Genomic DNA, 115,343 nt, shown 5'->3' with positions numbered 1-115,343 from the left:
GTCGGGCAGTGCCGGCAGCATCCTGCGTGTGAGCTCGGCCGCCTGGCGCAGGAAGCCATCCGCCATGGCGCCGTCGCCTTCTCCGGGGCGCTCGCGCCGCGCCAGCCCGGGTTCGGGCTTGAAGCCCATCCCGTACAGGATGTACTGGTAGCTGGCGGCCGGGAATACTTCCTGGATGCGGTTGAAGTCGTAGCGCGACGGTGGACGGTGCGTCCACAGCGCCAGCATGTCCTGCAAGCGCTGCGGAATCGTCTCCGTACGGCGGTTGTCGCGCCAGTAGCCGGCGGGGTCCGCCTCGCCGTCGCGGCGGCTCAGGACATAGTGCAGCTTGAGGAAGTCGATCACCCGCTCCCAGCGATAGGTGAACGTGTCGTTGAAGCGGCGTGCGCAGATGTCCATTTGGGCGCGCGTGACCGGCATCTCGTCGGCCAGCATCGCGGCCGACAGTTCCACCAGGGCCAGCGCGGAGGCTTCGAGCGGCTCGATGAAGCCGGCCGACAAACCGATGGCGACGCAGTTGCGGTGCCAGAAGCGCGCACGGTAGCCCGGCTCGAAGCTGAGCTTGCGCGGCGGCGGGATGTCGTCCGGACCGCCGCTGGCGCGGATGTAGGCGCGCAGTGCGGCCTCGGCCTGCTCGTCGTCCGTGTGGGCACTGGAATACACGTGGCCGATGCCGCGCCGCGTCGGCAGGCCGATGTCCCAGATCCAGCCGGCGCGTTGCGCGGTGGAGGTGGTCTGCGAGGCGACCGGATCGTCTTCGCGCGCGTACGGGACCTGCACGGCCAGGGCGCTGTCGTTGAACAGGACGCCGCGCTGCGGGATGAACGGGACGCCGTAGTGCTTCCCGAGCAGTAGCGACTGCATGCCGGTGCAGTCGACGAACAGGTCGCCCGCCAGTTCGCCGTGCGCCCTGGTGTGGAGAGCGGCGATGTCGCCACTCCTTTCGCCGCTGTCGTGCGGGCGGATGCCGAGCACGTGGTCCGGCACGTAGTGCACGCCGAGGCGTTCCAGGCAGTGCTTCTTGAGGAAGAGACCGAACTTGCCGGCATCCAGGTGGTAGCCGTAGTTGGCCACGGCTGCGAACTCGGGGGTCCCGGCCTGCTTCGGGGCGCGTCCGTGCACGCACAGGTGCGGCTGGTAGCTCGCCAGGTCGGCGAAAGGTACTGCGCTGTGGCGCGCGAGCCAGCGCCCGGCGATGTCGGCCTCGCCCCAGCCTTGCGGCAGCACGAAGGGGTGAAAGTAGTAATCGTGGCCGCCGCCGGTGACCCAGCGGTTGAAGCGCGAGCCCTGCTTGAAGGCGGCGTCGCACTCGCGAAAAAAAGCGGTCTCGGACACGCCGGCCGCGCGCAGGGTGTCGCGCATGGTCGGCCAGGTGCCTTCGCCGACGCCGATCGTGGGCACGTCGGGCGATTCGACCAACGTGACGCGCAGGCCGCCGCGCTTCTCCGGCTGGAGGCTGGAAGCGAGGACGGCGGCCGTCAGCCAGCCGGCCGAGCCCCCGCCGACGATCACGACATGCCTGATGGTGGTGCTCACCATATTTGTTTCCAAAAAGAACAGATGCGAGGCAAGTCTACCCCGAAAAAGCCGCGGCGGGGCCGCGGACTTTTTGCTTTGTCAGGGTTTCGCTATCCGCTCGCGCGGATCTCCGGATCAGTACTTGTAGCGCGCGGCCAGCATGTAACGCGGCCCCGACTGCTCCACGAACAGCAGGTTGCGCTCGGTGCGGCCGTGGATGCGCTTGATCTCGTCCGTCAGGTTGATGGCTTCGAACTGGATGCTGAGGTTGCGGTTGATGTTGTAGCCGATGCTCAGGTCCAGCTGGCCGTACGGCTCGACATAGTTCGGGTTCGGGCCCGAGCCGTCGAAGGTCGACGACAGGAACTTGTCGCGCCAGTTGTAGGCCGCGCGCACGTTCCACTTGTCGTTCTCGAAGATGCCGACCAGGTTGGCCGAGTCGCTCAGGCCCACCAGCGCGAACTGCTCGCCGATGCTGCTGTTGTCGTACTTCAGGCCCGAGTTCACGTAGGTGTAGTTGGCCGAGACGCCGAAGCCGCTGTTGCCGAACATGTGCTGGACGTTGAATTCCAGGCCGCGCAGGCGTGCCGCCTTCTGGTTCGAGTACGTGGTGATCCTGAAGTTCGCGATCGGGTCGTTGCCCTGGCCCGTGATGGTACCGGTGGCGTTGCCGCTCGGGTCATCCGGGCCGCGCACCACGCCCGGCTGGCCGTTGAAGTTGCGGAAGATGTAGTTGCGGATGCAGGTGGTGTCCGCGCTGGCGCAGCCATTGGCCAGCGCCGCGTTCCAGTAGGCGCCGCCGATCGGGGTGCGCAGGCCGAACGGCTGGGCGACCGTCTGCGACTGGCCGGCATAGTTGTCGAGGCTCTTGCGGAAGTGGCCGAGCGAGATGAAGCTCGACTTGCCGTAGTACCACTCGTAGGCCAGGTCGATGTTCTTCGACTTGACCGGCAGCAGGCCCGGGTTGCCCTGGCGTCCGGTGCCGCCTTCGACACGCGCCAGCGTATCGAGCACCTGGCCGCCGGTGAGCTGGTCATAACGCGCGCGGCCGATGGTTTCGCCGTAGCTGAAACGGGCCTTCATGTCGGAACGCAGGTCGATGTCGGCGTCGAAGCTCGGCAGGACGTGCTTGTACTTGCCGCTCAAGGTGGTGAAGGCCGGCGCGCCGAAGGCCACCGGGAGCTCGTTCTGCGACACCCACGAGATCGACGTCGCGGTCGGCACCAGCGCGGTCGAGGTGACGTCGGTCTTCTCGTAGCGCACACCCACCGATGTGTGGATCGGAAGCGCCGTATCCCAGTCGGTGTTGAACTGCAGGTACAGGCTCTTCGATTTCTCGCGGGTGCGCTGGTCGGTGTCGTAGGTGGTCTTCGGCAGGTACAGGTCCGGAAGACCCGATGCCTCGGCGGCCCGCTGGCGTAGCTGGTTGAAATCGAAGGTATAGAAGGTGTTGAACAGGTTCGGGTTGCTGCTGCCGTCGATGTTGTCGAAGTACTGGCGCAGGCTTTCGGCTCGGAACAGGCTGGCCGGATAATCGGCCGGCGAGGTCGCACCGCCCCAGGTGTCGCGCTGCTGCACCGAGAACGCCGAACGGTTGCTGACGTCGGTATGGGCCAGGCCGAACTTCAGTTCCGACGCTTCCAGCATCTTCCAGCTGCCATGCGTCTGCACCTGCTTGACTTCGCTCTTGACGTAGCCGTTCTCGAACACCGAGCCGGTGACCTGCTGCGGCGCACGGGCGAAGTCGGCGCCCTGGATGCTCAGTACCGGGAAGTCCTTCGAGAAGTCGACGCTGGTGGTGCCGCGGCTGAAGCTGGCGGTGCCCAGGGTATTGGCCGAGCCGTAGGGGCTGTCCGGCAGCGATTCGGCGGTGGACTTGTGGACGTCGAGTTCGAGGCGGACGTCGCTGTTGACGCGCCATGCGGCGTTGAAGCCGAGCGACTTGTTCTCGGTCTTGGTGGCGTAGTCGGCGCCGCCCATCGCGATGTCGCTGGTGGCCGGGTTGATGATCTCGGTGTAGACCAGCGGGCCGGCGATCGGGCCGTCGGTCCAGCTGCTCGACGACGGGCCGAAGTTGAACCAGGCCGAGACGTCGTTGCGGCGCGTCTGGATCTTGTTTTCCGAGTAGGTGTAATCCAGGGTGGTGGTGATGGCCTTGGTCGGCGCGAACTGGAACACGAGCTGGCCATTGGTGCGCTGGCGCTGGATGCCGCTCATGTTGTAGTTCAGGTTCTGCGGCACCTGGTACAGGTCGCTCGGGTCCGGACGGTTGGTGATGTTCTCGGAACCCGGCGTGCCCGGTTGCGGGATGGTGCCCCAGTTGTTTTCGTCGCCGCGGAACGGACCCTTCCAGCCGTTCGACACGGCGGCCTGGTTGTAGCCCAGGTTGCGTTCCTGGTAGCTGGCCGACAGGCCGATACCGAAACGGCCATCGGCCGAGGTATTGCTGTAGATGCCCGAGAATTCCGGCGTGACCCGGTCGCCGCGCTGGACGTCGGCCGGCAGGTTCTCGGCCGACTTGTCGTACACGCCCTTGATGCCGAAGCTGGCCTGCTGGCCCGGACGCGACAGCGGACGCGCGGTCAGCACGTTGACGGTGGCGCCGATGCCGCCGGTCGGGGTTTCGGCGCGCGCCGACTTGTATACCTGCAGCTGGGAGATCGCTTCCGAAGCGATGTTGGCGAAATCATAGGCGCGGCCCGGGCGGTCGCCCAGGCTCGAGGTCGGCATCTGGCGGCCGTTGAGCAGCACCAGGTTGAAGTCGGGGCCGACGCCGCGCACCGTGATCTTCGAGCCTTCGCCGATGGTGCGGTCGATCGAGACGCCGCTGATGCGCTGGAGCGATTCGGCCAGGTTGGTATCCGGGAATTTACCGATGTCTTCGGCGACGATGCCGTCGACAAAACCCTGCGCGTTGCGCTTGAGGTTCATCGACGATTCGAGGCTGGCGCGCAGGCCGGTGACGACGACGGTCTGGACTGCCGGCGAGGAAGGGGTCGTTGCTTCTTGGGCGGTCGTTGCCTGGTCGGTGGTGGCGGCCGCGCCCGGGGTCGAAGCAACTTCCTGGGCGTAGCTTGGTGCGAATGCGGCGCATGCACTGGCAACTGCCAGGCTCATCAATGTCTGTTTAGCCTTGGGGTAATACATGGTGCTCTCCTGTTTTTTTAAATATGACCGTCACCCATCCAACGGTGTCTCCACTGCCAGTCGCCGGCCCTGATTCGGCCGCCTGCTGCCGGCCATCATGCTGTTCGAGCTCTCGTGCGCTGTCACTCCCTAATCCTGGGCACCTCCCCGCCGCGCCGGCTGGTCCCGGGCAGGCGCATCTGGCTGGCTATCCGGCCGATCAAGCCAGCCGTGTACGCCCGCCATGCGCCGCCACCAAGCGGCACAGCGAGGACATGCGGCCGGGGCCGATGTCCTCGCTGTCGGGGTGCGGGCAAAGCTTGTGCGCTGCGCTCTTTCATCTGTCATCGCTCAGGCATGCATCCAGGATGCAGTCGTTGTTCAGGCAATCTGTCCGGAGCGTGGAAACGTTTCCACGTCAGTTGTCTGAATATTAGAGTTAGCAAAAAAAATTGTCAACGGAATATTCCATGCAGATATGGGACGGGATGCGGCTGATTTGCAACATCGGCATTGCACACGAGTGGACATGCCGGCTTGTACCTGCATGTCCCGCGAAACTGTCGTCATTGACATCCAAAAATTGCCGGTGCTATAGTCGCCTTGACATGTTGGTAACGTTTCCATGTGGGCAGTCCGGCCCGCAGGACGATGACAACCCGAGGAGGTCCATGAAACCGATCCGCCGCTTGGCCACATTGCTGGTGCTGGCCGCCAGCGCCGGGTGCGCCGCCCCGCCGGCCACCGTCGCCCCTTCCGCTGCCAAGATGTCCGGTGCTCCCGGCAGCTGGGTCCTGGCATGGAGCGACGAATTCGACGGCAAGGAGCTCGACCGCAGCAAGTGGGTCGCCGAAACCGGCGGCCATGGCTGGGGTAACAAGGAATTGCAGCACTATACGGACCGACCGGACAATGTGCGGGTGGCCGACGGGCACCTGGTCATCGAGGCGCGCAAGGAACGCTTCGGCGACAACGCGTACACGTCGGCGCGGATCAAGACGGCCGGGCTGATGGAGCAGATGCATGGCCGCTTCGAAGCGCGCATCAAGGTGCCGAAGGGACAGGGCATCTGGCCGGCATTCTGGATGCTCGGCGCGAACATCCAGCAGGTGGGCTGGCCGCGCAGCGGCGAGATCGACATCATGGAAAACATCGGCAAGGAGCCGTCCATCGTGCACGGCACGCTGCATGGGCCGGGTTACTCCGGTGCCCATGCGTTCGGACGTCCGTCACCGCTGGAACACGGCATCTATGCGGACGACTTCCACGTGTTCGCGGTCGAGTGGGAGCGCGGCGAAATCCGCTGGTACCGCGACGGCATCCTGTACCACACGGCGCGGCCCGACCTGGTCAAGGGCGACTGGGTATTCGAGCATCCTTTCTTCATGCTGCTGAACCTGGCCGTCGGCGGCGAATGGCCCGGCTATCCGGACAGCACGACCGTCTTGCCGCAACGGATGCTGGTCGATTACGTGCGGGTCTACCGCAGGGCGGAAGCGACGCCGTAAGCACGCTTGCGACCGTGTCCATGTGGACTGCCTTGGCGGAGCCTGCATTGCTGCCCGGTGCCTGCACTGCCGGCGCTGCCTGCACACGGCACACCCGCGCGTTGCATTGCGCTGCGCCATGTCGCCGTTTCTACGCCCCAGCCCGCGAAATACGCAGTCCATCGCAATCAACGCAGCAACCGCCTGCGCGCAGCCTATAGTGCTTTCATCGCTACCTTACCGGAGAACAAAGCATGAAAAAACTGTTGCGTGCAGCCGCCGTTAGCGCCACGCTCGCCCTGGTTGCCAGCCCAGCGCTCGCCGACGACGTGGTCCGCGAAAAACGCAGCGTCGATGCCAAGGTGACGAAGGTGAAACTGGGCGGCGTCGTCGACCTGGTTCTGCGCCAGGGGAACACGCCCTCCCTCGTCGTGTCGGGCGACCGGCGCCATGTCCAGCGCATCACCACTTCCCAGCGTGGCGACACGCTGGAAATCGGTACCGAATCCTTCACTACCCGCCAAGGCGACGTGCACGAAAAGCTGCGTGCCGAACTGACCGTGCCGAACCTTGCCAAGTTCGCGTCGCAAGGCGTCGGCGCCTCGACCGTCAGCGGCTTCTCGGGCGATACGGTGCGCCTGGCACTCGATGGCGCCGGCTCGGTGACGGTGAACAGCAACTTCCGTCACATCGATGCCCGCCTGGGCGGCGTGGGGGGACTGTCCCTCAATGGCGTGCGCGCCGAGCGTGTCGACCTCAGCCTGCGCGGTGCCGGCCGCATCAGCGTCAGCGGCGAGAGCAAGTTGCTGCGCGCCAAGCTCGCGGGCGTCGGCAGCCTCGAAGCGCGCGACCTGCGCGCCGACACGGTCGACCTCGACATGAGCGGCCTCGGTGGCGCAACCGTGCACGCCACCCGCGCCGCCGACGTCGACCTCAACGGCATGGGTTCGGCCACGGTCTACGGTAATCCGTCGAGCCGCAATGTCAGCGCCAACGGCATGGGACGGGTTGCCTGGAAATAAGGCAAGCGCTGGTACGTGCCCCCACAGGGGCGTCACGCCCTACCCTACTGGCGGAGTTTTTCCTTGGCCACCATGGCGTTCCGTACTTCCCTGACACCCGGGATGCCGCGCGCGATCTGTGCGGCCCGCGCGGCGCTCTCGGGTGATTCGACAAAGCCGCTGAGCTGTACCGTCCCCTTGTAGGTCTCGACCTGTACATCATGCGCCTTGACTTCGGGATCGGTGGCGAAAGCTGCCTTGATCCGGGTGGTAATCGCGGCGTCGTCGATGTATTCGCCGGTTCCCCGTTGCGTGCCGCTCGGCGCGCAGGCACTGAGCACTGCCAGCACCACGCCGAGGAGGATGAGGTGGATGCGGTAGGAAAGATTCATGACAGGCTCCCAAGAGAAGGCAGACCACCTCATTCTCTCGGGCGTCATCTAGCGGCGTTTGATGCTGAACAAACGCGCAAACGGACCTTTTTTCAGAGTGGTTTGTTCAGCGCCAGAACCGGCACGGCCGTATCCGCCGCGGGGGCCGGCGGTGTCAGCGCAAAACCGCGGCGTGCGATGTCGCGCCCGAGCACCACGCGCAGGTCCGCAGGCGCACAGTCGGCCACTTCCTGCAACTGGGCACCACCGAACCGCTCGGCCAGCCGTTCGGCCGCCATGCGGTGGGCTGGCTCGTACTCGATACGGGTGCGCCGCACGCCAAATCCTGGTTGATTCGACAGACGGGCCAGTTTCAGTTCCGTCGTGCCGAGCTGGCGTGCGAGCGTGCGCGCCATGCCCGGGACGCCATTGCCGTTGCGGATTTCGAGCAAGGCCATGACCGGCACCGCCTGGCCCGCAGGGGGCGCGACTGGCGCTGGCGCTGGTGCTGGCGCCGGCGCCGGAGCCGGCGCACGCCGCAGCTCCAGCATGCCATCGGGGCCGGAGTGCAGTTGCACCTGGCTCCAGCCCGGTTCGTCGCGGACGGGTGTGTTGACGGCCCGGTCGATCGCGGCGACCTTGGTCTGGCTACCCGCGGTGGCATAATCCGCACGGAAGTCATGGGCCCGCAGGGCACTGGCCTGGGACAGCATCTGCTGCGCGCGCTCCTCGTGCCCGAGTTTGCGCAGCGTCTCGCCCAGCAGTTGCCAGGAACGGTGGTTCAGTGGATCGAGCAGGCAGGCCTTCTCGAGCGAGACGAGCGCATTGTCGTAGTCCTCGCTGAGGAAATAGGCGTGCCCGAGGTTGCTGAACAGGTAAGCATTGGCCGGGCCCGACGACAGGGTCAGCGATTCCGTCAGCGCGCGCCACAAGGCGATCGCGGTCGCGAATTCGCGCTGTTCGGCATGCAAGGTGGCCAGCCCGTTGCGGGCGTTCACGTGCTGCGGCGCTACCTTCAGCGCGGTTTCATAGGCGGCACGCGCGTCGTCGTAGCGGCGCGCGAGATGGTGGTTACGGCCGGCCAGGTAGGCATCGTCCGCAGTTGTCATTGCGGCACTCGAGAGCGTGCGTCCGCCGATCGGCGCGCAGGCGAGCAGGCCGGCGCCGGCGCACAGTAGCGACAGTCGAGTGAGCAGGGTAAAGGTTCGCATGACGGACTCCATGGTGTTCAATTTGCGAGGGTCAGTGTGCCCAAGGTTCGCGAGAGCTGTATCCCGGCCGGCCCGAGCAGCACCATCAGCAGCGTCGGGAAAATGCAGAAGATCAGTGGGAACAGCAGTTTCAGGCCGATCTTGGCCGCGCACTCCTCGGCGATCACACGGCGCTTGTGGCGCAGGTTCTCGGAGTACACGCGCAGCGAGTCGCCCACGCTGGTGCCGAAGCGTTCCGACTGGATCAGCATCGCGACCAGCGTGTCCACATCCTCGACACCTGAACGCAGCGCAAAATTGCGCAGCGCTTTCTCCTTGCTGAAACCGGCCCGCATTTCCATCAGCACGATTTGCAGCTCCTGTGCCAGCACCGCGCTCTTGATATGGATTTCGGCAGCAACCTTCACCAGGGCCCGCTCCAGGCTCAAGCCGGCTTCGACGCAAACCGTCATCAGGTCGAGCGCGTCGGGGATGGTCTCGAAGATCTCGCGGCGGCGGCGCGCCACGATCCGCTCCAGCACGATGTTCGGCAGGTAGTAACCGAGCGCTGCCGCTACCAGCAGCAGCGCCAGCAGGCGATCGCCCTTCAGCGCGCTGCCGTAGATGAGGATGAACGGCGCCGCCAGCGCCGGCAGCAGCAGGGCCAGGCCGGTCTTCGACGCGAAGTACAGCGTCGGCGCTGCCGGATTGCGCCAGCCGGCGTTCATGAAGCGCGTGCGCAGGGTCGACTTTTCCCACCCCTCTTCGGGGATGGAGAGCTTGGTCAGCGGTTTGGCGGCGCTGGCGACTCGCTCCACCCAGCCACCGCCGGCATCCAACTGGGTCGACGTCGTGCTGCCGAGGAAGTGGCGCAGGCGCTCGCGCAGGGCCAGCGGCGCGAACAGCACCAGGCCGAGCCAGGCGATGCCGCACACGACACAGAGGACGACAAGCAGGAAAATCAGCTGGGAGGACGTCATGGTCACCTCGGTACGGATTCAAACACGGATACGAACAATTTTGCGAATCCAGATGGCCCCGAACAGGATCATGCCCAGTCCGTACCAGAGCATGCGCACGCCCAGCGGATCGGTCCAGAGCATGCTGACGTACTCCGGGTTCACCACCAGCATCATGGCCGTGACGCCTAACGGTAGCAGGCCGAGGATCCAGGCCGACATGCGTCCTTCCGCCGACAGGACGCGCACATGCGCCACCAGCTTCAAGCGGGCGCGGATGATCTGGCTGATGTTCCCGAGGATTTCAGCCAGGTTGCCGCCCGACTCGCGCTGGATCAGCACGGCGATGATCAGGTAGCGCAGATCGGTCAGCGGGATCCGCGCGGCCATGCCGTGCAAGGCTTCGTTCATCGGAACGCCGTAGTTGATCTCTTCGCGAACTATCCGGAACTCGCCGCTGAGCGGTTCCGGCAACTCGTTCCCGACGATTTGCAGCACGTTGCTGAACGAGTGGCCGGCGCGCAGGGCACGCGCGATGAAGTCGGCGGCATCGGGCAACTGCTGCTCGATACGGATAAGGCGCCGCGCGCGCGCGCGGCGCAACAGGATGCAGGGCACGCCGAGTCCGAGCATGGCGAGGAACACGCGCACCGGTGCAGGCAGCGGCCACGCGAGCGTCAACAGAGCCATCATGGCCATGCAGCCGAGCGACCAGGCCAGGAACTGGTCGACCGGAATACGGGCCCCGGCCTGTACCAGCAGGGAATCGATCCGGTGCGCCAGCGACAGCTTGTGCAGCATCCGGTCCACTACCTCGTTGCGGCTGTAGCGGCGTTGTTTCAGGATCGAGATCCGTTCGCCGCTGCGTCCTGGCATGCCGGACATGGTCTGCAGCCGCCTGGCGACGCGGCGTGCCGCCGCGCCGTGCGTTCCCATCCACCACAGATAAACGCCCTCGATCGCGAGGATCACGGCTGCAAACAGGAACACTACGAAAGCATAGAACACCGCATCCATGCGTACTCCTTAGTCGAAGGTCCGGTCGGGATCGAAGGTGTCTTCCGGCACAGGCACGCCGAACATTTTCAGGCGGTCGGCAAAGCGTGGCCGCACCCCCGTGGCGCTGAAGCGGCCCTTCACCTTGCCGTCGGCGTCGACGCCGATCTGCTCGAAACGGAAGATCTCCTGCATCGAGATGATGTCGCCCTCCATGCCGGTAATCTCTTGCAGGCTGACCACCTTGCGTGTGCCGTCAGTCAGGCGTGAAGCCTGTACCACCACCGTCACCGCCGACACGATCTGCTGGCGGATCGCGCGCGCGGTCAGGTTGACGCCGGCCATGCTGACCATGTTCTCCAGGCGCGACAGCGCATCGCGCGGGGTGTTCGAGTGGATCGTCGCGAGCGACCCTTCATGGCCGGTGTTCATCGCCTGCAGCATGTCGAGCGCCTCGGCGCCGCGCACCTCACCCAGGATGATCCGGTCGGGGCGCATCCGCAGTGCGTTGCGCACCAGGGCGCGCTGGGTCACCTCGCCCTTGCCTTCGATGTTCGGCGGGCGGGTCTCGAGACGCACCACGTGCGGCTGGCGCAGTTGCAGCTCGGCCGCGTCTTCGATCGTCACGATGCGCTCGCTCGCAGGGATGAAGCCGGATATGAGGTTGAGCAGCGTGGTCTTGCCGCTGCCGGTGCCGCCCGAAATCAGGATGTTCACCTTGGCCGCGCCCAGGCCTTCCAGCACCCGGATCATTGGCGGCGTCAGGCTCTTGTAGTCGAGCAGGTTCTGCACCGTCAGCGGGGTGGCACCGAAGCGCCGGATCGACAGCAGCGGCCCGTCGACCGCCAGCGGCGGGATGATCGCGTTGACGCGCGAGCCGTCCGGCAGGCGCGCGTCGACCATCGGGCTGGACTCGTCCACGCGCCGGCCCACGCGCGAGACGATCTTCTCGATGATCTTCATCAGGTGGGCATTGTCGTGGAACGTGATGTCGGTCAGTTCCAGTCGCCCGCGCCGTTCGACGTACACCTTGCTGGCGGTGTTGACCAGGATGTCGGAGACGGTCGGATCGTTCAGCAGCGGCTCGAGCGGACCGAAGCCGAGCATCTCGTGCTGGATGTCGAGCACCAGATTATGGCGTTCGTGCTGGTTCAGGACGATGCGCTCTTCTTCGATGATGCGCTGGATCAGCAGCGCCAGCTCGTGCTTGAACTGCTCGGCGGTGAGGCGCTTCAGGCGCTCGAGGTCGATGCGGTCCAGGATCATCTGGTGCATCAGCTTCTTGAGCTCCTGGTAGGCCTGGTTGCCGTTGTCCGGCAGGACCGCCCCCGCCAGGGCCGCGCCGGACTGGCGCTCCTGGCTGGAGCTCGCGAGGCGTTCGCGTAGGGACATGGGATACTCCTTTTCGTCCTTGGTTGCGTTCAGTCGTCGGGATCGCCACGTCCGAACAGGCGATCGAACAGGCCCTTGCTTTCCTGGACGCGGCGGGTGGTCACCAGGTCGACCATGTCGGCCAGGCTGCGCGCGGCCGCGCTCGAGCGCGACAGCTGCAGCACCGGCACGCCCTGGTTGACCGAATCGGTGACCGCGACGTAATCGTTGGGGAAGGTATGCACCACTTCGCAGCCGAGCGCACCGTGCACGTCTTGCAGACGAAGCTTGCCGCCCTTTTCGTAGCGGTTGACGATCAGGCGGATGTTATCCAGCACGTAGCCGAGCGAACGGAAGATGTCGAGCAGCCGGCGCGCGTCGCGGATGTCGGGCAGCGCCAGCTGCAGCACCGGGTAGATGGTGTCGGTCACGTCGAGCGCACGCAGCGACACGGCGTCGATCTGGCGCCCGACGTCGAGCAACACGTAGTCGTAATGCTGGCGTGCCACGCGCAGGATGGTGTCGATGTGTTCCGGCCTGGCTTCCTTGGCATGAGCGGGGTCGTCCGCTGCGGCCAGCACCCCGAAGCCTGGCGTGACGTGCACCACGCAGCTTTCCAGGAACGGGCCGTCGACGCGCGTGATCTGCGCGCAGACGTCGGACAGGGTCATGCTCGGCTTCTGGTCGGATACGTACAGCGCAGCGTCGCCGAACTGGCCGTGCAGGTCGATCAGCAGTACCTTCTTGGCGGCCAGGGTGGCCAGCGCGTAACCGAAATTGGTCGATATGAAGGTGGCCCCGCTGCCGCCCTTGCAGGAGATAAAGGCAAGGATCTTCCCGTCGCGCAGCGCCGAGACGCCGGCGGCGGCCGAAATCCGGTCCATCGATTCATGGAAGGCGCGGTGTACCAGCGGCAGCTGCAGCACCTCGCGCACGCCGGCACGCATGGCGCGAATCAGCAGATCGGGCTGGTGCTGGTCGGTCAGCAGCATCAGGTGCGCCTCGGGATACTGGCGGCCGAGGCGTTCGAGCAGCGCGGCTTCGGAAGGTTCGGTATCGGTGGCGTCGACAATGACCAGCTGGGGCGGATCGGCCTCGGGCCGGTCGAGCGCCTCCCGCAGGCCCGCGCGGACGGCCCCGAGGTTCAGCGGCGGCATGCGCGCAGCGCCCTGGGAGGCAATTTCTGCGTAGAGCTGGCTGTCGCGACTGATGAGTAGCGCTTTCATGGTGGGCCTCGTTGCTGGCGCATCTGGTCAGGTTGGATGGCAGGCGGTCATCGCGCGCTGCCGGTGTTGATGATGAGCGCAGGCGGTGCGCTTTCCTTCTGCGTGAAGCTCTTCTGATAGCGGTCGTGGGCGCCCTTGGCCGCACCGCCGTCGATGCCGGTGGCAGGGTGCCTGTTGGCCGCTGCCGCCGGGTCCAGCACCTGGGCCGCCAGGTTGGCGCGGGTGGCGCTGCCGAACTGCCGGTCCCACCGCGGCGTGGTTTGCGCGCAGCCCTGCAGGCAGGCGCCGGCAAGCACCAGCACGGTCAATCGGATCGTCATGGTCACGATAGCCTCCTATTTGAGTTCGAAGCCGCCGGCGGTCTGCGCCGCGGGAGGCGCCACCTGCGGGGTGGACGCGGCGGCGGTGGTCGTAGCCGGCGCGGGGCCCTCGAGCCGTCCACCGAGCAGCACTCCCCCACGCGTCGGGATGCCCACCTTGTCGGTCGGCAGTTCGTATCCGGCGCCAGGGATCGGCTTGACCAGGCGCGCGGTGATCACGAACACCAGTTCGGTGCGATCCTGCTGGTAGTCGGTGCTGCGGAACAGTGCGCCCAGCACCGGCACTTCTCCCAGCATCGGCAAGCCATCCAGGTTGGCCACCAGGTTGTTCCGCACCAGCCCGCCGATGGCGAAGCTCTGGCCGTCGTACAGCTGGACGGTAGTGCTGGCGCGGCGGGTGGTCACCAGCGGCAGGATCGCGTTGCCGGTGAGGCCGGTGGCGGAGATGCCGATCCCTTCGCGCGACAGCTCCGACACCTCGGGTGCGACCTTCAGGTTGATGCGGCCACCCGCCAGCACGGTCGGTGTGAAGCGCAGGCCGACGCCGAACTCCTTTTCCTCGAGCGTGATCTTGTTATTGTCCTGGGCTACCGGGATGTAGAACTTGCCGCCGGCCAAGAAAGTGCCTTCCTGGCCGCTGATGGCCAGCACGTTCGGCTCCGCCAGCACGCGCACCAGGCTGTCCTGCTTGTTGGCGTCGGCCACCAGCCGGCCGCCCCTGGTCTGGAGCGTCTCTTCGCCTCCCAGCACCCGGCCGCTCAGGAAATTCGATACCAAGGTAGTTGTCCAGCTACCGGAACCAAAACTGAAGCGCGTCTTGGCTTCGAGCCGCTCGAGCAGCGTTTTCGACACCTCGGCAATCTTCACTTCGAGCTGTACCTGCTGCGGCGCGCTGACGCTGAGAAGGTTGACCACGCGTGTCGCGGCAGAAGACGAGCCGGCGCCACCGTTGCCGTTGCCCACCGCGATCACGCCGTCGGTGTCGTTGTCCTTGGCCACGGCCCCCATCTGGCGCAGCGGGCGCCGCACGTAGGCGCTGGCCAGCTCCACCGCGCGGGCAATCGCCGAGGCGTCGCTGACGGTGCCCGTCAACACCAGCGAATCGGCGGCGGCAAGCACGCGGATGTCCTTCTCTTCGGGCATGGCAGCGGCGAGGGTCGCCTGCAGCGCGGCCGGATCCATCGCGACGACGATGTCGATCACGCTGCACAAGCCGCTTTTCCCCTGCACGATCATGTTGGTGCTGCCCACGTCGAGGCCGGCGATGTACAGCGTGTCCGGCGCCACCAGCATGGCTTGCACGACTTCGGGATTGCCGACGCTGCGGTGCGCGACCCGCTCGGGCAAGCGCAGCATGGTCGACTTGCCCATGTTGAGCGTCAGTGTGGCGGGGCGCGCGGCTTCGCCGCTGCAGCCGCCGGTCGGCTGGGCACGTCCCTCCGGCGTTTTCACAGGTGCAGGGGCGGCTGCCGATGTCCTGGCGGGGGCCGGCGCCATGGCCGCCGTTTTGGCAGGTGGGGGGGCCGCATTGGCGGGCGCTGCGGCGGCCAGCGCCAGGCCGGTTGCGAGCCGTGCGAAGTTGAGGCGTCTGTTCATGGCATCCATCCCGGATCGGTAAAGGTCAGAAGCATTCCTGGGAAGCGTGCAGGCCGTTGATGACCTTGACGCAGTCGCGTCGCTGCACCGGTGCGGAGGCTGGCTTCGGCGCCGGCGCCCGCGGTGCGCGCACTGTCATCGCTACCGGCTTGACCGGCGGGGTCGCTGCCGGCAGCAGGTTCTGCTTGGTGGCGCCGAGGGTTTGCGCCGCTGCCGGGTCGACCTGGTTGCGCAGCGCCAGCGACAGCGTGCCGACGCTGCGCGCCAGGTCGAGCAACTCGGCCTGCTCGGGCGTCACTTCGAGCGTGACGGCGTTCACGACCTTCGGCTTGGTCTCGTCGCGGTTGACTTCCTGCGCTACTGCCAGCACCAGAATCCGTTCGAGTACGATCTTCGAGATGCTTCGTTGGCGGGGCACCTCGGCCTGCGGCTGCGGATCGGTCTCGGTGCTGACGATAATGTCCACGTAGTTGCCGGGCAGTGCAAAGCCGGCCACCCCGATCACGTCGTTCACGCGCACTGTAATGGCACGCTTGCCTTCGGTGATCAGGGCCGACAGCCCGCCCAGGGTGCCGACCGGCGCGAGCTTCGCTTCGCTCAAGGGCTCGCCAAGCAGAATGCTGGTCTTGAGCACCCTGCCGCCGAGCTTCTTCGGATCGTCGAACGCGCCTTTCGGCACGCTGTGAGCCGGCCATTCGACCAGCTTGAACATCTCGGGCGTCAGGCGCTGGCCCATGTTGATGTCGGCCGCAGCCACCACGATGCGGCTGGCGCTCGCCGCCGGTTGCGTCAGGAGCCAGCGCGAGGCCAGCACCACGGCGGCAAGGCCGAACAGGATCGCGAGCGCCATCACGATCACGGCACGCTTGTTTTTCATTGGGCATCTCCCAGGTTGCTCCGTTCCTTCTCCGCGCAGGAAACGAACAGGCTGCTCCAGGCCTGGGTCACGCTGTCCACATCGAAACGTGGAGCGCGACCGGCAAAGCCTGCAAAATCGGCAATCCGCCCCAGCAACTCATGCGGCAAGGCAGCAAGCAACGGACGCCGGGTGCGGCGGTGCAGTTCATTGATCAGGTAATCGATCGCGCGCTCGTCAGCGTCGATGCCGCGCAGCAGGCACTGGTGGCGCAGCAGAGCGCGGTAGCCCGGCTCGGACAGGGGACCGACCGGAATCTGGTAACCGATGCGGCGCAGGCAGGAGTCATCCAGGACCGACTCGGGGACCAGGCTGGTGGCCAGCACCAGCGACACGTCGAACGGCAACGCATGGGTCGCGCCACCGGGCATCGCGACGTGATCGGTGCCGCGCTCGAGCGCACCGAGCAGCCGGTACAACACGTCGCCGGCCGGCATGCGCTGGCGGCCGATATCGTCGAGCACCAGCAGGCCGTTGTTGGCCAGCAGGTGCGGCGGCGCGCGCAGCACGCCGCTGGCGCAGTCGCTATGCAGTTCAAGCATCTCGCGCCCCAGCTCGGCGCCGGTATGCACCAGCGGGCGCTGGCACAGCGCCCAGCGCGTGTCGCAACTGCGCCGGTCTTCCAGCGCGCGCGATTGCAACGGCGCCGGGTGCAGGACCGGATCATAGATTTGCACGATCTCGTGCTTGACCAGCACCGCGTGCGGCACGGCCACCGGTTCCTGGTGCAGCCGCGCCAACTTGCGCGCGAGCGTCGTCTTGCCACTGCCGGACGGGCCGTACAACATCAGGGGGCGATTCGAATGCAGCGCGGCGCCGAGCAGTTCGCGCACTGCGGGATCGATGCTGTCATCGGCCAGCGCAGCATGCAGCTCGGCGGGCGTAATGCGGACGCCATCGTGCCGGCGTAGCGACTGCTGTTCCACCAGGGCGCGGTACGCGTCGAGCGTCACCGGGGCTGCGCCCACGTAGCGCGATTCGGCCAGGTATTCGGCAGCGGCGCGCTGGCCGAAGGCGGTCAGTTGGTAATGCACGTCGATGTCGGACTCGCCGCACCATGCCACTTCGGCGTGCTGCTCGGCGACCAGCCCCTGCAGCACCTCGCGCACCACGCCGATCGACAGGTGCAGCCGCCCGGTGAGGAACGACAGTGCAGTTTTTCCGCTCGCATGCATGGCCTTGACCACCAGGGCGGTGACGAACCTCGGTTCGAGGCCGGTGTCGCGCAGGGTGCGCGGCTGCCGCGGCAGAATCGGCACGCGTTCGGCCTCGAGCGCGTCACTGGAGCTGGCTGCCAGGTGCCCGCTGAAGGCAGCTGGCTTGGACGCTATAAACGCTTCCATGGGGAAACCTCCTGCTGGGTACGGATATTTCTTACATTTGTTAAATTGATTCTAGCCATCGTCCTTTTCTGTCGCTTGATGTCCGCCAAGGAAGATGACTCAATGTAAAAGTCAAGCGTAACGGCCTATCAAAAGATAAATAGTGCCGGCGGCAATCGCCAGGCCGTAGGGGATCGAGCCGACGCTTTCCCGTGCCGTCGAAGGCGCTGCGGGAAGCCGCAGCAGCATTGGCCGTACGAGTCCCCACAGGTTCGCCAGCGCGAGTCGAAGCCGGCCGCGGTAGATGACGACGGCAAGGGCCATGATTCCGCCTGCGCACCAGGCCAGGACGGCGATCTCCAGGACGTCCGTCGGACTGGTGAAGGCGCCCACTGTCGCCATCATCTTGACGTCCCCGGCAGCCATGCCGCGGAGCAGGTAGAAAGGCATGAAGATCAGCAGGCCGGTCACAACGCCGCCGAGACCGGCCAGCAAGGCCTGGCGAGGGTCGGCCGACAATGCGTGCAGCACCAGCGCGCCGGCAAGTCCGCCCAGCAGCAGGCGGTTGGGAATGCGGCGGCTGGACAAGTCGTTGATCGCGGCAGCCGCCACCAGCAGCAGCAGCAGCGTGTCGAGGTAGGGTGCGACAACCATGATGCGCTCCTCTGCACAAGAAAAAAGCCCCCCGGGGGCTTTTGGCTCCTGGGGGGCAACCAGCGATTACTCCGCGATGGTGTCAGGGAGCTTGTTGGCGATGTAGTTGAATGCCGTCTTGATGTCGGTGCCGATCGTGCCAGCAGTTGCTGCGACCGCGACGCCGATCAGGGCTGCAATCAGGCCGTACTCGATGGCCGTCACACCGTTTTCATCAGCAACGAAAGCTTTGATGGCGGAGGTAATGGTGCTCATGACAACTCCTTATGGTGGTTGATAACGTATTACAGGTCTTACTGACAGACGGGGCCCCGTCTTTTGCTGCTTTCGACTGCGTCTGTCAGTGGGTTCACTTTATCGAATAGTGCCGTATGGCAAGTTGATGTTGTGCAAGTTTTCCATGTGGAAATGATTTGGGCCCTTGCTGCTTGAGAGCGCACAAACATCCCGTGCTTTGCATCTTTCACGTGCCCGTCAAAACGATAAATATTGTTAAGAATAGTTGCCTGCAATACAAAAACAATTTATCCTGTTCCGCTTGTGCGCTTAAAAAAGCGGCACCCCGTGGTTTCTACGCCGTGCTTTTGCTTGACCCCGTTTCTGTGAACGACATGGATTCCCTGCTGAGACACATGGTGGACATGACTGGCCACCGCGATCACACGATGCTGGACATTTCCGTGGTTTCAGCGGTGCAGGAACTGTCGGGCGCGGTGCAAACCCGGGTGTTGACGATTGCCACGGTGTGCGGGCAGAAATTCGTCCGCCCGCGTGCCTGCATCCGTGCCGGCGGGGTCGCCTGTCCGGAAGAAGCGCAGGACGGCAACCCTGGCGAGCCGATCAGCGCCTTCCCAACGCTGGCGCACTGCCTGGAGCACCACGATTCGCGTGCCGAAGGCAGCGGCCCCGACGGCTTGTGGCGCCTGTGGCTGCCCATCTGGTTCGGCGACAAGGCCGATACCTGCCTCGAGATCACGCATGAGCGCGGCTTTACCGGCGAAGCGATCCATACGATCAGCGGAATCGTCAGTGTCTACCGCAACTTCCAGAACCTGCTCGACTACAGCGAACGTGATTCGCTCACCGGCCTGCTCAACCGCAAGACCTTCGACGACCAGCTGGCGCGCATGCTGCACGCTTCCGACGTCGCCCCGCTGGTGCCGGGCCAGCCCGAGCGGCGCCATCATGGTGCGGAAGAAAAACAATGGCTGGCCGTGATCGATGTCGACCACTTCAAGGGGGTGAACGACCGCTTCGGCCACCTGTACGGTGACGAAGTGCTGATCCTGGTGGCCAACCTGCTGCAGTCCTCGTTCCGCGCGCAGGACCGGGTGTTCCGCTTCGGCGGCGAGGAGTTCGTCGTGCTGCTGCGTTCGACCACGCTGGAAAACGCGCGCAAGATCATCGATCGCTTCCGCACCAATGTCGAAGCGCACGACTTCCCCCAGGTCGGGCGGGTCACGGTCAGCGTCGGTTTCACCAGTATCCGCGCCACCGATTCGCCGGTGGTCACGCTCGGCCACGCCGACCAGGCCCTGTACTTCGCCAAGGCCAACGGACGCAACCGCGCCTGCCATTACGACGAGCTGGTGGCCAAAGGCCTGCTGCAGACCATCGCCGCCAACGACATCGCCGAATTCTTCTGACCGCTCTCAGCCCTGCGGAAGGGCGCGCGCGAACTCAAGCGCATCTTCCAGGCGGTCGTCGCCCCAGAACATCTCGCCGTTCACCATGAATGTCGGGGCGCCAAAGATGCCGAGCGCACGCGCCTGCGCCGTCTGCGCGCGCAGCGCTTCACGGGCAGGATCCTGTCCGGCCGCCGCCACGAGTGCCGCCGGGTCCGCAACCAGTCCTGCGAGCGCCGCCAGGACGGTGCCGGCGTTGTCGATATCGCGGTCGTGGGCCCAGTTCTGCAGCATGATGCGGCGACAGAACTCCCCCATCCAGGGCTGGTCTGCGCCAAGCAATGCAACGCGCATCGGCAGCACGGCCCTGCGCGGGAACACTGCCGGCCGCGTGAACGGCAGCCGGTACTTCGCGGCGCGGCGCGCCATGTCGCGCCAGACGTACTCGCCCTTCTCCTTCTGTCCGGCGAACGGCGAGCTCTGCCAGCCGAGTTCACGGAAAATGGGACCGAGCAGGAAGGGCTTCCAGCGCAGCGGTACGCCGGCGCCGCCTGCCAGCGCTTCGATGCGCATCACGGAGAGATAGCTGTAGTTGCTGCCGAACTCGAACCAGAATTCGATGGGTGGGGGCATGCCGGTACCTCGTCGCTTGGTGGAAGACCTGTTGTCGCGTATTGTGCATGACAAGCATGCAGCCGGATGCATGCGCCACGAAGGAGCGAGCAAGACATGGACAAGGTACTGATCGTGACGGGGGCCGGGCGCGGGATCGGCGCAGCCATCGCGCGGCGCGCGGCGGCCGAGGGCTACGCGGTAGCAGTCAACTACCAGCACGACACACTGGCAGCCGAAGCAGTGGTGGCGGCGATCCGGACGGCGGGCGGAACCGCGATTGCAATCCAGGCCGATGTCGCCCAAGAAGAACAGGTCGCACACCTGTTCGCCCGCACCGAAGCCGAGCTGGGCCGGCCTGCCGCGCTGGTCAACAATGCCGGCATCACCGGGCGCATCGCCCGCTTCACGGAAACCGGTCCGGCCACCATCGAGGCGACCTTCCGCACCAACGTGTTCGGCACGATGCACTGCTGCCGCGCCGCCATTGCCGCGTTCCGGCGCAGCGGTATTCGCGGCGTGATCGTCAACGTCTCATCGGTTGCCGCGGCGACGGGCAGCCCGTGCGAGTACGTGCATTACGCGGCCAGCAAGGCGGCGGTCGAGACCTTCACGCTGGGGTTGGCGCGCGAGATGGCGCCCGAAGGCATCCGGGTGTGTGGCGTGGCGCCGGGATCGACGCTGACCGGCATCCATGCGGCAGCCGGCGAACCGGGTCGCCCGCAACGGGTAGCGCCGGCGATCCCGATGGGGCGGCTCGCGACCGCCGACGAGATCGCGGAACCGGTCGTCTGGCTGCTGTCGCCCGCCGCATCCTACGTGACGGGCACGACGCTGCGCTGTGCCGGCGGGCTATGAGGCAAGGCCTGGGCGACGAAAGCTCAGGCGATGTTCATGAATCGCAGCGGATTGACCTGCCACTTCTCGGCCGACTCGTGGCGCACGATCTTGTCGCCGCCGCCGAAGCCGAGCGGCTTGGACAGGTCGAGGGTCTGTGGCTTGATGTAACCCTGGCTCTTGGTGCTGAAGAACACGTTGACCTTCGGCGTCAGCAGGCTGGTCTCGTGCGGTTCGATGACCACGCCCAGGCGCCCCGATTCGAGCAGCACCAGCGTGCCCACCGGGTAGATGCCGACGCAGCGCATGAATTCCTGCGCCAGCGTGGGGTTGAAGTGGAACTTGCTCCATTCGTAGATCTTGCGCAGCGCTTCGGCCGCCGGCATGCCCTTGTGGTAGCAGCGGTCCGAGGTGATCGCGTCATAGACGTCGACGATCGCCGCCATCTGGGCCAGCTCGCTGATGCCGCCCTCGGCCTGTTTATCCGGGTAGCCGCTGCCGTCGCGCCGTTCATGGTGGTGCAGCGTGATGTCGAGCGGGATCGGGCCGATCTCCGGGGTCTTGACCAGGATGTCGTAGCCGTCGCGCGGGTGGCGCTTGATGATGTCGAATTCTTCGTCGGTCAGGCGGTCCTGCTTGTTCAGGATAGCGTCCGGCACCAGCGCCTTGCCGGTGTCGTGCAGCAGGCCGCCTACGCCGGCCTGGTGGATCGTGTCCTCGTCCATGTTGCGGGAACGGCAGAACGCGACCAGCAACGCGCAGACGCTGACCGAATGCAGGAAGGTGTAGTCGTCCTTGTTCTTGATGCGAAGCAGGCCCAGCAGCGCACCGGCATTGCGCAGGATCGATTCGGTGACGCTCTCGACCACCGGGCCGACCTTGTCCAGCTCGACCGCCTTGCCGAGGCGCGCGTCGGCCATCACGGTGCGCACCAGGCCGGCGGCCTGCTTGCGGATATGCGCCGCACGTTGCAACTCCTCACCGAGCGAGACGCGGGTGACGACCACCGGCTTGGCCGCAATCGCCGTCACTTCGGCGTCAAGGGCAGCTTCTGCCTGGGCCAGCGTCGGGGCGTCGTCGATGTCCAGGCCCTTGCTGCAGTCGATGACGACACCGCGGATCCGGGCGTGGCGGATCTTGTAGATCTCGTCTTCGGACGTCAGCACAAAACGGTTGCGCACGAACGGGTGGTCCATCCAGCCGCAATCGAGGTCGTGGATGAACATTCCGACCTTCAGCTGTGATGCATCCACCTTTTTCAACATGTCGCTACTCTGCTCTGTAATAATGTCGGCGCCCTTCGCCAAGATGCAGTATAGCAATGGTGTTACCGATAATCACTAATTGTTGCATCTCAAACACATAAATCAAATGGAACTTCGCCAACTGCGCTATTTCGTCGCGATCGTCGATCATGGCTCGCTGTCGCGCGCCGCGCTCGTACTGCACGTGGCGCAGCCGGCCTTGACCCAGCAGTTGCGCCAGCTCGAAGAGGAGCTGGGCGCGCAGCTACTGCACCGTTCGGCCCACGGCGTGGTCAGCACCGATGCGGGCAAGATCTTCTACGAGCACGCACAGGCCATCCTGAAACAGGTGGCGGACGCGCGCTCGGCGGTGGTGCAGTCGACCACGCGCCCGTCCGGCAGCGTCTCGCTCGGTCTGCCCCACAGCATCTCCGGTGCGCTGGCGCTGCCGATCCTGAGCGCGGCGCGCGCGCAGTATCCGGAAATCACGCTGCAGCTGACCGAGGAAATCTCCGGTAGCCTGACCGAGCAGCTCAAATCGGGGCGCCTGAACCTGGCGGTGCTGTTCGACGAGGTCCCGACCGACCACTTCACCTCCACTGCGCTGGTGGAGGAAGACCTGATGTTCATCTGCCGTGCCGGCTCGGCATTCGCACCGGGCGGGACGTCGCTCACGCTGGCGCAGGTGCTGGCCAGTACCCTGATCCTGCCGGCACGCCAGCACGGTGTGCGTCCACTCGTCGAACAGGTGGCGCTGGAAGCCGGCCTGACGCTTGGCCCCATCCTCGAGATCAACTCGCTGGCCATCCTGCGCTCGGCGCTGCTGGCCGACCTTGGCGCCACCCTGCTGCCGGTGGCGCCGCTGCTGGCCGACATCGAGCGCGGCGCCGTGGCGGCCTGGCCAGTGCACGACCCCGCCATTACCCGCCATGTGATGCTGTGCGCATCCCGTAACATCCCGCTCACGAATGCCGCCGCGGCCATCGGGAAGCTGGTACGCGACGTCACCGAAGACCTGTGCGCGCGCAAGGCCTGGCCGGGTGCGCGCTTGCTCATTTCGTGACGCAATAACGGCCATCAGTTTTTCTTATACCCCCATCCGCAAACCCTATTGGCCCCGGCGCGGGTAAGTCCCTACACTCCACGCGCAAAACGAGCAGCACCTGAAGCGCTCCTGTCGCCACCGCGACCCGTTCCCCCCGCCCCGCCTACCCGGCTGCCAGCGGCGAACACCAGCCCGAATCACGATTTTGGAGACACCCATGCCAGACACCGTCACGCCTCAGGCCGTGGCGCCGGACGATTCGTCCCGCCTCGATTCTTCAGCCTTAAAAGCGGTCACCCTCGACGACAAGTACACCGCCAAGTCCGGCAACATCTTCCTGTCCGGCATCCAGGCCCTCGTGCGCCTGCCGATGATGCAGCGCGAGCGCGACGCCGCCGCCGGCCTGGACACGGCCGGCTTCGTGTCCGGCTACCGCGGCTCGCCGCTCGGCGGCCTCGACGAAACGCTGTGGAAGGCGAAGAATCACCTGGAGGCGAACCACGTGCAGTTCGTGCCGGGCGTGAATGAAGACCTGGCCGCCACCGCCGTCTGGGGCACCCAGACCGTGGACCTGATCGGCCCCGCCAAGTACGATGGCGTGTTCGCCATGTGGTACGGCAAGGGCCCGGGCGTGGACCGCTGCGGCGACGTGTTCAAGCACATGAACCATGCCGGCACGGCAAAGCATGGCGGCGTGCTGCTGGTGGCCGGTGATGACCACGGCGCCTATTCCTCGACCCTGCCGCACCAGTCCGACCACATTTTCTCGGCCTGCATGATCCCGGTGCTCTACCCGTGCAATGTGCAGGAATACCTGGACCTGGGCGTGCATGGCTGGGCCATGTCGCGCTATTCGGGTTGCTCGGTGGCCTTCAAGGCGCTGGCCGACACGGTCGAATCGAGCGCCTCGGTGGACGCCGATCCGTTCCGCGTCGAGGTCAAGTATCCGAAGGACTTCGTCATGCCCGAAGGCGGCCTGAACACGCAGTTGTCCTCCGTCCCGCTGGGCCAGCAGGCGCGCGCGCAGGAAGCGCTGATGCAGGACTATAAAATCTATGCGGCGCTGGCCTATGCCCGCGAAAACAAGCTCAATCGCACCACGATCGACAGTCCGAACGCCAAGCTGGGCATCATCGCGTCCGGTAAATCCTACCTGGACGTGCTGGAAGCGCTGGAAGAACTGGGCATCGACGAGGTCATGGCCGCCAAGGTCGGCCTGCGCCTGTACAAGGTGGCGATGATCTGGCCGCTGGAGCCGGAAGGCGTGCGCGAATTCGCGCAAGGGCTCGAAGAAATCCTGGTGGTCGAAGAAAAGCGCCAGGTCGTCGAATACCAGCTCAAAGAACAGCTGTACAACTGGCGCGACGACGTGCGCCCGCACATCGTCGGCAAGTTCGACGACAAGGGCGAATGGGTCGCCCCGCGCGGCGACTGGCTGCTGCCGCCGAAAGCCGACTTCTCGGTGGCGCAGGTGGCGCGCGTGATCGCCGGCCGCATCGCGCGCCTGGTGACCGACGACACCACCCGTGATTTGATCCGCGCGCGCCTGGCCTTCCTGGAAGCGAAGGACGCCGTACTGCAAAAGGCGATCACCACGCCGTTCCGCCCCGCGTTTTATTGCTCCGGCTGCCCGCACAACACCTCGACCAAGGTGCCGGACGGCTCCTTCGCGCTGGCGGGCATCGGCTGCCACGTGATGGCGACCTCGATCTACCCGGAGATGAACAAGCTGACCACCCACATGGGCGGCGAAGGCGCGCCCTGGATCGGCCAGGCCGCGTTCTCGAAGGTGCCGCACGTGTTCCAGAACCTGGGCGACGGCACCTATTTCCACTCCGGATACCTGGCAATCCGCGCCGCGGTGTCGGCCAAGGTCAACATCACCTATAAAATCCTGTACAACGATGCGGTGGCCATGACCGGAGGCCAGCCGGTCGACGGCACGACGTCGGTGCCGCACATCGCGCAGCAGATGGCGGCCGAGGGGGTGAAACGCATCGCGCTCGTCACCGAAGACCTGTCGCGCTACGCGGACCGCTCGAACCTGCCGGCGATCGTCACCCTGCACGACCGCAAGCACATGGACGACATCCAGCGCGAACTGCGCGAACTGCCGGGCGTGACCGTCATCATCTACGACCAGACCTGCGCCGCCGAGAAGCGCCGCCGCAGGAAAAAAGGCGAGTTCCCCGACCCGAACCAGCGCATGGTGATCAACGAAGCCGTCTGCGAAGGCTGCGGCGACTGCGGCATCCAGTCGAACTGCGTCTCGATCCTGCCGAAGGAAACGGAGTTCGGCCGCAAGCGCCAGATCGACCAGTCCTCGTGCAACAAGGATTATTCGTGCGCCAAGGGTTTTTGTCCGAGTTTTGTCACCGTCGAAGGCGGCACGCTCAAGAAGAGCAAGGCCGGCGTGTCGAAACAGGGCGCCGACGACGGCTGGGGTGCACTCCCTGAGCCGATGCTGCCGAGCGTCGAGCATCCGTACAACATCCTGATCAACGGCATCGGCGGCACCGGCGTGATTACCGTCGGCGCGCTGATGGGCATGGCCGCGCACCTCGAAGGCAAGGGCGCCTCGGTGCTGGACATGACCGGCATGAGCCAGAAGAACGGCTCGGTGACCTCGCACGTGAAGATTGCCGCCAGCCCGGATCGCCTGCGCGCCCAACGCATTGCCACCGGCGAAGCGGACCTGATCCTCGGCTGCGACATCCTCACCACCGGGGCCGCCGATGCGGTCTCCAAAATGCGTCCGGGCCGCACCCTGGCCATCGTCAACCTGCACGAACAGCCGACCGGGACGTTTGCCCAGCAACGCGACTGGGAATTCCCGTCGGGCGACGTACGCGCGCTGATCCTGGAAGCCGTGGGCGGAGAATCGGGTGTCGATTTCGTCGATGCCACCAAGCTGGCCACGGCGCTGATGGGCGACTCGATCGCGACCAACCTCTTCCTGATGGGTTACGCCTGGCAGAAGGGCCGCATCCCGCTGTCGGAAGCCGCGCTGCTGCGTGCGATCGAACTCAATGGCGTGGCGGTTGCCTCGAACAAGATGAGCTTCCTGTGGGGCCGCCGCGCCGCCGTCGACTTCAAGCGCGTCGAGAAACAGGCGACGCCTACCCAGTCGATCGTGGTGCAGATGCCGCAGAGCCTGGAGTCGGTCATCAAGAAGCGCGTCGAATTCCTGACCGGTTACCAGGACGCCGCCTACGCGGCCGTCTACCAGGACCTGGTGAACCGCGTGCGCGTGGCCGAAAGCGCGAAAGGCCTGGGCAACAAGCTGTCGACGGCAGTGGCCAAGTACTACTTCAAGCTGATGGCCTACAAGGACGAATACGAAGTCGCGCGCCTGTACACCGACGGCCGCTTCGTCGAGCAACTCAAAACCCAGTTCGAAGGCGACTTCAGCCTGAAGTTCAACCTGGCGCCGCCGCTGTTCGCGAAAAAGGACGCCAAAGGCCACATGGTCAAGGCGCAGTACGGCTCGTGGATGTTCGGCGCCTTCAAGCTACTGGCGAAAATGAAAGGCCTGCGCGGCGGCGCCTTCGACATCTTCGGCCATACCGCGGAGCGCAAGATGGAACGTGCGCTGATCAAGGAGTATCGCGAGATGATTGAGAGTCTGGTCGCCAGGCTCGATGCGGCGAACCACCTGGAGGCGGTCGAACTGGCGTCGCTGCCGGAACAGATCCGCGGCTTCGGCCACGTGAAGGAAAAGGCCGTGGCCGAATTCCGAGCGCGCAAGGCCGAGCTTCTTTCCGGCAACGTCAAGCGCCGTGCTGCCTGATCTTTACGCAAACTGAAACAACGTCGTCCCCCGCAGGCGGGGACCCAATTTTGCAGCCGCGAGCTACAGACGCTCACCGGAACGCGAACAAAATTGGGCTCCCGCCTTCGTGGGAGCGACGGGCTGCGTGCCCGGCTTGACGTTAACGTTAACGTCATATACCGTACCAGGATACCCCGTCCTCATCCGATATTCCAAGGACCACCCCATGAACGACATCACCCCCGCCGCGAAACTCGACCTGCCGGAGCAGCCGAAGCTGGCCAACAAGGTGCGCTTCGTCACCGCCGCCTCGCTGTTCGATGGCCATGACGCCTCGATCAACATCATGCGCCGTATCCTGCAGTCCAACGGCGCTGAAGTGATCCACCTCGGCCACAACCGCTCGGTCGACGAAGTCGTCACCGCAGCCCTGGCCGAAGACGTGCAAGGCATCGCCATCTCGAGCTACCAGGGCGGCCACGTCGAATATTTTAAATACATGATCGACCTGCTGCGCCAGCGCGGCGGCGCCCACATCAAGGTGTTCGGCGGCGGCGGGGGCGTCATCGTCCCGAGCGAGATCGAAGAACTGCACGCCTACGGCGTCACCCGCATCTTCAGCCCGGAAGACGGCCAGCGCATGGGCCTGGTCGGCATGATCCGCTCGATGCTGGAAACCTGCGACGTCGATTTGTCGTCCTACGCCCCGACCTCGATCGAGGCATTGAAACAGGGCGACATCGCCGAGCGCCACCGCCCACTGGCCCAACTGATCACCGCACTGGAAAACGGCAAGGCCGGCGAAGGCCTGCGCAAGCAGATCATGGAAGCCGCCGACACCGTCAAGGCGCCGGTCCTCGGCATCACCGGCACCGGTGGCGCAGGTAAATCCTCGCTGACCGATGAACTGATCCGCCGTATCCGCCTCGACCAGGGCGACCGCCTCAACATCGCCGTCATTTCGATCGACCCGTCGCGCCGCAAGTCGGGTGGTGCCCTGCTGGGAGACCGCATCCGCATGAACGCGATCAACCCGTGGAATGGCCAGGCCCGCGTGTTCATGCGCTCGCTGGCCACGCGCGAAGCCGGCTCCGAGATTTCGCAGGCGCTCCCTAGCGTGATCGCCGCCTGCAAGGTGGCCGGTTTTGATCTCGTCATCGTCGAGACCTCGGGCATCGGCCAGGGCGACGCCGCCATCGTGCCGCACGTGGACACCTCGATGTACGTGATGACGCCGGAATTCGGCGCCGCCTCGCAGCTCGAGAAGATCGACATGCTCGACTTCGCCGACTTCATCGCCATCAACAAGTTCGACCGCAAGGGTGCGCAGGATGCGCTGCGCGACGTGTCTAAACAGTACCAGCGCAACCGCGAACTGTGGAGCAAACAGCCCGACGAGATGCCGGTGTACGGCACCCAGGCATCGCGCTTCAACGACGACGGCGTCACCGCCCTGTACCACGGCCTGCTGCCGAAGCTGGCCGAGCTGGGCCTGCAGGTCGAGCCGAGCCGCCTGGCCGCGCCTTCGCAAAAATCCTCCAGCGGCAAGAACGTGATCGTGCCGCCCGCCCGCGCACGCTACCTGGCCGAGATCGCCGACACCGTGCGCGGCTACCACCGCAATGTGAAGAAGCAAGTGCAACTGGCGCGCGAGCGCCAGCAGCTGGCTGAGACCAAGCGCATGCTGGCCGCTGCCAACCGCGAGGTTGTGCTCGACGACCTGATCACCGAGCGTGACAACGCCATGGAAGGCAGCGCCAAAAAGCTGCTGGCGATGTGGCCGGACATGCAGGCCGCCTACGCTGGCGACGATTACGTCGTGAAAATCCGCGACAAGGAAATCCGTACCCGCCTGGTGCAAAAGACCCTGTCGGGCAACCCGATCCGCAAGGTGGCGCTGCCGAAATTCGAGGACCACGGCGAAATCCTGCGCTTCCTGATGCTGGAAAACGTGCCCGGCTCCTTCCCGTACACGGCCGGCGTGTTCGCCTTCAAGCGCGAAGGCGAAGACCCGACCCGCATGTTCGCCGGCGAAGGCGACGCCTTCCGCACCAACCGCCGCTTCAAGCTGGTGTCGCAGGGCATGGACGCCAAGCGCCTGTCCACGGCGTTCGACTCGGTGACCCTGTACGGCGCCGACCCGGCGCTGCGCCCGGACATCTACGGCAAAGTGGGCAACTCCGGCGTGTCGATCGCAACGCTCGACGACATGAAGGTGCTGTACGACGGTTTTGATTTGTGCAGCCCGTCCACGTCCGTGTCGATGACGATCAACGGCCCGGCCCCGACCATCCTGGCGATGTTCATGAACACCGCCATCGACCAGCAGATCGACAAGTTCGTGGCGGATAACGGCCGCCAGCCGACCGACGACGAAGCACAAAAGATCAAGGAGTGGGTGCTGTCGACCGTGCGCGGCACCGTGCAGGCCGACATCCTGAAGGAAGACCAGGGCCAGAATACCTGCATCTTCTCGACCGAGTTCTCGCTGAAGGTCATGGGCGACATCCAGGAATATTTTGTCCACCACCAGGTGCGCAATTTCTATTCGGTGTCGATCTCGGGCTACCACATCGCCGAAGCTGGCGCGAACCCGATCTCGCAGCTGGCGTTTACCCTGTCGAACGGCTTCACCTTTGTCGAAGCGTATCTTGCGCGCGGCATGCACATCGACGATTTCGCGCCCAACCTGTCGTTCTTCTTCTCGAACGGCATGGACCCGGAATACACGGTGCTGGGCCGCGTGGCGCGCCGCATCTGGGCCGTCGCCATGCGCGACAAGTATGGCGCCAACGAGCGGTCGCAGAAGCTGAAATACCACATCCAGACCTCGGGCCGCTCGCTGCACGCGCAAGAGATCGACTTCAACGACATCCGCACGACGCTGCAGGCATTGATCGCGATCTACGACAACTGCAACTCGCTGCACACCAACGCGTACGACGAAGCGATCACCACGCCGACCGACGAATCCGTCCGCCGGGCCTTAGCCATCCAGCTGATCATCAACCGCGAATGGGGCCTGGCCAAGAACGAGAACCCGAACCAGGGCGCATTCATCATCGACGAGCTGACCGACCTGGTCGAGGAGCAGGTGATGCAGGAGTTCGAGCGCATCGCCGAGCGCGGCGGCGTGCTGGGCGCGATGGAGACCGGCTACCAGCGCGGCAAGATCCAGGAAGAGTCGATGCTGTACGAGCACAAGAAGCACGACGGCTCGCTGCCGATCATCGGCGTGAACACCTTCCGCAACCCGAACGGCGCTGGCGCCCCGGCGACGATCGAGCTGGCGCGTTCGACTGACGACGAGAAGCAGTCGCAGCTGACCCGCCTGGAAGCCTTCCACGCACGTAACGCCGACAAGGCTCCGGCTGCCCTGGCCGCCCTGCAGCAAGCCGCGATCGACAACGAGAACGTGTTCGCCAAGCTGATGGATGCCGTACGCGTCTGCTCACTGGGCCAGATCACGACTGCGCTGTTCGAGGTGGGCGGGCAGTATCGCCGCAATATGTAAGTCCTTCGCCGCCCGCGTTCCTGCGGGCGGCGCATGCACCAGCGGCAGCAGTAAGCCGAATTTACGCACTGCCGCTGTCCTATCCCGCTCCCCCCCGAGATGCCGCCTGCCCCCTGAGCAAGCCCGGTTGCACGCCGCTGTGCAAACCCGTGGCCGTCCGTCCCCCCGCTGGCCTAAAATGGACGCACTTTCACCCGCGGAGTCCACGCATGCCGATCCAGCCCGAGCAGCTCGCCGCCCTGATGCGCGAAGTCGAACAGGAAGACCCGATCGACTTTGCCGACCTCCCCTTTCCCGAAGACGATCTGCGCGAACTGGTGGCCAACCACCTGTGCGAGATGGCTGCGGCGATGGAAAACTTCAGCACCGAAGACCGCTTGATGACCCTGCTCGCGGTGTCGGCCAAGCTGGTGCTGGAAAACCTCGTCCTCCATGTGCAACTGTTGCGCCGCCATGGGCTGCCGGTCGGCGAGAACGTCGAGGCCCTGCTCAGCCGCCTGCGCAAGTCCTGATCCCCCCTGCGTGGGGCTGTCATTGCGCGCGAACGGCTGCTATCCTTCTTCAAATCAACACGAAGTGTCCCTGTTTCTCGCACAATTGCAACAGGTGTCGGCTATTTCCGAACACTGATGAGCTCGTGGCGCTTTGAAAGCATTCCTTGATGTATTATTAACATTCGGGAACTTCGCTTGCACCCAACACATCATCTTCGCAAGCGCCTTCATCAAAGGGAAAGACAATGCCGGGTAATCTCACCAAGAAACAACTTGCCGTTGCCGTGGTCTCCGGCGCTATCCTGCTGAGCGCGGGAATGGCCGGCTGCAGCCGCACACAGACTGCCGAGGAACTGCTGACCGAAGCACAGCAGTACCAGGAAAAAGGCGACCGCAAAGCGGCGATGATCCAGCTCAAGAACGCGGTCGGCCAAAACCCCGAGAACGCCGAAGCCCGCCTGCGCCTGGGCTCGCTGCATCTCGAACTCGGCGATGCCGCCTCGGCCGAAAAAGAATTGCGCAAGGCTGCCAGCCTTGGTGCTGCCGCCGACAAGACCCTGCCGCTGCTCGCCACTACGCTGATGCAGCAAGGTAAATTCAAGGAAGTGCTCGAGGAAATCTCGCCAGAAAAGGCACAAGGTTCGGCCGTCCTGCTCGCACGCCGCGGCGATGCGCAACTGGCACTGGGCGACAGGGACACGGCCAAGCAAGCCTATGACGCGGCACTGGCGCTCAACCCGAACGCCGGCGACGCCCTGGTCGGTCTGGCACGCCACGCTGCCGTTGCGAACGACCTTAAGGGTGCGGACCGCTTCGCCACCGAAGCGACCACCCGCGACGCGGGCAATGCCGAAGCATGGATGCTAAAAGGCAATCTGCTGCGCAGCCAGAGCAAGGCCAAGGAGGCCCTCGCCGCCTATGACAAGGTGCTGTCGATCAATCCAGCCCACCGCAGCGCCCATGTCGAGAAAGCCTATGTCCACATCGCGGCCAACGACCTCGCTGCAGCCAAGACCGACATCGACGCCGCCAAGAAACACTGGAGCGGCGACCTGAACGTCACTTATGTCCAGGCACTGCTGGACTTCACCGGCGGCAAGAACGCGGAAGCGAGAGATTCGCTGCAAAAAATCCTGAAGGCCGCTCCCGAGCACATGCCGAGCGTGTTGCTGGCTGGCGCCGTAGAACTGAACCTGGGCGGCAACCAGCAAGCCGAACAGCACCTGCGCCGCTACCTGGAGTCGAATCCGAACAATGTCTATGCCCGCAAACTGCTGGCGCAATCCCTGCTCAAGACCGGCCAGGCGGCCGAGGCCACTGCCGTCCTGGCGCCGGTAGTGAAGGACAGCCAGGACCCGCAACTGCTGGCGCTGACGGGCCAATCCTACCTGCAGTCGCGCGACTTCGCCAAGGCCTCGGCCTACCTGGAACAGGCAAGCACGCTGGCCCCTGGCGCCGCCAGCATCCGCACGTCGCTCGGCCTGTCGAAAATCGGCCAGGGCGACTGGAACCAGGCGATCAACGAACTCGAGCGCGCTACCACGCTCGACCCGGCATCGACCGAGGCCGGCTTTGCCCTGGTCCAGGCGGAACTGCGTCGTGGCGAACACGACAAGGCCATGGCGGCGATCCAGGCCATGGAAAAGGCCCAGCCGAACAATCCCGCGATCCACAACCTCAAGGGCGGCGTCTATCTGAACAAGCGCGACGTCAAGAACGCCCGCGCCAGCTTCGACAAGGCGGTTGCACTGCAACCGACTTTCTTCCCTGCCGTCGCCAACCTGGCGCGGCTCGACGCAGCAGAGAAAAACGTCACCGGCGCCAAGCAACGCTTCGAGGCGCTGCTGGCCAAGGACAAGAAGAACGTCGATGCGATGAACGCACTGGCTTCGATCGAAATATCCCAGGGACGCGCCGAGCAGGCCACGGCCTGGCTGGAAAAGGCGCATGCCGAGAATCCGGAACTGACCGCGCCCGCCGTCACCCTTGGCGGGCATTATCTGCAGGTCAAGCAGCCGGAAAAGGCAGCGGTGCTGGCACGCAAGACCTTGGCTATCCACCCGGGCAATCCGGAACTGCTCGACCTGATGGGCCAGGCCCAGATGGCGACCAAGGACCATGCCGGAGCGCTCGACTCGTATAGCAAACTGGCCAATGTGATGCCGAAGTCACCGATGGCGCAACTGCGCCTGGCTGCGGTACACATGATGATGAAGAACGACACGGCCGCGGCAGACAGCCTCAGGCGTGCCCTGGCGCTCGATCCGAAGTTCGTGCAGGCCCGTATTGGCCAGGTCGAGCTCGCAATGCGCAATAGCAAGCCCGAGGAAGCCCTGGCAGCGGCCCGCCAGATCCAGAAGGACGACCCGAAGTCGCCGATCGGCTATCAGGTCGAGGGCGACCTGCTGCTGTCCCAGCAGAAGACCGCGCCGGCGCTGGCCGCGTATGAAAAGGCCTATGCCATCAACAACTCGCCGGCCCTGCTGGTCAAGATCAGCCAGCTCATGGCCCGCAGCGGCAAGGAAGGCGAAGCACAGGCCCGCCTGGTGAAGTACCACGCGGCCAACCCGAAGGACCAGATGGTCGGCATGATGGTCGCCGAAAACTACCTGGCCAAGCGGCAGTTCAAGCAGGCGATCGCCAGCCTGGAAGCCGCGCTCAAGGTCAACCCGTCCAACGCGGCCGCGCTCAACAACCTGGCATGGGCCTACCAGCAGGAAAATGATGCGCGCGCCCTGCCGACGGCCGAGCAGGCTTACAAGCTGGCGAACAAGGAACCGGCGATCATGGATACCCTGGGCTGGATCCTGGTGCAGAAAGGCGATACCGCCCGCGGGGTCGAGCTGCTGCGCAAAGCCGTTTCCCTGAGCCCGGACGCAGGGGATATCCGCTATCACCTGGCAGCCGGGCTGGCAAAAGCCGGCGACAAGGCCGGTGCCCGCAAGGAACTCGAGCAGTCGCTTGCCAGCGGCAAATCGTTTAGCGCCATGGACGACGCGAAATCGCTCCTGCGCCAACTGTAAGCCGCACAGGGCCGCCGCCCTGGCGGCGGTCCTGTGCGATCTTCCAACCCAGCCTGTCAGGCCTGACCATGAGCTCCATTATCCAACAGCACGAGTGCGACCCTGTCCCCGCTGGCTTCCTTGCACGACTGGTTGAACGCTTCAGCGGCAAACGCGACGTACTGATTCCATATTTCAATTTCCGTAAGGTGTTGAAAGGTAATATGGACTCCTACGTGCTCAAGGAAATCTATAAGCTCCGTTATGAAGTGTATTGCCTGGAGCGCCAGTATCTGGAAGCGAGCGACTTCAAGGAAGAACTCGAAACGGACGAGTACGACGATTGCTCGACCCATTTCGCCGCTTATACCCTGGACCAGACGATCATCGGCACGGTACGCTTGGTCCAACCGCATCCCGGCCAGGCCTATCCCTTTCAGTCCCACTGCACACCGTTTCCGGAATTCGCCTACCCGGCGCCCGAATCGGCCGCAGAAATCTCGCGCCTGGTTGTCAAGAAGACCTACCGCCGGCGCCGAGGCGACACGATGGAGGGTATTTCGCAGGACTTCATGGAAAAAGGCAGCACGAAAGCGATTCAACCGGGTTCAACCGTGCGGCGCGACAAGCGCAACAATAGTCCGCTATTATTGCTCGGCATGTATCGAGAGATGTACCGCCATAGCCGCCAGAATGGGATTCGTTACTGGTACGCCGCTATGGAAAGGTCACTGGCGCGCTCGCTGGAAAAGATGGGTTTCAAGTTTGTGCCGATTGGTCCGCAAGTGGATTATTACGGTCCGGTCACTCCCCACATGGCCGACTTGAACGAGTTGGACGAGCGCTTAAAGAGGGAAAACAAGTTCCTGGCAGCGTGGTTCAACGACGAACCGATCCCCCTGTGGATCCTGGTGAAAACCATGATCGGCAATTTTTGGGGTGCGCGCACCAGGAAAAAATAACTAGGGTCCAAGACTGGACGATAACTACAGATGGACAACGGAAAAGCTCGCGTCGGGCCTGACGCCTTCCTGTCCCGCGTTGAATTCGGGGCACATCATCAAGAAACGATCGACCACGTCAACCGCAAGATCTTTCGCGCTTACAGGGGCGGCCACAACAGCGCAATTCCCGGCGATATCTTCAGGCTGAGGCACCAGGTCTACTGCCTGGAATGCGCGTTTCTCCAGCCCGACCAGTACGTGGACGGCATGGAACTCGACGACTACGACGATGCTTCCACCCATTTTGCAGCCTATACGATGGATGAGAAACTCGTCGGGGCAGTGCGCTTGGTACAACCTCTCGCGCCGAAGCCTTATCCCTTCGAGCTGCATTGCGAGGTGTTCAGCGATTTCGAGATGCCCAACCGCGCGCAGTCGGCGGAAATCTCGCGCCTCGTGGTCAAGAAGAGCCATCGGCGCCGGCGTGCCGACAGCGTGCTGGGCGTTCCAGGTTTCCTGCCGGGCCAGGATAACGGCATCGAATTCGATCCTGCGGTCGACCGCCGCGACCGTACCTCACCGATGTTGCTACTTGGAATGTACCGGGAAATGTTCCGGCACAGCCAGGAACACGGCATCCGCTACTGGTATGCGGCAATGGAGCGCTCGCTGGCCCATGCCCTCAAGAAGATGGGCTTCCGGTTCATGGCGATCGGCCCGGAAGCGAATTACTACGGCTCGGTTACGCCCTATGTGCTCGACCTGCAGGATCTGCGGCGCAAGCTCATGATGAGCAACCCGACCCTGGCGGCGTGGTTCAACGAAAAACCGCCAGTGGTCGAACATCCCCATCCGTCGCGCATCCACGTGGTGCGCAAACCGGAATTAGGCGGCGATATTAACTAGCTTGGTGGTGTGGTGGCGGAAGCTGTGCACCACCATGTTCGGTGACGCAGGCACGTCCATTCCAGCCAGCATGTCGTGCATCATCGACACCGCCAGCGCGGCCACCGTGAAGCTGCCGACAGCGATCTGCGAAGCCGGGCACGGACGGCCGTCTTCCATGATCGTCAATGCCCGCGCCACCTGCTCGACCACCTGGCGGTCGAGGTGGGCGCCGATGCGCGCCATGATCTTGCCGAACACGTTGGCATAGCTGGCGTCGCCCTCTCCCTGCGCGTGCTGGACATCGGCCGCGATCACATCGGCCAGCGATGCATTCGTTCCGGCCGGGAAATACAGTACGCCCGCGCCAAAGCCGATCGACAATGCGGTGAACACGGCCTTGCGCTGCTCCCGTGCATTGGTATGCAACGCCAGGATCGCCTCCAGGTCGAGGAAGTCGATCGTATCGAAAATGATGTCGACACTGCCGACGAGCTGCTGGGCATTGTTCTGGTCCAGGTTGGCCTGCACAGCCTCGACCTTGGCTTCCGGGTTGATGCGCTGGATATGTTTCTTGAGTGCCTGGACCTTGGGGCTGCCGATATCGTCGAAGTCATAGAACTGGCGGTTCAGGTTGTGCGCATCGACGGTATCGCCGTCGATCAGGATGAAATCGCTGAATCCCATGCGCGCTGCGCAGATCGCAGTCGATGCGCCCAGGCCGCAGCCGGCGATCAGCAAGCGGGTGCTGCGGATCCTGGCTTGCGTCTCGCTTGCAACATAACCGTTGTTACGCGTAACGAAAGTGTCGTAGTCAAAAGCCTTGGTCATGAAATCCTCATCAAGTAATTGTCTGTGAATAGCCGGCGGTATACAGGAGTGGCAGGCAGGCTGATCGCGGCACCGGTCATCTGCCGGAGCTTTGCAGAAGAAAGGCATCTTGCCATCTTTGCTGTTCGACAGCTAGAAATAAGCCTCACTCTCGGGCTGTCGGTTTTTCTTACACGACCGTTTTTACCAAAATTTCGTCCCATTTTCGACCCTGTGCCGGTCAATGCCCGCTTCTCCGAGGCGAGAGCACGCCTACAGTGTAGCTTTCATTGCCATGCGTCGTGCAATATTTCCTGCGTGAATTCGTTATTCAGGTTGCAATGCCGGCAGGTCTGTCGGTTTACTTTACACGGCACCTGAGGCAACTTAACAATCTCTGCGAGACCTTTGCCGCCACAGATAATTATTATTAGAAATCAATGACTTACATCGGATTCTTCAGGCTGGCACGCCGATTGCTTATACCCCAGTGTCGCTCCCCGAAGCAATCTAACTAACACCTGGAGAATAGAATGAAACTGAAACAGCTCATCACCGCCCTGTCGCTGGGTTTCGCCGCTATCTCGGCATCGGCAACGCCGCTGGACGCACTGACCGGTAACCTGAACATCAAACTGGTCGGCCTGACCACCGAAGCCAATACCGCTGCGGGCACCAACGAAACGACCTGGGGTGTGGGCAACATCACCTCGATCAGCGGCACCGGTGGCCAGCAGTGGTTCTCGGGCCAGTCGGATGGCACCTACCTGTACTACATGATCTACGGTATCGCTGACCAGAACATCGTCTTCGACCAGAACACCGGCAAGTTCAGCATCTACAACATCGGTGCAACCGGCGGCGCGGCTGACGGCCAAATCCACCTGGACATCTACCGTTCGAACAAGAACCTGCTGGAACTGACCTCGAACTTCAACGCATCGCCAGGCCAGCGCACCGGCTACGACAGCTTCTCGCTGTTTGCAGGTATGGAAAAGTACCTGGAAGTGGAATTCCGCGCTGGCAAGCAACTTGATAACGTCGCCGGCGGCGACAATCCGGATGCTGACGAGCGCCTGGCAACCCTGGTGCAGACCGCTACTTCGAAGACCCTGCCGGCAGCTGGCGAAGGCCAGTTCTTCGGTGATGTCGTCGGCGGTACCGCTCGTGCACAGTGGGACACCAACAGCCTGTTCGGTCACGACCTGGACGGCAAGTTCACCCTGAGCACCAACGGCCGTGACTTCGGTTCGGGCACCTGCACCGCCGCACAAGTCGCCAACAACACCTGCTTCACCGGCCTGATCAACGACCCGATCCGCGCCGTGAAGGTGCCGGAACCAGGTTCGCTGGCTCTGCTGGGCCTGGGCTTCGCCGGTCTGGCTGGCCTGCGCCGCCGCCGCGCCGCCAAGTAATCCTTCTTGCCGCCTGCCGGGGCAACCCGGCAGCGTGCGCGGAAACGAAAAAGGCCGGAACCCGCAAGGGTTCCGGCCTTTTTCCTTCCTGCGCCTTCCGCCGCAGTTCAGCCAGCCTCGCGCGCGGCGTCCTGCAGGGTCCCGCGCAGCTGCCCGATCAGTTCGGTAGCGGCGTTGACGATCTGGCCGGGTGCAAAACCGGCTTTCGTCATTTCCTTGTAAAACGAGCGTGCCAGGATGCGCGCCATGTCTTCCGGATTCTGGTATGCGGTGCCCGCAGGCAGCCCGCCCCGCTCCTGGGCTTCGCGCACCAGCGCCATCTGGGCAAAGCGCGATGCGAGCAGGCGCTGCAACTGGATCGCCTGGACCGACTTGCCGATATACAGGGCCGTCACCTCGAGCAGGCGCAATTCGGTGTCGCTGAAGGTGCTGCCCGAGACGTTGACCACCCCGACAACCCTGCCGTCGATGCGCACCGGCGCCGACATCAGGGCCGGCACGGCTGCGCGGTTGCGGCGCGCCATTCCGGAGAACGCGGAGCGGGCGATGTCGTCGACCAGCAGTGCCTGACCGCTGGCCAGTACCCGTCCGCAGATGCCTTCGCCGGTGCCGACGAGGGCGTCGGCGGCCGCAGGCGGCAATTCGCCGGCGCTGGCGCACATCCGCATGCGCAGGTCGTCCGGGGCCTCGCTGTCGAGCAGCATGACCGAGCAACTGGTCGCCCCGACCAGGCGCCGCACCAGTTCGGCGTGGCTGTGCAGGTTGTCGTCCAGGGTGCCGCTGGTGAGCAGGGCCTGCACATCCTGCAGGCGCACCAGGCGCATTGCATCATCGTTCATGGATCGCCTTCCGTGAAAAGGGGGAGCGCCGTGCCGCCCGCATGCGGGTAAGTTGATGATAAGTTAATTCAAACGCTGCAACAAGCGGTTAAACGGCCCGAGCCGCTTCCTGGCCCTTGCGTGGAGAAATGAACGCCTTGTGCAACAGGTGGCGTGCCAGCATCAGCGGCGGCATGCGCAACCAGTTGCCGCGCAGGTAGAGCGCGCCCAGCGCGGCCGGGGTAAGGCGGTCGGTACAGTTGGGGTGCGGCGGCGGCAGGGCGCGCAGGAACAAGGCGTCCATCAGCGCCAGCAAGGGCCGGGCGGGGCGGCCGGCCGCCGCGACCTCCTCGAGGATGGCTGCCGGCACCGGGGTGCCGAGCAGGCGCGCACTATAGCGCAATGCATAGAACAGCGGCCGCGCCAGCTCCAGCTGGACGGCCCTGGAGGGAAGCCCTTCCCAGAACCTGGGCGTGGCGCCAAAGTGCAGCAGCAGGCGGTGGATGTCGAGCAGGCCGCGCAGGCCGTGGTCCAGCTCTCCTTCCGAGAACAGGTGCACTGCGCTGTGCAGCAGCATGTCATGCGGCGAGAGTACCCACAGGTTGTCGCTGCCGGCTATCGGCACTGCTGCTGCGCGCAGGAGCGCCGGATCGGGGCGTACCGCGGCCGTCTCCGGCACGATCGCGTGGTGCACGTCGATCGCGTTACCCCGGTGGATATGCTCCATCGGCGGCAGTTCATGCATCCACACGCGATAGTAGCGCTGGTCGTAATCGTCCTGGTGGGTGCCGGCCCAGCCGTGCAGCATCAGGGCCGCCTCGACTTCGTCGATGCGCTCTTTCGGCACCAGGATGTCGACGTCCGAGAACATGCGCCCGGCAGCCGGCGGCAAGCCGGCCATCGCATACGCAGCCCCCTTGAGCAGGATCAGCGGCAAATTCAGCCCTTCCAGCGCATCCCGGATTTTTGCCACCTCGAAGCGCACTGCGCGCCGGTGGCGCGCGGCGACGACGCGACTCCATTCCAGGTGTTCACGCGGGGCAGCGGGAACCTCGCCCAGCATGCCCGCCCCTTCGACGATGTCGAGCAGGGTCGTGCTCATGTCCGCACTGGCAGCCTCCCGCAACAGCAGGTCCCAGTCGCGCAAGGCGAGCGTGCGCAACCGGGCCGGATCGCGCAACACGTCGATGAAAATGGAAGCACGCGTCATGGCGCCGCCCCGGCCAATCCATCGAACACGGCCATTGCCTCGTCCAGGCTGCTGTAGCAGAACCTATAGCCTGCGCAGGCATCGACGAGGCGCCCGAGCGTATCGAAACCGGTCGCGCCAAGCACCGGATAATTAAAGGAGTTGTCGGCCAATCCCGTGAACATCTGCGCTTTCGGCACGGCCTCCAGGCGCGTGGCGGCGCCGGCTTCGTAACGCGGGAAGACGACGTGGCTTGCGCGCGCGACCCGGCCGGCCGCCGCGATGCTCGCTCCAGGAGCCCGCATGTGGGCAATCGTGCCCTTGACCGTGTTCGGCACTGCCGGGCCGAACACGGCATCGGGCGCGAAAGCACGGATCACATCGATCGAGGCGTTTTTCAGGCTGACCGGCCGTGGCACCGGGACCAGGGCCAGGTCGGCTGGACGCACCAGGGTCATTTCGTCCGACAGCAGGCGCCAGCCACGGCTGGCAAGCGCCGCGCACAGCGTGCTCTTGCCCGATCCCGGTGGCGCGGGCAGGATCACTGCGCACGCACCCCGTTCGAGCACGGCGGCATGGATCACGAGATAGGTATGGGCGTTGGTGGACACGCACCAGTTCATCACCCATTCGAGCATCGGGTGGGCCTGCGCCAGCGGCAAGGGAAGAAAAGGGCTGGCGCCGTCCTGCTCGAACCGGACTTGCGGATGGAACCAGCGCCGCACGCCTCCGGAGCGGCGCAGCGTGACCTGGAAGTCGGCAAATCCATCCTCGCCCGCGACCGGATAATCCGCATACAACAGGGCCATCGTATCGACCAATTGGGCGATATCGGTACGGATCCGGCAGGTGAAGGGTCCAGTGCGTAAAACCAATCCCGCACCGGCGCAGCGGCGGCGCAGTTCTGGCGCCGCGAGCGACGAAACGGTCAGCATGTACAGGGTTCGATCAGATCCAGCCGGGCGAGACTGTCGAGCAGGGAAGCGAGTTCTTCCGGCAATGACGACGCGTCGACTTCGAATTCGGCGAGCAGCACCGCAGACAGGGCATCGACGCCCGCCGGGCCGGCACGCAGCGCTTCCAGCAGGCACAGTGCCGCAGGCCCGAGCAGGTGGGTCGCGCCGGAGAGATCGTTGTACAGCACGGCTTCATCGTCCCAACGACGATACAGCAGCGATTGCCCGTGAATTACACGCCACATCGGCCAGCGCAGTCCTGTCCTTATTTGTCTTTGTCGGGGGAGTGGTAAGTGCCCTCGAGATAGTTCTTGGTCTGCTCAGGCGTCCAGAAGACAGTCGCCGACGGCTTGTAGTAACCCTGGCTTTCCAGCTGGCGCCACATGTCCACGAGGGTGTTCACGGAAAGGAAGGTGATCTGCCCCGAAAGGACGTTCAGGTAGGTGGCAACCAGGTGCTTGCCCACGCTGTTGTTCTGCCGGTCGAAGTCCGCCCCTTGCAGGATCTCCAGCAGCGTCTTGGTACCGTAAGTCAGCTGGTAACGCCCCCTGGAGTTGAACACGCTGTCGAACCTCGTGTCCCTGGGACAAGGCCAGCCATCGTGATTCTTCCAGTACCCGGGCGATTTGCCACCACTACAGCTCAGGTTCTGATTGTAGTTACTGCTGAGCGAGCCAGAGACGCCGGCCGAGGGTGACATGCACTTCATCGGCGACATCTGGGCCCGGCTGTCGAGTGTCCACAACACGCTGGCCGCACCCAGCCCGGCCTTGGTCAGGCGGCGCCGCGTCGCGCCGTGCGGCGTCATCGGCGGCGTACTGGCGCGTGGTTGATCATCGGTCGACACGGTCCATCCTCACAAATAATTAATGCCCGAACGGCCGGCATTTCAGTTAAGTAAGAATTATGCCGTTTGAGACACAATCCGGAAGCCTGCCATAAAAACAAGCAATGAAGGCAGACTGCTCAGCCGTTATGTCGCAGTCTAGCCAGTAAATTCCGGACTGTGTAAGAATTTTCGATGGCAAATCAGAAAAAGCTCTCGGGGATGACCAGCACGTCGCCCGGACGCATCGGCATATTCGCCGAAATGTCGCCATCCTTGATCAGGTCATCCAGGCGAAGCTGCAGTTTCTGCTGCTTGCCATCGACCGTGCGAATCAGGCTGGCGCGATTTCCGGCTGCAAATTCCGTAACGCCGCCGACAGCGATCAGGACGTCCATCAGAGACATATCCTTGCGGTATGGCAGTGCTTGTGGCCTCGCTGCCTGGCCGATCACGCGGATCTGTTCATTGAAGTTGCCAACGAAATTGGTGACGACAACCGTGACCACCGGCTGCTGGATGAACTTGGCGAGTGCGGCTTCGATGTCGCGCGCCAGCTGGGTCGAGGTCTTGCCGGCGGCCGGCAGGTCCTCGACCAGCGGCGTGGTGATCTTGCCGTCAGGGCGCACCGGGACCGACATCGACACTTCCGGATTGCGCCAGACGATGATGTTGATACTGTCGCCCGGACCGATCAAATATTCGGGATTGATGGCCGGTGCGGTCTCGACCGGTGGTTGCGTGCTGGCGCAGCCACCCAGTACGAACAGGCAACTTACGGCGACAGCCTGGGCTGCGCGCTTGATCTGGTGCGTCATTTTCGTGCTCACGTCAAAAAATCCCCTGGTTGGCATGCACTGCGACCGCTTGTACAGGCCGCGCGTGGTGCTCATGTGCTTTAAGCATTACTTTATACCATAGCACTTCGGCAACCCCGTGCACAAATGAAATATTACTGTGGTTTTCTTAGCAACAGTTCGCGCACATGGCGAACCGGAATCGCATACGCGATCCCGCTCGGATCGGACACCGCATGTTCCCGCAAGCCTTTCAGGAACACCGCATTGATGACCCCGACGACGGCACCGCTGGCCGGGTCGTATAGCGGGCTCCCGCTGTTGCCGGGATACGCCGTGCCGTCGAGCTGGTAGATGGCGAAGGGACGGCGCTGGAGCTGGGCGATGACGCGCGCGTCGAGCTGGCGCGAGTTCAGTGACGGGCGCACGACGGGCACGATTGCCGCTAGCAGCGCGCGGTGGGTCGCCGCATGCAGGCCCAGGCGCATGCCGAGCGGATAACCGGTAAACGCCAGCGCCTGCCCTTCGGCAGCGGCATCGTCGGCGCCGAGGGACAAGGCGGGCAGCGCCGGTCCCTCCAGGCGCAGGTGGGCCAGGTCGTGTTCGCGGTCGAGGCCGACGAGGCGCGCCGGACGGAAGCTGACCCCTTCTGCGCCATTGCCGACCACGATGCCGATCTCCTCCATCCGCGCCGCATCGAGCCGCTCCGGGATTACGTGGGCATTGGTGATGATGCTCAGGCCGTCGCCGACCGCAAAGCCGGTGCCGGTGAAGACGATAGCGGGTTGGCGCGTCTTGAGCATGGTGCCGATACCGACAATCGAACGCTTTACCTGGGCAACAGTGCGCGGCAAATCCTGGGCTGCTGCGGATGCCATAGGGGCTGTCAGCAGCGCCAGTGACACCATCAGGACACGCAATAGGTTCGATTTCCGGATGGAACACAATACGTTTCGATCTGGAATCAATCGTGCGGCCTCTTTTGTCTTTCCGACATTAAAATACTGCATTTGTTACAGAGCAATAGTCGTTGAGAAGGGCAGATAGCAGGGATGTCCATGCCATAAGGCTGTTGATTTCAGAGAACATTTTAACCGTTAAACCGTTGCAAAGCTGTAACCAACGGCGGCTAAAATGGGAAAAAGACTTCTTTGTGGTGTTGTCGCTTGGGAATTATGTTGCATCCGCCACCACTTTTGTCTGGTATCTGAGTATTTTTCCGACCCGCAATTGCAATTGCTCAGTCAACAAGCGATCATGCAAACTATTTATTGATGGATGGGCTTGCGTTTCGGCGCGGTCCTTATGGCGAGATCACACATGGCAGACATCACAGCCTCAATCCTTACTTTCCTCAAGGCAATTGGAAAGTACCGTTGGCACGCAGTTTTCATTACCTGGGCCGTCGCGCTCGTCGGCTGGGCCGTGGTCCTGAAGCTGCCGAACCAGTATGACGTGTCGGCACGCGTCTATGTCGACACCCAGAGCATCCTCAAGCCCCTGCTGTCGGGCATGACGACGCTGCCGAACATCCAGCAGCAGGTGTTGTTCATGCGCGGCACCCTGATCAGCCGCCCCAACGTCGAACGCGTCATGCGCATGGTCGACCTCGACGTCAAGGCCACCAGCACCAAGGAACACGACCGGATGGTCGATGAGCTGATGTCGAAGATCAAGCTTGCCGGCACCGAGCGCGACGACATCTACACGATCAGCTACACGGCGACGGACCCGAAGCTGGGCAAGGAAGTCGTGCAGTCGCTGCTGACCATCTTCGTGGAAGGCAGCTTCGGCGGAAAGAAGCAGGACTCCGAAAAAGCTGTCCAGTTCATCGACGACCAGATTCGTAATTATGAGGAAAAGCTGGCCGCCGCCGAGAACTCGCTGAAAGAATTCAAGATCCGCAATGCCGGCATGCTGCCTTCGGAAGGCGCCGACTTCGGCTCGCGCATGCTCTCGACCACCGAGGCGCTCAACAGCGCCCGCCTGGAACTGGCCGAAGCCGAGCAGGCACGCAACGCCATCCGCCGCAAGATCTCGGGCGAAGCCGCGCCGGGCGACACCGTGGCCCCGGTCGTCAGCGATCCCGAACTCGACGCCCGCATCGCTGCCGTCACCAAGAACCTCGACAGCCTGCGCACGCAATACACCGAAGCCCATCCGGACATCGTCGCCAACGCCCGCCTGCTCGACCAACTGGTCGCGCGCAAGCAGGAAGAATCCAAGACCCGCAAGCGCAGCGCCGACCCGGGCGCCGGCTACAGCCCGATGCTGCAGCAGCTGACCGTGTCGCTGGCCGATGCCGAGGCGCGCGTGGCGTCCCTGCAGGCCCGCGTCAATGAATATGCGTCGCGCGTGGCGCGCCTGCGTACCCAGAGCACCCTGGCGCCGGAAGTCGAGGCCCAGTTGGCCCAGCTGAACCGCGACTACGAAGTCAACCGCCAGAACCACCAGAAACTGGTCGAGCGCCGCGAGTCGGCCAAGCTGTCGGGCGACCTGTCCTCGGTGACCGACATGCTGTCCTTCCGCGTGATCGACCCGCCAACCGCCCCGCTGCTGCCATCGGGCCCGAACCGCCTGCAACTGTTCTCGCTGGTGTTCGTGGCCGCGCTCGGCGCCGGCCTGGCCGCCGCTTTCCTGATGAGCCAGTTGCGCCCGACCTTCCTCAGCCAGGCCTCGCTGCGCGAGGCGACCGGCGTGCCGATCCTCGGTTCGATCAGCATGAACTGGACCGGCGAGCAGACCGTCCGCCGCAAGCGCCGCCTTGTCGCGCTCGGCGCCGCCGTCTTGCTGCTCATCGGTGTGTATGGCGCCGGCGTTACCGCAATCCTGGTCCGACCGACCGGCCTGTAAGCGATCACAAGGAGTAGACGTGAGCATTATCGAAAAAGCGGCGCGCCGCATTGACCAGGACCGCGGCCAGGCCGGCGTACCGGTGGCGGTGTCGCCCGCCGCCGTCGCGGACATCGACCTCATCGAGCCGCCGGCGCCGGTGCCGGCGCCGGCTTCCCCTCCCGCCGGCGTCTCCGGCGCGGCTGCCGGCCTGCCTCCTGCGGCGCCGGCCCTGCCCGCGCCGGAGGCCGAGCGCGGCGCACCAGCCGGCCCGGCGATGCGCCCGGCCACCCGCAAGGTCGAACTCGACCTGGCCAAGATGCGCGAGATGGGCCTGGTGACCGCCGCCGGCGGCCGTACCAGCCTGCTGGAAGACTTCCGTATCATCAAGCGCCCGCTGCTCAAGCGCGCCTTTGCGACAAACAGCGCGGGCGGCAACCCGGGCAACCTGATCATGCTGACCAGTTCGCTGCCGGGCGAAGGCAAGACCTATTGCGCGATCAACCTGGCAATGAGCATTGCCATGGAACTCGACCACACCGTGCTGCTGGTGGACGCCGACGTGGCGCGCCCGTCGGTGCTGCGCACGCTCGGCCTGCCGGCCCAGCGCGGCCTGATGGACCTCCTGATCGACGAGAAGCTCGACGTGTCCGACGTGCTGCTGCGCACCAACGTCGATACCCTGAGCATCCTGGCCGCCGGCACCAGCACGCCGCGCGCCACCGAGCTGCTGGCCAGCTCGACGATGGCCAACCTGGTGCGCGAGATCGCCAACCGCTATCCGGACCGGATCGTCATCTTCGATTCCCCGCCGCTGCTGCTGACCAGCGAAGCACGCGCCCTGGCCTCGCACATGGGCCAGATCGTGGTGGTGGTCGAAGCCCAGACCACGACCCAGCACGCCGTGAAGGCAGCGCTGTCGAAGCTCGACGGCTGCGCCAACGTCAATCTCATCTATAACAAGACCAGGGATATTCCCGGCATCGAAGAAACGTATGACTACCACTATGGCTAAGCTGCCGCGCCTGGCCCCGATCGCCGCCGCAGCCATGCTGCTGGCAGGCGAATGCCAGGCCGATTGGCGTATCCAGCCGACCGTCAGCGTCACCGAAACCTTTACCGATAACGTCAACCGCCAGGAAGACGCGCGTGCGCACTCCCAGTTCGTCACCGACCTTCATTCGGGCCTGACCCTGTTCGGCAAGAGCCGCCGCTTCCAGGTGGCGGCCACCGGCCAGTTCCACCAGTTCGCCTATAGCAGGGGCGGCATGCCGGATACCGCCGACCGCAGCTACGAGTATGCGCTCGACGGCCGCGGCGAGCTGGTCGATGAACTCCTGTTCGTCGATGCCAGTGCTTCCGCCTCGCCCCAGAGCATCTCCGCCTTCGGCGAACAGGGCAGCCGCCTGTATTCGATGGGCAACCGGGCCCAGGTCAAGACCTGGCGCGTCAACCCCCGCCTCGAGCAGCGCTTCGGCAATGCAGCACGCCTGTCGGTGCGCTATGGGCGCGACTCGGTCTCGTCGGATCGCAGCGCCTTCGGAAACAGCCTGGGCAGCAATATCAGCGCCAGCCTTGCCAGCGGCAGGTCCTTCGACACCGTCGGCTGGGGCCTGAGCTACATGCGCCAGGACCTCAGCGACGAGGTGAGCGGCGAGACGTCGAGCGAAAGCGCGAGCAGCAATGTGCGCTATGCCCTCAACAAGCGTCTCTGGCTGACCGCCCGGGTCGGCTACGACCGCTACGACTACCAGGCCATGGGCGGCCGTACCGAAGGACGCAGCTGGGCGGGCGGCTTCGACTGGACGCCGTCGCAGCGCACCCGCCTGAATGCCGAAATCGGACGCCACTATTTCGGCCAGACCGGCAAGCTGCTGGCGCTGCATCGCAGCCGCCACACAGTCTGGAACATCAGCTACGACGATTTCATCACGACCAGCCGCCAGCAATTCCTGCTGCCGTCCACGATCGACACCGCCGCCCTGCTCGACCGCCTGTTCTCCACGACGATCACGGATCCGGTGCTGCGCCAGCAGGCAGTGACCGACTACATCCGGTTGACCGGCCTGCCGCCCAGCCTGGCCGACAGCATCAACTTCATGAGCAACCGCTACCTGCGCGAAAAGCGCCTGCAGGGCTCCATGGGGTACACCAAGGGCCGCAGCCGCGCCGTCGTGAGCCTGTACCGCAGCGAACGCACGGCCTTGTCGGACCAGCAAAGCGACAGCGGACTGCTCGGCAGCCAGCTCAGCAGCCTGAACGACAACGTCCGCCAGAAGGGCGCTACCCTGAACTACAGCTACCGCATGAATTCGCGCACCAGCCTGGTCGGCGCGGCGACGTTCACGCGCAGCCTGTCGCTCACGACCGGCTACGAATCCTCCAACCGCGAGTTGCGCGCCGGCCTGACGCGCCAGCTCGGCAACGACCTGCGCGGTGCCATCGAAGTGCGCAGGGCGAGCGGCGGCCGCGGCCCGAATGCGGGCGACTACCGCGAGAACGCGATCTCCGCCACCCTGACCGTGCTGCTTTAAGGGAGTGCAAGCCATGTACGAAACTTATTACGGACTGTCGGCCAAGCCTTTCCAGCTGCGCCCCGATCCCCACTTCTTCTTCGGCAGCAAGGGCCACAAGCGGGCCATGGCCTACCTCGAATACGGCCTGTCGCAGGGCGAGGGCTTCATCGTCATCACCGGCGAAGTCGGCGCGGGCAAGACCACCTTGGTGCGCAACCTGCTCAACCGCATCCCGCTTGACCAGATTGTCGCCGCCCACATCGTCAATACCAGCCTCGATCCGGAAGACACGCTGCGCATGGTGGTATCGGCCTTCGGCCTGCCGTTCGAAGGCGCCAGCAAGGCCGAGCTGCTGAACCGCCTGGAGCAATTTTTGCGCGGGGTCGACCGCCAGGGCAAGCGTGCCCTGCTCGTCATCGACGAAGCCCAGAACCTGAACGCGCGCACGGTCGAAGAGCTGCGCATGCTGTCGAACTTCCAGACCGACGACCGCTCGCTGCTGCAGACCTTCCTGCTCGGCCAGCCGGAATTCCGCGCCACCCTGCACAGCCCCGGCATGCAGCAGCTGCGCCAGCGCGTGATCGCCAGCTACCACCTGGGTCCGATGGACGCGCAGGAAACCCGTGCCTACGTCGAGCACCGCCTGGCCACGGTCGGCTGGAAGGGCGACCCCGCTTTCGACGACGGCGCCCATGCCGCGATCTTCGGCTACAGCGGCGGCATCCCGCGCAAGACCAATACCCTGATGGACCGGGTGCTCCTGATGGGCTACCTGGAAGAGATGCACGCGTTCGCCGAAGCCGACATCACCGAAGTGATCCGCGACATCTCCGAGGAATTCCAGGTGCCGGACGCCGTCGGTACACCCGACCCGTCGGCGCTGCCGATCATGGCCGAGGGCGATCTGCGCACCGTGGACACGCGCAGCGGCGACCGCCGCGCCAGCGTGGAACTGCTCGACGAACGCATGATGCGCCTCGAGAAGTCGATCGTCTCGGTTCTGTCGATCCTGAAAAAAATCGTCGCCACGCCGCAGGGCGCGGCGGCCCAGCACATGGACAACCAGGAATGAAACTGTACGCCCCCGCACCCCGTCCCCTGCCTGCACCGGGCGAGCGCATCAAGAACGCCATGACCTGCGACGTCGAGGACTACTTCCAGGTCTCGGCATTCGCCCCCTACATCGACCGCGACAGCTGGCCTGCACGCGAGTGCCGGGTCGAGGCCAACATGGAACGCATCCTGGCCATCTACGAACGCCACGGCGTGAAGGCCACCTTCTTCACCCTCGGCTGGATCGCCGAGCGCTACCCGGCGATGGTGCGGAAAATTGTGGCTGCCGGCCACGAACTGGCCAGCCACGGCTACGGCCACCTGCGCGCCTCGGACCAGGACCGGGCCCAGTTCGACAACGACATCCGCTCGAGCAAGGCGCTGCTGGAAGACATCGGCGGCCAGGCCGTGCTGGGCTACCGCGCGCCGAGCTTCTCGATCGGCCACGCCAACCTGTGGGCGCTGGAAGCCTTGCAGGAAGCCGGCTACCGCTACAGCTCGAGCATCTACCCGATCGCGCACGACCATTACGGCATGCCCGACGCGCCGCGTTTCGCGTTCTATCCGCACGGCCCAGACGGCCTGCTGGAAGTGCCGATCACCACCGTCAACATGCTCGGCCGGAACCTGCCGGCAGGCGGCGGCGGCTACTTCCGCCTGCTGCCCTACGCGCTGTCGCGCTGGATGATGCAGAAGGTGAACCGCGAAGACCGCCAGCCGGCGCTGTTCTACTTCCACCCGTGGGAAGTCGATCCGGGCCAGCCGCGCCCCGAAGGCCTGGACGCCAAGTCGCGCTTCCGCCACTACGTCAACATCGAGCGCATGGAAGGCCGCCTCGAGCAGCTGGCCCGCGATTTCGCCTGGGACCGCATGGACCGCATCTTCCTGGGCAACGCCTAAGCCGGACAGACACGCCAGACCAACCCGCAAGACCAACAAGAAGACAAGCACGGTATGAACTCGATCATCGAAGCCGCCCAGGCCAAGCGCGCCGCGCCGGTGCTGGCCACGGGCCCGCAAACGCTCCACCTCCTGCAGCCGCACGAACGCGCGCGCTGGGACGCATTCGTCCGCTCCTGCCCCGACGCCACCTTCTTCCACCTGTCGGGCTGGCAGAAGGTCATCGAGGAATCGTTCGGCATCAAGACCTGGTTCTACTACGTCCAGCAGGACGGCCAGATCCAGGGCGTGCTGCCCCTGGCCGAGATCAAGAGCCGCCTGTTCGGCCATTCGCTGGGCGCGATGCCGTTCTGCGTGTACGGCGGCGTGGCGGCCATCGACGACGGCGCGCGCAGCCTGCTCGACGGCGCGGCCGACAAGCTGGCCCGCGAACTCGGCGTCGGCCACCTGGAGTACCGCGGCATGCAGCGCGCCCACCCCGGCGACGACAGCTGGCACACCAAGGAACTGTACGTCACCTTCCGCAAGGAGATCACGGCTGACGACGAAGCCAACATGAACGCCATCCCGCGCAAGCAGCGCGCGATGGTGCGCAAGGGGATCAAGCTGGGCCTGAAGGGCGTGGTCGAAAACAACGTCGACCGCATGTTCGAAGCCTACGCCCACAGCGTGCTGCGCCTGGGCACCCCGGTGTTCCCGAAAAAGTACTTCGCCCTGCTGCAGCAGACCTTCGGCGACGAATGCGAAGTGCGCACGATCTACACCAGCGACGACCGCCTGGTCGCCTCGGTACTGTCGTTCTACTGGCGCGACGAGGTCGTACCCTACTACGGCGGCGGCATGGACCTGGCGCGCGAAGTGGCCGGCAACGACTTCATGTACTGGAACCTGATGCAGGCAGCTGCCGCCCGCGGTTGCCGCATCTTCGACTTCGGCCGCAGCAAGCTCGGCACCGGCGCCTACGACTTCAAGAAGAACTGGGGCTTCACCGCCGAGCACCTGCCGTATGAATACAAGCTGTACGCATCGGAAAAGCTGCCGGACAACAATCCGCTGAACCCGAAGTACCAGCTGTTCATCAAGATGTGGAAAAAGCTGCCTCTGCCGGTGGCGAACTTCCTCGGCCCCTACATCGTGCGCAACCTGGGATAAGCCATGGAAGACCTGCTCCTGCTGATCCACCGGATCCCGTACCCGCCCAACAAGGGCGACAAGATCCGCTCCTACCACCTGCTCAAGCACCTGGCGCGCGACTACAAGGTGCACCTGGCCACGTTCGTGGACGATGCCGACGACTGGCAGCACGTGCCGAAGGTGGAAGCCATGTGCGCCAGCAGCCATTTCGCCAGCCTCAACCCGCTGCTGGCGCGCGTGCGCAGCCTCGGCGCGCTGGCCAAGGGCCGCTCGCTCTCGCTCGACTACTACCGTGATGCGGGCCTGCAGCGCTGGGTCGACCAGACCGTCGCCGCGCACAAGATCGAGCGTGTGCTGGTGTTCTCGTCGGCGATGGCGCAGTACGCCGACAAATACCCGAACGCACGCCGCGTGGTCGACTTCTGCGACGTCGACTCGGACAAGTGGCGCCAGTACGCCGAGAAGAAATCCTGGCCCATGAGCTGGCTGTACCGCCACGAGGCACGCCAGCTGCTGTCCTACGAGCGCCAGGTGGCGCGCGACTACGACGCCTCGCTGTTCGTGTCGGCCCCCGAAGCGGACCTGTTCCGCCAGCTGGCTCCCGAAAGCGACGCGCGCATCGGTTTCTTCAGCAACGGCGTCGATACCGAGTACTTCTCTCCCGCTGCCGCCGGCCCCAGCCCATACAAGGATGGCGAGCGCGCCATCGTGTTCACCGGCGCCATGGACTATTTGCCGAACGTCGATGCGGTGCAGTGGTTCACGGCCGAGGTGATGCCCCTGCTGCGCGCGCGTGATCCAAGTCTGCGCTTCTACATCGTCGGCGCCCGTCCGACCCCTGCGGTGCAGGAACTGGCCAAGCTGCAGAACGTCGTCGTCACCGGCACCGTGCCCGACGTGCGCCCTTACATCGCCCACGCGCGCGCCGCGGTGGCGCCGCTGCGCATCGCGCGCGGCATCCAGAACAAGGTGCTCGAAGCGATGGCGATGGCCACCCCGGTGGTGGTGTCGCCGCAGGCCCTGGAGGGCATCGAGGCCGAGCCGGGCCGGGAACTGGTGCTGGCGCAGGATGCCGCCGGCTTCGCGGATGCGGTCGCCGCCCTGCTCGGGCGCAGCGACAACGCCATGGGCCTGGCCGCGCGCGCCAGGGTCGAACGCAAGTACAGCTGGCCGAGCAACCTGGCCTGCATCGGGGAGCGACTCGAATGTATCTGAAACCACCTCCTGGCGTCGTCCAGCCCCCCGCAGCGGCAGCCTCGATTCCTTACTCCAGCCTGGTACCGGTCGCGCTGGCCCTGCTGGCCCCGTTCCTGCTCTACTTCGCCACCGCGAACTCGATGGTGTCGATCTGGAACAGTTCCGAGACCTTCGCCCACGGCTATGTGATCCTGCCGATCAGCCTGTTCCTGATCTGGCGCCAGCGCGCCTGGTTCAGCCAGCTGCCGCCGCAGCCGTGGCGTCCGGCGCTGGTGCTGATGGCCGGCGCCGGCGCCGCCTGGCTGGCTGGCCGCATGGGCGACGTGCAGGTGGTGATGCAATACGCGTTCGTGGCCATGTTCCCCCTTGCAGCGCTGGCCCTGCTGGGGCCGCGCCTGGCGGCCAAGTTCACCTTCCCGCTGCTGTTCCTGCTGTTCGCGGTCCCGTTCGGCGAGATCTTCGTCAACCCCTTGATCAACTACACCGCCGACTTCACCGTGTGGGCGGTGCAGATGACGGGCATCCCGGTGCTGCGCAACGGCACCCGCTTCGAACTGCCCACCGGGAACTGGTCGGTGGTCGAAGCCTGCAGCGGCATCCGCTACCTGATCTCGTCGATCACCCTGGGCTGCCTGTACGCCTACCTCACCTACCGCTCGAACACGCGGCGCGCCGTCTTCATCGGCCTGTCCATCGTGGTGCCGATCGTCGCCAACTGGCTGCGCGCCTATGGCATCGTCATGATCGGCCACCTGAGCGGCATGGAACTGGCGACCGGTGTCGACCACCTGGTGTACGGCTGGCTGTTCTTCGGCGTGATCATGTTCATCATGTTCTGGATCGGCAGCTACTGGCGCGAGGACGACACGGCGCCGCCTGCCGCCGTGCCGGCCGCTGCTGCGGGTGCCGCCGCCACCGGCGCAGGAAACGGCCGCCCGTCCGCTTCGCTGGTGCCGATGGCCGTGGCCGTGGTGGCGCTGGCCGCCGTCTGGCCGGCCTTTGCCGCCTTCAACGACCGCGCCAACCACAACCCAGAGCCGGTGGCGCTGGACGAACCGGCCGTCGCCTGGCCGCTGGCCGCGGCCTTCCCCGACTGGCAGGTCGCCTACATGGAACCGGATGCGCGGCTGGCGCGCGTGTACCAGTCGCCGCAAGGCGCCCCGGTGCTGATGCAGCTGCTGTACTACCGCAACCAGGACAAGCAGAAAGGCCTGATCAGTTCGGTCAACCGCCTGGCCGGCGAAAAGGATGCATTCCACGAAACCGCCTCCACCGTGCGCACCGAAACGGCGGGCGCACGCACGCTGCCGCTGCGCGAAGCGCTGCTGGACGGCCCGGGGGGCCCGCTCGTGGTATGGCAGGTGATGTGGGTGGACGGCCACTACCTGGCCGGCAACGTCATCGGCAAGCTGCGCCAGGCCCAGGGCAAGCTGCAGTTCCGCGGCGACGACGGCGCGCTGGTGGCGATTGCCGCCCCGGCCGACGACAACAGTGAACAAGGCGTCGAGGCGGCGCGCGCCGCGCTGCGCGCCTTCCTGGCGCAGAACTTTGCGGCGGTCGATGCCGCGCTGGTGGCGGCAAAAGGACGTTGAGATGAGCGCCGTACCGCTGTCCACGCACCAGCCGCCGCTGGTCGCCCACCTGATCTACCGCCTCGACATCGGCGGCCTGGAGACCCTGCTGGTGGACACGATCAACCGCATGCCGGCCGGAGCCTACCGGCACGCGGTGATCTGCCTGACCGACTACACCGATTTTTCCCGGCGCATCACCCGTCCCGGCGTCGAGCTGTTCGCACTGAACAAGCCGCCGGGCCTGGGCCTGGGCAGCCACGCCGACTTGTTCCGGCTGCTGCGCCGCCTGAAGCCGGCTATCCTGCACACCTACAACCTGGGCACGATCGAGTATGCGGCTACCGCCTGGGCTGCCGGCGTGCCGGTGCGGGTGCATGCGGAACACGGCCGTGACGCGCGCGACCCGCAGGGCATCAACCCGAAGCACAACCTGCTGCGCCGCCTGCTGGTGCCCTTCATCGACCGCTACGTGCCGGTCTCGCGCGACCTGCACGGCTGGCTCGAGCGCGTGGTGCGCATCCCGGGCCGCAAGGTGCAATTGATCGACAATGGCGTCGACACCGAGCGCTTTCGCGCCCCGGTGGCGGCCAGCGATCCGGTTCGCGAGCCCTGGCAGGACGACCCCGGCGCATTCGTCATCGGCACCGTCGGCCGCCTGCAGGACGTGAAGGACCAGGCCACCCTGATCGACGCCTTCGCCCACCTGCGCACCATGATGCCGGAGGCGAAGCTGCGCCTGGTGCTGGTCGGCGACGGTCCGCTGCGCGCGCAGCTGGAAGCGCGCGTGCGCGAACGCGGGGTGCAGGACGGCGTCTGCTTCGCCGGCCCGCGCAGCGACGTGGCACCGGTGATGCGCAGCTTCTCGCTGTTCGCCCTGTCCTCGATCGCCGAGGGCACGCCGGTCACCCTGCTGGAAGCAATGGCCAGCGGCTTGCCGGTGGTCGCCACCGCCGTCGGCGGCATTCCCGACCTGGTCGAGCACGGCGTCAGCGGCACCCTGGTGCCGCCGCAGGACCCGCGGGCCCTGGCCGCCGCCATCGCCCCTTATGTGCGCGAGCGCGCGCTGGCACGCCGCCACGGCGCCAGCGGCCGCGCGCGCATCGAGCAGCAATACAGCATGCAGGCCATGCTGGCCGCCTACGTCGCCCTGTACGACGAACTGTGCCAGAACAAGACAACACCGAATAAAGCGATCACACCATGTGCGGAATAGTAGGAATTTTTGACACCAAGGGCAGCCGCGCCATCGACCGCGACCTGCTGCACCGGATGAACGAGAGCCAGTTCCACCGCGGACCGGTGGAAGGCGACCTGCACCTGGAGCCGGGCCTCGGCTTCGGCCACCGCCGCCTGTCGATCATCGCGCTCGAGGCCGGGCTGCAACCGCTGTTCAACGAGGACGAAACCATCGCCCTCGTGTTCAACGGCGAGATCTACAATTTCCGCGAGCTGCGCGCAGAACTGCAGGGTCTCGGCCATGTGTTCCGCACGCCGTCGGACAGCGAGACCATCGTGCACGCCTACGAGCAGTGGGGCGAAGCCTGCGTGAGCCACCTGCGCGGCATGTTCGCCTTTGCGATCTGGGACCGCCCGAAGCAGACCCTGTTCCTGGCGCGCGACCGCATCGGCATCAAGCCGATGCACTACGCGCTACTGCCGGACGGGATGTTCGCGTTCGGTTCGGAACTCAAGTCGCTGCTCACCCTGCCGAACCTCAAGCGCGAGATCGACCCGCTGGCGGTCGAGGAATATTTTGCCTACGGCTACGTGCCCGAACCGCGCACCATCTTCACCGATGCCAAGAAGCTGCTGCCGGGCCATACCCTGACCCTGCGCGTCGGCCAGCCGGTCCCCGCTTCGCGCCAGTATTGGGACGTTCCCTTCACCCCGCATGCGGCCATGAGCGAGCGCGAGATCGAAGCCGAACTGGTGGTGCGCCTGCGCGAAGCGGTGCAGAGCCACCTGATTTCCGACGTGCCGCTCGGCGCCTTCCTGTCCGGCGGGGTCGACTCGAGCGCGGTGGTGGCGATGATGGCCGGCGTGACCGACGGCCCGGTCAACACCTGCTCGATCGCCTTCAACGACCCGGCCTTCGACGAGTCCGAGTACGCGCGCCAGGTGGCCGAGCAGTACAAGACCCGCCACCAGTGCGAGACCGTGGACAAGGACGACTACGGCCTGCTCGACACCCTGGCCGCGCTGTACGACGAGCCGTATGCCGACAGCTCGGCGATCCCGACCTACCGCGTCTGCCAGCTGGCCAGGAAGCGCGTCACGGTGGCGCTGTCGGGCGACGGCGGCGACGAGAATTTTGCCGGCTACCGCCGCCACCGCATGGCGATGGGCGAGAACCGCGTGCGTTCGCTGCTGCCGCTGGCCGTGCGCAAGCCGGTGTTCGGCCTGCTCGGCGCAGCCTATCCGAAGGCCGACTGGGCGCCGCGCATCTTCCGCGCCAAGACCACCTTCGAAGCACTGGCGCGCGACCTGACCGAAGGCTACTTCCACGGCGTGTCGATCAACAACGACCGCATCCGCGGCCAGCTGTTCTCGAACGGTTTCAAGCAGCGCCTGCAGGGCTACCGCGCGGTCGAGGTCATGCGCGGCTATGCAGCCAATGCGCCGACCGACGACCCGCTGTCGCTGATCCAGTACCTCGACATGAAGACCTACCTGCCCGGCGATATCCTGACCAAGGTGGACCGCGCCAGCATGGCCCATGCGCTGGAGGTGCGCGTGCCCCTGCTCGACCACCAGTTCGTCGAATGGGTTTCCGGCATTCCGTCGTCCGCGAAGCTGCGCAACGGTGAAGGCAAGCACATCTTCAAGAAAGCGTTGGAGCCCTACCTGTCGCAGGACATCCTGTACCGCAAGAAGCAGGGCTTCTCGATCCCGCTGGCGGCCTGGCTGCGCGGCCCGCTGGCCGACGCCATGCGGCGCGCGGTGCTCAACCCTGCCCTGCTCGACACCGGCATCTTCAACCCGGCCTTCCTCAAGCAGATGGTGGACGAACACCAGTCCGGCGCCAAGGACCACAGCACGACCCTGTGGTCGGTGCTGATGTTCGACGCCTTCCTGCGCAAGAACGGCGCCGCCGGCGCGACCAGCACCGCTGGCCCTGCCGTCGCAGTGGCCGCCGCCGCATAACGCATATCGCAACACGTACAACGCACCAAGCGCAACCGGAACCAAAGACCATGCGAGTCCTCCACGTCCTCGACCACTCGATCCCGCTGCACAGCGGCTACACCTTCCGCACCCGCTCGATCCTGCGCGAACAGCGCGCGCTCGGCTGGGAAACCTTCCACATCACCGGTTCCAAGCAGCACTCGGAAGACCAGCTGGAAGAAACCGTCGACGGCTTGCACTTCTACCGCACCCCGGTGTCGAAGAGCGCACTGGCGAAGCTGCCGGTGCTGAACCAGAAGGAAGTCATCGACGGGCTCACGAAGCGCCTGCTTGACATCATCCCGCAGGTCAAACCGGACGTGCTGCACGCCCACTCGCCGAGCCTGAACGCGATCGCCGCGCTGCGCGCCGGCAAGCGCTTCGGCATCCCGGTCGTGTACGAAGTGCGCGCCTTCTGGGAAGACGCCGCCGTGGATCACGGTACCAGCAGCGAGAACGGCCTGCGCTACCGCGCTACCCGCGCGCTCGAGACGTATGCCCTGAAACGCGCGGACGCCGTCACCACCATCTGCGAAGGCCTGCGCAAGGACATCCTGGCGCGCGGCATCCCGGCCGACAAGGTCACGGTGATCCCGAACGCGGTCGACATCGACAAGTTCTCGGTCGGCGGCAGCGCCGACCAGGAGCTCAAGACGAAACTCGGCCTGCAGGGCTCGCGCCTGATCGGCTTCATCGGTTCCTTCTATGCCTACGAGGGCCTGGACATCCTGCTGCGCGCGGTGCCGCAGCTTGCCAAAGAACTGCCCGACCTGCGCGTGCTGCTGGTCGGCGGCGGTCCCCAGGACGCCCAGCTGCGCCAGCTGGCCAAGGACCTGAACATCACCGACAAGGTCGTGTTCACCGGCCGCGTGCCGCACGACCAGGTGCAGAAGTACTACGACCTGCTCGACGTGCTGGTCTACCCGCGCCTGTCGATGCGCCTGACCGACCTGGTGACGCCGCTGAAGCCGCTCGAAGCCATGGCCCAGGGCCGCATCCTGGCCGCATCCGACGTCGGCGGCCACCTCGAGCTGATCGCCGACGGCAAAACCGGCGTGCTGTTCAAGGCCGACGACCCATCCTCGCTGGCCGACAAGGTTGGCGCGCTGCTGCGCGCCCAGGAGCGCTGGCCGGCGCTGCGCGCGGCCGGCCGCGAATACGTCGAGAGCGAACGCAACTGGCCGGTCAGCGTCGCCCGCTACAAGAACATCTACGGCCGCCTCACCGGTCAAACCGCCGGCACCCCTGGCGACCGCACCACCGAATCGCAGGCTGCATGAAGATCCTGACTTTCAGTACGCTGTTCCCGAACACGGAGAAGCCGGGCCACGGCATCTTCGTCGAAACCCGCCTGCGCCACCTGGTCGCGACCGGGCTGGTACAAGCGCGCGTGGTCGCGCCGGTGGCCTGGTTCCCCTCGACCCACCCCCGTTTCGGCAACTATGCGAGGATGGCGCGCGTACCGCGCACCGAGGTGCGCCACGGGCTGCAGGTGGACCACCCGCGTTACCCGGTGCTGCCCAAGATCGGCATGAACGTCGCGCCGCTGCTGCTGGCGCAGGCGGCCAAGCCGGCGATCGCGCGCATCATCGACGAAGGCTATGACTTCGACCTGATCGACGCGCATTATTTTTACCCGGACGGCGTGGCCGCGGCCATGCTGGCGCGCTACTTCAACAAGCCCTTCGTGGTCACCGCACGCGGCTCCGACATCACGCTGCTGCCGCAGTTCACCCTGCCGCGCCGGATGATCAAGTGGGCGGCCAGGCGCGCCGATGCCGTCATCACCGTCTGCAACGCCTTGCGCGACGAAGTGGTGGCGCTGGGCGTGCCCGCGGACCGGGTGACCTCGCTGCGCAACGGCGTCGACCTGCAGCTGTTCCGCCCGGTCGAACGCAGCGCCAACCCGATGTTCACCCTGCTCACCGTCGGCCACCTGGTGCCGGTCAAGGCCCAGGAATTGATCATCGGCGCCCTGCCGCTGCTGCCGGGCGTGCGCCTGGCGGTGGCCGGCGACGGCCCCAACCGCGGCATGCTGGAAGCGCTGGCGCGCACTGCCGGCGTGGCCGACCGGGTGCAGTTCCTGGGCGCCGTGCCGCAGGCCCAGCTGCGCGAGCACTACGGCAGGGCCGACGCGCTGGTATTGGCGTCCTCGCGCGAAGGCTGGGCCAACGTGCTGCTCGAATCGATGGCCTGCGGCACGCCCGTCGTCGCCAGCCGCGTCTACGGCACGCCCGAAGTGGTGGCGGCGCCGGAAGCCGGCGTCCTGATGGCCGAGCGCAGCCCGCAGGGCGTGGCGGACGCCGTCCATGCGCTGCGCGCGAACTATCCGGACCGCGCCGCCACGCGCCGCTACGCCGAAGGCTTCAGCTGGGACGACACCAGCGCCGGCCAGGTGCGCCTGTTCGGCGAGGTGCTGGCACGTGGTGTTGGCATTCCGACAAGAGCTCTGTCATACTGAGCCGTTTACTGGATAAAGAAAATGGAAACACTTGTATGGGCCGTGAACCTGGTGGCGGTTACCTATCTCTGCTTCTGGGCGTCGAAACAGGACGATACGCAAGACGCGGGCAACACGGAAAACGGGAAGCGCGGGGATTGAAGCATGCGTGACCTGTTCATGTTGGCGATGCTGCCCGTCATGCTCTATGCGATGGCAAAGCGGCCGTTCATCGCGCTGGGCATGTGGGTCTGGACTGCCCTGTTCTTCCCAAATGGCTGGGTGTATGGCGCCGCCTCCGGCATCCGTTATAACCTGCTGTTCGCGGGCGTTGCGATCATCGGCTACCTCATCATGAAGAACAAGCCGAAGGTGCACTTCGGCCCGCTCGGCGTAGTGGTGCTGATATTCTTCTTGTGGACCACTGCCAGTACGATCCTTGGGATAGGGAATCCTGTTGTTCAGTGGGAAATCTGGAACCGTTTTGCAAAGATCGTTGTCCTGTTCGTGTTCGTGCTGCTGCTCGTCGAAAAGAAGCTGCACGTCGACTTCATGCTGTGGTGTGTTGTCCTGTCGGTCGGCTTTTACGCCAACCTGGAAGGACTAAAATTCCTTGCGACCGGTGGCGGCCATATGATCGCCGGCATGCACGGACATGTGCTGGGCGACCGCAACGAGCTGGCGATCGCCTTCGTCATGACCTTGCCAATCTGTTTCTATTTGTTGGGTGAATACGGGAAGACATCCCGCATCCTCAAGGCCGGCCTTCTAGGTACCATCTGCTTACTGGTGATCTCGGTCATCGGTACCCAGTCACGCGGTGGTTTTGTTGCGCTGCTGGCACTCGCCGCTTACCTGTTCATGAAAAGCGACCGCAAGTTCTTTGTCGCCACGTTTATTGTCGTGATGGGGGCCGTAATAGCGCAGCTGGCACCGAGTGAATGGCTCGAGCGCATCAACACGATCGAATCAGCAAGTGAAGATGCGTCCTTCATGGGCCGCGTTGTTGCATGGAAGCTCAGCTTCATCATGGCCGTGCGTGATCCGCTCTTCGGCGGCGGCTTCAAATCATTGGAATACTTCCCGGTCTGGCTCGACCTTTCAAGGGATTTCCATTCATATTCTTGGTTTTACACTGGCGATGCGGTACCAAATACCTCTTATGCCCGGGCCGCCCACAGCGTCTATTTCCAGGTACTCGGCGATCATGGTTTCGTCGGATTGGCGCTCTACCTCATCATGCTGCTCGGCGCGTTCCGCAAAGCCGGCCGGGTCGCACGTGAGGCCCGCAAGCGTAGCGCACCCTCCTGGCTGCCGACGCTCGCGACCATGCTACAGCTGAGTATCTTTGCCTTTGCCCTCGGCGGCGCCGCACTGAGCTTCGCCTACTTCGACCTGATCTTCGCGCTGTTCGGGCTGACCATTGTGCTCGAGTCGCGTCTGTTGCCGGCGGTTGCCCCGGATCCGAAACGCGCGGTCGCCGCTTCGCCCGGGATGCCGCGTACCCTGCAACCAGAATTGGCGCTTCGTGATGGCCACTAGAACCGTCACTCGATTTACCGAATGGGTTCTGCGCACGGCTGGCAACAAGCTCGCGCATAGCGTGCGGGGAGACAGCCGGGTCTGCGTCATCAATTACCACCGCATCCTGGCCGAGCACGACCCGCTGCTCGCCTCGGAGCCTGACCTGGCGACTTTCCGCTGGCAGATGGAACTGCTGGCGCGCTGCTTCAACGTGCTGCCCCTGCACGAAGCCGTGGCCGCGGTGGCGGCCGGCACCGTGCCGCCGCGCGCGGTCTGCATCACCTTCGACGACGGCTACCGCTCGGTGCACGACCTGGCGCTGCCGGTGCTGCGCGAGTTCGGCCTGCCGGCGACGGTGTTCGTCACCAGCGGCTACGTTGGCCAGGGCAGCATGTGGAACGACCGCATCATCGAAGCGGTGCAGACGCTGCCTGCGGGCGAACTCGACCTGAGCGCACTGGGCCTCGGCGCCTATCCGCTACACAGCCTGGACGACCGCAAGGCCACCCTCGGGACCTTGACCGAACGCTCGAAATACCTGCCGCCGCAGGCGCGGCGCGACCTGATCGAGCGTCTCGAGGCGCTGGTCGGCGACGGCCTGGCGCAAGGGCTGATGCTCACGCCGGAAATGGTGGTCAACCTCGACCGCAACGGCATCGAGATCGGCGCGCATACGGTCTCGCACCCGATCCTAACCAGTCTGGACGACGACAGCGCCCGGCTCGAAATCGCCGCCGGCAAGGAGCAGCTGGAACACATCCTCGGCAAGCCGGTGCGCCTGTTCGCCTACCCGAATGGCAAGGTCGGCAAGGATTTCGACCAGCGTCACGTCGACATGGTGCGCGAGGCCGGGTTCACGGCCGCGTTCACCACGGCCGTCGGTGCTCTCACACGGGACCAGGACCGCTTCCAGCTGCCACGCAGCCGCCCATGGGACGCGACGCCGTTCCTGTTCGGCCTGCGTCTCCTGTCCTGGATGGCGCAGGGCCGACCGCGCTAACCTCGCATTCGCAAAGACATATCAGCCTGTACGGGCTTCGGAAACAGCGGGCGCTCGGCGCTCAGATGGATGGATAGAAGAAAAATGACCAAACGTGCCCTATTGATTGCCTTTCACTTTCCGCCACAGGCGGCGAGTAGCGGTATTCAACGTACCCTGAGTTTCTCCAAGCATCTTGGCAAGTTCGGCTGGGAACCGATGGTCCTGTCGGCGCACCCGCGTGCCTACAGCCAGCAGAATCCGTCCCAGCTGACGAGCGTGCCGGCCAACCTGGTGGTCCGGCGCGTCTTCGCGCTCGACAGCAAACGCCACATGGGCATCAAGGGCCGCTACCTCGAACTGCTGGCCCTGCCGGACCGGTGGATCTCATGGTGGCTGGGGGCGGTTCCGGCGGGACTGTCGCTGGTCAAGCAATACCAGCCGCAGGTGATCTGGTCGACCTTCCCGATCTCCACTGCGCACCTGATCGGACTGACCCTGCACCGCCTGACCGGCTTGCCATGGGTGGCCGATTTCCGTGATCCGATGCTGCAGCGCTCCTACCCATCTTCGACACTGCAACGCAAGCTTTACGGCTGGATCGAACGCCAGACCATCACACGCTGCAGTATGGCGGTATTCACGACCTACAGCGCCATGGATGCGTACCGCACGCGCTTCCCGCACCTGCCGGCATCCAAGTTCACCGTCATCGAGAACGGATATGACGAGGACGGATTCGACATGAGCGCATTGCCCGTGCCACCGACGCCGCAAGCCGCCACGCGGCGACTGACCCTCCTGCATAGCGGTGTGCTGTACCAGACGGGCCGCGATCCCTCCGCCTTCCTACAGGCGCTGGCTATGATGAAACAGTCGGGCCGCACGGACGCGGCAAGGCTGCGCGTGGTGCTGCGCGCCCCGGGCGAAGGCGCGTACGTCGAAGCCCTGGTGCACAAGTACGGGGTCGCGGATATCGTAGAGGTGGCGCCGCCGATCCCCTATCGCGAAGCATTGCACGAGATGTTGGCGGCTGACGGCCTGATCGTTTTCCAGGGAACGCCGTTCAACACCCAGGTTCCAGCCAAGATTTATGAATACTTCCGTGCCCGCAAGCCGATCTTCGGCCTGGTCGACAGTACCGGAGAAACGGCGCGGGTGATGCGCGATGCCGGTTTTCACCACCAGGCAGCGCCGGAGAACAGTGAAGCGATCGTCTCCGTGCTGGGCCAGTTCATCGACCTGGTCGCTCAGGGCGAGGCCCATATTGCCAGTGACGAGCTGGTGGCGGGATCATCCCGGGAACATCGTGCCAAGCAGCTGGCGACAGTGCTGGAGCAGGCCTGTGGCACGCAACGGGCACCCGCGCCCGCACTGATGCGCTGAGGGCAGCACTGTCGCCCTGACGCGCGGCGGTGCCGGAGCCGCGCCTGCCGCTACATGGCCAGGCGCATTCCTGTTTACTTGTTTTCGGACATGCCGTCCCAAGTGCCCGGTGCCGTCACGCCATCCCCTTTTGTGTGGCCTGGACAGGATTGCCGCCGCTCTCCTGGCCGGCCGGACCCACGACCGCTGCACTGTCCTTGTCAATGAAAGCCTTGCTTTGCCGGTCCAGGCGTACCAGCGACAACAGGGGACGAAACAGCCAGTCGCGCCTGCGGCGCAGGCTGGAAGACCCCAGCGCCAGCAGCAGCAGGATCCTGTTTTTCCAGTTCAGGTACTTGAGGGCGGCCATGACCGTAGCGGGGTCGCCATACGCCGCGTGCTCGCTGGCAGTGTCGCGCGCCCGGCTCTCGGCCGCATCGAGGGGCGGGTGATCCGGCGGCAGGTTGCGCGAGCCGTGGAAGTCGACATACTCCGGGTAGAAACGCTTCAGGCATTCCTTCTGGAAGAACCACTTGTACTTGTCAGCAGGATGGTAGCGCAATGTCGCGCGTGCGAAGTCGAGGTCGTGGTACGGGAACACGATGACATGGCCTGGCGGGTGCATCATCGTGATCCAGGGGCTGATGCAGCGACGCGTACGCGATTGCAGGAATGCGAACTCGGCCTGGTTGAGATTTGACGGGAACTTGGCCAGGAAAACGCGGTAGTGGCGCTGGTAGTCGGCCAGGGTCGGGAATACGCCGGACAATTCCTTGAAAATGGATGGGCGGCTGACTTCCTTGACCAGCAGTTCCCGGTCCTTTTCCGGCGTTTCATGCAGGCCGTCGATTTCGAAACCGGTATTGCCAAGGGTATCGCCACCCAGTCCGTCAATCACGACCGACGGTGGGCGCTTGGCCAGCCAGCGCATGAAGGGAACCCCCCAGCCGTGCATGAAGGTCTCGCTACCGATCAGGCTCTGGCGCCACTGCGCGTCGGCGGCCAGGCCCGCTGCCGGCGTCGCATGTACCAGCTCGCATTCCACGCCAAAAGCGGCCGCGATCTTCGGCGCGAAGTACGAATCGATGTCGTAGTCCTTGCCCTTCTTGCGATGAAAGCTCTGGCAGGTGACGGCCTTGAACGGCACCTTCTTTTGCAGCAGGGTGGCAAAGAAGCGACGCGAATCGTAGCCGCTTGAGAACGGCAACGTAAAGGACTCCGCATCCAGCGCCAGACAGCGATCCATGGCACGCCGGTAGGCGGCCTCGACGATAGCAAAGGCCTCGTCGTCGATCGCTTCCAGGCCCGGCGGCAGGTCTTCGAACCGGAACCAGCGTTCGCTGCGTGCGCCGTCGCGGCGCACGGTCATCTGCGTGCCCGGCTCGAAGCGGGCAATCCCCTCGTAGCAGCTGCGGTCGTCGAGTGGAAGGCCGCTTTGCATGAGCGACAGCCAGGTGTTCAGGTCGGCCTTGTCGCCGGCAAACCGGATCAGGCCCGGGTGCGAAGCGAACAGCCAGCCGTTGCCGCACTGGCGGTAGAACAGTGGCGCTACGCCAAAAGCATCGCTGCGTACGACTGCGTGCTGGCGCTCCCGGTCGAAGCCGAGATAGGCAAAGGCCCCGTTGGTGAGCGCCTCTGGCGTTGCGAGACGGCCAAGGCGCTCGGCCGACGAATACGAATGCACCCCGATCTCGCTCTCGTATCCGCGGAACAGGACGCGCGTCCCGCCGATATCGTGCAGCAGCGATTTGCCGTTGCCCGGCACGCGCGAACTCACCGCCCAGAAATCTTCTGCGATCTCGACCGCCAGCGTGGAAGGAACCGCTTGCGCGAATCGGGGCGGGCTGTCCGGAAACACGCAGGCGAGGAAGAACTCCACATCCGCGTAAGTGCGGGAAATCAGGTCAAGATCAACGTTCATTTTGCCTCGCTTGGAATAGCCGCGCTCTGCGGCTTGTTGCGCTTCAGTTTGTTCAGGAAAAACAGTTCCGCGCCCTCGGGGCGGCCGGCGGCGAGCCACAGGAGCATGACCACGGTGCAGTAAACGATGGCCCCCGTCAGCACTTTCGCGAGCAGCAGCAGCCATGTCTGCACATGCGCGAGACTGTCCAGTGTGTCCAGTGCCGAAAGCGCCGCCACGATTGCGATGCAGCCGAGCGCCGGGCGCACTACGCCCTTGAGCATGAGCACGAGCGAAATGCCGGGCACATGCTTCATCAGGAGGTAATAGGACACGCCGAAGGTCAGCACGATCGCGCTGAAGCGAATCTGGGCGACGAGTTCCGGCGCCAAGCCATCGCGCATCAGCAGCAGGCCCGCGCCGAACAGGAGAATCTGGATCCAGCTAGTCAGCGCGAGCAGGCGGATCTGGCCGACCACGGTGAGCACATAGTTGGCGCTGCTGCTGATCGATTGAATAATATTCGACAGTGCCAGAATCTGGATGAAGGGCACAATGAAGATCCATTTCTCCCCGAGCGCCACCGGCACGAACTCGCGCGCCGTCATGGCAAAACCGACGCAGGCGGGGAAGGTGATGAGAACTTGCACGCCTTGGGCAGCGATCAGCAGCCGGGTCAGCTCACGCATGTTGTCTCGGGCGCGGGCAAAGGCTGGGAACAGCACCCGGTTGATCGGCGCCAGCAGGTCGGTGCCGGGAATGTCCGAGATCTCGTTGGCCAGGGTGTAGCCACCGGTCACGCTGGTGCGCGCGATGCCGCCGACCACGATCAGATGCAGGTTGCGATCGAGGTATTGGCTGACATTCTTCACCAGCACCCACTGCGAGATCGAAAATATCTCCTTGAACTCCTGCAGGCAAAAGGACGGCCGCATCGGGTGCACCCAATAGCTGCGAACAGTGCTCGCCAGGCGGCCGCACAGGGCGCCAAGGATCATGCCCCAGTAATTCTCCAGCACCAATGTCAGGATGATCGTGACGCAAAAGCCGAACAGTCGCTTGAACAGCACGAACTTCGCATCGGCAATGAAGTTAAGTTCCTTCTGGAAGGTAATGATGCCGACGTTCTCGAAGGCTAAAATTAGGATCGACAAGGCCATCAGTTGCACTGCACTGGTCACGCGCAGGTCGTCGTAATAATCAGCGGCGAAAGGTGCGGCGATGACCAGAAGCGTGGCCACGCAGGACGCCTGGATGATACGCAAGGTCCAGGCGGTATCATAATACGCCTGGCTCGGGGACTTGCGCTGGATGATGGCGACGTTGATGCCCAGGTCGAAGATAATGTCGACGAATGCCACGACCACCGAAGCCATCGCCACGATACCGAAGTCGTCGGGCACCAGGATGCGTGCGAGGATCAGGGTGCTGACGATACCGATGCAACGGTCGACCCAGCGCATCAGGATGGTCACGATAGCACCGTTGCTGATGCTATTGCTAAATTTTCTTGGCATTTGTGGCTACGACCTTTACATCAAAACAGCAAGCGGAACGCCAGCGCCTGACTGGAGCCGTGGGCGTCCGAGTGCGCGGTATATCTTTGACATCCGTCAACTATACCCTTTTGACAAAAGGAAATACCACACGCTAGGCAGGGTAGAAGAAATGACAATTTATGTCAATAAAAGCAACATCTCCATCCTGCTTTCCGTTGCCATTTAAGCACCTTAAACGAGCACTTCCTGCGCACCCGGGTGGCTCAGGAAGCCGCCCGGACTCGCACTCAGGCCGTAGGCGCCGGACTGGAACACGACCACCAGGTCGCCCACCTCGGCACGCGGCAATTCCATCCTGTCGGCCAGCAGGTCGAGCGGCGTGCACAGCGGTCCCACCACCGACACCGCTTCCGTGTCGAGCGCCGACATCCGGTTGCCGATCGCGACCGGATAGTTCTTCCGGATCACCTGGCCGAAGTTGCCGGACGCGGCCAGGTGGTGGTGCAGGCCGCCGTCGGTGACCAGGAACACCTGGCCGCGCGAGACTTTGCGGTCCACCACGCGCGCCACATACACCCCGGCCTCGCCCACCAGGTAACGCCCGAGCTCGATCGACAGCTGCGCCTGCGGCGCTGCCGCCTTCACGCGCGGCAGCGCCTGCTCTAGTGCGGCGCCGATCGGCGCCAGGTCCAGGCGTGCCTCGCCCGGGAAGTAGGGAATCCCGAAGCCGCCGCCGATGTTCAGGGTGCGCACCGGGCCGGGCGCCGCCTCGGCCAGGCGCAGGGCCAGTGCGATGGTCTGGGCCTGCGCCTCGACGATCGCCTCGGCCTTCAGGCTCTGGGAGCCGCTGAAGATGTGGAAACCCAGCACGTCGAGCCCGAGGCCGGCGGCCAGCGCCAGCATGCGCGGCGCTTCCTCGGCATCGATCCCGAACTGCTTGGCGCCGCCGCCCATGCGCATGCCCGAGCCCTTCAGCTCGAAATCCGGATTGATCCGCAAGACGAGCTGCGGGGCGATCCCGAGTTCCTCGCCGATGCGCGCCAGCGACCGGATCTCGCGCTCGGATTCGGCGTGGATGGCCACTCCGGCGGCGACCGCCTGGCGCAGTTCCGCATCCGACTTTCCCGGACCCGCAAAGCTGATGCAATCCGGCGCCATGCCGGTATCGAGTGCGACCTTCAATTCCCCGCCGGAGGCGACATCGAGGCCGTCCACCAGGCCGGCCAGGTGCTGCACCAGCGCCGGCATCGGGTTGGCCTTGATCGAATAATGCAGTTCCACCGCGGCCGGCAGGTGCGCACGCACGTGCCGCACGCGCTCGGCAACCAGCCTGCGGTCGTAGGCATAGAATGGCGTGCGGCCGACCCGCTCCGCCAGCCTCGTAAGCGGGATGCCGCCGACGTGCAGGCAGTCGTCGACGACAGGAAACAGGGTCTGGGCCGCGTGGACAGGTTTGGCGCCGCTCATGGGGTGGGAGTACTCTCGAACAGGTTGATAAAGGACTGCTGCAGCAGCTTGCGGTCGAACTTGCCGTTCGGGTTGCGCGGGAGCGGTTCGCTGCGCAGTGCCACGTGGGCCGGGACCATGTAGGCCGGCAGCCGCTTCTGGCACTCCTTGAGCAGCGCCGCCGGCGCCAATGCGGCGTCGCGCGCGACCGCCAGCAGCACGATCGCCTGGCCCAGCACCGGATGAGCGACGCCGAAGGCGGCCGCCTCCAGCACCAGCCCGGTCGCGTGGACCACTTCCTCGACTTCGGTCGGGCTGACGCGGTAACCGGATACCTTGATCATGTCGTCGCTGCGCCCGACGAAGTACAGGAACCCCTCCTCGTCCATGCGCACCGTATCGCCCGACCACACCGCCATCTCGGTCAGCGGCAATGCTGGATCCCGGCCCGGCGCCGGGCGGAAACGCTCGGCGGTCTTGGCCGCATCGTTCCAGTAGCCGAGCGACACCAGCGCCCCGCGGTGCACCAGCTCGCCCGGCTCGTTGGGCGCGCACGGGCTGCCGTCGGGACGCACCACCATCACCTGCGCGTTCGGGATCGCCCGGCCCATCGAATCCGGGCGGCGGTCCAGTTCGGACGGCGGCAGGTAGGTGGAACGGAAAGCCTCGGTCAGGCCGTACATCAGGAACAGCCGGGCCGACGGCAGGGCGGCGCGCAGCATGGCCACGGTGGCGGTCGGCATCGCGCCGCCGGAATTGGTCAGGTAGCGCAGGGGGGTGTCCTGCGGCCAGGACAGGGCGGCGAGCTGGATCCACAGCGGCGGCACCGCCGCCAGGCCGGTGATGCGCTCTTCCTGCACCGCCTGCACGATATCCTTGGCGAACAAGTGGTTGATCAGGACGGCGGTGGCGCCAACCAGGAAAGCGGTCGTCAGCTGGCTCAGGCCGTAGTCGAAACTGAGCGGCAGCACCGCCAGGATCCGGTCCTCCGGCGTGTTGTGCAGGTAGCCGGCGACGCTCTGCGCGCCTGCCACCATGTTCCGGTGCGACAACACCACCCCCTTCGGTTTGCCGGTGCTGCCGGACGTGTACAAGATGGCGGCCATGTCGGTGTCGATCGCACGCCACGCCGCCAGGCTTGCCTCGGCGGGCGGCTGCTGCGCCGCGTCCCATGCCTGCACCTGGACATGCGCCACCGTCGGCTCCTTGGCGTCACCCGTGACGAGCACGGTACGCAGGTCGGCACAGCCGGCCAGTACCGGCGCCAGCTGGACCAGGCGCTCGGGCGAGGTGACCAGCACGCGCACATTGCAGTCGGCCAGGATGTAGCCGACCTGCTCGGCCTTGAGCAGCGGATTGACCGGCACGAACACGGCGCCGGCGGCGGCCGCGCCGAACATCGCCGCCACGTTCTCGATGCGTTTTTCAAGGTAGATGGCGACGCGTTCGCCGCGTCCGATGCCGGCGCCCAGCAGCGCGCCCGCGGCCTGCTCCACGGCCGTGGCGAGGGCCGCGTAATCGAGGCGGCGGGCACCGTACACGAGTGCCTCGGCGGCCGGCGTACGGCGCGCGGAATCGAAGATGAAATCGTGGATCAGGTCAGGCATAGGAAGCGATGGGTTGGCTCGCGCGGACGGTCCGGCTGTGCAGGGCGCAATCTTAACAGTTTGCGCGCCGGGCTTGCTGGCGCATCGGTGTCTAAAACTATGTCGCGTGGTAAATTTTTCTACACTCCGGCTATACTGAATCATGCTTTCGACCAATACGCCGACGCGTCCGCACATTCCCATCGCCCCGATCCTGTCGGGCGCCTCGTTCCGGCGTGCCGCAGCGGTGCGCCTGCGTTCGGTGCTCGACGCCGGCGAGGCGCGGCTGGTCACCAGCGGCCGTGTCGCGATCGCGCTGGCGCTGCGCGAAATGGGCGTCGGCCCGGGCGACAAGGTGCTGGTGCCTGCCTGGCACAGTCCGTCGATGGTGCCGCCGGTGCTGTGGCGCGGCGCGACGCCGGTGTTCTACAAGGTGGGCCCGGATGCCGCGGTCGACCTGGCCGACATCGCGGCAAAGGCCGACGGCGCCAGGGCACTGATGGTCACCCATTACTTCGGCTTTCACCAGGACCTCGCGCCGCTGCGCGCCCTGTGCGACGCGCACGGCCTCAAGCTGCTGGAAGATTGCGCGCACTGCTTCATCGGCGAGTACCGGGGCCTCCCGGTAGGTTCGTTCGGCGACTTCGCGATCGCCAGCAGCATGAAATTCTTCCCCATCTACGAAGGCGGCGCGCTAGTGTCGTCGCGCCACCGCCTCGACGATGTAGGGCTGCGCTCGGCCGGCCCGGGTTTCGAAGCCAAGATCGCCCTGAATTCGCTGGAAAAAGGTTTTGCTTACGGCCGCCTGCGGCCGGTGCAGGCTGCGCTGTGGTTCCCGCTGCGGATCAAGAGCGCGCTATGGGGCCTGCTCAAGTCGCGCCGCGCGCCCGGCGCTGCGGCGCTTGCGCCCGACTCGTCGGACAGCAGCTTCGATTTCGATCCGCGCTGGATCGACAAGCGCTCCTCGTTCTTTGCGCGGGCGATGCTGCGGCTGGTCTCGCCGGGGCGTGTCGCCGCGCTGCGCCGCGCCCACTACCTGCAGCTCGACTGCGGCCTGCGCGGCATGCCCGGCGTACGGCCGCTGTTTCCGGCCTTGCCGGACGGCGTCTGCCCATGGGTGTTTCCACTGGTTGCCAGCGATCCCGAGCAGGTGTTCGCGCGCCTGCAGGCGGCCGGTGTGCCGGTCGTGCGCTTCGGGAACCCGCTGTGGGACGGTGTCGACGCATCGGTATGCGCCAACAGCGCACACCTGGCGCGCAGCGTGCTGTCCCTGCCCTGCCACCAGGAACTGCGCCAGCAAGAGCTGGACTGGATGATCGACACGGTGCGAAAGGCGCTCACGGCATGAAGTGGCGGACGGTACCGGCCGCGCGCTTCGCGGAGCATGCCCAAACATGGCAGACGCTGCACGCCGCTACCGGTGCGTCGGCGCTGCTGTCGCCGGATTTCGTCGCGCCGCTGCTGGCCGAATTCGGCACCGGCGCCGAGCTCCTGGCGTACTGCGAGCATGCCGGCGCCGTGGCGGCAATGGCCATCGTCGTGCCATCCGGACGCGGATCCTGGGCCAGTTTCCAGCCGTCCCAGGCGCCGCTCGGCCTGTGGCTGCAGCGCCCGGAACTGCCGCTCGAAGCGTTGCTGGCCGGACTGGTACGCGCCCTGCCCGGTTTCCCGCTGGTGTTCGGCCTGACCCAGATGGACCCGGCCCTCATGCCGCGCCCGGCCGACAGTCCGTCGCTGCGCACGCTCGACTACATCGACACCGCCAGGGTCACGATCCACGGCAGCTTCGAGGCCTACTGGACTGCGCGCGGCAAGAACCTGCGCAGCAACCTGAAAAAGCAGCGCGCGCGGCTGGACAAGGAGGGCGTGCCGCTGCGCCTGCAGCTCAGCCGCGACGCCGGCGACATGGCGCAGGCCGTGGCCGACTACGGGCGGCTGGAGGGCTCGGGCTGGAAGGCCGGCTGCGGCACCGCCGTCGATGCGTCGAACGCGCAGGGCCGCTATTACCGCCGCATGCTGGAGAATTTCTGCGCCCGCGGCGCTGGCTGCGTGTACCGCTACTTCTTCGGCGAGCAACTGGTGGCGATGGACCTGTGCATCGAGGACGGCGACAGCATCATCGTGCTGAAAACGAGTTATGACGAAAGCGTGCCGGCCAACCTGTCGCCCACCCTGCTCATGCGCGAGGCAGCCTGCCGCCAGCTGTTCGACGAAGGGAAATACACGCGCCTGGAATTCTACGGCCGCGTGATGGAATGGCACCTGCGCTGGACGGACGAGGTTCGCACTATGTACCATGTGAACTATTACCGATGGCCCGGGCTGCGGCGCCTGCACACGATGCTCGCATCGCGCCCCCCTGCCCGCGCGGCCACGCAGTAACCTCTCACGGAGCATCACCATGTATCTCAATGAAGTCAAGAATGTCCTGGTCGACGTGCTGAACCTGGGCGAAGCCGGCCAGGCGCTGGAGGCGGATTCGCCGCTGCTGGGCAGCCTGCCGGAGCTCGATTCGATGGCCGTCGTCACCCTGATCGGCGCGCTGGAGGAGCACTTCGGCATCGTCATCGACGACGACGACATCAGCGCCAGCACCTTCGCCACGCTTGGCAGCCTGGCCGCGTTCGTCGAGCAGAAGACCGCCTGACCGATGGCGATGGCGCTGCCGGGGCACGCGCCCGCTGAAACTTTTTTTCTGCAGACCGCCCTGGATGCGCGTTATTGCCTGTTCCACGCACCGGCGGCCCCCTGCCGCGGCGCGCTGGTCTATGTCCATCCGTTTGCGGAAGAAATGAACCGCTCGCGCCGCATGGCCGCGCTGGGCGCACGTGCGCTCGCGGCCGAGGGCGTGGGTGTGCTGCAGCTCGACCTGCACGGCTGCGGCGACAGCAGCGGTGAGTTTGCCGAGGCGCGCTGGGATACCTGGAAACAGGATGTGCACGCGGCCTGCGGCTGGCTGCGCGCGCGCCTCGGCTGCGAGCCTGGTGTATGGGGCCTGCGCCTGGGGGCGCTGCTGGCGCTCGACTATGCGGCGAGCGCGCCGCAAGCGCCCGAACGCCTGCTGCTGTGGCAGCCTGTCACCGCCGGGTCCGCCTTCCTGACCCAATTCCTGCGCTTGAAGATTGCAAACGACATGCTGCGCGGGGACCGGCAGGACGACCAGCCGGGCGGCACCGAGGCCTTGCGGGCGACGCTGCGCGCCGGCAGCGCGCTCGACATCGCGGGTTACCAGCTCTCCCCGCCGCTGGCGGCCGCCATCGATGCCCTGGATGGGAGCAGGCTCGCGCCCGCCTGCCCGGTACACTGGTTCGAGCTCGCCGCCGCACCGGACCGCCCGCTGCCGCCGGCCGCGGCCAAGCTCGCGGCCGGATGGCGCGACCGGGGCGTGGACGTGCGGGCGGAAACCGTCGCAGGCCCGCAGTTCTGGAACACGCAGGAAATCACCGAAGCGCCCGCCCTGCTGGCCGCGACGGCGGCGCTGTATCGAACGGCCCTCCATGCAGTTTGAAGAACGCGCCCTTGCCTTTCCCTGCCACGACGCGTGGCTGTACGGGATCCTGAGCCTGCCGCAGCCGCCGCAGCCGCGCGGCGTACTGGTCGTCGTCGGCGGTCCACAGTACCGGGCCGGCAGCCACCGCCAGTTCACGCTGCTGGCGCGCAGCCTGGCCGCCGCCGGCACGCCCGTGATGCGCTTCGACTATCGCGGCATGGGCGACAGCGACGGGGAGGTGCGCGACTTCGAGGCGGTTGCCGATGATGTGCGCGCCGCGATCGACCGCTTTTTCGCCGAGGTACCCGGGCTGCGCGAAGTGGCGTTGTGGGGGCTGTGCGACGGCGCCTCGGCAGCCGTGCTGCATGCGCATGCCGATCCGCGCGTGACCGGCCTGGCGCTGCTGAACCCCTGGGTGCGCACCGAGGAAGGCGCGGCCAAGGCGACCATCAAGCACTATTACCGCGACCGCCTGTTCGATGCCGGCCTGTGGAAGAAGATCGCACGCGGCCAGTTCGACCTGGTGGCCGCAGCAAAATCCTTCGCCGACAACGCACGCAAGGCGTTCGCCCGGCGCGCTGCGCCGGCGCCGGGGCAATCCGGCGCGGCCGGGCTGCCGGACCGGGTTCGCGCCGGGCTGGAACGGTTCGAAGGCAAGGTGCTGCTGATGCTGAGCGAAGCCGACCTGACCGCCCAGGAATTCTCGGACATCGCGGCTGGACCCGGCTGGCGGCGCCTGCTGTCCGCGCCGCGCTTCACCCGGTACAGCCTGCCAAAGGCCGACCATACCTGCTCGCGCCGGGAGTGGCATGAGCAGATGGTCGCATGGACGCTCAGCTGGATCCGGTCCTGGTAGCCGGGGTGTTCGCGTATGCGGCCGGTCGCGGCTGCGGGGCCAGGCAGGCGGCAAAGTCCTCGAAAGCGCCATAGACGGGGGTCGCGGGGCGGCGGGCGCCGCAAGCATCCAGCGGGGCATCCTGGGTACCCTGGATTGTCCGACGCGGCGGCTCGCCATCCCAGCGCAGGTCCAGCCTGGCCGGCGATACGAACAGGGAACGCTGCGGGTGCAGGCCGACATACAGCGCCGCAATCGAGGTCGTCAGGTTGTCTCCCATCCGCAACTGCCCGCCATTGCGGCTGCGCACCGGCCCATCGACCAGGTTGCCGTCGACCTGTGCGCTGCTTTCGGGGAAGCGCACGTCCACGCCGGCGGTATCGAGCAAGGTGTTGTCGACGATCCTGCTGCCGGCGCTGCTGTTGACGTAGATGCCGACGTCGGAGCAGGCCGCCACCAGGTTGGCGCGCATGACGCCCTGGTCGTGCTCGGTGATGCATTTGCCGTCGCGGCAATACGGCTTGCCGGTCCCGCCGCCGCCGAAGGACAGGCCGACGCGCTGGCCGGGATGCCCCTGCAGCTTCTGCTCACACAGCACCACATTGCGTTCGAACAGCGTGCGCGCACCCGCTCCCTTGGCAAACGCGCCATAACTGACACGGTCGCCAACGACCTTGACGAAGTCGGTAATGAGATTGCCGCGGATGATCCAGTCGCTTGCCGCCACCAGGTCGACCGGCGTGACCGCCGCAGTTGTCTTGCGGACCGCCGAGTTGGTGAGGGTATTGCCCTCGATCAGCCCATGGTCGGGAAAACCGTTGCGGTTGCCATTGATCTTGAAGTGGGCATTGAAGTCCGTGATCGTATTGTTACGGGCAACGAAATGTTCCCCCTTGCCGACCACGTGGAAGGCATGATCGCAGTATCCCTGCTGGGCGCAGGCGCCACGGATCACCAGGTTCTCGAAGGTCCAGTGCGGCGTCGAGACGACAAACCCTTCGCGCGCCTCGATGTCGAAGACGACCTCGCCCGGCCGCTCGGCCCGCACGGTGATCGGGACCTTTGCCACGCCCGCCCGGGTGCTGGTGAGCGGACTGCGGACCCGGTACACGCCCGGCGCCAGCGTAATGATGTCTCCCGAGACGGCCGACGCCATCGCGCTGCGCAGCTCGTCCAGCGACCCCACCCTGCGCACGTTGCCGGCTGCCGGGTCTCCGGCGGGCTCGGGCTGAGCGCCGGCGGCCAGCGCCGGCAGCGCGTACTGCCGCACTTCGCCGCGGTCGAGGCCGCGCAAGGTCGCACCCAGCCACTGGCCGGTGCCGGTGATGACCGGATGATGCCCCGAGCTGCGTTTTTCGATGTAGGGCGCCAGGGCGCGCGGCGTGACCCCCTGCGCCTGCAGGTAGAACACGCCGCCGGCAGCGGCGGCAAGACCCAGCAAGGCCAGCAGCGCGCCATAGCGCAGCAGGCGTGCCTTCATGCGCCGGCTTTGATTCCGTGGCGCGACATCAGGTCATACAGGGTCGGGCGGCTCACGCCCAGCACCTCGGACGCCTTGACGATGTTGCCGTCGACCCGCGCCAGCGCCTTGACGATGGCCTTGTACTCGGCTTCGTCGCGCACCTGGCGCAGGTTGATCGGTTCTTCCTGGGCGCCCTCCCCCGGCAGCCCGAGGTCGTCGGCGACGATGGTGTTCCCGTCGGCCATGATCACCGCGCGTTTGATCGTGTTCTCCATCTCGCGCACGTTGCCCGGCCAGCCGTAGGCCTCGATGGCGGCGATCGCGTCCGGCGCGAAATGCAGGGACGAGCGGCCTTCCGCCGCGCAGAACTTGTTCTTGAAGTGGTGTGCCAGCAGTGCCGCGTCGCCTTCGCGCTGGCGCAGCGGCGGGATGGTGACCACGATTTCGGACAGGCGGTAATACAAATCTTCGCGGAAGCGCCCTTGCGCGCACAGCTCCTTGAGCTTCTGGTGCGTCGCGCAGACGATGCGCACATCCACCGGGATCTCTTCGTGGCCGCCGATGCGCTCGATCACGCGCTCCTGCAGGAAGCGCAGCAGCTTGGCCTGGAGCGCCATCGGCAGGTCGCCGACCTCGTCGAGGAAGAAGGTGCCGCCGTGCGCCAGTTCGACCTTGCCCTTGGTCTGCTTGGCTGCGCCGGTGAAGGCGCCTTTTTCGTAGCCGAACAGCTCGCTCTCGAGCAGGTTTTCCGGAATCGCCGCGCAGTTGATCGCCATGAAGCGCTCCTTGGCGCGCGGCGAAAGCTGGTGCAGCGCGCGCGCCAGCACTTCCTTGCCGGTGCCCGATTCGCCCAGCAGCATGACGGAAGCCGAGGTCGGCGCCACTTTCTCGATGTTGCGGCAGAGCTTGGACATGCCGGGGTCGCGCGAGATCACGCCCGACAGCGGCGAATCGGCCTGCGACTGCTGCATGCGGCGGTTTTCCATCTGCAGGTTGTGCAGGAAGAAAGCGCGCTGGATCACGAGGTTGAGCACTTCCGGGTCGCACGGCTTCTGGTGGAAGTCGTAGGCGCCCATGGCGATTGCCTTCACGGCATTGGCATGGTCCTGGTTGCCGGTCAAGACGATCACACGCGTGTCCGGCGCCAGCGCCAGGATCTGCTGCAGCGTGGCCAGGCCTTCGGTCGAGCCGTCCGGATCGGGCGGCAGCCCGAGGTCCATGGTGCACACGGCCGGCTCGTGGCGGCGGATCTGGGCCAGCGCGGCCTCGCGGTCGCCGGCGACGACGACGTCGTAGCCGTCCAGGCTCCAGCGCAGCTGCTTCTGCACGCCGGGATCGTCTTCGATGATCAGGAGTTTCGGTTTGGTCTGGGTCACGTTGTTCCTCGCTTCAGGCGGCACGCCGGGCGCGCTGGGCGCCCTCGTCCGCCGGCATGTCCTGTTGGTGGAGCGGCAGCAGGATACGGAAGGTGGTGCCCACGCCGGGCGTACTGCTCACCTCCAGGCTGCCGCCCAGTTCGTTGATGTATTCGCGGCTTTCGAACACGCCGATGCCCATGCCGGCCGACTTGGTCGAGTCGAAGGGCTTGAACAGGCGCTCGCGGATGAATGCTTCGCTCATGCCTTCGCCGGTGTCGGCGATCTCGATGAGGGCACGCTTGTCTTCGCGCGCCAGGCGGATCGCGACGCGGCCGGTGCGCGGTGTCGCTTCGATCGCGTTCTGGATCAGGTGCCCGACCACGCGCTCGAGGCGCTCGCGGTCGGCCAGCACGCGCAGCTGCGGATCCTCGACCTGCAGTTGCGGGCGCGGCTCGAAGGCGGCCTTGAGCGCCACCGCCTGGCCCACCACCTGGTCCACCGCCAATGCCAGTGGCTGTTCCTGGTTCTCGGTGCGGCTGAGCTTTTGCAGCATGATCTTCATCTTCTGCACCGAATAATCCACCGTCTCGAGCATATCTGCCTGGAACTCGGGATTGTCCTTGTGCTTGGCGGCGTTGGCGTTCATCAGGGAAAGCTGCAGCACCAGGTTCTTCAGGTCATGCACCACGAAAGTGGACATGCGGTTGAACGACTCGAACTGGCGCGCCACCATCAGGCCGTTGGCAGCCTCCTGCTGCGCCAGCTGGCTGGCGGCCTGGCTGCCCGCGATCTCGAGCACGTCGATGACTTCCCAGTTCAGCTTGACCGCGCTGCGCGGGTTCTGCAGCACGACGAAACCGAACAGGCGCCCGTGCAGGATCAGGGGCACCACCAGCCAGGCGCGCGGGAAATCGGCCAGCCAGGCAGGCAGTTCGAGGGCCTCGTACTTGTCGGGGCTGTGCGCGAATTCGTGCAGGTCGACCACCCACTGGCTGGCCTCGAGGAACTGGCAGAACGCCGAGTCGGCCGGTTCGGAGGCGGCCAGGGCCGGCGCCTGCCAGTGCGCCACCGGTTCGTAGCGTCCGGATTCGCGGCGCTGCCACAGGGCGCCGCCGGGGCTCTCGACCAGTGCGGCGACGGCTTCGATGGCGCGCTCGCCCAAGTCCGGTCCCGGCTTGGACAGGGTGCGCGTAAAGCGCATCCATTCCTCGCGGTAGTCGTAGTTGTAGCGATAAAAATGCTTGCTGATGAAGACCTTCAGGTGCGCCCGGAAGCTGCCCGAGAACAGCACGCCGGCCAGTAGGATCAGGGCGGCGAACAGGAAGGTCACCTGCATCACGGTGCCCCAGTTGCCGCCGAAGTAGCGCAGGTAGTAGCCGGCCGAGCCCATCGCCAGCAGGTAGAGCGCGGAGCCGAACAGGGTGGCCGAATGGAACATGGCGCGGCGCGACACCGCCAGCGGCGAGGACCACAGCTTGCTGCGCCCGAGCGAGACCGCGATCAGGGGCACGGTGAGGGCGTTGATCACCCCGCGCGCGGCCCAGATGTCCTGGTCGACGTCGCGGAACAGCATCGCATGGCTGTAAAGATAAAAGTCGTAGGCGAACATCGCGCCGATGCCGAGGCAGGCGAACTTCACGGCCCAGCGCTCGTGCAGCGTGCGGCGGCGGTACACATGCTCGACCAGCAGCATGCCGGACACGGCGATGGCCACGCGCGCGGCCAGCGGCAAGGTGCCGGTCTCGCCCACCAGCGCCAGGTCCCACCAGCCTGCCAGGGCAGCGCCGAGGCAGGCCAGGTAGCCCAGCGCGCCCAGCGCGAGCGCCGGCTGCACCCGGAACGGCAGGCGGCTGCTCGGATCGGCGTAGTGCCCGCGCAGCACGAGCAGGAACACCGACCAGCCGGCATTGCGCAGCAGTTCGGCGCAGTCGGTCAGCGGCGACCACATCGCACCGCTGGCTGCTTCCCAGGCCAGGGCCGCACCCCACAGCACGCTCGACAGGCAGGCCAGGCCCAGCGCGACATCGTGCTTGCGGCGCTGGCGCACGGCGATCGGCGCGCCGAGCACGAAGAAGCAGACGGCCACCAGGGCGTAGCTGTAGGCCGCGATGCTGGTCAGGGAGACTGCATCCATGGTGAGGAAAGATGGCGGCAAAGCGCGGGAAAGAGGTAGGAGAAACAGGGGTCGGCTGGCCGGCGGGGCAACCCGCCGGCCGCGGACGCATCAGCGTCCGCTGCGGAACAGGACGACCTTGAGCGTGTTAATCAGGATCAGGACGTCGAGGAACAGGCTGTTGTTCTTCACGTAATACAGGTCGTACTGCAGCTTCTGCAGGGCGTCCTCGGCCGAGGAACCGTAGCCGTAGCGCACCTGAGCCCAGCCGGTGATGCCCGGCTTGACGCTGTGGCGCACATTGTAATACGGGACCACCTCAATCAGCTGCTCCACGAAGTACGGGCGCTCCGGACGCGGGCCGACGAAGGACATCTCGCCCTTGAACACGTTGAGGATCTGCGGCAGTTCGTCGATACGGGTCTTGCGCATGAAGTTGCCGACGCGGGTCACGCGCGGGTCGTTCTGGGCGGCCCACTGCGGCTTGCCGCCCTTTTCGGCGTCGGCGCGCATGCTGCGGAATTTATGGACGCGGAAGGTCTTGCCGTCCTTGCCGACCCGCTCCTGCGAATAGAAGATCGGGCCGCGGTCTTCCAGCCACACCGCCAGCGCGGCCAGCAGCATCAGCGGGAAAGCCATCAACAGGATCAAGAGGCTGCACACCAGGTCGAAGCTGCGCTTCATGAAGGTGCGGACGAAGCTCTGGTCGAAGCCGCCGCCGAACACCAGCCACGACGGCTGCAGCGAATCGACGCGGATCTGGCAGGTTTCGCGCTCGAAGAAGGTGGCGGCGTCGGTGACGCGGATGCCCTGCAGCTTGCAGTCGAGCAGTTCCTTGATCGGGAAACCGCCGCGGCGGTTCTGCACCGACACCACGATTTCCGAGACGTTGTACTGGCGCACCAGCGAGACCAGCGAATCGCCGTCGCGCACCTTCAGCAGGCTGGAGGACGGCACGCACAGCTCCTCGCTCGGGTTCGGGATGAAGCCGGCGATGTCGTAGCGGTGGTAGTTCGAATTCCTGGTTGCCAGGTCGCTGCACTCCTTGGCCAGCGGGCCGCCGCCGAGGAACATGATGCGCGATTGCAGGAAGCGCGCCTCGGACGACTTGAAGAAGGCCATGCGCGCCAGGAAGATGCCGACGCCGGCCAGGGCGAATACGATCGCCATGGTGCCGCGGCCGAAGGACAGCTCCGGCGCCATGTAGAACACCAGCGCCAGGATCGCGAAGCCCATCAGGAACGATGGCATCAGCTTCATGAAGAACGGATGGCGCAGGCCCTCGTCGAAGTCGAGCTGGTACATGCCCATCGCGCTCATGCTGAAGATGATCGCGACGGTGAACGCGACCGCCGACGTGAAGAAGTGGTCGAGATGGGCCACCCGGGCGGCGTCCTCGAACTCGAGCAGGCGCACCGCGGCGCCGATGTAGGCTGCCCCCAGCAGCACGATCACCTCGACGAACAGCAGCAGGAAAACGATCTTCGATACGTAGTGGTTAGAGATCCGAAACACGGTAGCCCCCCCGATTCTTATTGCTTGTTTGGTTGTGCATTGGTGTCACTTGATGGCGCGAGGTGCTGGACGTACCACGCCATCGCCTGTTGCAGGCCTTCGCCGATGCGGTGCGTGGGCTGGTAGCCCAGCAGCGCGGCTGCCTTGCTGATGTCCGCCTGCGAATGACGCACGTCACCCCGGCGGAAATCGACGTACTGCGGCCGGTGCGCGTCCAGGTGCGGGAACTGGTCCCGCAGCAGGCCGCGCATCATCTCGTACAACTGGTTCAGGCTGGTGCGGTCGTTGACCGCGACGTTGTAGACCTGGTTCACCGCGTCGACGCCGGCCAGCGCCGACAGCAGGTTCGCCTGCACCACGTTGTCGATGTAGCAGAAGTCGCGGCTGGTCTCGCCGTCGCCGTTGATGCGCAGCTCCTGGTTGCGGATCAGCGCCGAGACCCATTGCGGAATCACCGCGGCATAGGCGCCGTGCGGGTCCTGGCGCGGGCCGAACACGTTGAAGTAGCGCAGGCCGATCGACTCCATGCCATAGGTGCGGCCAAAGACGTTCGCGTACAGCTCGTTGACGTACTTGGTCACCGCGTACGGCGACAGCGGGCTGCCGATGCGGTCCTCGATCTTCGGCAGGTCCGGATGGTCGCCGTAGGTCGAGCTCGACGCGGCATAGACGAAGCGCTTCACGTTCGCGTCGCGCGCCGCGACCAGCATGTTGAGGAAGCCGCCGACGTTGACCTCGTTGGTCATGACCGGGTTGTCGATCGAGCGCGACACCGAGCCGAGCGCCGCCTGGTGCAGCACATAATCGACGCCCGCCCCAGCGGTGCCGGCGCAGGCGCGCACGCAATCGTCCTGGCTGCGGATATCGCCTTCGATGAAGTCGAAACTTGCCCAGGCCTCCTGCCCGACGGCGTCGCGCACGAGCTCGAGGTTGTGGCGGTGCCCGGTCGCGAAGTTGTCCAGGCCGGTCACGCGCTGGCCGAGCCGCAGCAGGGCTTCGACCAGGTTCGAGCCGATGAATCCGGCCGCACCGGTCACGAGCCAGTGGTAGCGGTGCTGCTGCAGGTGTTGCTGGACGTCTTGGAACTTATTCACTTTCGGACACTTTCTCTGTCACGACGGCGCAAGGCCGTCGTCGCCGCGGCGCGTGCGCGCCGCGGCCGGTGCAGGATGCAAGCAGGATTACAGGCGCCAGACGCAGTAGCCGGCTTCCTTCAGCGCTTTCGGGTCGAACTGCGACTTCACGTCGATGAAGCAGCCGTTTTCGTTGAGCTTGGACTGGAAGTCCGGCAGCGACAGCGCCAGCACTTCCTTGTGCGGCACGGCGACCACGAGGGCGTCGGCCTTCGGCAGGCTGTCCCAGCTTTCCAGCTTGATGCCGTATTCGTGCTGGGCTTCCTCGGCCTCGGCCACCGGATCGAACACGTGCACGTCGCAACCGTAGGATGCCAGTTCGTGGACGATGTCGGCCACTTTCGAATTGCGCAGGTCCGGGCAGTTTTCCTTGAAGGTCAGGCCGATCACGTTGACCTTCGAGCCCTTGACGTGGAAGCCCGACGAGATCATCGACTTGACGGTCTTCTCGGCCACGAACTTGGCCATGCCGTCGTTGATGCGGCGGCCGGCCAGGATCACCTGCGGGTGGTAGCCGAGCATTTCGGCCTTGTGGGTCAGGTAGTACGGGTCCACGCCGATGCAGTGGCCGCCGACCAGGCCCGGACGGAACGGCAGGAAGTTCCACTTGGTGCCGGCTGCTTTGAGCACTTCGAGGGTGTCGATGCCGACCTTGTCGAAGATGATCGCCAGTTCGTTCATCAGGGCGATGTTCAGGTCGCGCTGGGTATTCTCGATGACCTTCGCGGCCTCGGCCACCTTGATGCTGGAGGCGCGGTAGACGCCGGCGGTGACCACCGATTCGTACAGCTTGGCGATGCGGTCGAGCGATTCATCGTCGTCGCCCGACACCACTTTCAGGATGGTGGTCAGGGTGTGTTCCTTGTCGCCCGGGTTGATGCGCTCCGGGGAGAACCCGACGTGGAAGTCTTCCTTCCACTTCAGGCCCGACTCGCGTTCCAGGATCGGAATGCAGACTTCTTCGGTGGCGCCCGGGTACACGGTGGATTCGTAGACGACGATGGCGCCGCGCTTCATGTTCTTGCCGACCGACTTGCTGGCGCCGATCAGCGGGGTGAAGTCCGGATTGTGGGCGATGTCGACCGGGGTCGGAACGGCAACCACGATATAGTCGGCCTGGGCCAGCATGGCAGGGTCGGTCGTCACTTCCAGGTGGCGCGACTCCTTCAGCTGCTCGCTCGAGACTTCACCGGTCGGGTCGACGAACCGTTTGTAGTTCTCGATCTTGCTCGCCGATAGGTCGAAGCCGATAGTCCGCCCTTTTTTGCCGAATTCAACTGCCAGCGGCAAGCCGACATATCCGAGTCCTACTACTGCGACGACTTCATCTGCTTTCATAATCGGGTTCCGTTCAAGAATTAGGTTTTGCTATTATGCTAACTTTACTATAGCACGGAAGCTCAGCCGTGCACACTCAGCAATTGCGTTTTTTGTCGAAAAGTAACCACACAGGAAACAAAATAATAAAAAAATATTATTAAACGCCTGTGTCATCCCAAGTGAGGATGGCAGAAAGCTTATTGTTTGTACCTTGTACCTTTAGCACCACATCTTCACGTCGTTTCGTGCATCGATGACGCTTTTTTGTTGCACACAGGAACTAAGCTTAAGTCTTCATGCCTTGGGGCTGTGACTGTTTCACTACTGCAAGCGATAAAATTTTAGCATTTTCTAAAATTCAAGTTATTTCCTGAATGAATCGTGCGCGCCTTGGAGAGATCGAAGACCACATCCCACAGATGACCAAGATGACTTACAATGCATAAATTGCAACCTTGTGTGGGAGTGTGAACACATATGAGTATGTGTCACGCCTACAGCATTGTTGTCACAACAGCAACGCTACCTACCGATGCGAATATGCTTCTTGCAGAGAGCAGTGCATGTGATCACAGTGAATCGTCATCGAAACATTAATTTCTGAACATGAACACTAAGCTTATCCCTTGGTCGCTTGCCATTTTTGCCGCTCGTGAGACCCCAGAAGTGCTTGCACGTTGCGTACGCGCTGCAATCGTAGCCTGCGGTAAACGGCAAGCAAGTCTCGACGTCCTGATCAACGGAAATTTAGCTCTCGCAAAGAAATTTGCTGAAATGGCAAAAGATCTGGACGGTGGAGGGGCGAAACTCCGAGTCTGGGCGATCGAAGCACCAGACAAAGCGCATACTTGGAACGAATACGTCTATCGAATCTGGGACAACGCTGGCACAGCGTTTTTTATCGACGGCTATGCCCAGGTGAGGCCTGATGCCCTGGCAGCAATTGACCATCGTCTCATGACAACACCGGATGCATTGGGCGCATCAGGTGTCCCGACCTCTGGTCGGTCCGCAGCAGCACTCCGCGAACAAATGCTGCGCCAAGGTGGTATCCATGGCAATCTGTACGCTATCTCAGAGGAAGGCATGCAGGGCATACGCGCAGCAGGATTTAAATTACCCCTTGGAATTTATCGGACAGATCCCCTGATCGGTTCCGTTCTGATGTTCCGTCTCGACCCATCCAACAATACCTGGGATCCTCGTCGTATTGCCGTCGAGTCAAGCGCGACGTGGCACGTCGATGGTATCGAAGACCTGACACTGAAGAACGTCAAGAGCCACTTTAAGCGTATCTTGCGCCAGGCCCAGGGTGACCTGGAAAACCGCGCCGCCCGCGATCATCTGGCCGTACGCGGCCTGCCCCTCACCCAGATGCCGAAAACTGTGCGTGAAATGGTCCTGCAGTGGATCGATGCTCACCCTGACGAGGCCCGCAGCCTGTATATGAAGAACCCACTGCGCCTGCATGCGGCGCGAAGGATGCGCCCGCCCCAAGACTGGTCGTCAGCGAAACGCGCGCCGGAATTGCTCTACGGCGCACCGGAAAGGCAACGGGTTGCTGCCAATCTAGGCTGATCTAGCTGTGAAGTTGCAAGAGGTTGTTTCGGCTGGTTGAGAGCCTGGACATCGGTGCTTTACCTCCGATGCCTTGGTGCGGGCGGTGCCAGTACATACCTGGCGAGTACGGCAATGCGATCGATCGCGACCCATTTCGGCAGCGTGGCCACAGCCAGCCATAGCGCCACTGACAAGTCGCCGGATCAACACGGTATTCAACGATTTTATGCCGACCAGGTTAAGTAGCAGAAGCGCTCCCCACAATAACACGGTCAGCCCCAGCAGCGCGTGCGCCGGTAACCTGGGCCGGTGGGCGCGACACGCGGCTACTGCCACAAAGGTAAACGCGGTCAGCCAGAGTTCGTGCCCGACCTTGACATTTTCCTCGAGGTAAACGGCCGCGGCGAAACCGCCAGCCAGCATGACACTGGCCGAGCGCTTCGTGTTTGTGGCTTGGGGCAGATAGGGATAGCTGACGTAGAACAGCAACAGCAGCGTGACGAACCAGAGGCCAGCGCCAAGGCGGCTGCCATTGCGATGCCTGCCCAGTTGAGCACGCCAGATCGCCCGGTGAAGTGCGCCAGAGAGTGCCAGTGCCAGTGCCAAACAGTCTTGCCGGAGAGCGCGGTCACGACCACAATAACGCCACCACCACTCAGAACCGCAAGCCCGGCCGCTCGAGCTTCTTGCGCCAGAAGCGGGAGTGGTCGGTGTGCGGACCATATAAGGCAGCAGTGAAATATCCTGAAGAAAATGCGAACACGAGCAAGCCGAAGGTCACGGGAATCACAGGATCATTCCTGTGAACCAATGTCCGGTTACGACCGTGAGAATGGCAATGACTTTCGCGAACGAGTAATTCCGGATCGCAAATGGTGAAATGCTCACTGCTAGGGGGCTTTGTTGAGCAAATCGAGCGAAGGCCGAGCTGACGCTATTTGTAATCAGTTTTACAACACTGGGACCGTAACTGGGGTACCCAGCCGAGTAAAGCGGTTCAGCACGGCAGCGCGCACCTGCAATTCAGCGACCTGACGGTCGAAGTCACGCGCCATGACGCGTTCGCCGAGCAGTTTGAAACAACGCATCTTCGTTTCGACAAGGCTGCGCCGGTGGTAGCCGCTCCACTTCTTCCAGATCGCCCGGCCCAGCCGGCGCGTCGTGTGGAGGATCTCGTTGCGTGCATCGGCACCGCAGCGGTTCGTCTTCCAGGGTTTGGCGTTCTTGCGGGTCGGAATGATGGCATGCGCGGCGCGCATGGCGATGGCCTCGTGGCAGTCCTTCGTATCGTAGGCGCCGTCGCCACTGACGCTGGCGATGCGCTCGTCGGCTGGAATCTGCTCCAGCAGCGCCGGCAGGACAGGTGCGTCACCGATGCTGTTGTCGGTCACTTCCATGGCACGGATCTCCAGTGTGGACGCATCGATCCCGAGGTGCACCTTGCGCCACTGGCGTCGGTAATCCGCACCATGCTTCTTCGTCTTCCATTCGCCTTCGCCCAGCATCTTGATCCCCGTGCTGTCCACCAGCAGATGCAAGCCTGTCGTGGTCGGCACGGCGCCGATGGCCACCTGCAGCGTCTTCTGCCGCCGACTTACCGTGCTGTAGTCCGGCACTGGCCAGCCAAGTCCCGCCAGGTGTAACAGGCTCTGCGCCATGCCCATGGCCTGGCGCAGCGGCAAATTGAACAGGCACTTGATGCTCAGGCAGAACTGGATCGCCTCGTCGCTGAACGTCTGGCTGCGCCCGCGCTTGCCGCTCGGCTGGCCGTGCCATTTCATCGTCGGATCGAGCCAGATCAGCAGTGACCCACGTGCCTTGAGAGCTTCGTTGTACGTTTTCCAGTTGGTCGTGCAGTACTTCTGTGGAGCAGGCTTCATGCGTTCAGGCTAACAGACCTGCCGGATCTACGCTGGGCAGACCTGATTTACGCAACAAAGCCTCAGACAGTAGAAAACGCTACCGATTTAAACAAATTGTTAAATAAACTAGAGATTTGTTACGTTACAATGTTTTTATAGCATTAATAGATTATTAATGGCAAAATAACTACACATGCCGTTCGGAAAACCATGTTGCGTGTAACGCACAACGGTTTCTTAATTTTTTAATAATACACTTTTGAATACATAAGAATGATATGGTGGAGAACCTAAAAGAATTCCAACAGCGGTCCACGTACAAAATTCTACTCGCTTTGTTCTTGATCGATCTAATTTTCGTCGCTCTTCACGCCCTCCATAAGTTGACTCAGTATTTTACGAATTCCTTGTTCACCGCTGGAATGGAGAGTGAATATATTTCATTTTATCAGAATTTTAATTTTGACCTGCTTCATAAGCTGACTCCATATCTCGCAAATCCTCTATTTAACATTGAAGTGGATAACGGATTTGCAGAGACATATCAGCATCTCAAGTTCGTTGGTATTGTCATTGCATTCTCTTACCTTTGCATCAAAACAAAGAGCTGGTTTTTTGCTCCTTGGGCTCTCCTGTTCACGTATTTTTTTCTTGACGATTCACTTCAAATACATGAGAGATTGGGATCTGTGATTGTTTCGGGGTTCTCTTTTGCACCGCCTTTCGGCTTGCGCAGACAGGATCTAGGTGAGCTGTGCGTTACAGTAACAGCTGGGCTGATCATGCTGCCCCCATTATTGTTGGCTTACTATTTCGGGCGTCCTCCGATCAAAAAAATTTTTTATAATTTGGCGCTGGTTTTATCGTTATTGGTGTTTTTTGGTGTCGGCGTCGATATGGTGCATGTGGTTTTCGTGAACAATCCTATAATGAGCCCAGTTCTTGCTGTGATCGAGGATGGTGGAGAGTTGCTGTCCATCAGTCTATTCTTATGGTATGCCTTATCGTTGACGAGGCGAGCTTCAGATGCAAAGCAAACTTTAAGTGAGCCGACGTCGCCCTTTGAGGCCTTTGTAAGAAGCGATCGTGTGAGTTTACATGCCACAAATGCACGATCCGACCAAGAAGAGTTTGCTTAAAACTGTTATGCTTTCAATGCGGCGAAAGCACTCATCATGATATTTTGAACTCTCTGCTAGGATTGCGTTAGTCTCACTCTTGCACAATGAGCTTTGATCGCTGGATATCGGCTGGCTCAATCGTTCTAAGTAGTCACCCAAAATTTATCGTGAATCTGCTTCCGAAGCCGCTCATCAAAGACTGAACTTCATCGAGCAGGTCGGCGCCGTTCCTTGCAACGAAGCAACGCCAGAATTGCTTGGCGTGCTTCCACAGGATCTCGATTCGATTGAGCTCAGGCTATAGGGCGGCAGATAGTACAGATACAGCCCGTGTTTCGCCTTCTTGTCTACCGGCGTGCCCTTGTATATGCCGGCGTTATCGATCAAGACGATTCGCGGAACCTCGTGGGGCTGCGCCGCAACCTGGTCGAAGAACGCGATGACATCATCACGTGTCGTCGGTCGCTGCTGAGTAGTCCAGGTCAACGGGCCATCATGGCGCAACGCCCCAAGTACGTTCACACGCTGCCGATGTGCGAGCGGTTCAACGGAGCCGGGTCTGGCCAATTTTCCCCCATCCATAACTGCACCGGCGGATTCGGACTGAAACCTGATTCGTCGAAATACAACAGCTCGCACTGCCGGTCATGGTCGAGCCTGCACAGCGCGCCAATCACTTCGCTAGCGTGCTCGAACGCCTCTTGATTTCGCTTTTTTTAAACTGTACCGATAGCGCTTGTACGTGAAATCCATCTCCTTGAGATACCGCTTGGCCGTGTTTTCGCTGATCGGCACCTGGTCTTGGTTCTGCCCGACCTAGCGCAGCAGTGCACCCACAGTCCCGCCCTCAGAAACCGCCAACTCACCAAAAGCGTGCTGTTGCTGGGCGGTCCACTTTCTCGGTCGACCGGTATGACGTCCCTCGTACAACCCGGCCAAGCCGAGCTTGCTCCACCGTTGCCGCCACTGCTCAACGCTGTTCAGATGCACGCCGAATTCATCAGCAGTCTTCTGAAGGGTCAGGCCTTGGCTCAGGCGCAAAATCCCTTGGGCTCGCATCCTCGTCCTCGGATGCGGAAGAAAAACGCCCATTTCACGCAGCGTGCGCTGCTCGTGCTCGGTCAATTTCAAGTGCTTCATCGCTCACCCCCTGCTGCATTGCCAATCTGACTTTGACAGCAAAAATTGTGCGACTACTTCGACGCGATGACTTCACGGAGTGAGCGTGCGAATCGGCTGCGACAATCGGCCCCTTACTCCAGAATCTTGGGCGAGAGTACACGGATCCAGCTTTGGCGTGAACGGCGCGTGAAGGCCCAACAAGCAGTGTGCCAAAATGCTGGCAAAAGCTCACAGTGCAGTGCAAAGCATGATTTGCAACGCTTTGCAAGACCTAACTTGTTGATCTTATAAGGAATGTGTGGCGCGGCTGGCGGGGATCGAACCCACGACCCTTGGCTTCGGAGGCCAATACTCTATCCACTGAGCTACAGCCGCGTTAATAGGAAACAAAGTGATGCGAAGGATACAGTCTTTCTTCGTGCGCGTCCATGGCAAGCCGTTGTGCGCTCAGGAATTTCGTTACATTTCGGCAGCTTTACGTCTATAATCGGCCGATTAGGGGCATTTGCAAAAAGGCATCTCATCGCAAGCGCCGGTAGTGGCAGGTTTTTTTGGTAGTGGCAGGTTTTTTTAATTGAATTAAGGAAATCATGAGCGACGCACACAACGAACACCAATCCCTGATCCGTACTCCGAAGCAGCTGGTTGCGGCAGTCACGGCCTTCTTTCTGGTCATCGTCATTGGCATCATCCTACTCGTGATTTTCGCCACCAACGAACGCCTCGTCGGCGCCGGCACCGACAGCCAGAGTGCCGAAGCCATTGCGGAGCGCCTGCGCCCGATCGCGGAAGAAGGCTTCACCCTGGTCGACGCAAATGCGCCCAAGGTGCTCCAGACCGGCGGCGCCGTCTATGCTGCCGTGTGCGCGGCCTGCCACGACAGCGGCGCTGCAGGCGCCCCGAAACTGGGCGACAACGGCGCCTGGACCCAGCGCTTCGCGCAGGGTTACGACACGCTCGTGAAGCATGCCATCGACGGCATCCGCGCCATGCCGGCCAAGGGCGGCAACCCTGACCTGGACAACCTCGAAGTCGAACGCGCCGTCGTATTCCTGGCCAACAAGAGCGGTGCCTCGTTCAAGGAACCGGCTGCACCGGCTGCCCCTGCTGCTGCAACCACTGCCGAGGCGGCAAGCCCTGAGGCGGCGGCGCCCGCATCTGCTGCCACTGCCGCCGCCCCGGCGGCGGCTCCGCCTGTGGCGCCGCCGACCACGGCCACGGTTGCCGCAGCGGTCGACGTCGGCAGGAACGTCTATAACACGGCCTGCATGGCTTGCCACGGCGCCGGTATCGCCGGTGCGCCGAAAACCGGCGACAAGGCAGCCTGGGCACCACGCCTGGCCAAGGGCAACCCGGTGCTGTACGAGCACGCCATCAAAGGCTTCGGCGCCATGCCGCCAAAGGGTGGCTCGACCGCGCCGGACGCCGACGTGCGCGCCGCCGTCGATTACATGATCGCCTCCTCAAAATAACCTCTCCCGCGCTTCACGCCACTGCAAGCGGATCGACTGCGGGTGCCGATGGCAGCCCGCGTCCTGCGGCCGCTCCCCTTCCTGACATCCCCCACGCCTGCATTCCTGATATCAAGCAGCTAACATCTATTGCAAGAACATAAATAAATATTAGGCGGAAAACGATTGCTACCGAATAATATTCGTTAAATTTAGGATAATCTTGCGTTGCGTTTGGGGTAATTTCTGAACAGAATTTGTGATTCCTCTGGGAATCTTTCTTTCTTTGGCGTAATCTTTAGGTCTGACAAGGGCGTACTTGATACCCCGCACACTCCTGAAGAGATACCAAATGAAACTTCCTACGCATTTCCTGACGCTCCGTACTGCGCTTGCCGTCCTGGCTGGCGCAGCCCTGGCTGGTTGCGGCGGCGGTTCGACCGTCGAATCGACACCCACTGGCAGCATGGAAGGCACGCGCCTCCTGAGCACCGCCACATCAACCTATATTCCGCAAAGCCGCTCGACAGCGACCACGAACAATACCGACAGCACCGCTGCGGCGATCGTGACCGACCTGCGCTTCGAAAGCACGACTGCGGTAGTGCAGGCCAATGTTCCCGTGACCTTCGGCCAGGTCTTCGCGCCGGGCCACCTCTCCACGACTGCTTCGCTGGCCGGTCGCCTCGACAACGGCGCCATGGTCCCGCTCCAACTCAACGTCAAGGCCCTGCACGCCGACGGTTCGGTGCGCCATGCCGTCATCTCGGCCGTCCTGCCTTCGCTGGGCGCCCATGAAGTCCGTACCATGTCGCTGATCCGTACAGCCGCGGCAGCCGAAACCACCGGCAGCGTGACTCCGCTGCTGAACGCCGGCTTCACCGCCTCGGTCAACGCAACCATCGGTGGTGTGCGTTACACGGCCTCCGCCAATGATCTGATCAAGAACACGACGCCGACGACCTGGCTGAACGGATCCACCGTCAATGAGTGGCACGTGTCCGCCCCGTTGAAGAACAGTGCTGGCGTCACCCATCCGCACCTGAGCGCACGCTTCGCCGTACGTTGGTACGACGCGATCAAGAAAGCCCGCGTCGATGTCGTCGTCGAGAATAACTGGGCCTACGAAGCAGCGCCGCAGAACTTTACCTATGACGCGGAAGTCCTGGTCGGCGGCAACGCCGTCTATACCAAGCCGGCCATGACGCACTACCACCACGCCCGCTGGCGCAAGGTGTTCTGGTGGAACGGCGCGGCACCGGAAATCAACGTCAAGCACAACACCAGCTACCTGATCGGCACGCGCGCCGTACCGAATTACGACCAGAGCCTGAGCATCCCGAACAGCGCGCTTGACGCACTAAAAGCGGAGTGGACCGGTGCGAAGACCGAGCCGATGGGCGTCGGCCTGGCAACGCCCTTGATGCCAATGACCGGTGGCCGGCGCGACATCGGCCTGCTGCCGGGCTGGACCGCAACCTACCTGCTGAGCATGGATCAGCGTGCGCGCGACGTCACGCTCGGAACCGCAGACCTGTCGGGCAGCTGGTCGTCGCACTATCGGGACAAGCAGACCGGCTATCCCGTGAGCCTGGTGGACTACCCATACATGACTATCCTCGGCCGTCCGGGCGACACTTGGAACAGCGCCGCAAAACGCTCGGAAGCGTTCCCCGCCTGTGCAGCAGCGGACCTGTGCGTTACGCCGAACAAGCACGACGTCTCGCACCAGCCCAACCTGGCTTACGTTCCCTATCTGCTGACCGGCGACTACTACTATCTCGAAGAACTCCAGTTCTGGGGCATGTGGAGCGCGTTCTCGTCGAACCCGCACTATCGTGGCTTCGAGAAAGGCCTGTTGAATGCCGAGCAGGTCCGCGGCCAGGCATGGGGCCTGCGTACGCTTGCCGAGGCAGCGTACATCACACCCGACGCGCATCCGCTGAAATCGCACTTCACCGGCATCGTGGACGCGAACCTGGACTGGTATAACACGCGCTACGCTGCCGATGCTGCTACCAGCAATGCACTGGGTTTTATTACCAACGGCTATGCGATTGTCTATGACAACGGCACCGGCGTAGGCCCATGGCAAGACGATTTCTTTACCTCGGCCGTCGGGCACACCGCTGAGCTGGGCTTTACCAAAGCTGCAGACCTGCTGAAGTTCAAGATCAAGTTCCCCATCGAGCGCATGGTCGGTGAGGGCGCATGCTGGATCGGCGCGTCGGAATACACGATGAAGGTGCGTGATAGCAGCACCTCGCCGCTGTACACGACAATCTCCCAAGTCTATGCGGCGACCAGCACCAAGTTCACCAGCAGTCCCTGTGGCAGCGCCACGATGGCCAGCCTGCTCGGCCTGAAAGTCGGGGAAATGTCGGGCTATCCGAGCGCAGCAACCGGCTATCCTGCCAACCTGCAGCCGGCCTTGGCCTATGCTGCCGATGCTGGAGGTGCTGCAGGTGCACAAGCGTGGCATCAATTCGAGCAACGCGCCTCCAAGCCGAACTACGCTCTTGCCCCACAGTTTGCGATCAAGCCACGCTAAACTGATCAGGCGCCTCGCCAGAGGTCGTTGACAGGTAAATGGCCTTGTTCGTGACCGCCTGATGTAATCCACACACGCCCGATGCATCGCATCGGGCGTTTTTATTGCAGCGTCGGGTACAGTCCTGCCCCATCGGCACCATTCGGCCCATTGGAAACGGGACTGCTGCTGCGCCCGCCAATCAATCCTGGCCATTTCGGCCAAGCGCCTTCGAAAACCAGGAAGGCATCCCATGAAGGCCGCACCAGGCGCCACCGCTTCCACCGCCACCCCTTGCGATCACAGCATCCATGACAACGCCATCCATGAAGCAATGATCAGAGATGACTGAAAGTTAAGAAGTGATGCGCCTGCTCATCAGTGCATTCCTAAAAATAGGTTGAGTTAATAGCACATTGCGCGCTGATAGACCGAGATAAGCAAAAAAATTTTTGCTCCGTTTCATAGGGAAAACAGCTTTTTGCGCTAATTTTCTTACGATTGGTTATGTACTTTCCTGTTCACATCGTATATTCTGGGAAAAATGTGTCGTGTGAAATTTCCTGTAAGACACAAATCTTAGTCGATGATCATCAAGCCATTTTGCACTCGGATCGTCCATCTGGTCCGAATTTCCCACATCAAACTTCCTATGCACTCCTTGAAACTTCCTACCGCCGCCGTCTGGGTTGGCGTCATCCTGGTTGGTTACGGCGGCAGTTCGATGCCAGCGCAATCGGCAACAATTTCTGACAACAACGCAAGCACCTACGTTCCGCAAAGCCGCAGCACGACGACGGCGCCTGCTCCGGCGAGCACTGCTACCGTCACGGCACCGACCTCGAGCGGGACTTACGTGCCGCAAAGCCGTGAAGTGGCCCCCACCAGCCCTTCCCGAAACACGCCCGGTGCAGCAACTTTGACCGACATCCGTTTTGAAAGCATGTCGAATGTGGCACAAACCAATGTGCCGGTGACGTTCGGCCAGATTTTCGCGCCAGGCCACCTCGCCGCGAATGCGACGCTGTCCGGCCGCCTGGACAATGGCGTTACGGTGCCACTGCAGCTCGATACCAAGGCCCGCCATCCGGACGGATCGGTGCGCCACGCCATTATTTCGGCGATTCTGCCGTCACTGGGAGCCAAACAAGTGCTTACCATGATGCTGGACCGTAGCGCAGGAGCAGCCACGACCGCCAGGCCCACCGCCTCGTTACTCAATGCCGGCTTCACTGCATCGGTCAACGCAACCATTGGGGGCGTACGGTATACCGCGTCGGCCGACCAGTTGTTGCGGCAAGCCACTGCAAAAGCATGGCTGGCCGGCGCCACCGCCAATGAATGGCTTGTCTCTGCCCCGCTAACAACCAGTGCCGGCGTCGCCCACCCACACCTGACGGCGCGTTTTTCGCTGCGCTGGTATGAGGCGGCGAGGAAAGCCCGCGTCGATGTCGTCATCGAGAACAACTGGGCCTACGAGAAGGCACCGCAAAACTTTACCTACAACGCCGAAGTTCTCGTTGGTGGCAAGGCGGTCTACACCAAACCCTCTCTGCAGCATTATCACCATGCCCGCTGGCGCAAGGTGTTCTGGTGGAACGGCTCCGCACCGGAAGTCAACGTCAAGCACAATACCGCTTACCTGATCGATAGCCGCGCGCTGCCGAACTATGACCGTTCACTGAGGATTCCAGGGTCCGTTCTCGACACACTCAAGTCGCGCTGGAGCAATGCCGCCACTGGACCGATGGGCACCGGCCTGTCCGAACCCTATATGCCGGCGACTGGCGGACGCAACGACATCGGCCTGCTGCCCCAATGGGCTGCCGTTTATCTGCTGACCATGGATCACCGCGCACGCGACGCAACCCTTGGGACGGCCGAGCTCGCGGGCAGCTACTCGGCGCATTACCGCGACCAGAAGACCGGCCAGCCAGTCAGCCTGATCGATTACCCGTACATGACCATGCTGGGCCGCCCCGGCGATGCGGTCAATCCAGCGACCGGGCGTTCGGAAGCATTCCCTGCCTGTGCCTCGTCGAGTGCTTGCACGACGCCCTATTCGCACGACGTGTCACACCAACCCGCGTTTGCCTACCTGCCTTATGTGCTGACGGGAGACCACTATTTCCTGGAAGAGCTGCAATTCTGGGGCATGTATAACGTATTCAACTCGAACCCGGCTTATCGTGAGGGAAGAAAGGGCTTGTTGTCGCCCGAACAGGTACGTGGTCAGGCCTGGGGCCTGCGTACCCTGGCAGAAGCGGCGTATATCACGCCGGACAATGATCGATTGAAAACGCACTTCAATCAGATCCTCGACAGCAATCTCGACTGGTACAACGCGAACTATCCAAACAACCCGAACGCGAACAAGTTGGGGGCCATCGTCAACGGTTATTCGCTGGTTTATTCCAACGGCCGGGGCTTGGCTCCATGGCAAGATGACTTTTTCACGGCAGCAGTGGGGCATGCCCATGACTTAGGCTTTACGAAAGCCACGACACTGCTCAAGTACAAGGTAAAGTTCCCGATCGAGCGCATGGTAGGTAACGGGGCCTGTTGGATTGGCGGATCGGAATATGCGATGAATGTCCGCGCCAGTGCGAACGCGCCCTTGTACTCGACAATTGGCCAGGTATATGCCGCTACGAGTACGAAGTACACCAGCAGTCCTTGTGGCAGCGCCACCATGGCCGGCCTGCTCGGCCTGAAAGTCGGCGAAATGTCCGGCTATTCCAGCTCGGTTGCCGGCTACCCGTCGAACATGCAACCAGCGCTGGCTTATGCTGCCGATATTGGCGGCACCACCGGTGCCCGGGCCTGGTCGGTGTTTATGTCGCGTAGCGTGAAGCCGGACTATGCGCTCGGCCCACAGTTCAACATTGTGCCGCGTACACGTTAACAACATGGTGAGTGGGCCTCCCACTCCCGAGCCCGAAGCCCGGTACAACCGGGCTTTTTCTTTATTGCAGGTACCAAGCTGAGCGCGGACCCTGCTTCGTCTTGAATGCTATGCAGTCATGGCTGCCATTCTTTCCTAACCAAGGCAGGTTAACCAGAAGTCAATTCGAAACCTCGTCGACTTGGCATTTTTTTACAAGATCGCGCCGGTTTACTGATAAATGCACGACGTTCCCTGTCTGTTACAAATTTTTTTCTGTTTGGTTTTCATAGGGAAATCGGGCGTTTGCGCCATAAATTCATACATTTGGTTATGTACTTTCCTGGTCACATCGTTTATTCTGGAAAAGTGTGTCGCGGGGAAATTTATTTTAGACACAAATATTATCCAATGATTACGAGGTTCCAGATGCGCCAGTTTCGTCCCAACCTGATTCGTTCCGCCCTCACTGTTGCCGCCATCGCTGCCGCCGTGCCGGCCAGCGCTGCCACCCTGTCTGTCGGTCCCGGCAAGACCTATGCGCGTCCGTGCCAGGCGTTTGCCGCTGCCAAGACCGGCGACGTCATCCAGATCACAGGCAACGTCACCTACAGCGGCGACGTCTGCGGCATCTATGCCAGCAACCTCACCATCCGCGGCGTCAACGGCCGCCCGAAGATCGATGCCGCAGGCAAGAACGCCATGGGCAAGGGCACCTGGGTCGTCGTGGGTAACAACATCGTGGTCGAGAACGTCGAGATGCTCGGCGCGAAGGTGCCGGACCGTAATGGCGCCGCGCTGCGCCTAGAGGGCACCAATTTCACCCTGCGTTCGGCCTTCATTCACGATAACGAGAACGGCATCCTGAGCGGTGTGAACACCGCCAGCAACATCGTGATCGAGTACAGCGAGTTCGGCTATAACGGCAACGGTACCGGCCAGACCCACAACGTTTATATCGGCAATGCCGGCAGCCTGACTTTCCGCTACAACTTCTCGCACGACGCCAACGTCGGCCATAACCTGAAGTCGCGCGCCCGTACCAACATGATCGCCTACAACCGCTTCTCGAGCACGCCGGCGGGCCAGGTCGGCACCACCACCAGCGGCAAGCCGAGCTACGAGATCGACCTGCCGAACGCCGGCACCTCGTACATCATCGGCAACGTGATCCACCAGCCCTCGGTACACAGCAACCCGAACATCGTGGCTTATGGCGTAGAGGGCGCGAGCAACCCGGGCCACGACCTGTATGTCGTGAACAATACCTTCCTGAACGACGACAGCGTGCGCGGCAATGCCGTGCTGGTCGGTACCGGCGTGACCAAGAAAATCCTCCTGCAAAACAACATCTTTGCAGGCACCGGCACCTGGACCAACCAGGTCGGCGCGGTCGAGAAGACCAATTACCGTTCCCTGGCGCCGGGTTTCGTCAACCGTGCCAACTTCGACCTGCGCCCCACCGCCAACGCACTCGTGATCGGCGCCGCCTCGACTCCGGGCGTCTCGGCCACCGGGGTGTCGCTCAAGCCGGGCGCCGAATACCGGCACCGCGCATCGGGCGCCACCCGCCCGGTCGTGGGCGCGCTGGACATCGGCGCCTACGAGTCGGCGCTGTAAGCCTGGCACTGCACGCGCAGCCCGTAGCAGCAATGAAAAGGGCCGCTCGATTGAGCGGCCCTTTTTCCGTCCGGCAGCGCTGCTCGCCGGATGCGGATTACCGGATATGCATTACCAGATGATTACGCGATCCTTCGGCGCCAGGTACATCTTGTCGCCTTCCCTCACACCGAAAGCCTCGTAGAAGCCCGGCTGGTTCTTCAGCGTGCCGTTGGCGCGGTACTGGCCCGGCGAGTGCGGGTCGGTCTTGATCTGGGCAATCTGCGCCGGCTCGCGCATCTTCGAGCGCCACACCTGGCCCCAGCCCATGTAGAAGCGCTGGTCGCCGGTCAAGCCATTGATCACCGGGGCCGGCTTGCCTTTCAGGGACAGCTTGTAGGCTTTATGGGCGATCGCCAGGCCCGAGTTGTCGCCGATGTTCTCGCCCAGGGTCAGTTCGCCGTTGACGTGGTAGCCCGGCAGCGGGCTGTAGGCGGCGTACTGCTGGATCAGGACCTTGGTCTTCTCGGCAAACTTCTTGCCGTCTTCCTCGGTCCACCAGTTGCGCATGTTGCCGTCGCCGTCGTACTGCGAACCCTGGTCGTCGAAGCCGTGGCTGATCTCGTGGCCGATCACGGCGCCGATGCCGCCGTAGTTCACGGCATCGTCCGCCTTGGCGTCGAAGAACGGCGGCTGCAAGATCGCGGCCGGGAACACGATCTCGTTCAGTTCCGGGTTGTAGTAGGCATTGACGGTCTGCGGCGTCATGCCCCATTCCTCGCGGTCGATCGGCTTGCCCAGCTTGTTCAGTTCGCGCTTGTATTCGACTTCGCGCGAACGCATCACGTTGCCCACCAGGTCGTCGCGCTTGACGACCAGGCTGGAATAATCCTTCCATTTGTTCGGGTAGCCGATCTTCGGCGTGAACTTGGCCAGCTTGGCCTGCGCTTCCTTCTTGGTTGCCGGGCTCATCCAGTCGAGGGTGTCGATCGACTGGCGATACGCTTCCAGCAGGTTCTTTACCAGCACTTCCATGCGCGCCTTGCGCTCGGCCGGGAAATGTTCCTTCACGTACAGCTTGCCCACCGCATCGCCCACGCCGGCTTCCAGCGTGGACACGCCGCGCTTCCAGCGCGGCTCCAGTTGCGGGATACCGGACAGGACGGTGCCGTTGAAGGCGAAACGCTGGTCGACGAAGGCCTTCGACAGGTAACTGGCGTAGCCGTTCACCAGCTGCAGCTGCAGGTAGGCCTTCCAGGTCTCGAGCGGCACCCGGTTCATGACCTCGGCAAAGCCCTTCAGGTAGCTCGGCTGGCTGACGATCACGTACGAGGCCTTGCCCTGCAGGCCGCTTGCTGCCAACCAGGCGTTCCAATCGTAGCCGGGGGCCAGCTCGCCCAGTTTCGCCAGCTCGACCTTGTTGTAGGTCTTGATCGGGTCGCGGTTCTCGACCTTGGTCCACTGGACCCTGGCCAGCTCGGTTTCCAGGTCGACGATCGCCTTGGCATCGGCGGCTGCGTTCTTGCCGCCAGCCATGGCCAGCAGCTTCGCAACGTGCTGCTGGTACTTGGTGCGGATGTCGGCCAGCTTGGCGTCGTCCGCCTTCAGGTAGTAATCGCGGTCCGGCATGCCCAGGCCCGCCTGGTACAGGTCGGCCACGTACTTGGTCGAATCCTTGGCGTCCTGGTGGATGTAGAAGACGAAGGGCACGTTCACGCCGATCTTGCCCAGGTGCGCGAACATGGCCGGCAGCTCGGACTTGTCCTTGATCGCGGCGATCTTCTTCAGTTCGCCGTTCAGGGGCGAGATGCCCAGTTTTTCCAGGCGCGCCTCGTCCATGTAGCTGGCGTAGAAGTCGCCGATCTTCTGCACTTCCGAGCCGGCCTTCGCGCCCTTGGTCGCGGCGGCTTGTTCGATGATCGCGCGCAGCTGCGGCAGGGTGTCGTCACGCAGCTGGTGGAAGGCGCCCCAGGTCGACTTGTCGGCCGGGATCTCGACGTTCTTGAGCCACTTACCATTCAGGTGCTGGAAAAAATCGTCCTGCGGACGCACCGCGGGGTCCACGTATTCGAGTGCAATGCCGGCAGACAAGCTGGCCGGCTTGGCGGATGCGGGAGCCTTCGCCGCGGCGCCCGCTTCGGCCAAGGCCACGGGTGTCATGAGCGAGGCGGTGAATGCAAGCGCCGCAGCGCTCAGCAGATGTCGTTTCATGCTTATCTCTCTCTTTATATTGTGCGTGCAATGCAAAACGGGCCGGCGCTCTTGCTGCCGGCCCGTCGTCAACGGCGCTTGATTACCAGACCAGGACGCGCTCTTCCGGCGCCCGGTACATCTTGTCGCCAGGCTTCACGCCGAAGGCTTCATAGAACTCCGGCATGTTCGCCACGGCGCCGTTGGCACGGTACTGGCCCGGCGAGTGCGGCCCGTTCTTGACCTGGTTGACCATCTGCTGGTCGCGCATCTTGATGCGCCACACCTGGCCCCAGCCCATGAAGAAGCGCTGGTCGCCGGTCAGGCCGTCGATGACCGGGGCCGGCTTGCCGTTGAGCGAAAGCTTGTACGCCTTGTAGGCGATCGACAGGCCGGCGTTGTCGCCGATGTTCTCGCCCAGCGTCAGTTCGCCGTTCAGGTTGTAGCCTGGCAGCGGGCTGTACGAAGCGAACTGCTTGACCAGCTTGTCGGTGCGGGCCTTGAAGGCGGCGCGGTCTTCGGCGGTCCACCAATCGCGCAGGTTGCCGTCGCCGTCCGACTGGCTGCCCTTGTCGTCGAAGCCGTGGCCAATCTCGTGGCCGATCACGGCGCCGATCGCGCCATAGTTGACGGCGTCGTCGGCGCGCATGTCGAAGAACGGCGGCTGCAGGATGGCGGCCGGGAACACGATCTCGTTCATCGTGCTGCGGTAGTACGCGTTCACGGTCTGCGGCGTCATACCCCACTCGGTGCGGTCGACCGGCTTGCCCAGCTTCTCGATGCGGTAGTTGTACTGGAAGGTCGAGGCGCGCATCAGGTTGCCGACCAGGTCGTCACGCTTGATGGCGAGCTTCGAATAGTCGCGCCACTTGTCCGGGTAGCCGATCTTGGGGGTGAACTTGGCCAGCTTGGCGCGGGCTTCCTTCTTGGTCGTCGGGCTCATCCACTCCAGGTTGTCGATCGACTGGCCGTAAGCATGGACCAGGTTCTTGACCAGTTCTTCCATGCGTGCCTTGCGCTCCGGCGGGAAGTGCTGTGCCACGTACAGCTTGCCCAGCGCCTCGCCCAGCGCGCCCTCGACGGTGGCCACGCCGCGCTTCCAGGTCGGTTCCTGCTCGGTGGTGCCGGTCAGGGCGGTGCCGTAGAAGGCGAAGTTCTCGTCCTTGAAGGCCGTCGACAGGTAAGGCGCGTACTCGCGCAGCAGCTGCCATTCGAAATAGGACTTCAGGGTTGCCAGGTCGGTCTTGGCCAGCACCTCGTTCAGGCCGGCGAAGTAGCTCGGCTGGTTCACGATGATGGTGTCGAGCTTGTTGCCCACGCCGGCCGCGGCCGCGGCCGCCTTCCAGTCGTAGCCCGGGGCCAGCTTGGACAGCTCGGCCAGGGTCATCTTGTTGTAGCGCTTGACCGGGTCGCGGTTCTCGACGCGGGTCCACTGCACCTTGGCCAGCTCGGTCTCGAAGTCGACGATCGCCTTGGCCTGGGCCGCGGCGTTCTTCTCGCCGGCCAGCGCCAGGATCTTCTCGACGTGCACCTGGTACTTGGCGCGGATCTCGGCCAGCTTGGCGTCATCCATCTTCAGGTAGTAGTCGCGGTCCGGCATGCCCAGGCCGCTCTGCGAGATGTAGGTGGTGTGCTGCGTCGATTCGCGCATGTCCTGGGCGACGTAGATGCCGTACGGGGTTGAGACGCCGATCTTCGACAGGTGCGCGACCAGGTTCGGCAGGCCTTTCTTGTCCTTGAGCGCACGGATCTTGCGCAGCTCGCCGCCCAGCGGCTTGACGCCGAGGGCATCGCGGCGCGCTTCGTCCATGAAGCTGGCGTACAGGTCGCCGATCTTCTGGGTTTCGGTGCCGGTCTTGGCCGACTTGTCGGCCTGTGCGGCTTCGATGATGGCCTTCAGCTGCGGCGTGGTGTCGTCGCGCAGCTTCGCGAAGGTGCCCCAGCTCGACTTGTCGGCCGGGATTTCGGTGTCCTTCAGCCACTTGCCGTTGACGTGGGCGAAGAAGTCGTCCTGCGGACGCACACTGGCGTCGATGTACTGGGTATCGATGCCAGAAATCGGCGCACCTGCCTTGGCAGTAGCCGCGCTTGCCGCGGTTGCTGCAGTTGCGGTTGCGGTGGTGGCCGAATTATCCGCTGCGTTGGCAAAGGCTGCCATCACGGACAGCGTCAGGGTGCTCAAAAGGATTCGCTTCTTCACTGGATAGTCCTCAGTTGCTGGGAAAGGTGCTGGAAATAAGCGGCTTGTGGCCGTCTCGGAATGTGCGCTACGACAGGCTGGGATCAGGCGCACGTCGACAGTCGCGCGGATACGCGGCTGGATTCTGGTATGGATCCGGGCAAGGTGACGCTGCGCGGCATGCGTCCACGCTGCCCTTGCGGCGGCTTGCACGACACGCGGCAGACCCGGACGGTGCCGGATGGTGCGCCGCGCAGGCAATCGATGCGGTTTTCTTCATTCTTTTATTGTTCTAGTAAGACATCTGTCTCTCGGCCACCGCCCTCGACGGTAAGCCAGTCCATTCTAGCGGGTGCATCGGGGGGAGCAACGTCCAGGCGTGCTTTTTTACTTTTCGATACATGCAATCCGGACGATATCGCATATGCATGTGTTGGTACGTCACAACAACATGGGGGACGCGGCGGTTCATTGCCCACCGGAAGGTACAATGCACGGGTGCCGCAAGCCGTAGCGGCCATAAAAAAGCCCGCGGAGGGGGCCGCGGGCAAAGACCACTTCAAAAAGTGGAGAGAGAGAAAAACTGAGATTGACTATAGGCCCCCACCCCTGCGCCCGCCTCGACTCTTACAATTGCTTACCAAGGTAAGGAAACTGCAACAGCAGCAGCAATAACACTTTCCGGCACACCCGCATGGGGACGCAGCGCTACGGTTTGGCCTGGCCGGGCGCGTCCCCGTGGTTTCGGGTTTATACTGGGCTGGCGCTATCTCATGCATGACCTCAACGAGGGCTTCGAGCATGCGGCATGCGCCCACATCGGGTGAACCATGGGCTCCACATTCAAGAATTCCTGTCTCGTCGGCCTCGGCGCCATTGCCGGGGTCGCGCTCACCATGCAGTTCTCCGCACTGGCCTACAAGCCGGTCGACGCGGGCATGCCGCTGGCCGAGCTGCGCCAGCTAGCCGACGTCTACGGCGTCATCAAGTCGACCTATGTCGAGCCGGTGGAAGACAAGGCGCTGCTGTCGCAAGCCATTTCCGGCATGGTCGCCTCGCTCGACCCGCATTCGGCCTACCTCGACCCGCGCGCCTACCGCGAGCTACGCGAGGGCACCGAGGGCCGCTTCGTCGGCCTCGGCATCGAGATCTCGGAAAGCGATGACGGCTATGTCGAAATCGTCGCACCCATCGAAGACTCGCCCGCCTGGCACGCCGGCATCAAGGAAGGCGACCTGATCACCCAGATCGACGGCCAGCCGGTGCAGGGCCTGCCGATCGACGAGGCCATCAAGCGCATGCGCGGCGAACCGGGCACGAAAGTCACGCTCACGGTCGCGCGCAGGGACAGCCCTGCCCCGCTGCGCTTTACCATCGTGCGCAGCGAGATCGTCCAGAAAAGCGTCAAGGCCAAAATGGTCGAGCCGGGCTACGCCTGGCTGCGCATCTCGCAGTTCCAGGAGCCGACCGTGGACGACATGGCCGCCAAGCTGCAGGCCCTGTACCGCCAGGACCCGGACCTGAAGGGGCTGGTGCTCGACCTGCGCAACGACCCGGGCGGCCTGCTGCAGGGCGCGATCGGCGTGGCCGCCGCCTTCCTGCCGAAGGACGCCGAAATCGTCTCGACCAACGGCCAGCTGCCGGATTCGCGCCAGCGCTTCTATGGGCGCCCCGAGTTCTACATGCTGCGCAGCGGCGCCGACCCGTTATCCAGCCTGCCGCCGGCTTTTAAAAAGCTGCCGATGGTGGTGCTGGTGAACACCGGCTCGGCCTCGGCCTCGGAGATCGTGGCCGGCGCCCTGCAGGACTACAAGCGCGCCGCCGTCCTGGGCAGCCAGACCTTCGGCAAGGGCTCGGTGCAGACGATCCGCCCGATCGGGCGCGACGCCGCCGTCAAGCTGACCACCGCACGCTATTACACCCCGGCCGGGCGCTCGATCCAGGCGCGCGGCATCGTGCCCGACTTCCCGGTCGACGAGACCGCCGAGGGCGACGGCCTGAACGCGCTGCGCATGCGCGAAGCCGACCTGCAGCGCCACCTGTCGAACGACCGCGACAAGGAAGCCGCCACGCGCGAACAAGACATCGAGGAACAGATGCGCCTGTGGGCCGAGGCGCGCGCGCGCAAGCCGGTCGACTACGGCAGTGCCGACGACTTCCAGCTGGCGCAGGCCCTGCGCCACCTCAAGGGTGAACCGGTCCAGTTGTCGCGCCGGGCAACGGGCGACGGCGCCGATGCCACGCTGGCGCAGCACGCGCGCTGAAGCAAGGGGAGAGACTATTCCGATCTTGCCATTTCCGCCAATTCCCAGGCCCGGTGCGAGCGTGTAGAATCGCCGCATCTTTCGGCCAAGTTCCGTTATTTTGCCCGTTATCTCCTTTGAAAGTCCCAACATGAAACCTGTCGTTATCAGCGGCACCGGCCTGTTTACGCCTCCGTATTCCATCTCCAACGACGAGCTGGTCACGGCCTTCAACGCCTACGTCGAACTGTTTAACCGGGAAAACGCCGCCGCCATCGCCGAAGGCAGCGTCACGGCGCTGGAGCCGTCCAGCAGCGCCTTCATCGAAAAGGCCTCGGGCATCAAGTCGCGCTATGTGATGGAAAAGGAAGGCATCCTCGACCCGACCCGCATGACCGCCCGCATCGCCGAGCGCCCGGACGAGCAGATTTCGCTGCAGGCCGAAATGTGCGTGGCCGCCGCGCGCGAAGCGCTCGAGCGCGCCGGCAAGCAGGCATCCGACATCGACATGGTCCTGGTCGCCTGCTCCAACATGCAGCGCGCCTATCCGGCCATGGCGGTCGAGGTGCAGGAAGCGCTGGGCATCGACGGCTTCGGCTTCGACATGAACGTGGCCTGCTCCTCGGCCACCTTCGGCATCACCACCGCCATCGACGCGGTGCGCAGCGGCCGCGCGCGCGCCGTCCTGATGCTGAACCCGGAAATCACCAGCGGCCACCTGAACTTCCGCGACCGCGACAGCCACTTCATCTTCGGCGACGCCTGCACCGCCGTCGTCATCGAAGCAGCCGAGACGGCCACCAGCGCGCACCAGTTCGAGATCCTCGACAGCCAGCTGAAAACCAAGTTCTCGAACAACATCCGCAACAACTACGGCTTCATGAACCGTTTCGACGAAGCGGGCATCGGCCAGCCGGACAAGCTGTTCCGCCAGCAGGGCCGCAAGGTGTTCAAGGAAGTGTGCCCGATGGCGGCCGAGATGATCGCCGAGACGGTCAAGAACGCCGGTCTCGGGATCGAGGACATCTCGCGCTACTGGCTGCACCAGGCCAACCTGAACATGAACCTCCTGATCGCGCGCACCCTGCTGGGCCGCGACGCGACGCCGAACGAGGCGCCGGTGATCCTCGACACCTATGCGAATACCTCCTCGGCGGGGTCGATCATTGCGTTCCACAAGTACCAGGATGACCTGCCGAGCGGCGCGCATGGCGTGATCTGCTCGTTCGGCGCGGGGTATTCGATCGGCTGCGTGGTGGTGCGCAAGAAGTGAGCTTCTGCAGGCGCAGGTTGCCTGCATACGAACTTGGATCCGCGCCTGCGCGGGGATGACCTTGTTTTAGTGGGCGGTTAGTCTGAGTTAGCGCTTTGGCCCGCGTCCGCAGCACGTCGTCCCCGCGCAGGCGGGGACCCAATTTCTGCTTGCGCGGTCACCAGCGCCCGTCAAAGCCGCGCCGCCAGCTCCGCCCCCTCCCGAATCGCCCGCTTCGCATCCAGCTCCGCCGCCAGCGCGGCGCCACCGATCTTGTGGAAGCGCGGCCCGCCTTTGATCTCTTGCGCCGGCATCAGTTCCGCCAGGCTCTCCTGCCCGGCGCAGATCACGACGTTGTCCACCTCCAGCAAACGCGCTTCGCCGCCCACGGTGATGTGCAGGCCGGCGTCGTCGATGCGCTCGTACTGCACGCCGGCCAGCATCTGCACGCCGTTGCGCACCAGGGTGGCGCGGTGTACCCAGCCCGAGGTTTTACCCAGGCCCGCGCCGGGGCGCGTGCTCTTGCGCTGCAGGAGCCATACCTGGCGCGGCGGATGCGGCGGCACCGGCGGCGCCAGCCCGCCGGCCGTTTGCGAGGACGGATCGACACCCCACTCGCCCATCCAGTGCGCGGGCGCTAGCGGCAGGGCCACGCGTGGGTCGTGCACCAGGAACTCACCCATGTCGAAGCCGATGCCGCCGGCGCCGATGATGGCCACGCGCCGGCCGACCGGTTTCCCGTCGCGCAGCACGTCGAGGTAACTGAGGACCATCGGATGGTCGATGCCTTCGATTGCCGGCTTGCGCGTGGTGATGCCAGTGGCGACGATGACTTCGTCGTAGCCCCCCGCCAGCAACTCGTCGCGGCCAACGCGCCGGTTCAGCTGCAGGTCCACGCCCGTCAATGCCAATTTGCGGCCGAAATAACGGATGGTCTCGGCGAACTCCTCCTTGCCGGGCACGCGCATCGCCACCTTGAACTGGCCGCCGATGCTGCCTGATGCGTCGAACAGCGTCACCTGGTGGCCGCGCTCGGCCGCCACCGTCGCCGCCGACAGTCCGGCAGGCCCGGCGCCCACCACGGCGATGCGGCGCGGGCGCGCCGTGCGGCGAAACACCAGTTCGGTCTCGTGGCAGGCGCGCGGGTTGACCAGGCAGCTGGCGCGCTTGTTGGAGAAGGTGTGGTCGAGGCAGGCCTGGTTGCAGGCGATGCAGGTGTTGATCTCGTCGACGCGCCCACTTGCCGCCTTGGCGACCCAGTCCGGATCGGCCAGGAAGGGCCGCGCCATCGACACCATGTCGGCGCTGCCCTGCGCCAGCAGCGCTTCCGCGTCACCCGGCATGTTGATGCGGTTCGAGGCCACCACGGGAATGGCCACTTCCTTGCGCAGGCGCCCCGCCACCTCGGCAAAGGCCGCGCGCGGCACCGAGGTGACGATGGTGGGAACGCGCGCCTCGTGCCAGCCGTAACCAGTGTTCAGGATGGTGACGCCGGCCGCCTCCAGGGCCTTGGCCACCGTCACGATTTCGTCCCAGGTGTTGCCGCCTTCGACCAGGTCCAGCACCGAATGGCGGTACATCAAAATAAAATCGGGGCCGACGGCGGCACGGATGCGGCGTACCACCTCGACGGCCAGGCGCATGCGGTTCTCGATCGGGCCGCCCCATTCGTCGGTGCGCTTGTTGGTGCGCGCGCACAGGAACTGGTTCAGCAAATACCCCTCGCTACCCATCACCTCCACGCCGTCGTAGCCGGCCATCTGCGCCAGCCTGGCGCAGCGGGCATACGCGGCGATGGTCGCCTCGATGCCGGCGGCGTCGAGCGCCTTCGGCTTGAACTTCGAGATCGGCGATTTGATAGGGGAAGCCGACACCACGAAGGGCTGGTAGCCGTAGCGGCCCGCGTGCAGGATCTGCAGCACGATCTTGCCGCCCTCCTCGTGCACCGCGCGCGTGACGCGCCGGTGATTCGGCACGTCGCCAAGAAAATTCAGGGTGCCGCCGAAGGGCAGCAGCCAGCCCTGGCGGTTGGGCGAGATGCCGCCGGTGACGATCAGGCCGGCGCCGCCGCGCGCGCGTTCGCGGTAGAAGGCGGCGAGCTTGCCATAGTTGTAGAACCGGTCTTCGAGCCCGGTGTGCATCGAGCCCATGATCACGCGGTTCTTGAGGGTCGTAAAACCCAGGTCGAGCGGCGCGAGCAGGTGGGGATAAGTTGGGTGCGAGGTGGAATGCGTCATCCCGGCATTACACCGGGATTCCGTGGAGGCGTGTTTCTAAAGTTTCAGCACAGCTGCCAGCACGCCCTGCGGCGCTCAAACCAGGTGGCTTTCGCGGTCGCGCAGTTCGGCGAACCCTTCGATGCTGCCGATGTCGACCACCACCGGGCGCAGGCTGGCGCTGGCCGACATCGAGCGCCAGGCGAACTGCCATTCCTTTTCCTGCGCGTGGGCCAGGCTTTTGGTAAACGCGGCGCCCAGGCGCGAGCGCACGCCGTATTCGACCGGGCCGTCGATGCCGGCCCAATCCGGCAGCGTGCGCTGCACCGCGCGGTGCAAACGCTCGCCGAACAGCTCGGTGTTATGGATCACCAGGCAGCTGTCGGCCGGGCCCAGCACGTCGAACAGGCGCTTGTCCCATTCGGTCGAGAAGGAGACGGTCAGGAAGAAACCGGCAGGCACGAGGCGGAACTGGCCGCGCAGCGCGGCTTCGAGTTCGGTGCGCGTCGCGTAGCGGTGCAGGGTCGGGGGGCGTTGGTAGTCGTGCATAAGTAGGTAAACTGTTCCGGTGGGCGCGCTAGCGGGGCTGCTGGAGGGACAGCACGTGCTGCTGGCGCATGAAGCGCGAGGAGATGAACACCTCGCGCAGGAAGTAGACGAAGCTGCTGATCAGGCCGATCATCGCGAGCACGAACAGGCCGGCGATGTACTGGTCCAGCGGCAGGTCGGCGGTGTCGCCCAGGAACAGCATCGCGATCACCAGGCAGATCAACAGGCCACAAGCGGTGCTGGAGGCGATTGCCGTGTTGACCAGGTGCGAGCGGACATACAGCGTCTCGAGCTCGGCCGAGTATTCCGCGTTGGCGCTGACCTTGAGGCGGTCTTCGAGCACGCGGGTGCGGTCGATGATGCGCGCCAGGCGGTTGGTCAGGACCGTCAGCTTGGTGGCGACGCCGGTCAGCAGGAAGACCGGCGCGATCGCCAGCTGGATGACGTGGCCGATGTCGCTGATCTGGATGTTCATGGGTGTACGGTATCGGTGCGCAATGGCTTGCGCGGTATGTTGTCAGTGTGTCTCTAGTGTAGCAGCCGGCGCGCCATGCGGCATCCGGCGCCGCGTTCAATCAAAGCGGCGGTGGCGCTTGAACTGCTCGGTGGCGGCGACCAGTGCCCGGGCGATGCCGGTCTCCAGCGCGCCGTGGCCGCCGTCCGGGATCATGTGCAGCTTCGCGCCCGGCCAGGCCTGGTGCAGGCGCCAGGCCGACAGCGGCGGGCAGATCACGTCGTAGCGGCCCTGCACGATGGTGGCCGGCAGGTGGGCAATGCGGCCAATGTCGCGCACCAGCTGGTCTTCTTCCAAAAAAGCGCCGTGCAGCATGTAGTGCGACTCGAGGCGCCCGACGCCCAGGTCGAGCGAGTCGGACGAGGCTTCCTCGGGCTGGGGCAGCAGGAACACGCGGCGGCCCTCGAAGCGGCTCCAGGCGCGCGCCGCCGGCCAGTAGACTTCCGGGTCGCTGCACAGCAGGCGCTCGGTGTAGGCCTTGAGCAGGTCGCCGCGCTCTTCCACGGGAATCGGGGCCACGAAGTCCGCGTACAGCTCGGGATAGAACCACTGGACGCCGTTCAGGAACCAGTCCACTTCGGCCTTGGTGCACAGGAAGATCCCGCGCAGCACGAAACCGAGGCAGCGTTCCGGATGGGCTTGGCCGTAGGCCAGCGCTAGCGTCGAACCCCAGGAGCCGCCGAACACCAGCCACTGCTGGATTCCGAACATGGCGCGCAGGCGCTCGATGTCGTCGATTAGCAGTTGGGTGGTGTTATTTCTCCACTCGCCCAGCGGCGTGGACTTGCCGGCGCCGCGCTGGTCGAACAGGATCACGCGGTAGGCGCTCGGATCGAAGAAGCGGCGGTGCTGGGGCGACAGGCCGGCGCCCGGTCCGCCGTGCAGGAACACGACCGGGATGCCGTTGGGGTTGCCGACTTCTTCCCAGTAGATCGTGTGCAGCTCGTCGACGGCGAGCGTCCCATGGCGGTTGGGCTGGATCGGCGGGAACAACGACGGCGGCGTGGCGGGCATATCGGCTCTACTCTCTCGGCAGGTGAGGAGCCGATTGTAGCTTAGAGCCTGTCTACCAAGGTAGGCTCTTACTGCCCGGCCAATTCAAAAGAAGGTATTCAGGGCCTGCGTCACGTTGTAGGCGTCGTCCACCGCCAGCAGGACTTGCCACTTGTCGAAGGTGGTACACGGGTGCGAGATGCCGCAGCCGACCAGGTCGCCGACCAGCAGCTGGTCGCGAATGTCTCCTTCCGGCAGGGATAAATAGGCATGCTGGTCGTTCATCTTGGCGATGGTGCAGCCCGGCGGCAGCGCGACCGCTTGCACGGCATCGCTGCCAGGGCGGTGCGTGAACAACGGGACCGGCAGGTCGATGTCGTAGGAGGCGTCGCGCTTGCCCATGGTGAGGATCGCCAGGCCCGGTTCCGGACGCGATTGCACCATGCTCCAGACTTCCAGCGCCGGACGCAGGCCCTCGCCGTGGACTTCGCGCGCGTCGAGCTGGGCCAGCAGGCGTTGATAGGAGCCGTGGTCGCTGGTGAGATAGCAGCCGCTGCGCAGTACCGCGCGCACCGGGCGCGACAGGCCGTCGACGCCGGTAAAACCGCGGGCGACGAGGTCGAAATAGGACGAGCCGCCGGCCGAGAGCAGGATGTCGGCGCCACCGAACAGGTTTTCCCCGTCAGCACGCTTTACCAGTTCCACGAGCTCGGCCAGGAAGGCGTTCACGGCGCGCACGTCGGCGTCGCGGTCGTCGGTCACCAAGAGGCCTTCGTAGCCCTCGAAGCCGGCCAGCGCCAGGCCGTCGGCCGCGGCGATCGCGCGCGCCACCGTCAATGCCTGTTCGCTCGTCCTGCAGCCGGCACGCTTGCCGGCCAGGCCGAGTTCGACCAGCACTGGCAGCGGGCGCGCCAGGCCGCGCGCGCTGACCGCGCCCGACAGGCGCGCCACGCCGTCCAGCGAGTCGGCCAGGACGATGCATTCGAAGTCCGGGTCGTCATGCAGCAGCGCCAGCACGGCCTCGATGTCGGCGCGCGCCACCAGCTGGTTCGCCAGCAGTACGCGGCGCACGTTGAAACGGTGCGCCACCTGCACCTGCGTGGCGCTAGCCAGCGTGATGCCCCAGGCGCCGTTGGCCAGCTGGGCCGCGAACAGTTGCGGGCTCATGGTGGTCTTGCCATGCGGGGCCAAGGTAACGCCGTGGCGTTTGCAAAACGCTTTCATCCACGCCAGGTTGTGCTGCAGGGCCGACGCCTTCAGTACCGCAACAGGAAAACTGGTGTCGGCGCGCAGCACGTTCCAGCCTTGCACGCCGATCGCGCCTTGACGCAGCGGCTCGGTGATCGGGAGCCCTTTGGTACCCGGCAGGAGGGACTGTCCGTCCAGGATGGACAGCGCCAATGCGCCGCGCGGGAGCGCATGCATAGAGCCTCTGTACGCTGTAATGGAAAGAACAGAATTGTAAACTGGTTCAGTACCGGAACGCGCTGACAGTATGCAGAACGGTAGCCACGAAATTACTGGGAAACTTGTCTTATTTTTAATATTGCTGTCGCAAATACCCTGCATTTTTAACCGACTCGCATAACCTGCAGCAGAAACGCCGACAATGAATCCGTCGGTCTTGCGAAGTTTCCAATGCCAGTGCCATACTTGGGCCCATCTTGCATAAATACATCAGTAATGATCGCGACGCCATGCTGTGTCCTAGCGCATCTAGCACCAGGTGACATAGCGCCAGCCCGATGAGAAGCCAGCTTTTGAAAGTCACAGATTTTGCGCGATACCGTCACCACTTCGGACGGGCAGGAAGCGACGCCACCCGAACAGCCGTCCCCGCCTCCACCTTCGCCAGCACCTGCAACAGCGCCTGAACCCGCAGCGCCGCCCAGAACGCTCTTTCGCCAGCAAGCCATCGAGCATGTCACGGTGCGCCAGTATGGCACCGTCATCCTGACTCGTCCTGTCAGCCATGTCGTGCTCACCGGCGTATTCGTGACGCTGGCCTTGCTGCTCATCGCGTTTTTCGTCTTCTTCGAGACCACCCGCAAGTCGCACGTCCAAGGCATGCTGGTGCCAACCGCCGGCGTCATCCGGGTGTATTCGAACCAGGTCGGTGTGATCAAGGAGGTCCGCATCAAGGAAGGCCAGTTCGTGCGTGAAGGCGAGACCCTATTTGTCGTCTCCAGCGAGCGCAGCAATGCCGACGCGAGTTCCACCGAGGCCTTGATTTCCGATCTGCTGGTACGGCGGCGCGACAGCTTCCATACCGAACTGCAGCAGGCCAAGGTGCAGGCCGGACATCGCCGCGCAGCTCTGCAACAGCGCGCGCAGGATTTGCTGGGTGAAATCAAGCGGTTGGATAACCAGGCGCTCATGCAAAAGCAACGCATCGCCCTGTCCGAGCAGACCGTGGCGCGCTTTGCGCAGCTGAAGGCAACCAATTACATCTCGGCGGCGCAACTGCAGGAGCGCGAAGCCGAGCTGCTCGACCAGCGCCAGCGCCTGCTCGAGATCGAACGTATCCGCTCCGCCACCCAGCGCGACCTGGCCAGCACCCAGGCTGAAGAACGGGACATCGCGATGCAGGCCCTGCGTGATGAAAGCGCCTTGCGCCGTCATGCCTCGACGCTCGAGCAGGACCTGACCGAAAACGAGGCACGGCGCGAAGTGCCGGTGCGGGCGCGCCAGAGCGGCACGGTCACAGCCATCGCCGCCAATCTCGGCCAGACCATCGGCACCGGCACTTCGCTGGCATCCATTCTGCCAGAAGGCAACAAGCTGGAAGCGGAAATGTATGTGCCGTCCCGTGCGGTCGGCTTCATCAAGCCGGGCATGACGGCCCTGCTGCGCTACCAGGCCTTCCCGTACCAGAAGTTCGGCCAGCACGCGGCCCGTGTGCGCGAAGTGGCCACCACCTCGGTTCGCCCCGAGGAACTGCCGACCTCGGCAGCCGCCATGCCGGGCGCGGCCCAGTCGGAACCGGTGTACCGCGTCCGGCTCGAGCTCGACCAGCAGACCGTCCGGGCCTACGGCACCGCGATGCCGCTGCGCTCGGGCATGCTGGTCGACGCCAGCGTCATGCTCGAACGCCGCAAGCTCTACGAATGGGTGCTGGAACCGATATTCAGTATCTCCGGCCGCTTGTAGGCAAATACCGTCCGTCTTCCATTACCTACCGACCGCGGCCTTGTATCAGCGCCCGGCATATCCCTGATCGCAGCTGAACTATGCAATTTCCCATTCTTTCCCAGTTAGCTTTCTGGAACAGCCGCCGGCTGCCCGTCCTGCTGCAGACCGAAGCGGCCGAATGCGGCCTGGCCTGCATGGCCATGGTCGCCAGCTACTGGGGTCACCAGATCGATATCCCGAGCATGCGCCGCCGTTTCTCCGTATCGATGAAGGGCGTCAATCTGAAGGGCTTGATGGCGATGGCGAATGGCCTGTCGCTACAGACGCGTCCATTGAAGCTGGACCTGCAGCATTTGCCCGAGCTAAAGCTGCCTTGTGTCCTGCACTGGGATTTGAATCACTTTGTCGTGCTTAAATCGGTTTCAGCCAAGCACGTCGTTGTGCACGATCCGGCTGTCGGCGAACGGCGCCTGCCAATGGACGAGTTCGCCAAGCACTTTACGGGGATCGCGCTTGAGCTCACACCGACCGCGCAATTCGAGGCGAAGGAAGAGCGCCAGCAGTTTTCGCTGTTCTCGTTGATGGGACACGTGGTCGGCCTGCGCCGCGGTCTGTTCCAGCTGCTCGCACTCGGCCTGGCCCTGCAGGTGTGCGCCCTGGTCGCGCCCTTCTACATGCAGTGGGTCGTGGACGAGGCCTTGCTGGCCGCGGACCGAGACCTGATCACGGTGCTGGGCTGCGGCTTCTTGCTACTGGTCCTGCTCCAGACAGCAATCGGGGCCGTGCGCTCCTGGGTCACCACCGTGCTGGCCACCAGCCTGAACCTGCAATGGCTGGGCAATGCTTTCTCGCACCTCTTGAAGCTGCCGCTGCCTTACTTCGAAAAGCGCCACACCGGCGACATCGTGTCGCGCTTCGGCTCTATCCAGCGGATGCAAACGAGTCTCACCACCCAGTTCGTCGAGGGCATCATCGACGGCGTGCTGGTGCTGGGTACCCTGATTATGATGCTGCTGTACAGCCCCACCCTGGCAGCGGTGGCCGGCATTGCTGTGCTGCTCTACGCCCTGCTGCGCTGGAGCATGTTCCGCCCCTTGCGCGATGCGAATTCCGAGCAGATCATCCATGCCGCAAAACAGCAGAGCCACTTCATGGAAACGGTGCGCGGCATGCAGAGTATCCGGCTGTTCGGGCGCAGCGACGAGCGCCGCTCGGGCTGGATGAACTCGCTGACCGACGAATTCAATGCCAGCCTGCGCATCGCCAAGCTGTCGGTATCCTACCAGACCGCCAATACCCTGCTGTTCAGCGGCGAGCGCGTGATCGTGATCTGGCTCGCGGCCCTGGCCGTGCTCAACAACGAATTCTCGGTCGGCATGATGTTTGCGTTCATTAGCTACAAGGACCAGTTCAGCCAGCGCATGGCCAGCCTGATCGACAAGCTGTTCGAACTGCGCATGATTCGCCTGCACGGCGAACGCCTGGCCGACATCGTGCTGACCGAAGCGGAGCGCGATGACGAGGCGGCCGAGATAGACGCCAGCCACATCATGCCCTCAATCGAGATCAAGAACCTCAGCTTCCGCTATTCCGACAGCGAACCCGAAGTCATCCGCGAGCTCAACCTCAGCATTCCGGCCGGGCAATGCGTGGCGATTACCGGACCGTCGGGCTGCGGCAAGACCACCCTGATGAAACTGCTGCTCGGCCTGCTCACGCCGACCGACGGCGAGATTCGCATCGGCGACGTGCCCCTCGGTTCGCTCGGCATGACAAACTATCGCGAGATGCTCGGTACCGTGATGCAGGATGATACTCTGTTTGCCGGATCGATTGCAGACAACATCGCCTTCTTCGACCCGATGATCGACATGCAACGCGTCTACAAGTGCGCGGAACTTGCCGCCATTGCGCCGGAGATCGCCACCATGCCGATGGCCTTCAATACCCTAGTGGGCGACATCGGCACCGGCCTGTCGGGCGGGCAGAAGCAGCGCATCCTGCTGGCGCGCTCGCTGTACAAAAACCCGAAGATCCTGGTACTGGACGAAGCAACTAGCCATTTGGACGTGTGGAACGAACAGGCAGTCAACATGGCCATCCAGAAAATTCCACTGACGCGGATCATCGTGGCACACCGGCCGGAAACGATCCATATGGCTGAGCGCGTGATTGTTTTACACAACGGTCAGGTAGCCCAAGACGTTACTAAGCCGGGTTCCGAGGAGAAGCAGGCAGCGTAATGGCTTGATTGCGAACTACCCTAGATTCTGATTGCTCCCTTGAGCGCTCATTTCCATGAAAAGAGGCCTAGACGATTTGTCGGGCTTGAAAGTTGACGTCCCAGAACATACGTCGATACAGGATTCGAACTATTAAAAATCAATTCACATCATCCGAAGCCAAACCAACCAAATCTACAAATCAACCTGATCGGCTAGTTTCAGCTCTCTGGAATGATTGGTCTTTAACTTCGGGCGGCCTATCTTCAATACCGCACTTAACTAAAGTGATTGTCGAGCTAAGTTGTCGCCTATATGACGATCATGCTGCCTCGTTAAGAGCAACCAGCTATGAATGAGTGCATGCGTCCACGATTTCATATAAATAGTGGCGCAAAAAGTACATGCAGTTAGTTATAAAATAGGCTTTGTTGCGTAAATCAGGTTCGACCAGCGTAGAACCCGCAGGTCTGGTAGCCTGAACGGATGAAACCAGCTCCACAGAAGTACCGCACGACGAACTGGAAGACGTACAACGAAGCCCTCAAGG

87 protein-coding genes and 1 tRNA gene (1 of these 88 running past the window's edge) are annotated in these 115,343 nt (G+C 64.0%); 42 read left to right on the top strand and 46 right to left on the bottom strand.

The features are described from left to right. A protein-coding gene (locus ACFFJK_RS03640) for a tryptophan halogenase family protein (RefSeq protein WP_379677750.1) crosses the window boundary here: on the bottom strand, positions 1-1,539 show its 5' portion. 51 nt of this gene lie to the left of the window's left edge; 1,539 of the gene's 1,590 nt are visible here — the first part of the coding sequence; it begins with the start codon at positions 1,537-1,539; its stop codon lies off the left edge, out of view. 114 nt (positions 1,540-1,653) lie between these two features. Then, positions 1,654-4,665 carry a TonB-dependent receptor gene (locus ACFFJK_RS03635; protein WP_379677749.1) on the bottom strand — a complete coding sequence of 1,004 codons (3,012 nt, stop codon included), beginning with the start codon at positions 4,663-4,665 and terminating at the stop codon, positions 1,654-1,656. 650 nt (positions 4,666-5,315) lie between these two features. Between ACFFJK_RS03635 and ACFFJK_RS03630 the strand changes: the two genes are divergently transcribed. Both ACFFJK_RS03630 and ACFFJK_RS03625 read left to right on the top strand, forming a co-directional pair. Continuing rightward, positions 5,316-6,152 (top strand): glycoside hydrolase family 16 protein, encoded by an 837-nt coding sequence (locus ACFFJK_RS03630; protein WP_379677747.1) that lies wholly within the window; start codon positions 5,316-5,318, stop codon positions 6,150-6,152. A gap of 233 nt (positions 6,153-6,385) precedes the next feature. Beyond that, positions 6,386-7,153: a GIN domain-containing protein gene (locus tag ACFFJK_RS03625; RefSeq protein WP_379677746.1), complete on the top strand. Its 768-nt coding sequence runs from the start codon at positions 6,386-6,388 to the stop codon at positions 7,151-7,153. A 44-nt stretch (positions 7,154-7,197) separates the two neighbouring features. Here the strand turns inward: ACFFJK_RS03625 and ACFFJK_RS03620 are convergent, their stop codons facing one another. The 12 genes from ACFFJK_RS03620 to ACFFJK_RS03565 all read right to left on the bottom strand — a co-directional run bounded on the left by ACFFJK_RS03620 (position 7,198) and on the right by ACFFJK_RS03565 (position 18,308). After that, positions 7,198-7,524, bottom strand: a complete 327-nt coding sequence (locus ACFFJK_RS03620) for a BON domain-containing protein (protein WP_379677745.1) — start codon at positions 7,522-7,524, stop codon at positions 7,198-7,200. Positions 7,525-7,616: 92 nt separating this feature from the next. Next, complete coding sequence (locus ACFFJK_RS03615; RefSeq protein WP_379677744.1) at positions 7,617-8,714, bottom strand: tetratricopeptide repeat protein; 1,098 nt, start codon at positions 8,712-8,714, stop codon at positions 7,617-7,619. A 17-nt stretch (positions 8,715-8,731) separates the two neighbouring features. After that, positions 8,732-9,673 (bottom strand): type II secretion system F family protein, encoded by a 942-nt coding sequence (locus tag ACFFJK_RS03610; protein WP_379677743.1) that lies wholly within the window; start codon positions 9,671-9,673, stop codon positions 8,732-8,734. A gap of 18 nt (positions 9,674-9,691) precedes the next feature. Further along, positions 9,692-10,669: a type II secretion system F family protein gene (locus ACFFJK_RS03605; RefSeq protein WP_379677742.1), complete on the bottom strand. Its 978-nt coding sequence runs from the start codon at positions 10,667-10,669 to the stop codon at positions 9,692-9,694. A gap of 9 nt (positions 10,670-10,678) precedes the next feature. After that, positions 10,679-12,040, bottom strand: a complete 1,362-nt coding sequence (locus tag ACFFJK_RS03600) for a TadA family conjugal transfer-associated ATPase (RefSeq protein WP_379677741.1) — start codon at positions 12,038-12,040, stop codon at positions 10,679-10,681. Between the two features lie 29 nt (positions 12,041-12,069). Further along, on the bottom strand, positions 12,070-13,245 hold the full coding sequence (locus ACFFJK_RS03595; protein WP_379677740.1) for a CpaE/TadZ family protein: 1,176 nt from the start codon (positions 13,243-13,245) through the stop codon (positions 12,070-12,072). Between the two features lie 47 nt (positions 13,246-13,292). Then, positions 13,293-13,565, bottom strand: a complete 273-nt coding sequence (locus ACFFJK_RS03590; protein ID WP_379677739.1) for a hypothetical protein — start codon at positions 13,563-13,565, stop codon at positions 13,293-13,295. Between the two features lie 15 nt (positions 13,566-13,580). Continuing rightward, the gene (locus ACFFJK_RS03585) at positions 13,581-15,161 is read right to left on the bottom strand and encodes a type II and III secretion system protein family protein (protein ID WP_379677738.1); all 1,581 of its coding nucleotides are present in this window, start codon (positions 15,159-15,161) and stop codon (positions 13,581-13,583) included. A 25-nt stretch (positions 15,162-15,186) separates the two neighbouring features. Continuing rightward, a complete protein-coding gene (cpaB, locus tag ACFFJK_RS03580; protein ID WP_379677737.1) occupies positions 15,187-16,038 on the bottom strand; it encodes a Flp pilus assembly protein CpaB in 852 nt (283 codons plus the stop codon). Then, positions 16,035-17,420 carry a DUF8689 domain-containing protein gene (locus ACFFJK_RS03575; RefSeq protein WP_379677736.1) on the bottom strand — a complete coding sequence of 462 codons (1,386 nt, stop codon included), beginning with the start codon at positions 17,418-17,420 and terminating at the stop codon, positions 16,035-16,037. The genes cpaB and ACFFJK_RS03575 overlap by 4 nt, the downstream gene beginning before the upstream one ends. Positions 17,421-17,531: 111 nt before the next feature. After that, positions 17,532-18,053, bottom strand: coding sequence for an A24 family peptidase (locus tag ACFFJK_RS03570; protein WP_379677735.1), 522 nt, complete (start codon positions 18,051-18,053; stop codon positions 17,532-17,534). A 66-nt stretch (positions 18,054-18,119) separates the two neighbouring features. Continuing rightward, positions 18,120-18,308: a Flp family type IVb pilin gene (locus ACFFJK_RS03565; RefSeq protein ID WP_379677734.1), complete on the bottom strand. Its 189-nt coding sequence runs from the start codon at positions 18,306-18,308 to the stop codon at positions 18,120-18,122. Between the two features lie 356 nt (positions 18,309-18,664). Between ACFFJK_RS03565 and ACFFJK_RS03560 the strand changes: the two genes are divergently transcribed. After that, on the top strand, positions 18,665-19,699 hold the full coding sequence (locus ACFFJK_RS03560) for a GGDEF domain-containing protein (protein WP_379677733.1): 1,035 nt from the start codon (positions 18,665-18,667) through the stop codon (positions 19,697-19,699). Positions 19,700-19,705: 6 nt separating this feature from the next. Here ACFFJK_RS03560 and ACFFJK_RS03555 read toward each other — a convergent pair whose 3' ends face one another. Then, positions 19,706-20,311, bottom strand: a complete 606-nt coding sequence (locus tag ACFFJK_RS03555) for a 2-hydroxychromene-2-carboxylate isomerase (protein ID WP_379677732.1) — start codon at positions 20,309-20,311, stop codon at positions 19,706-19,708. A 96-nt stretch (positions 20,312-20,407) separates the two neighbouring features. On the opposite strand from ACFFJK_RS03555, the gene ACFFJK_RS03550 reads away from it, so the two are divergent. Beyond that, complete coding sequence (locus tag ACFFJK_RS03550) at positions 20,408-21,148, top strand: SDR family oxidoreductase (RefSeq protein ID WP_379677731.1); 741 nt, start codon at positions 20,408-20,410, stop codon at positions 21,146-21,148. Between the two features lie 23 nt (positions 21,149-21,171). Here ACFFJK_RS03550 and ACFFJK_RS03545 read toward each other — a convergent pair whose 3' ends face one another. Next, positions 21,172-22,392, bottom strand: coding sequence for an HD-GYP domain-containing protein (locus tag ACFFJK_RS03545; protein WP_379677730.1), 1,221 nt, complete (start codon positions 22,390-22,392; stop codon positions 21,172-21,174). Between the two features lie 106 nt (positions 22,393-22,498). Between ACFFJK_RS03545 and ACFFJK_RS03540 the strand changes: the two genes are divergently transcribed. The 7 genes from ACFFJK_RS03540 (at position 22,499) to ACFFJK_RS03510 (ending at position 36,048) form a co-directional block, all read left to right on the top strand. Continuing rightward, on the top strand, positions 22,499-23,434 hold the full coding sequence (locus tag ACFFJK_RS03540; RefSeq protein ID WP_379677729.1) for a LysR substrate-binding domain-containing protein: 936 nt from the start codon (positions 22,499-22,501) through the stop codon (positions 23,432-23,434). 199 nt (positions 23,435-23,633) lie between these two features. Further along, entirely contained in the window at positions 23,634-27,206 is a 3,573-nt protein-coding gene (locus tag ACFFJK_RS03535; RefSeq protein ID WP_379677728.1) for an indolepyruvate ferredoxin oxidoreductase family protein, read from the top strand. 208 nt (positions 27,207-27,414) lie between these two features. Further along, entirely contained in the window at positions 27,415-30,702 is a 3,288-nt protein-coding gene (gene icmF / locus ACFFJK_RS03530; RefSeq protein WP_379677727.1) for a fused isobutyryl-CoA mutase/GTPase IcmF, read from the top strand. 209 nt (positions 30,703-30,911) lie between these two features. Then, positions 30,912-31,214, top strand: coding sequence for a hypothetical protein (locus ACFFJK_RS03525; protein WP_379677725.1), 303 nt, complete (start codon positions 30,912-30,914; stop codon positions 31,212-31,214). 227 nt (positions 31,215-31,441) lie between these two features. Further along, entirely contained in the window at positions 31,442-34,219 is a 2,778-nt protein-coding gene (gene prsT, locus ACFFJK_RS03520) for an XrtA/PEP-CTERM system TPR-repeat protein PrsT (RefSeq protein WP_379677724.1), read from the top strand. Positions 34,220-34,287: 68 nt separating this feature from the next. Beyond that, positions 34,288-35,160, top strand: coding sequence for a PEP-CTERM/exosortase system-associated acyltransferase (locus ACFFJK_RS03515; protein WP_379677723.1), 873 nt, complete (start codon positions 34,288-34,290; stop codon positions 35,158-35,160). A 30-nt stretch (positions 35,161-35,190) separates the two neighbouring features. Further along, positions 35,191-36,048: a PEP-CTERM/exosortase system-associated acyltransferase gene (locus ACFFJK_RS03510; protein ID WP_379677722.1), complete on the top strand. Its 858-nt coding sequence runs from the start codon at positions 35,191-35,193 to the stop codon at positions 36,046-36,048. On the opposite strand, the gene ACFFJK_RS03505 is transcribed toward ACFFJK_RS03510, so the two are convergent. Then, on the bottom strand, positions 36,028-36,858 hold the full coding sequence (locus ACFFJK_RS03505) for a ThiF family adenylyltransferase (RefSeq protein WP_379677721.1): 831 nt from the start codon (positions 36,856-36,858) through the stop codon (positions 36,028-36,030). The two genes, ACFFJK_RS03510 and ACFFJK_RS03505, sit on opposite strands and share 21 nt — an antisense overlap. 512 nt (positions 36,859-37,370) lie before the next feature. On the opposite strand from ACFFJK_RS03505, the gene ACFFJK_RS03500 reads away from it, so the two are divergent. Next, complete coding sequence (locus ACFFJK_RS03500) at positions 37,371-38,252, top strand: PEP-CTERM sorting domain-containing protein (protein ID WP_379677719.1); 882 nt, start codon at positions 37,371-37,373, stop codon at positions 38,250-38,252. Between the two features lie 107 nt (positions 38,253-38,359). Here the strand turns inward: ACFFJK_RS03500 and ACFFJK_RS03495 are convergent, their stop codons facing one another. The 7 genes from ACFFJK_RS03495 to ACFFJK_RS03465 all read right to left on the bottom strand — a co-directional run bounded on the left by ACFFJK_RS03495 (position 38,360) and on the right by ACFFJK_RS03465 (position 43,716). Beyond that, entirely contained in the window at positions 38,360-39,091 is a 732-nt protein-coding gene (locus tag ACFFJK_RS03495; RefSeq protein ID WP_379677718.1) for a GAF domain-containing protein, read from the bottom strand. Between the two features lie 88 nt (positions 39,092-39,179). Continuing rightward, positions 39,180-40,280: a nucleotidyltransferase domain-containing protein gene (locus ACFFJK_RS03490; RefSeq protein ID WP_379677717.1), complete on the bottom strand. Its 1,101-nt coding sequence runs from the start codon at positions 40,278-40,280 to the stop codon at positions 39,180-39,182. After that, positions 40,277-41,194, bottom strand: a complete 918-nt coding sequence (locus ACFFJK_RS03485; RefSeq protein WP_379677716.1) for an HprK-related kinase A — start codon at positions 41,192-41,194, stop codon at positions 40,277-40,279. The genes ACFFJK_RS03490 and ACFFJK_RS03485 overlap by 4 nt, the downstream gene beginning before the upstream one ends. Further along, complete coding sequence (locus tag ACFFJK_RS03480) at positions 41,188-41,460, bottom strand: HPr-rel-A system PqqD family peptide chaperone (protein WP_379677715.1); 273 nt, start codon at positions 41,458-41,460, stop codon at positions 41,188-41,190. The genes ACFFJK_RS03485 and ACFFJK_RS03480 overlap by 7 nt, the downstream gene beginning before the upstream one ends. A gap of 20 nt (positions 41,461-41,480) precedes the next feature. After that, a complete protein-coding gene (locus ACFFJK_RS03475) occupies positions 41,481-42,062 on the bottom strand; it encodes a hypothetical protein (RefSeq protein WP_379677714.1) in 582 nt (193 codons plus the stop codon). A gap of 182 nt (positions 42,063-42,244) precedes the next feature. After that, entirely contained in the window at positions 42,245-42,859 is a 615-nt protein-coding gene (locus tag ACFFJK_RS03470) for an XrtA/PEP-CTERM system exopolysaccharide export protein (RefSeq protein WP_379677857.1), read from the bottom strand. Between the two features lie 134 nt (positions 42,860-42,993). After that, entirely contained in the window at positions 42,994-43,716 is a 723-nt protein-coding gene (locus ACFFJK_RS03465) for a trypsin-like peptidase domain-containing protein (RefSeq protein WP_379677713.1), read from the bottom strand. A gap of 442 nt (positions 43,717-44,158) precedes the next feature. Between ACFFJK_RS03465 and ACFFJK_RS03460 the strand changes: the two genes are divergently transcribed. The 15 genes from ACFFJK_RS03460 (at position 44,159) to ACFFJK_RS03390 (ending at position 63,538) form a co-directional block, all read left to right on the top strand. After that, entirely contained in the window at positions 44,159-45,691 is a 1,533-nt protein-coding gene (locus tag ACFFJK_RS03460; protein WP_379677712.1) for an XrtA system polysaccharide chain length determinant, read from the top strand. Between the two features lie 19 nt (positions 45,692-45,710). Continuing rightward, complete coding sequence (locus ACFFJK_RS03455; protein ID WP_379677711.1) at positions 45,711-46,685, top strand: XrtA-associated tyrosine autokinase; 975 nt, start codon at positions 45,711-45,713, stop codon at positions 46,683-46,685. Continuing rightward, on the top strand, positions 46,666-48,204 hold the full coding sequence (locus ACFFJK_RS03450) for a TIGR03016 family PEP-CTERM system-associated outer membrane protein (RefSeq protein WP_379677710.1): 1,539 nt from the start codon (positions 46,666-46,668) through the stop codon (positions 48,202-48,204). The genes ACFFJK_RS03455 and ACFFJK_RS03450 overlap by 20 nt, the downstream gene beginning before the upstream one ends. Positions 48,205-48,217: 13 nt before the next feature. Then, the gene (locus ACFFJK_RS03445; RefSeq protein ID WP_379677709.1) at positions 48,218-49,258 is read left to right on the top strand and encodes an XrtA/PEP-CTERM system-associated ATPase; all 1,041 of its coding nucleotides are present in this window, start codon (positions 48,218-48,220) and stop codon (positions 49,256-49,258) included. After that, complete coding sequence (locus tag ACFFJK_RS03440; protein WP_379677708.1) at positions 49,255-50,139, top strand: XrtA system polysaccharide deacetylase; 885 nt, start codon at positions 49,255-49,257, stop codon at positions 50,137-50,139. Before ACFFJK_RS03445 ends, ACFFJK_RS03440 begins: the two co-directional genes overlap by 4 nt. Before the next feature lie 54 nt (positions 50,140-50,193). Next, entirely contained in the window at positions 50,194-51,291 is a 1,098-nt protein-coding gene (locus ACFFJK_RS03435; protein ID WP_379677707.1) for a FemAB family XrtA/PEP-CTERM system-associated protein, read from the top strand. Between the two features lie 3 nt (positions 51,292-51,294). Next, on the top strand, positions 51,295-52,488 hold the full coding sequence (locus ACFFJK_RS03430) for a TIGR03087 family PEP-CTERM/XrtA system glycosyltransferase (RefSeq protein ID WP_379677706.1): 1,194 nt from the start codon (positions 51,295-51,297) through the stop codon (positions 52,486-52,488). Beyond that, positions 52,479-54,062: an exosortase A gene (xrtA, locus tag ACFFJK_RS03425; RefSeq protein ID WP_379677705.1), complete on the top strand. Its 1,584-nt coding sequence runs from the start codon at positions 52,479-52,481 to the stop codon at positions 54,060-54,062. The genes ACFFJK_RS03430 and xrtA overlap by 10 nt, the downstream gene beginning before the upstream one ends. 1 nt (position 54,063) lies before the next feature. Continuing rightward, positions 54,064-55,257: a TIGR03088 family PEP-CTERM/XrtA system glycosyltransferase gene (locus tag ACFFJK_RS03420; protein ID WP_379677704.1), complete on the top strand. Its 1,194-nt coding sequence runs from the start codon at positions 54,064-54,066 to the stop codon at positions 55,255-55,257. After that, positions 55,245-57,188, top strand: a complete 1,944-nt coding sequence (locus ACFFJK_RS03415) for an XrtA/PEP-CTERM system amidotransferase (RefSeq protein ID WP_379677703.1) — start codon at positions 55,245-55,247, stop codon at positions 57,186-57,188. The genes ACFFJK_RS03420 and ACFFJK_RS03415 overlap by 13 nt, the downstream gene beginning before the upstream one ends. A 50-nt stretch (positions 57,189-57,238) precedes the next feature. Next, entirely contained in the window at positions 57,239-58,489 is a 1,251-nt protein-coding gene (locus ACFFJK_RS03410) for a TIGR04063 family PEP-CTERM/XrtA system glycosyltransferase (RefSeq protein WP_379677702.1), read from the top strand. Continuing rightward, positions 58,486-59,670, top strand: coding sequence for a glycosyltransferase family 4 protein (locus ACFFJK_RS03405; RefSeq protein ID WP_379677701.1), 1,185 nt, complete (start codon positions 58,486-58,488; stop codon positions 59,668-59,670). The genes ACFFJK_RS03410 and ACFFJK_RS03405 overlap by 4 nt, the downstream gene beginning before the upstream one ends. A 144-nt stretch (positions 59,671-59,814) precedes the next feature. After that, positions 59,815-61,191: a putative O-glycosylation ligase, exosortase A system-associated gene (locus ACFFJK_RS03400; RefSeq protein WP_379677700.1), complete on the top strand. Its 1,377-nt coding sequence runs from the start codon at positions 59,815-59,817 to the stop codon at positions 61,189-61,191. Between the two features lie 61 nt (positions 61,192-61,252). Continuing rightward, on the top strand, positions 61,253-62,173 hold the full coding sequence (locus ACFFJK_RS03395; RefSeq protein ID WP_379677699.1) for a polysaccharide deacetylase family protein: 921 nt from the start codon (positions 61,253-61,255) through the stop codon (positions 62,171-62,173). Between the two features lie 84 nt (positions 62,174-62,257). Then, positions 62,258-63,538, top strand: a complete 1,281-nt coding sequence (locus tag ACFFJK_RS03390; protein WP_379677698.1) for a glycosyltransferase — start codon at positions 62,258-62,260, stop codon at positions 63,536-63,538. Positions 63,539-63,653: 115 nt separating this feature from the next. Here the strand turns inward: ACFFJK_RS03390 and ACFFJK_RS03385 are convergent, their stop codons facing one another. The 4 genes from ACFFJK_RS03385 to ACFFJK_RS03370 all read right to left on the bottom strand — a co-directional run bounded on the left by ACFFJK_RS03385 (position 63,654) and on the right by ACFFJK_RS03370 (position 69,969). Next, positions 63,654-65,537 (bottom strand): asparagine synthetase B family protein, encoded by a 1,884-nt coding sequence (locus tag ACFFJK_RS03385; protein WP_379677697.1) that lies wholly within the window; start codon positions 65,535-65,537, stop codon positions 63,654-63,656. Further along, the gene (locus ACFFJK_RS03380) at positions 65,435-66,892 is read right to left on the bottom strand and encodes a lipopolysaccharide biosynthesis protein (protein WP_379677696.1); all 1,458 of its coding nucleotides are present in this window, start codon (positions 66,890-66,892) and stop codon (positions 65,435-65,437) included. Before ACFFJK_RS03380 ends, ACFFJK_RS03385 begins: the two co-directional genes overlap by 103 nt. Before the next feature lie 255 nt (positions 66,893-67,147). Then, positions 67,148-68,383, bottom strand: a complete 1,236-nt coding sequence (locus ACFFJK_RS03375) for a pyridoxal-dependent decarboxylase, exosortase A system-associated (RefSeq protein WP_379677695.1) — start codon at positions 68,381-68,383, stop codon at positions 67,148-67,150. After that, complete coding sequence (locus tag ACFFJK_RS03370) at positions 68,380-69,969, bottom strand: acyl-CoA ligase (AMP-forming), exosortase A system-associated (protein ID WP_379677694.1); 1,590 nt, start codon at positions 69,967-69,969, stop codon at positions 68,380-68,382. Before ACFFJK_RS03370 ends, ACFFJK_RS03375 begins: the two co-directional genes overlap by 4 nt. A gap of 142 nt (positions 69,970-70,111) precedes the next feature. Between ACFFJK_RS03370 and ACFFJK_RS03365 the strand changes: the two genes are divergently transcribed. From ACFFJK_RS03365 to ACFFJK_RS03345, 5 genes are read left to right on the top strand one after another with little or no spacing between them, the layout of a single operon-like run. Then, positions 70,112-71,296 (top strand): DegT/DnrJ/EryC1/StrS family aminotransferase, encoded by a 1,185-nt coding sequence (locus ACFFJK_RS03365; RefSeq protein ID WP_379677693.1) that lies wholly within the window; start codon positions 70,112-70,114, stop codon positions 71,294-71,296. Then, a complete protein-coding gene (locus ACFFJK_RS03360; RefSeq protein WP_379677692.1) occupies positions 71,293-72,330 on the top strand; it encodes a GNAT family N-acetyltransferase in 1,038 nt (345 codons plus the stop codon). The genes ACFFJK_RS03365 and ACFFJK_RS03360 overlap by 4 nt, the downstream gene beginning before the upstream one ends. 19 nt (positions 72,331-72,349) lie before the next feature. Beyond that, positions 72,350-72,595: an acyl carrier protein gene (locus ACFFJK_RS03355; protein WP_379677691.1), complete on the top strand. Its 246-nt coding sequence runs from the start codon at positions 72,350-72,352 to the stop codon at positions 72,593-72,595. 3 nt (positions 72,596-72,598) lie between these two features. Then, positions 72,599-73,456, top strand: a complete 858-nt coding sequence (locus tag ACFFJK_RS03350; RefSeq protein ID WP_379677690.1) for a hydrolase 2, exosortase A system-associated — start codon at positions 72,599-72,601, stop codon at positions 73,454-73,456. Further along, positions 73,446-74,294 carry a hydrolase 1, exosortase A system-associated gene (locus ACFFJK_RS03345; RefSeq protein ID WP_379677689.1) on the top strand — a complete coding sequence of 283 codons (849 nt, stop codon included), beginning with the start codon at positions 73,446-73,448 and terminating at the stop codon, positions 74,292-74,294. Before ACFFJK_RS03350 ends, ACFFJK_RS03345 begins: the two co-directional genes overlap by 11 nt. On the opposite strand, the gene ACFFJK_RS03340 is transcribed toward ACFFJK_RS03345, so the two are convergent. The 6 genes from ACFFJK_RS03340 to ACFFJK_RS03315 all read right to left on the bottom strand — a co-directional run bounded on the left by ACFFJK_RS03340 (position 74,272) and on the right by ACFFJK_RS03315 (position 83,192). After that, positions 74,272-75,753, bottom strand: coding sequence for a right-handed parallel beta-helix repeat-containing protein (locus ACFFJK_RS03340; RefSeq protein WP_379677688.1), 1,482 nt, complete (start codon positions 75,751-75,753; stop codon positions 74,272-74,274). The genes ACFFJK_RS03345 and ACFFJK_RS03340 overlap by 23 nt on opposite strands. Further along, positions 75,750-77,111: a PEP-CTERM-box response regulator transcription factor gene (prsR, locus tag ACFFJK_RS03335; RefSeq protein ID WP_379677687.1), complete on the bottom strand. Its 1,362-nt coding sequence runs from the start codon at positions 77,109-77,111 to the stop codon at positions 75,750-75,752. The genes ACFFJK_RS03340 and prsR overlap by 4 nt, the downstream gene beginning before the upstream one ends. 13 nt (positions 77,112-77,124) lie before the next feature. Further along, a complete protein-coding gene (gene prsK, locus ACFFJK_RS03330; RefSeq protein ID WP_379677686.1) occupies positions 77,125-79,227 on the bottom strand; it encodes an XrtA/PEP-CTERM system histidine kinase PrsK in 2,103 nt (700 codons plus the stop codon). Between the two features lie 90 nt (positions 79,228-79,317). Beyond that, on the bottom strand, positions 79,318-80,721 hold the full coding sequence (locus tag ACFFJK_RS03325) for a TIGR03013 family XrtA/PEP-CTERM system glycosyltransferase (protein ID WP_379677685.1): 1,404 nt from the start codon (positions 80,719-80,721) through the stop codon (positions 79,318-79,320). A 17-nt stretch (positions 80,722-80,738) separates the two neighbouring features. Continuing rightward, on the bottom strand, positions 80,739-81,815 hold the full coding sequence (locus ACFFJK_RS03320) for an SDR family oxidoreductase (protein WP_379677684.1): 1,077 nt from the start codon (positions 81,813-81,815) through the stop codon (positions 80,739-80,741). Positions 81,816-81,902: 87 nt separating this feature from the next. Continuing rightward, positions 81,903-83,192, bottom strand: a complete 1,290-nt coding sequence (locus ACFFJK_RS03315; RefSeq protein WP_379677683.1) for a nucleotide sugar dehydrogenase — start codon at positions 83,190-83,192, stop codon at positions 81,903-81,905. 588 nt (positions 83,193-83,780) lie between these two features. Between ACFFJK_RS03315 and ACFFJK_RS03310 the strand changes: the two genes are divergently transcribed. Continuing rightward, positions 83,781-84,752, top strand: coding sequence for a hypothetical protein (locus ACFFJK_RS03310; RefSeq protein WP_379677682.1), 972 nt, complete (start codon positions 83,781-83,783; stop codon positions 84,750-84,752). On the opposite strand, the gene ACFFJK_RS03305 is transcribed toward ACFFJK_RS03310, so the two are convergent. Then, positions 84,744-85,340, bottom strand: a complete 597-nt coding sequence (locus ACFFJK_RS03305; protein ID WP_379677681.1) for a hypothetical protein — start codon at positions 85,338-85,340, stop codon at positions 84,744-84,746. The two genes, ACFFJK_RS03310 and ACFFJK_RS03305, sit on opposite strands and share 9 nt — an antisense overlap. A 344-nt stretch (positions 85,341-85,684) precedes the next feature. Then, the gene (locus ACFFJK_RS03300) at positions 85,685-86,614 is read right to left on the bottom strand and encodes an IS5 family transposase (RefSeq protein WP_379677680.1); all 930 of its coding nucleotides are present in this window, start codon (positions 86,612-86,614) and stop codon (positions 85,685-85,687) included. A gap of 404 nt (positions 86,615-87,018) precedes the next feature. On the opposite strand from ACFFJK_RS03300, the gene ACFFJK_RS03295 reads away from it, so the two are divergent. Next, complete coding sequence (locus tag ACFFJK_RS03295) at positions 87,019-87,735, top strand: DUF8692 domain-containing protein (RefSeq protein WP_379677679.1); 717 nt, start codon at positions 87,019-87,021, stop codon at positions 87,733-87,735. Between the two features lie 174 nt (positions 87,736-87,909). On the opposite strand, the gene ACFFJK_RS03290 is transcribed toward ACFFJK_RS03295, so the two are convergent. The 3 genes from ACFFJK_RS03290 to ACFFJK_RS03280 form a co-directional block, all read right to left on the bottom strand. Further along, positions 87,910-88,299 (bottom strand): transposase, encoded by a 390-nt coding sequence (locus ACFFJK_RS03290; protein ID WP_379677678.1) that lies wholly within the window; start codon positions 88,297-88,299, stop codon positions 87,910-87,912. Between the two features lie 234 nt (positions 88,300-88,533). Beyond that, positions 88,534-88,857 carry a helix-turn-helix domain-containing protein gene (locus ACFFJK_RS03285; protein ID WP_379677677.1) on the bottom strand — a complete coding sequence of 108 codons (324 nt, stop codon included), beginning with the start codon at positions 88,855-88,857 and terminating at the stop codon, positions 88,534-88,536. Between the two features lie 281 nt (positions 88,858-89,138). Next, positions 89,139-89,214, bottom strand: a tRNA-Arg gene (locus ACFFJK_RS03280). Positions 89,215-89,429: 215 nt separating this feature from the next. Between ACFFJK_RS03280 and ACFFJK_RS03275 the strand changes: the two genes are divergently transcribed. From ACFFJK_RS03275 to ACFFJK_RS03260, 4 genes are all read left to right on the top strand, one after another. After that, on the top strand, positions 89,430-90,311 hold the full coding sequence (locus tag ACFFJK_RS03275) for a c-type cytochrome (RefSeq protein ID WP_379677676.1): 882 nt from the start codon (positions 89,430-89,432) through the stop codon (positions 90,309-90,311). A 331-nt stretch (positions 90,312-90,642) separates the two neighbouring features. Further along, a complete protein-coding gene (locus ACFFJK_RS03270; RefSeq protein ID WP_379677675.1) occupies positions 90,643-92,841 on the top strand; it encodes an RIFT barrel domain-containing protein in 2,199 nt (732 codons plus the stop codon). 565 nt (positions 92,842-93,406) lie between these two features. Next, entirely contained in the window at positions 93,407-95,725 is a 2,319-nt protein-coding gene (locus tag ACFFJK_RS03265) for an RIFT barrel domain-containing protein (RefSeq protein ID WP_379677674.1), read from the top strand. Positions 95,726-96,115: 390 nt separating this feature from the next. Beyond that, a complete protein-coding gene (locus ACFFJK_RS03260; RefSeq protein ID WP_379677673.1) occupies positions 96,116-97,324 on the top strand; it encodes a hypothetical protein in 1,209 nt (402 codons plus the stop codon). A gap of 111 nt (positions 97,325-97,435) precedes the next feature. Here ACFFJK_RS03260 and ACFFJK_RS03255 read toward each other — a convergent pair whose 3' ends face one another. Continuing rightward, positions 97,436-99,514 carry a M13 family metallopeptidase gene (locus ACFFJK_RS03255; protein ID WP_379677672.1) on the bottom strand — a complete coding sequence of 693 codons (2,079 nt, stop codon included), beginning with the start codon at positions 99,512-99,514 and terminating at the stop codon, positions 97,436-97,438. 82 nt (positions 99,515-99,596) lie between these two features. Continuing rightward, complete coding sequence (locus tag ACFFJK_RS03250; protein WP_379677856.1) at positions 99,597-101,651, bottom strand: M13 family metallopeptidase; 2,055 nt, start codon at positions 101,649-101,651, stop codon at positions 99,597-99,599. Positions 101,652-102,502: 851 nt separating this feature from the next. Between ACFFJK_RS03250 and ACFFJK_RS03245 the strand changes: the two genes are divergently transcribed. Further along, positions 102,503-103,936 carry a S41 family peptidase gene (locus ACFFJK_RS03245; protein ID WP_379677671.1) on the top strand — a complete coding sequence of 478 codons (1,434 nt, stop codon included), beginning with the start codon at positions 102,503-102,505 and terminating at the stop codon, positions 103,934-103,936. A gap of 130 nt (positions 103,937-104,066) precedes the next feature. Further along, positions 104,067-105,188 carry a beta-ketoacyl-ACP synthase III gene (locus tag ACFFJK_RS03240; RefSeq protein ID WP_379677670.1) on the top strand — a complete coding sequence of 374 codons (1,122 nt, stop codon included), beginning with the start codon at positions 104,067-104,069 and terminating at the stop codon, positions 105,186-105,188. A gap of 170 nt (positions 105,189-105,358) precedes the next feature. On the opposite strand, the gene ACFFJK_RS03235 is transcribed toward ACFFJK_RS03240, so the two are convergent. From ACFFJK_RS03235 to ACFFJK_RS03215, 5 genes are all read right to left on the bottom strand, one after another. Then, positions 105,359-107,404 carry an oxidoreductase gene (locus tag ACFFJK_RS03235; RefSeq protein WP_379677669.1) on the bottom strand — a complete coding sequence of 682 codons (2,046 nt, stop codon included), beginning with the start codon at positions 107,402-107,404 and terminating at the stop codon, positions 105,359-105,361. Between the two features lie 75 nt (positions 107,405-107,479). Next, the gene (locus ACFFJK_RS03230; protein ID WP_379677668.1) at positions 107,480-107,932 is read right to left on the bottom strand and encodes a hypothetical protein; all 453 of its coding nucleotides are present in this window, start codon (positions 107,930-107,932) and stop codon (positions 107,480-107,482) included. A gap of 28 nt (positions 107,933-107,960) precedes the next feature. Then, a complete protein-coding gene (locus tag ACFFJK_RS03225) occupies positions 107,961-108,407 on the bottom strand; it encodes a DUF2721 domain-containing protein (protein ID WP_379677667.1) in 447 nt (148 codons plus the stop codon). Between the two features lie 96 nt (positions 108,408-108,503). Beyond that, the gene (gene pip, locus ACFFJK_RS03220) at positions 108,504-109,460 is read right to left on the bottom strand and encodes a prolyl aminopeptidase (RefSeq protein WP_379677666.1); all 957 of its coding nucleotides are present in this window, start codon (positions 109,458-109,460) and stop codon (positions 108,504-108,506) included. An 84-nt stretch (positions 109,461-109,544) separates the two neighbouring features. Further along, entirely contained in the window at positions 109,545-110,864 is a 1,320-nt protein-coding gene (locus ACFFJK_RS03215) for an amino acid deaminase (protein WP_379677665.1), read from the bottom strand. 504 nt (positions 110,865-111,368) lie between these two features. Here ACFFJK_RS03215 and ACFFJK_RS03210 point away from each other — a divergent pair. Together ACFFJK_RS03210 and ACFFJK_RS03205 are read left to right on the top strand one after the other, a co-directional pair. Next, positions 111,369-112,589, top strand: a complete 1,221-nt coding sequence (locus tag ACFFJK_RS03210) for an HlyD family secretion protein (protein WP_379677664.1) — start codon at positions 111,369-111,371, stop codon at positions 112,587-112,589. Positions 112,590-112,669: 80 nt separating this feature from the next. Continuing rightward, the gene (locus ACFFJK_RS03205) at positions 112,670-114,814 is read left to right on the top strand and encodes a peptidase domain-containing ABC transporter (protein ID WP_379677662.1); all 2,145 of its coding nucleotides are present in this window, start codon (positions 112,670-112,672) and stop codon (positions 114,812-114,814) included. Positions 114,815-115,343: the final 529 nt, after the last annotated feature.

Origin of the sequence: Massilia consociata (genome assembly GCF_042432755.1) — a bacterium.
Classification (GTDB): Bacteria; Pseudomonadota; Gammaproteobacteria; order Burkholderiales; family Burkholderiaceae_D; genus Telluria; species Telluria consociata.
The sequence above is the reverse complement of the archived record's forward strand: the minus strand, read 5'-3'. Positions and strand labels throughout refer to the sequence as shown.

Bases quoted from the DNA above. Each gene is read 5' to 3' on its own strand.
- ACFFJK_RS03635 (WP_379677749.1), bottom strand. From the start codon at position 4,665: ATGTATTACCCCAAGGCTAAACAGACATTGATGAGCCTGGCAGTTGCC.
- ACFFJK_RS03630 (WP_379677747.1), top strand. From the start codon at position 5,316: ATGAAACCGATCCGCCGCTTGGCCACATTGCTGGTGCTGGCCGCCAGC.
- ACFFJK_RS03625 (WP_379677746.1), top strand. From the start codon at position 6,386: ATGAAAAAACTGTTGCGTGCAGCCGCCGTTAGCGCCACGCTCGCCCTG.
- ACFFJK_RS03620 (WP_379677745.1), bottom strand. From the start codon at position 7,524: ATGAATCTTTCCTACCGCATCCACCTCATCCTCCTCGGCGTGGTGCTG.
- ACFFJK_RS03615 (WP_379677744.1), bottom strand. From the start codon at position 8,714: ATGCGAACCTTTACCCTGCTCACTCGACTGTCGCTACTGTGCGCCGGC.
- ACFFJK_RS03610 (WP_379677743.1), bottom strand. From the start codon at position 9,673: ATGACGTCCTCCCAGCTGATTTTCCTGCTTGTCGTCCTCTGTGTCGTG.
- ACFFJK_RS03605 (WP_379677742.1), bottom strand. From the start codon at position 10,669: ATGGATGCGGTGTTCTATGCTTTCGTAGTGTTCCTGTTTGCAGCCGTG.
- ACFFJK_RS03600 (WP_379677741.1), bottom strand. From the start codon at position 12,040: ATGTCCCTACGCGAACGCCTCGCGAGCTCCAGCCAGGAGCGCCAGTCC.
- ACFFJK_RS03595 (WP_379677740.1), bottom strand. From the start codon at position 13,245: ATGAAAGCGCTACTCATCAGTCGCGACAGCCAGCTCTACGCAGAAATT.
- ACFFJK_RS03590 (WP_379677739.1), bottom strand. From the start codon at position 13,565: ATGACGATCCGATTGACCGTGCTGGTGCTTGCCGGCGCCTGCCTGCAG.
- ACFFJK_RS03585 (WP_379677738.1), bottom strand. From the start codon at position 15,161: ATGAACAGACGCCTCAACTTCGCACGGCTCGCAACCGGCCTGGCGCTG.
- cpaB (WP_379677737.1), bottom strand. From the start codon at position 16,038: ATGAAAAACAAGCGTGCCGTGATCGTGATGGCGCTCGCGATCCTGTTC.
- ACFFJK_RS03575 (WP_379677736.1), bottom strand. From the start codon at position 17,420: ATGGAAGCGTTTATAGCGTCCAAGCCAGCTGCCTTCAGCGGGCACCTG.
- ACFFJK_RS03570 (WP_379677735.1), bottom strand. From the start codon at position 18,053: ATGGTTGTCGCACCCTACCTCGACACGCTGCTGCTGCTGCTGGTGGCG.
- ACFFJK_RS03565 (WP_379677734.1), bottom strand. From the start codon at position 18,308: ATGAGCACCATTACCTCCGCCATCAAAGCTTTCGTTGCTGATGAAAAC.
- ACFFJK_RS03560 (WP_379677733.1), top strand. From the start codon at position 18,665: ATGGATTCCCTGCTGAGACACATGGTGGACATGACTGGCCACCGCGAT.
- ACFFJK_RS03555 (WP_379677732.1), bottom strand. From the start codon at position 20,311: ATGCCCCCACCCATCGAATTCTGGTTCGAGTTCGGCAGCAACTACAGC.
- ACFFJK_RS03550 (WP_379677731.1), top strand. From the start codon at position 20,408: ATGGACAAGGTACTGATCGTGACGGGGGCCGGGCGCGGGATCGGCGCA.
- ACFFJK_RS03545 (WP_379677730.1), bottom strand. From the start codon at position 22,392: ATGTTGAAAAAGGTGGATGCATCACAGCTGAAGGTCGGAATGTTCATC.
- ACFFJK_RS03540 (WP_379677729.1), top strand. From the start codon at position 22,499: ATGGAACTTCGCCAACTGCGCTATTTCGTCGCGATCGTCGATCATGGC.
- ACFFJK_RS03535 (WP_379677728.1), top strand. From the start codon at position 23,634: ATGCCAGACACCGTCACGCCTCAGGCCGTGGCGCCGGACGATTCGTCC.
- icmF (WP_379677727.1), top strand. From the start codon at position 27,415: ATGAACGACATCACCCCCGCCGCGAAACTCGACCTGCCGGAGCAGCCG.
- ACFFJK_RS03525 (WP_379677725.1), top strand. From the start codon at position 30,912: ATGCCGATCCAGCCCGAGCAGCTCGCCGCCCTGATGCGCGAAGTCGAA.
- prsT (WP_379677724.1), top strand. From the start codon at position 31,442: ATGCCGGGTAATCTCACCAAGAAACAACTTGCCGTTGCCGTGGTCTCC.
- ACFFJK_RS03515 (WP_379677723.1), top strand. From the start codon at position 34,288: ATGAGCTCCATTATCCAACAGCACGAGTGCGACCCTGTCCCCGCTGGC.
- ACFFJK_RS03510 (WP_379677722.1), top strand. From the start codon at position 35,191: ATGGACAACGGAAAAGCTCGCGTCGGGCCTGACGCCTTCCTGTCCCGC.
- ACFFJK_RS03505 (WP_379677721.1), bottom strand. From the start codon at position 36,858: ATGACCAAGGCTTTTGACTACGACACTTTCGTTACGCGTAACAACGGT.
- ACFFJK_RS03500 (WP_379677719.1), top strand. From the start codon at position 37,371: ATGAAACTGAAACAGCTCATCACCGCCCTGTCGCTGGGTTTCGCCGCT.
- ACFFJK_RS03495 (WP_379677718.1), bottom strand. From the start codon at position 39,091: ATGAACGATGATGCAATGCGCCTGGTGCGCCTGCAGGATGTGCAGGCC.
- ACFFJK_RS03490 (WP_379677717.1), bottom strand. From the start codon at position 40,280: ATGACGCGTGCTTCCATTTTCATCGACGTGTTGCGCGATCCGGCCCGG.
- ACFFJK_RS03485 (WP_379677716.1), bottom strand. From the start codon at position 41,194: ATGCTGACCGTTTCGTCGCTCGCGGCGCCAGAACTGCGCCGCCGCTGC.
- ACFFJK_RS03480 (WP_379677715.1), bottom strand. From the start codon at position 41,460: ATGTGGCGTGTAATTCACGGGCAATCGCTGCTGTATCGTCGTTGGGAC.
- ACFFJK_RS03470 (WP_379677857.1), bottom strand. From the start codon at position 42,859: ATGACGCACCAGATCAAGCGCGCAGCCCAGGCTGTCGCCGTAAGTTGC.
- ACFFJK_RS03465 (WP_379677713.1), bottom strand. From the start codon at position 43,716: ATGGCATCCGCAGCAGCCCAGGATTTGCCGCGCACTGTTGCCCAGGTA.
- ACFFJK_RS03460 (WP_379677712.1), top strand. From the start codon at position 44,159: ATGGCAGACATCACAGCCTCAATCCTTACTTTCCTCAAGGCAATTGGA.
- ACFFJK_RS03450 (WP_379677710.1), top strand. From the start codon at position 46,666: ATGACTACCACTATGGCTAAGCTGCCGCGCCTGGCCCCGATCGCCGCC.
- ACFFJK_RS03445 (WP_379677709.1), top strand. From the start codon at position 48,218: ATGTACGAAACTTATTACGGACTGTCGGCCAAGCCTTTCCAGCTGCGC.
- ACFFJK_RS03440 (WP_379677708.1), top strand. From the start codon at position 49,255: ATGAAACTGTACGCCCCCGCACCCCGTCCCCTGCCTGCACCGGGCGAG.
- ACFFJK_RS03435 (WP_379677707.1), top strand. From the start codon at position 50,194: ATGAACTCGATCATCGAAGCCGCCCAGGCCAAGCGCGCCGCGCCGGTG.
- ACFFJK_RS03430 (WP_379677706.1), top strand. From the start codon at position 51,295: ATGGAAGACCTGCTCCTGCTGATCCACCGGATCCCGTACCCGCCCAAC.
- xrtA (WP_379677705.1), top strand. From the start codon at position 52,479: ATGTATCTGAAACCACCTCCTGGCGTCGTCCAGCCCCCCGCAGCGGCA.
- ACFFJK_RS03420 (WP_379677704.1), top strand. From the start codon at position 54,064: ATGAGCGCCGTACCGCTGTCCACGCACCAGCCGCCGCTGGTCGCCCAC.
- ACFFJK_RS03415 (WP_379677703.1), top strand. From the start codon at position 55,245: ATGTGCGGAATAGTAGGAATTTTTGACACCAAGGGCAGCCGCGCCATC.
- ACFFJK_RS03410 (WP_379677702.1), top strand. From the start codon at position 57,239: ATGCGAGTCCTCCACGTCCTCGACCACTCGATCCCGCTGCACAGCGGC.
- ACFFJK_RS03405 (WP_379677701.1), top strand. From the start codon at position 58,486: ATGAAGATCCTGACTTTCAGTACGCTGTTCCCGAACACGGAGAAGCCG.
- ACFFJK_RS03400 (WP_379677700.1), top strand. From the start codon at position 59,815: ATGCGTGACCTGTTCATGTTGGCGATGCTGCCCGTCATGCTCTATGCG.
- ACFFJK_RS03390 (WP_379677698.1), top strand. From the start codon at position 62,258: ATGACCAAACGTGCCCTATTGATTGCCTTTCACTTTCCGCCACAGGCG.
- ACFFJK_RS03375 (WP_379677695.1), bottom strand. From the start codon at position 68,383: ATGAGCGGCGCCAAACCTGTCCACGCGGCCCAGACCCTGTTTCCTGTC.
- ACFFJK_RS03370 (WP_379677694.1), bottom strand. From the start codon at position 69,969: ATGCCTGACCTGATCCACGATTTCATCTTCGATTCCGCGCGCCGTACG.
- ACFFJK_RS03365 (WP_379677693.1), top strand. From the start codon at position 70,112: ATGCTTTCGACCAATACGCCGACGCGTCCGCACATTCCCATCGCCCCG.
- ACFFJK_RS03360 (WP_379677692.1), top strand. From the start codon at position 71,293: ATGAAGTGGCGGACGGTACCGGCCGCGCGCTTCGCGGAGCATGCCCAA.
- ACFFJK_RS03355 (WP_379677691.1), top strand. From the start codon at position 72,350: ATGTATCTCAATGAAGTCAAGAATGTCCTGGTCGACGTGCTGAACCTG.
- ACFFJK_RS03350 (WP_379677690.1), top strand. From the start codon at position 72,599: ATGGCGATGGCGCTGCCGGGGCACGCGCCCGCTGAAACTTTTTTTCTG.
- ACFFJK_RS03345 (WP_379677689.1), top strand. From the start codon at position 73,446: ATGCAGTTTGAAGAACGCGCCCTTGCCTTTCCCTGCCACGACGCGTGG.
- ACFFJK_RS03340 (WP_379677688.1), bottom strand. From the start codon at position 75,753: ATGAAGGCACGCCTGCTGCGCTATGGCGCGCTGCTGGCCTTGCTGGGT.
- prsK (WP_379677686.1), bottom strand. From the start codon at position 79,227: ATGGATGCAGTCTCCCTGACCAGCATCGCGGCCTACAGCTACGCCCTG.
- ACFFJK_RS03315 (WP_379677683.1), bottom strand. From the start codon at position 83,192: ATGAAAGCAGATGAAGTCGTCGCAGTAGTAGGACTCGGATATGTCGGC.
- ACFFJK_RS03310 (WP_379677682.1), top strand. From the start codon at position 83,781: ATGAACACTAAGCTTATCCCTTGGTCGCTTGCCATTTTTGCCGCTCGT.
- ACFFJK_RS03300 (WP_379677680.1), bottom strand. From the start codon at position 86,614: ATGAAGCCTGCTCCACAGAAGTACTGCACGACCAACTGGAAAACGTAC.
- ACFFJK_RS03295 (WP_379677679.1), top strand. From the start codon at position 87,019: ATGGAGAGTGAATATATTTCATTTTATCAGAATTTTAATTTTGACCTG.
- ACFFJK_RS03290 (WP_379677678.1), bottom strand. From the start codon at position 88,299: ATGGATGGGGGAAAATTGGCCAGACCCGGCTCCGTTGAACCGCTCGCA.
- ACFFJK_RS03285 (WP_379677677.1), bottom strand. From the start codon at position 88,857: ATGAAGCACTTGAAATTGACCGAGCACGAGCAGCGCACGCTGCGTGAA.
- ACFFJK_RS03275 (WP_379677676.1), top strand. From the start codon at position 89,430: ATGAGCGACGCACACAACGAACACCAATCCCTGATCCGTACTCCGAAG.
- ACFFJK_RS03270 (WP_379677675.1), top strand. From the start codon at position 90,643: ATGAAACTTCCTACGCATTTCCTGACGCTCCGTACTGCGCTTGCCGTC.
- ACFFJK_RS03265 (WP_379677674.1), top strand. From the start codon at position 93,407: ATGATCATCAAGCCATTTTGCACTCGGATCGTCCATCTGGTCCGAATT.
- ACFFJK_RS03260 (WP_379677673.1), top strand. From the start codon at position 96,116: ATGATTACGAGGTTCCAGATGCGCCAGTTTCGTCCCAACCTGATTCGT.
- ACFFJK_RS03255 (WP_379677672.1), bottom strand. From the start codon at position 99,514: ATGAAACGACATCTGCTGAGCGCTGCGGCGCTTGCATTCACCGCCTCG.
- ACFFJK_RS03250 (WP_379677856.1), bottom strand. From the start codon at position 101,651: ATGGCAGCCTTTGCCAACGCAGCGGATAATTCGGCCACCACCGCAACC.
- ACFFJK_RS03245 (WP_379677671.1), top strand. From the start codon at position 102,503: ATGGGCTCCACATTCAAGAATTCCTGTCTCGTCGGCCTCGGCGCCATT.
- ACFFJK_RS03240 (WP_379677670.1), top strand. From the start codon at position 104,067: ATGAAACCTGTCGTTATCAGCGGCACCGGCCTGTTTACGCCTCCGTAT.
- ACFFJK_RS03235 (WP_379677669.1), bottom strand. From the start codon at position 107,404: ATGACGCATTCCACCTCGCACCCAACTTATCCCCACCTGCTCGCGCCG.
- ACFFJK_RS03230 (WP_379677668.1), bottom strand. From the start codon at position 107,932: ATGCACGACTACCAACGCCCCCCGACCCTGCACCGCTACGCGACGCGC.
- ACFFJK_RS03225 (WP_379677667.1), bottom strand. From the start codon at position 108,407: ATGAACATCCAGATCAGCGACATCGGCCACGTCATCCAGCTGGCGATC.
- pip (WP_379677666.1), bottom strand. From the start codon at position 109,460: ATGCCCGCCACGCCGCCGTCGTTGTTCCCGCCGATCCAGCCCAACCGC.
- ACFFJK_RS03215 (WP_379677665.1), bottom strand. From the start codon at position 110,864: ATGCATGCGCTCCCGCGCGGCGCATTGGCGCTGTCCATCCTGGACGGA.
- ACFFJK_RS03205 (WP_379677662.1), top strand. From the start codon at position 112,670: ATGCAATTTCCCATTCTTTCCCAGTTAGCTTTCTGGAACAGCCGCCGG.